Consider the following 115,343-nt stretch of genomic DNA (forward strand, 5'->3'; position numbering starts at 1 on the left):
GTACAGGATGTGAGACCTGCAACTGTAGAAATTGATTTTGCTCACGGGACTTTAAGCTGTAACTGTCCCCAACAAAAATGGTGTCGACATCAGGTTGGCGCACTACTTGCTCTCTATCAGTACTTTGATTCGGTACAAAACTGGTCTAGTGCTTGGCGTTCCCAAAAATCAGTGCAGTTAAAATCATTGGCTGATGAACGTAGTCCTGAAAGCTGGCAGTTGATGGTCGATGAAGTAATGAAACGTCTGTTACCGTCTGGTCGCATTTTAGAAGGCTACGGACTTTCGGCAATTCGTTCTGATGCATTGGAGCGACTACGCAAACATATGCCATTTGAACGTGAGTGGCAGCCTATCTATAAGCTATTTATAGAGCTGTCCATTTTTAATGTGATTTGGCGTCATTTAAACAATACACAGGGGCATTCATTAGATTCACCCTATATGAAATACTTTATCGACCAAAGTGTGCAATCATTTGAAAGTATACTGACAGAATTAACGAATCGCTCTCGGCTTTTTGCAACCGATCCATTTTATGATGCGCTTCAGCAAATCGTCCGAAACTTTTTACTTGAACGCGAAGGGCTGTTTGCTAATCGACTGCAAATCTACATGCTGCTGTGGGCAGTGCTTTTTTATGAGAAGCCTAGACGCGAACAGGAGCTTATACTTATTAGCAACCTCGACAATCTGTCACCCGAGATTTCTTTACAATCATTAAAGCTTATATTTTATGTGCTATTACAAAAAGAACAATTATTACAGGAAAGCATTGCACACGTTGCCTTACCACAGATGCAAGACTTGTTCGAATTAGCTACTTTTGCAAAGCGAGCTGGCGAGTCACATTCACAAGCATTAATTTTGCGTGCTATGCTCCCATTTGCTGAAGCTTTTTTACAAGAAACTGTGCCCGTCGTACAGCGAGCGCAATACGTGCGACAATTCCAACTTTTATATGAAGATATACAATTGACCGAAGAGGAAGAAACTACATTATATAGTGCGTTCGGTGTATACGGATTACAGCCATATTCTTTCTTCCTTATTCGAAAAGAACGCTACCGTGAATGGGCGGCGTTACATCAGTTAAATGTTTCCTCATTTTCTTATTTGGAAATGTGTGGTCTAAAGGATGTGTTACACATAGCTCCTGCAGCAGTATTACCTTTGTATCATGTCTATGCGATGGCAGAGATTACACAAAAATCACGTATGAATTATAAGCAAGCTGTACGTATATGGAAAAGTATGCGAAGCGCAGCAAAACGAGCAGGAAAAGTTGCTTATTTTGAAACATACATGCAAACAATCCGTGCAGAATATAAAAGACTTCGTGCACTACAGGAAGAGATTGAGAAAGGAAACTTAGTATGATGACATTAAATGCTCCTTCTCCGTTTACGAAAAGACTACAGCTTCGCATTGAATCAGCTCAGAATGGCAATTATACGGTGCAGGGCTTTACTGCAAGTGGTACCGCAATAGAGGTAGAGACACTTATTTCTTCATTATTTTTCACCTATGAGGCAAATACTTATGGCTTAATGACCAATCGTACAGAGCTTTCCATCGATATTTCTACTGCCGAATTACTCGATATCTTTTCTTCGCGCTACAGTCACCCATTTATCCATTGGCAAGGGATTAATGATGAAAGTAGTACGATGATAGAACAAGCACAAAAATTACAGCAATACTGGCAGGAACCTTCACTTTGGTCCCATGCAGTAATTGCAGATGATTTTTCTTCACTGTCATTTTCTATAGAAGGTGAAGATACTGAATTACTTGAAATAGCCGTGCAACAAAAACTCGCTCACGCTGGATTACTTGTGTCTGATGTGCCTAAGCTACTCCCATTTTTCGAACGTGGTGGCTGGCCACTAGAGCAGGATCGCCAAGCTGGCGCTGTTACTGTTTCTCTACGTTTAAGTGAGCCTGAGGAAGATTCGGAAGTTTGGCTTTTGGAAACTGTTTTAAGTACTGTTTCAACAAAAAATTACTGGACACCCGCTGTTCGTAAAAAATTATTACCATTAGCAGATGCATTACCGACTAAATGGCAAGCATTTGCGCTTGATATTAAACAACAACAAACACAGATTGTGGAGCTGCTATCAATTGAAGATTTACAACCTGATGTCTTTATTCATGTTACGCTAGACGATTTAGAAGTTCGCAAATTTTTACGTGAAGACTTGGCACGGTTACAGGCACTCGGTTTTGATGTTGTGCTACCAGCGTGGCTAAAAGATTTAAAACAATCAAAAATTCGCGTGCGTGTTAGTACAGGAAATATATCAACGAAAAAAGTAGCTGGGCTTGATGATATTTTGACGTTTAAATGGCAATTTTCAATGAATGGTGAATCGATATCAGCCGAACAATTTAAAAAGCTTGTCGATGAAAAACGAGAATTCATTCGCATTGGTACAGAATGGTTCCGAGTGGATGCCAATTGGATGCAAGAAATGCGTGCTTTAATGCAACAGGCTGAAGATGAAAGTTGGACTGTTCGTGAGCTTTTATTCCGCGAGCTACCTGAAGATTTATCTGTGCCTGAGGAAGAAGAAGATGCCGATGATGCAATGCGTGACGATCCACTTTTCGCCTTTGAGTTACAGCAATCTTTAAAATCTTATATGGAGCAGCTTCAGGAAAAGAAAGGTCTTCCACCAGTACCAGTGCCCCTTTCATTAAATGCTAGCTTACGTCCCTATCAGCAAGAAGGATTTGAATGGCTTATCTTTATGCGCGAACAAGGTTTTGGAGCCTGTCTAGCTGATGACATGGGACTTGGCAAAACCGTGCAGCTTATTTGTTATTTACTGCATGTCTATGAAACAACGGATGCCAAAGAGCCAACCATTATTATTTGTCCGACTTCAGTACTTGGTAACTGGCAAAAAGAGCTTGCCCGCTTTGCTCCATCGTTGGTCGTGCATACGCATTATCAAGCAAATCGAACGAAAGAAGATGCATTTGTAAGACTTATCGAACAAGAAAAACCGCATGTTATTTTATCTACTTATGGTACAGTGTCACAGGATGCAGAATTTTTACAAGAAATTAATTGGGCAACTGTTGTACTAGACGAGGCGCAAAATATAAAAAATATGCAGACATTACAATCTCGTTCGATACGAAAATTACATGGTAGCCACCATATAGCTCTAACAGGGACACCTGTTGAAAATCGATTATCGGAGCTTTGGGCTATTTTTGATTTTATTCATAAAGGTTATTTAGGAAGCTTTGGACGCTTTAACGAAGAATTTATATTACCTATTGAACGCGATGAATCAGAGTCACATAAGCAAAAGCTACGTGCGAAAATTCAACCGTTTTTACTTCGTCGTACAAAGCGAGATCCGAATTTACAGCTTAATTTACCTGATAAGCAAGAGTCACATGCCTATTGTGCATTAACCGCAGAACAAGCATCACTGTATGAAGGTTATATTTTAGAAACGCTTGATCAGCTAGAGCAACTAACAGGCTTTCAAAAGAAAGGCCGTGTTTTAAAGATGCTTAGTAAATTAAAGCAATTATGTAATCACCCTGCACTTTATTTAAAGGAACCTTTCGAGGATGCTTCAACGATGCTTACACGTTCCGTCAAGCTAGAGCGTATTGTAAACATGGCAGCGGAAATCGTGGACAATGGTGAACAATGTCTTATTTTCACACAATATATTGGAATGGGACAATTACTACAGCATTGTTTCAGCGAAATTTATAATGTTGATGCACCATTTTTAACCGGTGCTATGCCTAAACAGCAACGTGACCGTTTAGTAGAGGCTTTTCAAGCAGGTGAATTCCCTATATTCATTCTCTCATTAAAGGCAGGAGGAACAGGGTTAAACTTAACAGCTGCAAACCATGTATTGCATGCCGATCGTTGGTGGAACCCTGCTGTTGAAAATCAAGCAACAGACCGTGCCTACCGAATTGGGCAAACACAATTTGTGCAAGTGCATAAGTTTGTGACTATAGGGACGATTGAGGAAAAAATTGATAAAATGCTGGCACAGAAATCTGCATTATCAGAGGAACTCATTCAATCGAGCCAGTGGTTAACAGAGCTAGATGATGATGAACTTCGTGATCTAATGTCACTGGATTATAATTTATCTTAAAAATGCGCCAAGAGCTTAACGTTCTTGGCGCTCTTTTCATTAGCAACATTTCAGTGAACAATGTTTTTCTTCTTTCCTACTTACTTCTAATATTTAATTGTGTGAAATGTTCATTGCTGTGCGGTCTTCAGCAATGACAAGTATTATTTAAATAACACATCAATCCCTTCTAATTAATTTATTACGGCGCAAGTGCTTAGCATTCTTATAGGAGAATGGCGAATTTAGAAAATGTTTTAGCATTGCTCCGTATGTATTGCGATAGTCGGTTATACTACTGGTAATTGCAACTCTTTCTCTGGTAATACAAAATCCTTAAGAATCTCCTGATTGACGGATGAAGATGGTGGTACTTTGCTCCCGTCACTATCTGGCGGCTTCAGCCTATAAAAGCGGACATCTTCTACAACCACTTCAGTAATATAAATTTTTGTGCTTTCTTCATTCATAAATGATCTGGACTGAATGCGGCCATTGATCCCAATCAATGAGCCTTTTCCGCAAAATCTAACGATATGCTCTGCCAGCTTTCCCCATACTGTACAAAGTATAAAGTCAGTTTCTACTTCCCCACGACTGTTTTTGTAATTGCGATTAATGGCGAGGGAAAAATGAGATTGCACTCGATTTCTTGATAGTTGCCTTAACACAGGATCCTTCGTAAGTCTTCCAACCAGTCCGACTTGGTTCATCAATTCACCTCCTTTGCTTTTAATTGCTCTCATCTTACAAGATGGCAGTCCATATTGGCAAAAGTCGATTTTTGATATTTAAGGCGTTATTCAATCCGAAAAATCGTTTTTTCATCCGTTTATTTATTGTAGCTTTGGTTTTATTTCAAGTAGAGTCTTGATGGCTGTAAGTAAAATAGTACTTTCCACAAAAATTAAATTTTGCATATTTAATGGAGAATTGAAGTAACAGACTCATCAGCAACAAGCTGTAATTGATTATGTTATACTAAAATGAATGACCGACTTAGGAGGATACATAATGAAAACATTTAAAATGCTTTCCTTTGACCTTGTCACTCAAGAGGGCATGCAAGCATTTCCTTTAGTCGATGGCATTATTATTAACCAGGAAAACAGCCATCAATCGTGGATTCTTGAACTGTTTATCGATCGACAATATCGACCGATTTTTGATGAGTTATTAGCGAATGCTACAGTATTTAATGTGCGAGCAGTTATTTCATTTCCAGATAATGAACCAGCGCCATTTCGAGTTGTCGTTCATACTGTGCAAGAAATTGGCGAGCATATCTCTGTGCTATTAAAAGGTACTTTAAAAATTAAGCGTTCAAAATACGCTGAACAATTACTCGCTGATCTCCTAACAGAAGGTGTTTCGCAAGTAGAGTTACTAGACCGCTTCTCAAAAGGTATGAAAGAACGACCAAAACTTAAAAATGATTAATTTTAGCGATGCGTTGTATAACGTATCGTTTTTTTGTGCTGGACAAGTTGTCATTTTTGAATAAAATATGGTGTAAAAAAGAGGTGAACTCAAATGAATTTTGTCATTCGTAAGAAACCGTTAAAATTATTGTGGCTCGAAGCTTTATTGAAACGGTTACGGGAGCGAGATCCTGAGGCTAGCTATTTTATTGAACAATTTCGGAGGCTCGATGCTGGTTTCGCCGGTGAGCAAAGAGTCGATAAAGAATGGTATGAAATAATATGTCCAAATACTTTTTTTGTATTGCATAATATTGTGCTTGCGAATGCAGCTAAGCATTCTCATCAACTCGATACACTCTTTATTTGTAATCATTTCATGTTAGTTGTGGAAATAAAGAATATAAGTGGAAAGCTAGATTTCGATGGCATTACATATCAATGCACTCGGACAAAACCTGATGGAACAGTTGAAGGCTTTCCAAATGCTATTACTCAAATCCAACGGCATATTCGATTCATTAAAATTATATCTAAAAATTATTCTCTCCCTATAGAAGGCGCAGTTATATTTTCTAATCCATCCGCTATCATTGAAAATCATCCGAATACAGTTCCTATTTTCCATGTATCTGGACTGCAGAGTCATATTCAAAGTCTTTATAAAAAACACCCCAAACCAATATTAACGGATGAGCAACTAACCCGTTTTGTGCAACTTATTCGAGCTCAACATCAACCACAAGAATTATTAACTCGCATAGATTCCTCGCGCTTTCGCCATGGAGTACTTTGTCCAAAATGCAAATACAAAAATCAAATGTTTTATTATCGTGGCATTTGGAAATGTTCTGTATGCCAACATACAAGCAAGGAGATATTTGCAGAAGCACTACAAGATTATCAATTGCTTGTGAATCGGAATATAACCAATAGTCAATTGCGCAAATTCTTCGGCATTGAATCAAGCGATGCAGCGAATCGCTTATTGCGAAAATTTAATTTCCCTGGTATCGGTACGACTAAAAATCGCGTTTACCATCTCCCTGAAAATTTAACAGAATATATGAAGCAGTTCTTTTGATCAAATCTTATGCGGACTTCCGCATAAGATTTTTTTGAGGACTGCTTGTTGCGTGATTCGCGGGATTGCACCCTTCTTTCGCGGGATTCTTCCTCTGCTCCGCGGAATTGCACCCCTCTTTCGCGGAATTCTTCCTCTACTCCGCGGAATCTCCTCGCTTTCGCGGAATCATACCTCTGCTCCGCGGAATCACTCCTCACTTTCGCGGAATTATACCTCTGCTCCGCGGAATCACTCCTCGCTTTCGCGGAATCATACCTCTGTTTCGCGGAATCATACCTCTGTTTCGCGGAATCATTCCTCTGTTTCGCGGAATCATTCCACGCTTTCGCGGAATCACTCCTCGCTTTCGCGGAATTATACCTCTGCTCCGCGGAATCACTCCTCACTTTCGCGGAATCATACCTCTGCTCCGCGGAATTACACCTCTCTTTCGCGGAATTCTTCCTCTGCTCCGCGGAATCACTCCTCGCTTTCGCGGAATCATTCCTCTGCTCCGCGGAATTACACCTCGCTTTCGCGGAATCATACCTCTGCTCCGCGGAATTACACCTCGCTTTCGCGGAATCATACCTCTGCTCCGCGGAATCATACCTCTGCTCCGCGGAATTACACCTCGCTTTCGCGGAATCATACCTCTGCTCCGCGGAATTACACCTCGCTTTCGCGGAATCACTCCTCGCTTTCGCGGAATCACTCCTCGCTTTCGCGGAATCACTCCTCGCTTTCGCGGAATCACTCCTCGCTTTCGCGGAATCACTCCTCGCTTCCGCGGAATCACACTCTTCTTTCGCGGAATCACTCCTCACTTTCGCGGAATTACACCTCTCTTTCGCGGAATCACTCCTCGCTTTCGCGGGATTCTTCCTCTGCTCCGCGGAATTACACTCCTCGCTTCCGCGGAATTCTCTCACTGCTCCGCGGGATTCTTCCTCTGCTCCGCGGAATCCTACCTCTGCTCCGCGGAATCACACTCTTCTTCCGTGGAATCCATCACCTACCTTTCGCACAGCAGGATTCACCCAGCTCAATATAAAAAAAGTGATTCCGATTGACGGAATCACTTTTTGTATTTATGGAGTAGTCATGGTATTACGTTCATTAACAGCATTGTTGTTTCTTTCAACACCGTTTACACCATTTGCATTAGGAACGTTATCATAGCCATTTGAGCCATTTACATCCGCATTTGATCCTGGTGTAGTCGCTTCAGGCATTACAGTGTTTTCATTTACTGTGCCTTCGTTTACTCTACCTTCGTTCACAGTGCCACGAGTGTTGTTGTTTACGTTGCGATCATAGACATCATGGTTCTTATTTGGATCTACAACATCTTCAACATCGTTAACACCTTTTCGAACGTCGTTCTTCACATTTTCCATTGGGGTTTCATTAGCCGCATTGTTACCCCAGTTACAACCTCCAAGGAATACTGTAGCAAGAATGATGGTTAAAAATGACATTTTCCACATATTAAAAAACCTCCTTTCTTGAGTACTATGTCATCAAATACAACTTGTGCATTTGTGATCCTACATAGATTGCCCGGGAAAGGAGGGAACTATCCGATTTTTTGTACAAAAACTATTTTTGTTTTTCTTTTAGCAACTGCTCAATATAAGCTGCTTCTGCTTTACAATTATAAGAATAGTTTGTACCTAACTCTTTTTGTAAAGCATCAATTGTTTCAATCTGTTTAGCGGTTGGTTCTTCATTTAAAATTTTTGCAATTACTTCATCGATTTTTTTTGCCATTTCTTCATGGAATTCAGTACTCATCAAAACATCGGCTGGGATTTTTTCGATCCAAGCGGCATTTTCCTGAAAATAAGACTGCCAGCTAGCAATGAAGTCTTCCATAGAAAAGCGCTCTTCTTCCCAACCAATACTTGCTAAGTATGATTCGAAAGATGTTGAAATCGAACGCGTAATGCTAATTTTAACACCTGAAGACAATTCCTTATACATCTATATAATCCTCCTACTTTTTAAAAAACCTAAAATCTCATGTATTTCAATACAATTCCATCGTATTATTAAAACTATACTAATATCTGTCAAAAAAAATTGACAATAAGAACACTATTCGACAAGATTATTTTATAACTTTTAGCCTATAATTGCAAATTAAGGCTGTTTTGGTTGTTCTGGCCCTATTGCAAATAAAATATCTGCCTCACAAACAAGCTCGCCATCAACAGTCGCAATTCCGTGTCCTTTACCCATAGAACCGCGCAATTTAATGAATTCCACTTCTAATCGAAGCTGATCGCCTGGTACTACTTGACGCTTAAAGCGTGCATTATCAATGCCCGTTAAAAACACTAAACGTCCTTGATATTGCTCAGATTTTAATAAAGCTACACCACCAACTTGTGCTAATGCTTCAACAATTAGAACACCTGGCATAACTGGATATCCGGGAAAATGTCCATTAAAGAAATCCTCATTAATTGATACATTTTTGAAACCTACCGCACGCTTGCCTTCCTCTAATTCCACAATACGATCTACGAATAAAAAAGGATAACGGTGTGGTAAAATTGCTTGAATTTGTTCTGCTGTTAACATTTCTTTTCCCCCTCTTAAGTATGTAAGTTGGCTTTTTACATAAAATACGTACTAAACCTCCAATTCCGAATCCTCTCCATTTAGCAAGCAACGAGCCAGCTCGGACAACAGAATGAAGGTCTCAAATAACATTCGCCTTTGTTCTAATCCAAAAGCGCGTATTTGATATACAGATTGCAGTATTAAACCTTTTTATGTGATAACACAAAGTATGGTAAAGAATATTATTATTCTTTACCATTCATTATGTCAAATATATGCCGCCATGTTTCTAAATTAAAGACATCCATTGCTTTTCCTTGACCAATCACACTGTAGCCGACCATCGTACCTAAAATAGCGGCAACAATGATTAAAACAATAACAAGTACAACACGTAACCAAATCGGAATCAGCCGTATTTGCACCCATCGAACCTCGCGTTGCTCTCCATTTGAGCGACGTCCCTTCTCTTCTGGTGGCGTATCGGTTTTTTGTGTCGGCACAGAACGTCGACGTGAATCGTTTGTCATAGATATTGTACCCCTTCATTACTTACTCAAACGTAACTTATCTTATGCCATTAATTAGCCCTAGCATTTGGTCAGCTAGTGTTACGGCTCTTGCATTAAATTGATAAGCACGTTGTGTTTCAATTAAATCTGTCATTTCCTTCGACAAGTTTACATTCGATAATTCGAGTGTACCATTTTGCATGCCGATTTGCTGACGATTTGCGCCTTGTAAATCTGTTACAACTTCAGCTTGTGTAAATCCTAGCTCTGCTAAGTTATTTGGTAAGCCTAAATATGTGCCAGATACATGCTCCATTAGCTGTGGCTTTTGGAATTCTGTTACAGCTAAATCCGTACGAATAATATCTCCATTTGGATATGTTGCTTCTAACGAGCCTCCATCGCGAACAGCGAATCCTTTTACGTTATCAGGTAATGTTATAGGCTGTCCATTTGCATCAGCTACTGGATAGCCATCTGTATTAACAAGCATTACCGTCCCATTATTTAAAGGTGATAAATAAAAGTCACCTTGACGAGTATACACTGTTTTTGTACCATTTTCACCATCTGGCATTAAAATGTTGAAATATTGTTTTGGCTTTGTAAAAGCAAAATCAAGGTCACGATCTGTTGTTTGAAGGGAACCTTGCTTATGATTCGTTTGAACTTGGCCAAGCATTGCGCCAGAGCCATAGCGTATACCTACTGGTGATTGGCGCACAGTAGGGTCCTGTTTATCAGTATTAAATTGCTGATACATTAGTTCATTGAAAGTAGCTTGCTGTGTCTTATAGCCATGCGTACCACTATTAGCGATGTTATTACTAATTGTATCTAGTTTATTTTGCAATTGGCCCATTGTATTCGTTGCCGTAATCATTGTTCGTAGCATGGGAAAACGCCTCCTGTTCGCTTATTATAGTTTGCCGATTTCGTTAACAGCCTTTTCCATACTGCGATCATAAGCCTGTAACACTTTTTGATTTGCTTCGAAAGCTCGATACGCGGTCATTAAGTCTGTCATTGTGCGACCAGAGTCTACGTTTGAGCGCTCTAAATAATTTTGACCTAATGTAAACGATACGCCATTCGCACCGTAAGCAGAAGGTAAAGCGTCTCCATTTTCTGTACGAATTAAGCCATTGTCTTGTTTAACTAGCATGTTCGGATTGGCAGCAAATGATACACCTACACGCGCTACTTGCTGGTTATTTACAAAAATTGTACCATCCTGATCAAGACGGAAATCATCATTTGGTAGCTGGATGCGTTGTCCACTGTCTGATAATACGTAAAGACCTTGCGCATTGACTAAATAGCCTTGACCATCTAATGTAAAATTCCCGTTACGTGTATAGGCTTCTCCACCGTCTGGATGTGCCAGACGGAAGAAAATTGAGCCAGTAACACCATCTTCATTTTGCGGTAAGTATCCATCAATAAGGGCCATATCTGTCGTTAAATCAGTGCTGTAGATTTGACCTTGTATGTAATTTGGCAATGTTTCTTGCATATAAATTCCTGTATTTAATGCACCAACTTGGCTCATATACTGCGAGCCGGATTGCTGATTGGCAGGTGCATTTGTTTTACCTACGCTCGACATTAGCATATCTGGAAATGAACGAATTGTAGATTGATCAGCTTTAAATCCAGGTGTACTTGCATTTGATAAGTTGTTTGTCAGTAATTCTGTTCGTCTTTGTTGTGCTATCATACCTGTTGCTACTGTATAAAACCCTTTGAACAAAGGAATCACCTCATTGTATTTTTATAGGGATGCTGGAACACGATCAATATTTTCTAGCATAATGCCAGTGCCAATTGCCACACAGTCCATTGGATATTCAGCAATAAAGACTGGTACTTTTAACTCTTCAATTAACAGTTGGTCCATACCGTGTAGCAATGCGCCACCACCAGTAATAATTACACCGCGATCAATAATATCAGCTGATAGCTCAGGCGGAGTTTTTTCCAACACGTTTTTAGCCGATTGTACAATCATTGCTACCGATTCATGTAATGCACGTTCAATTTCTTCAGAATGGATCGTAATTGTACGAGGTAAGCCTGTTACCATATCACGACCGCGAATATCCATTGAATCGCTACGTCCACCTTTGAAAACTGTGCCGATTGTCATTTTGATTGCTTCTGCTGTACGCTCACCAATTAGCAATTTATATTCCTTTTTAATATATTGCAAAATATCATTATCAAAAACGTCGCCCGCTACCTTAATAGACTCACTTGTTACAATGTCACCCATTGAAAGTACTGCAATATCTGTAGTTCCACCACCGATATCAACTACCATATTGCCGCTTGGTTGGAAAATATCCATACCTGCACCGATTGCCGCAACTTTCGGCTCTTCCTCTAAATATACTTTTTTACCACCAGATTTTTCAGCGGCTTCGCGAATAGCTTTTTGCTCTACACTTGTAATATTTGTAGGACAGCAAATCAAGATACGTGGTTTAGATAAAAACCCTTTTAAATTTAATTTATTGATGAAATGTCTAAGCATCGCTTCAGTAACATCAAAATCTGCAATCACTCCATCGCGTAATGGCCGAATTGCAGTTATATTACCGGGCGTGCGACCCACCATTTGACGAGCTTCTTCTCCTACAGCTAAAACTTTGTTTGTCTTTTTATCTATTGCTACCACTGAAGGTTCATTAAGGACGATTCCTTTACCTTTTACGTGAATTAATACGTTCGCAGTTCCTAAGTCAATGCCTATATCCTTCGAAAACATTTTAAATTTCTCCTTCCCGCCAGTTCAAACTACATAACGTTCCTATTGTCTATTTATCTAGAATATTTTATCACACCCCATTGGTAATTTCACCTAAATTTAGTTATTCCGCTTGTTTTCCTACAATTATATGTACACAAGTAGCAAAGTACAAAAAAAGAACGAATCATTATTGACTCGCTCTTTCTTTCCACTTGTTTTTCGTTGCCTCTCCTCCACGAATATGACGTACGGCTTTATGGTAGGCGAGAATCTCTTTCACTTGATCAGCTAATCCTTCATGAATTGTTGGTAATCGCTCTGTTAAATCTTTATGCACCGTACTTTTTGAGTAACCTGTCATTTTCGCGAGGACACGCACAGTTTCACGCGTCTCAATCAATAATTCACCGAGGCGTATGCAGCGCTTCCGAATGTGCTCGTGCACGTTCTTCGTCCTTTCCACACAATTTCACAAAATGGCTTTGGCATCAGATGCACGTCTGCGCATTTCTTCACCTTATGTGAGGACAAAGCTATTCAGAACACGTTTGGCACTTTCTCGTTAAAATGCTGATTTTTTTAAAATGCTAGTAATTTTTTAGGATTGATATATTTCCCGTTTTCTAGTACTTCAAAATGCATGTGTACGCCAGCTGCTTGATTCCACTCATTGTCAGTCGCTTTTCCAAGTGCCTGACCTTGTGTAACTTCATCGCCTTCTTTTACGACAATATCCTTCACAGAGCTGTAATGTGTTTGCATACCATTTGCATGCTCTAGAACGATTTTATTGCCTGTGAATGCATCTAGTTTTACTTCTAGTACTTTACCACTCAACGCAGCAACTACTTCAAATTCCTCTCCATTCATAGAAAGAGAAATGCCTGATGAAGTTGTAAAAGTTTGATTGAATACCATTAAAGCATTCTCACGTGACTCTTCATTGGCTTCTAACTCATAAAATTCCTGTGAAACTTGTACTTTACTAAAGTCAGCTTCTTTGAATGGATACTTCATGTTTTCTGTTCGTGCATTTGTTTCAACTACTGGACCTGGGTCTACCTGTGCTAAATCTGGTAATGGCGCCTCTTCTTTTGATACGAGACTATTGTAACCAAATAACAAACCTGCTAACACTAACGCACCCCCACCGTATACTACCGGCCAAAACCAAGGTTTTTTCTGCAATTGTCCTTTTTCATTTTGAGAAGTTTTACTATTTTTATCCTCTCTCATTTTCATCACCTCTAGTTGCAGTGTGAACAACTAGAAGCTATTTTAAACATGCATCTATTTTTTTTATCTCAACTTCTTGATAATAATAGTGTAAAATTTCTGAGGCGGTCTTTCCTTCACCTGCCATCGCATTTGCACCATACTGACTCATGCCAACTCCGTGACCATATCCCTTCGTTGCTACTTGAACTTTTCCAGTATCTCTACTATATGAAATCTTAAAATCTGTTGACGGTAATTGTAAGAGTGTTCTAACCTCTCTACCTGACCAGACGTTTTTCCCCATCTGTAACCGTTCAACACGTCCTGAATCATTAAGGAACAATTGTATACGGCCAAAGTCTGTCGCCTGCCATTTAACCGGCCACAAGGCATTCCATTCGGCTAGCGTCCATTGTTCTATTGTTGCAAACTTTGGAGATGCTTGATCGGACATACTCGTAACGCTTTGTAAATATGGTAAGTCATTACCGCTGTAGCCATAAGCACTTTCCGTTTTCCCATTACTCGTTGAATGAAACATTGCTGTTATTAATTCATTATCATATAGAAGTACTTGTCCTTGTGTTTCTGTAATGGCTTCGACAATTTTCTTTTCATTTCCCGGGAAATTGCTAGTCCAATTTGCTTTTCTTTGTTCCTTATTATAGTAAACTTGCCTTGCAACTGTAGGTGCAATGGTATTCTTGCCGTAATTTGTCGTTTTCAGAGCATATGTCCTTGCTGCAATTGCTTGTGCTTTTAAAGCTTCTTTATTAAAAGAAACGGGCATTTCTGCAGCAACTACACCCACTATATACGTTTCTAAAGGAATTTTTTCCTGTTGTCCCTCCACTTCTATGAATATTTCACAGGCTTTTTCCGTCGTTTGTGGAGAATTGTTAAAATTGTCTTCCGTTCGTCTCTCACTGAATGCTAAAGGAAGCATATATAATGCGCCAATTAAACAAATAACACCAATACTCATTATCCATTTTTTCATATGGAATAATATGCGAGAACTCTTTAATATATGAGCGTTCTACTAAACGTAAAAGACTTATTATCTTGTTTTGAAGAGTAGATTTTGATTTAACAACAAAAAATCTCTTTGCTTATTATAAGCAAAGAGATTTCAATATCATTAGTTTGTTGGTAATTCCAATGAAGCTTTTTCCTTTTGTACAACTTCCATCGTTGTTACACGTTCAATATTAGCGCCAAGTGACGCTAATTTCCCATGAAAGTCTACATAACCACGATCTAAATGGTGAAGCTTTGTAACTCTCGTAATACCCTCTGACACAAGACCAGCTAAAATTAGTGCAGCGGCAGCTCGTAAATCTGTTGCCATAACCTCAGCTCCCTGTAGGTCTACTGGCCCTTCGATAAAGACAGAGCGGCCTTCAATTTTTGCTCCTGCATTCATGCGACGAAACTCTTCTACGTGCATAAAACGGTTTTCAAAAACAGTTTCAGTAATAATACTCGTACCTTCAGCAGTTAACATTAAGGCCATCATTTGTGATTGCATATCCGTTGGGAATCCTGGATGCGGCATTGTTTTAATATCCACGGCTTTTAATGTTTGCGGTACATGTACGCGTATACCTTCATCTAGCTCTGTAATTTCAACGCCCATTTCTCGCATTTTAGCTATTAAAGCCGTCATATGCTCTGGCACAGCGTTTTCTATCGTTACATCACCTTTTGTTATCGCTGCGGCTACCATAAATGTACCTGCCTCAATACGGTCTGGAATAATATGATGTTCTATTCCATATAATGTGTCAACGCCTTCTATACGAATCGTATTCGTACCTGCACCGATAACACGCCCACCCATACTATTAATGAAGTTAGCAAGATCTACAATTTCTGGTTCTTTTGCTGCATTTTCAATGACAGTCGTTCCTTTTGCTAAAGATGCAGCCGTCATAATATTTTCTGTAGCTCCAACACTTGGGAAATCCAAATACACATTCGCACCTTGTAAACGACCCTCTACCTTCGCTTCCACATATCCGTGCCCAAATGAAATTTTTGCGCCCATTGCCTCAAAGCCTTTTAAATGTAATTCTATTGGTCGTGAACCGATTGCACAACCACCAGGTAAAGCTACACGTGCAAAGCCATTTCGAGCAAGTAAAGAACCCATCACTAAAATAGATGCACGCATTTTACTCACAAATTCAAATTGAGCTTCACTTGAAAGATCCTTTGTTGCGTCTATATATACTATATTGTCTTCTGGTATATATGTAACATCAGCGTTTAGACTTTTAAGTACTTCATTTATGGTATAAACATCTGCTAAGTTAGGGACTTCTTTAATTACATTTTCTCCTTTTGAAGCAAGTAAAGCTGCTGCCAGGATTGGTAACACTGCATTTTTTGCGCCCTCTACACGAACTTTTCCCTGTAGCTTTTGGCCGCCAGTCACTATAATTTTATCCACCCTACGTCCCTCCGAATTCAATCTCTTAACCTATCGAAAATTTATTTTAAAAAAAGATGTATAATGTCATAATCAGTAAACAAACAACTTTATAGTACAACTTTTCACACGCTCGTTCAAGCGTCCAAATCACTATTTTAATGCATTTATTGATATTTTGCTATTTATTTATTGTACGCATTATTTTTTTTTTTGTGAATGACCAATAACACGGAAAAAAATGTAATTCTCTTATACATAACGAAAGTTCGTGACTAAAATATATCCGTTTATATGGATTGTTAAACCTCTTTTGTACATATTTCAAAGGACCACATAAGTTATCTTATGGAGCCCTTCGAAATATGTACCTATAAAATTATGCTTCCGTCTACATATTATGTTAACTTCGCTAAATTTAAAATAAGTACGGAAGTTTTCCAGACCATCCTGAAATTTGAAGAAAGAAATTAGAAACTGCTGTGCCTATCGCAATGCTTAGCAAAATATAAATCAACTGTATTTGAAAAACTTTATTTTTCTTAAATAGTTTTTCTAGCATGAAGGCCTGCAAAGCGTAAAATGTGATAGCAATAAAAAATAGATGCGATAGAATCCCCATTAAAGCTTCTTGCCCTACTGCTTCATAAATTTCCACATCGTGTTCCTCCATTTAAAAAACGGGCAGATATTGAATCTGCCCGTTAAAAATTGAATTAGATATTACCCTCATGAACGTTGATACGATTCAACGCACGTTTTAATGCTAGGTCAGCACGTTTGAAATCAATGTTATCTTGTTTGCTTTGAATTCGTCCTTCAGCGCGTTTAACGGCTTCTTTAGCACGTTGAACATCGATGTTTTCAGCAATTTCAGCAGAAGGTGCTAAAATTGAGATCTTTTCTGGACGAACTTCAATGAAACCACCGCTTACAGCTACAACTTCTGTTGAACCGTCTTCTTTTTTCAGCTTCACTGCACCAATTGCAAGTGGAGCAACCATTGGAATATGGCCAGCAAGAACACCGATCTCACCTGAAGTTGTTTTCGCGATTACCATTGATACTTCAGAATCGTATACTGGGCCGTCGGGAGTGACAATATTGACTGTAACTGTCTTCATATTTTTTCCTCCTCGTCCCTAGTATTAAACCTCTACGCCCATGCTTTTCGCTTTTTCAACTACTTCTTCAATAGATCCAACTAAACGGAAAGCATCTTCTGGTAGGTGATCGTGTTTACCATCAAGGATTTCCTTGAATGAACGAACCGTTTCTTTAACAGGAACGTAAGAACCTTTTTGACCAGTGAATTGTTCCGCAACGTGGAAGTTTTGAGATAAGAAGAATTGAATACGACGAGCACGTTCAACTGTTTGTTTATCTTCATCAGATAACTCATCCATACCTAAGATAGCAATGATATCTTGTAATTCACGGTAACGTTGGATTGTACGTTGTACGCCAGTTGCTACTGCGTAGTGCTCAGCGCCTACGATTTCTGGTGATAATGCACGAGAAGTCGAAGCTAATGGGTCAACCGCAGGGTAGATACCCATTTCAGATAATTTACGCTCAAGGTTAGTAGTTGCATCTAAGTGGGCGAAAGTTGTAGCTGGAGCCGGGTCAGTATAGTCATCGGCTGGTACATAGATCGCTTGAATAGAAGTTACAGATCCTTTGTTAGTAGATGTGATACGTTCTTGTAATTTACCCATTTCAGTTGCAAGTGTTGGTTGGTAACCTACCGCAGAAGGCATACGACCTAATAGGGCAGAAACCTCAGAACCTGCTTGTGTGAAACGGAAGATATTGTCGATGAATAAAAGTACGTCTGCACCTTGCTCATCACGGAAGTATTCTGCCATTGTAAGACCAGTTAAAGCTACACGCATACGTGCACCTGGTGGCTCGTTCATTTGACCGAATACCATCGCTGTTTGCTTGATAACGCCTGAATCGCTCATCTCGAAGAATAAGTCGTTCCCTTCACGAGTACGCTCACCTACACCAGCGAATACAGAGATACCTGAGTGCTCTTGTGCAATGTTATTGATTAATTCTTGGATTAATACAGTTTTACCTACACCGGCACCACCGAATAGACCGATTTTACCACCTTTGATATATGGTGCTAATAAGTCTACTACTTTGATACCTGTTTCAAGGATTTCAACTGAAGTTGAAAGCTCATCGAAAGTTGGTGCTTCGCGGTGAATTGAATCACGACGAGCATCAGCTGGAATTTCTTCACCTAAGTCGATTACTTCTCCTAATACGTTGAATACACGACCAAGAGTCACTTCACCAACTGGTACTGAGATAGCTTTTCCTGAGTCTGTTACTTCTGCTCCACGTTGTAAGCCATCAGTAGATGACATTGCAATTGTACGAACAGAATCATCACCTAAATGAAGTGCAACTTCTAATGCAAGAGTTGTTGGTTCTTCATTAGGACGTTCAATCTTAACTGTTAATGAGTTATAGATTGCTGGTAATTGGCCATTGTCGAATTTTACGTCAACAACCGGACCCATTACTTGAATAACATGTCCTTTATTCATTACTGTGTACCCTCCTATCGTATTCTTATACGACATTGGTGAGCTGAAGCCTATTCTAAGGCTGCAGCCCCACCAACGATTTCTGTAATTTCTTGTGTAATTGCTGCTTGACGTGCACGGTTATATTGCAATGAAAGATCTCCGATAAGATCAGATGCGTTATCAGTTGCATTTTTCATAGCAGTCATACGAGAAGCATGTTCACTTGCTTTTCCGTCTAATAATGCGCCGTAAACTAGGCTTTCCGCATATTGTGGAAGTAATACTTCAAGAATTGCTTCACCAGATGGTTCGAATTCATAAGAAGCTTTACTGCTTACAGTTGCAATATCAGTTAATGGAAGAAGTTTTTTCTCTGTCACTTCGTTAGCGATAGCGCTAACAAAGTGATTGTAGTACATATAAAGTTCATCATACGTACCGTCAATGAACATACCAACAGCATTACGAGCGATTTCTTTAATATCAGCGAATGTTGGTTGGTCAGGAAGAGCAACTACACTGCTAATAACATTATGATCACGTTTCACAAAGTAATCACGAACAACACGACCTACTGCTAAAATCACGTATTCGTCTTTTGATTTATGACGCTCGTTGATTGTACGTTGCACTTGACGAAGGATACTTGAGTTGTAAGCACCTGCAAGACCACGGTCAGAACCAATGACTAAGTAAGCTGTTTTCTTAACAGGACGTGCAGTTAACATTGGATGTCCACTGTCTTTTGTACCTGAAGCGATAGCGCCTACTACGTCCTGAATTTTTTCCATGTAAGGAACGTAAGCTTTAGCGTTTTGCTCTGCACGACGTAACTTTGAAGAAGAAACCATCTGCATCGCTTTCGTAATTTGTTTCGTACTCTTTGTTGAATTAATACGACCTTTTATTTCGCGTAAGTTTACCACTGGTATTTCACCACCTTTTGTTTTTTAATCAAGCGACTATTTTTCTTGCTTATTCTGATTTAGCGAAAGTTTTTTTGAATGCAGTTAAAGCTGCTACGTATTCCGCGTCAGGAGCAAGTTCTTTAGTAGTACGAACATGATCTAAAACGTTTGTGTGGTTTGTATCTAACCAGCTTAAGAATTCAGATTCAAAACGAACGATATCTTGAACTGGAATATCATCTAAATGACCTTTAGTTAATGCATAAAGGATCGCAACTTGTTTTTCAACTTTAAGTGGTTTGTTTAGGTCTTGTTTAAGAACTTCAACCGTACGTTTACCACGCTCAAGTTTAGCAAGTGTGATTTTATCTAAATCTGAACCGAATTGAGCGAAAGATTCAAGCTCACGGAATGCAGCTAAGTCAAGACGTAGTGTACCCGCAACTTTTTTCATCGCTTTAATTTGAGCAGATCCACCTACACGTGATACAGAAAGACCGGCGTTAATCGCTGGACGTACACCTGAGTTGAATAAGTCAGATTGTAAGAAAATTTGTCCATCAGTGATTGAGATAACGTTAGTTGGGATGTATGCAGAGATATCCCCAGCTTGTGTCTCAACGAATGGAAGAGCTGTGATTGAACCATTTTGATATGTTTCATTTAACTTCGCAGCACGTTCTAATAAGCGGCTGTGTAAGTAGAAAACGTCACCAGGGTATGCTTCACGACCTGGAGGACGGCGAAGAAGAAGTGAAAGTTCACGGTAAGCTGATGCTTGTTTAGAAAGATCATCATACACGATTAATACGTGTTTACCTTGTAACATGAATTCCTCTGCCATAGATACACCAGCGAATGGTGCTAAGAATAATAATGGAGCTGGTTGAGAAGCTGAAGCTGTCACAACGATTGTGTAATCTAAAGCGCCATGTTTACGGAAAGTTTCTACTACACCACGTACAGTAGATTCTTTTTGACCAATTGCAACATAGATACAGATCATGTTTTGGTCATTTTGGTTAAGGATTGTATCGATTGCTACAGATGTTTTACCAACTTGGCGGTCACCAATGATTAATTCACGTTGACCACGACCGATTGGTACAAGTGCGTCAATCGCTTTAATACCAGTTTGTAGTGGTTCGTGTACTGATTTACGAGCCATTACACCGAAAGCTGGGCTTTCGATTGGACGAGATTTAGTTGTGTTGATTGGACCTTGTCCATCCACTGGTTGACCTAGTGGGTTTACAACACGGCCAATTAGTTCTTCACCAACTGGTACTTCCATAATACGACCTGTACGACGAACTTCATCGCCTTCTTTGATGTCTGTGTATGGACCTAAAATAACGATACCAACGTTACCTTCTTCTAGGTTTTGAGCCATACCCATAACACCGTTAGAGAACTCTAGAAGCTCTCCAGCCATGGCGTTGTCGAGGCCATGAGCAAGAGCGATACCGTCACCAATACGGATAACTGTACCAACTTCGCTTACTTTAAGTTCAGATTCATAATTCTCAATCTGTTGTTTAATCAGACTGCTGATTTCTTCAGCCTTGATGCCCATGTATGTCACCTCTCACATTTCTAAATTATTAACCGATTAATTCACGTTTTAGACGCTCAAGCTTGTTCACTACTGAGCTATCATAAATATGGTTACCGATTTGAACACGAATACCACCTAATAATGAAGGATCGATTTCGTTTGTAATGTTTAACGATTGTTTCCCAACAAGTTTACTGAATGCTGCAGAAATTTTAGCGCTTTCTTCAGCAGAAAGTTCACGAGTTGAGAATACAGTTGCATCTGCAGAACCTTGTGCCTGTGCAGCAAGCTCAGCATATGCATTAGCAATTAGCTTCACTTCGTTTACACGTTTCTTCTCAACAAGTAGTTGAACTGTGTGTAAAACTTCTGGCGTTGCACTTGCAAAGATTTCAGCTACCATTTGCTTCTTGCGTTCAATAGAGAACTTAGGCGCGTTTAAAAGTGTTAAAAAATCTGGAGATTCTGTAACAACTTTTGTTAACTCGTTTAAGTCTGCCCCAACTTCTGCAAGAATATTTTTTTGTTGCGCAATTTCAAATAGAGCTTGAGCGTAACGCTTTGCTACAGTTGAATTACTCATTGAGCTTCCCCTGCCTTCGCAATCGTCTCTTCAATTAGAGCACGGTTGTCTGCCTCAGAAATCTCTTTGCTAAGGACTTTAGATGCTGCAAGTACAGATAATGAAACGACTTCATCACGTACAGCTGCGATAGCCTTTTCTTTTTCAGACTCGATTTCACGTAAAGCCGATTCTTTTAAGCGGTTAGCTTCATTGCGAGCTGCTGTAAGAATTTCTTCTTTTTGCATTTCGCCTTGCTTCTTAGCACCCTCAACAATCGATTGTGCTTCCGTACGAGCTTCTTTAAGAAGACTTTTTTGTTCTTCTAAAAATTTGTGCGAATCTTTGCGAGCTTTTTCAGCTGCTTCGATCTCGCTAGCTACTAATTCTTCACGTTGTTGCATAATGCCCATTAATGGACCCCAAGCGAACTTTTTAAGTAGAAGCATTAATACTAAGAAGATGACTAATGTTGAGATGACATCTCCACCATTGAATCCTCCACCTGCACCTAGTACAAGATTGTCTAAAAACACGATTGTTTCACTCCCTTCAAGAGCTTTAACTTCAACATATTAGTTTGTAATACTTAAAAACTTACCTATTTTAAAAAGCTATATTTGCACATAGCTTTTATCTGTTCCAAAATGAAGGGCGAAGTTTCATCTGGTGAATCCTGCTTCGCCACTAGTAAAATTCAGTATACAACTGAATTATTTGTTCATTACGATGAATGCTACTACTACTGCGATGATCGGTAATGCTTCAACTAATGCAACCCCGATGAACATAGTAGTTTGAAGAACGCCACGAGCTTCTGGTTGGCGAGCGATACCTTCAACTGTTTTTGATACGATAAGACCGTTACCAATACCTGCACCAAGTGCACCTAAACCGATTGCGATTGCTGCTGCTAATAAACCTAATGAACCTGTCATTTTAAAATTTCCTCCTTGGAATTGTTTGTTTTTTTGGTTCAAGCATAAAATTTATGCTTTATATTAATGGTCATCGCTCACTTTATGAGCCATGTAAACCATTGTTAACATTGTGAAGATAAAGGCTTGGATAAAGCCGATGAAAATAGAGAAACCTTGCCATGCCATCATAGGAACAATTGCACCTACGAACCCGATCGGACCTGATATTGCTAAACCTGCGATTAATGCAAGTAAAATTTCACCTGCATAAATGTTACCGTAAAGACGCAGACCTAATGTTAAAGTGTTCGCAAACTCTTCAATAATTTTTAGCGGGAACATAAATGACATTGGTTTGAAGAATGTACCAACATAATGGCCTGTACCCTTCATTTTGATACCATAGTATTGAGATAATACTAAAATCATTGTTGCAAGAGTCATTGTAACCGTTGGGTCAGCTGTTGGCGATTTCCACCAAAGTTGATGGTCATAGACGATAGAGAATGGAAGACCTAATAAGTTAGATACTGCGATAAACATAATAAGTGTGATACCTAGAATGTGGAATCGTCCACCAGTTTTCCAGTCCATGTTGCTTTTGATGATATTCTTTACGAAATCCATAATCCATTCCATAAAGTTTTGCATACCAGTCGGTTTTAACTTTAAGTTTCTAGTAGAGATAACAGCGATTAAAAATACGACTATTGCTGCAACTAGTAACATCATAACTGTAGATAAGTTAAATGTTAAAAAACCTATGGTTACTAACGGAGCTTCATGATTCATTGTTATTTTTCACCTCTCTTTCTAATAAAGCACAATTAGTGGTTCCTTACATGAGATACAATTCTCTCGACAAAGAGAACTACGTACGGAATCATTAGCCCTATGACCGTGCTAATCAAGTGAAAATAGTTTGGCAACGAAATGGCTATAGCGACTGCCGCTACACCTGATCCAAAACGCAGTGCTGTACCAAGTGAACCTATTTTCTTCCCTTCACTAATGGAACGATCAAACTTCTCCATACGGCGAACTAAAATCCAAAAATTATACGTACCAAAAAATGCACCGATTGCGATGCCCGCAAAAACTGTTTGAAAGGACGTAAAGCCCCAGCCTAATGCGCAAAGTGCGAGCAAAAAAAATAACGCTCTCTTCTGCACAGCAAAAATGTGATGCAAATCTAGCATTGGTTTGTAGTCTCCTGAATCATTTTTTCGAGTAAAGAAAACGTTTGCTTACCACTTTGTGAAATCAGAAAAGAGCAGTGAAAAACACTACTCACAGCGGAATAGTAATGGGAGAGTCATTTGAATGAAATTACAGGTGTAAATTCCTAATAATGCCTTACACCCCTTACTGATTCGGTGTTAAACCGAAACGCACAAAACGTTGCAAATCGACAGTGATGGTTTGAACTGTCAATTTAGTAGAAACTTGATATAACAAGTGTTTCAACGTCTATCAACGATTAGAAACCCTTATCATTCTTACCCTTTGTAAGCATACAATAGGTGATATTTGAAGTCAATTAGTAAAGGAGAAAAACTTCACAGCTACTATACTCTTGTCAAATTGTTGACAAATTTGTGTATGAACTTTCATAGATTACAATTTTTTTTTTGGAATAATGCAAAAAAAAGCTAATTTACGACAGAAATTTGCTCGTAAATTAGCTACACATTAAATTTTAGTTCTTTTTGCTTATTTTTAAAATTAAAAATGGTGTATTACTTGCTTTTTTGTAAAAAATTCAAGAGAGCTTCTACGATACGCTGTGAAGCATGACCATCTCCATAAGGATTTGAGGCTTTTGCCATTGCTTCATACGCCTCTTTATCCTCTAGCAATTCTTTTGCAAGAGAATAAATTGTTTCCTCTTCTGTTCCTGCTAGTTTCAAAGTTCCAGCAGCAATTCCTTCCGGACGCTCTGTCGTATCACGAAGCACAAGAACTGGCTTTCCTAATGATGGCGCTTCTTCTTGAACACCACCAGAGTCAGTTAAGATCATGTACGAATTCGCAGCGAAGTTATGGAAATCAAAAACTTCAAGAGGTTCAATTAAATGCACGCGATCATTATCGCCTAATATTTCATTGGCAATTTCTCGCACAGCCGGGTTCATATGCACAGGATAGACAACTTGAACATCTTCGTGCTCCGCTAACAGTCGAGTAATTGCTCGGAACATATGACGCATTGGCTCGCCTAGATTTTCACGACGATGTGCTGTTAATAATATCATTCGATCGTTTGCTATTTTTTCTAACACAGGATGTGTATAATGCTCACTCACCGTTGTAGCTAATGCATCAATAGCCGTATTGCCTGTGACAAAAATAGTATCTGCGTTTTTATTTTCATCTAAAAGATTTTTCTTTGATACTTCTGTTGGGGCAAAGTGCAAATCAGCCATGACACCTGTCAGCTGACGATTCATTTCCTCTGGGTAAGGTGAATACTTATTCCATGTTCGAAGACCTGCTTCAACATGACCAATGGCAATTTGATTATAAAACGCTGCTAAGCTTGCAATGAATGTTGTAGCAGTATCACCATGCACTAAGACAATATCAGGTTGCGCTTCTTTCATGACTTTATCTAAACCTTGTAATGCATTGGTTGTCACATCAATTAGAGTTTGACGATCCTTCATTATATTTAAATCGTAGTCTGGTGTAATTTTAAATGTTTCTAATACTTGGTCAAGCATTTGGCGATGTTGTGCTGTTACAGTCACAATTGATTCCACTTGCTCGGGATGTTTTTGCAATTCCAATACAAGCGGGGCCATTTTTATCGCCTCTGGTCTCGTACCGAAAATCGTCATCACTTTCCATTTTTTCGTCAAAACGATTTGCACCGTCCTTTGGTTGTATTGTATATCAAGTGCAATGGTCCACATTCATTACTAAGAAGAGAGACTTAATTGCCTAAACATACTATGAAACGTCCTTCAATAATGAAGGACGCTTTCAAATGCTATAAAGTTGCTATAGGAAAAACGTTATTGCTCTTTAAGCAATAACTCCACTTTTTATTTCGTACCGAATAAACGGTCTCCAGCATCACCTAGACCTGGAACAATGTAACCATGGTCATTTAACTTTTCGTCAAGTGCAGCAATATAGATGTCCACATCTGGATGTTCATCTTGAATTACTTTTACACCCTCTGGCGCAGCAATTAAACACATAAATTTAATGCTTTTCGCACCGCGTTTTTTCAGTGAATTGATAGCTTCCACTGCTGAACCACCCGTAGCAAGCATTGGGTCTACAATAATGAAATCGCGTTCTTCCACATCTGCTGGAAGTTTTGCATAGTACTCAACAGGTTTTAATGTTTCAGGGTCACGATAAAGACCAATATGACCAACTTTCGCAGCTGGAATTAGTTTTAATACGCCGTCAACCATGCCGATGCCTGCACGTAAAATCGGTACAATTGCAAGTTTTTTCCCAGAAAGAACTTTTGTTTTCGCGATTGTTACTGGTGTTTCAATTTCAATTTCTTCTACAGGCATTTCTCGCGTAATTTCGAATGCCATTAATGTTGCGACCTCATCAACTAGCTCACGAAATTCTTTAGTTCCTGTATTTTTATCACGAATATAAGTTAACTTGTGTTGGATTAGTGGATGATCAAATACGTATACTTTGCTCAAAGGGGTTCTCTCCTAACCGTTCGGATTTCATTTTTATCTCAACTAGTATAACAGAAAACAGGAGTTGTCTCAAAAATAAATTCGAGATATCCCCTTTTCCAGAGTGTTTGCTACATGTAGAAGCAAATTATACGTCAAGTATAGAATCTAGTTGCTCAATCGCCATCGGTTTATAATAGAAGTAACCTTGTCCGACTTTACAACCAAGCGCACGTAATATCTCTACCTGTTCCTCATTTTCGATTCCCTCTGCAACAGATGTCATACCTAAATTTAATGCAAGCTGAATGATTGATCGGACAATTGCTAATGTTGCTGCATCATTTATATCATTTATAAAGCTACGATCAATTTTCAACTCAGTGAACGGTAATCTTTGTAAATAACTAAGTGAAGAAAAACCTGTTCCAAAATCATCCACCGATGTTTTAAAGCCATAGCTCTTTAATTCTTGAATAATGGCGAATGCAGTTTGAAAATCAACTAAGCCAATATTTTCTGTTACCTCTAAAATAATATTACTTGGATTAATCATATATTTTTCAACTAATTGCCGGATATCCTTAACAAAATGAGGATAGTAAAAGTGATCAGGCGATATATTAACCGCAACCTCTACTAACTTCTTCCCCAATTGTTGACGCTCCGCTAGCCAAGCGAGAACAATTTCTAAAATTTGTATGTCGATTTCACGAACCTTCCCTGCATTTTCGGCAACTGGTATAAACATAGCTGGTGATACAAAGCCAAGAACCGGTGAATGCCAACGAGCTAGCGCTTCAATACTTTGAATTTCGCCTGTTCGTAAATCTACTTTTGGTTGTAGATTTACAGAAATCTCTTTATTTTTAAGCGCTTGTGATAAATGATTTAAAACAGTCATCTGTTGCTCTAGTAAATCATTGCGTTCCTTCGTAAATATCTCCATATGCGTTCCTGGTTTGTTGGCAGCATAAGATAAAGCATTATCTGCAAATCTGATTGCATCTGCAATTTTAATATCTTTATCAAAGGAAGATATGCCAGTTTTTAAAGTAATATAAATATGCTTACCATTTATAATAAACGGCTGGCGTGTTAATTCTTTTATGCGAACCTCATAATCGTTTAAGTCTTCATTAGGTGTCACTTGTGAAATAATAAGACTAGAACTTGTGAATCTAGCAATATACTCATTCAAATCCTTCTTATGTTCTTGAAGACGTCTAGCAATTTGTCTTAATAATTCATCCCCCGCTTCTCGGCCATATAATTCAACGACTTGATGGAATTCACTTGGTTTTATGATTTTAATAAAACCTATTCGCCCTCGTTGTTCTTCCTTTTCTATCTTATTTAAAAAGCTATGTCGATTTGGCAAGCCAGTCGTAATATCTTTATAAGCTAAATCCCATATTTTTTTCTGTGTTTTCGCATACGAATACGCTAATGCAACGAGCGCTCCAATTTTTTGAAACACATTGTTAAAAAACACACTTTCACCCGGATATTGAGAAAAAATTGCAAAAAGTCCGATCGCTTGTTGCTTTTGATTGCGAATAGGTACAAACCATCCCGAGTGATTATTTGTTAGACTAGCAAAGTTTTTAAATTCTATTGGAATAGCAACCTCTTCTAGTTTATTTGCTATTATCGGTGTTTCCTGTTGCATCACCTTTCTATAGAAGTCATTCATCTCGAAAAGCTGAGGTACATGTTGGTGAGCACTATTAGAAGTAAAAACTTGCAAATAATTTGAATCTATTTTGATAAGAACCGAGCTAAACACATATGGCATGAAAAATTGATCTATTTTGCTACAAATAGTGTCCATTTTTTTATAAAATGGATAGTCCTTTTCAATTGCCTCATAAACGGTTTTCTCTAATTCCGCTATAAAATCTTCAGTATGATAATACGTAATATCCTTCACGATTATTAACACAAATAATGTTTCATTATCATTATTTTGAAAAGGAAGGGTTTGCATTTCTGCCCAAAATGGTGGCTGTTCGAAGCGATGATGGTGCAACTTTTCTGTCACCATTGCTCCACTATGTATGTTCTCTTTTATTTTTTCAAGCATTGTCGTCGGTAACTCACTTGAAAGCATCGCAAAATAATCTGTTTCTAAAATCTGTGAACGTATTGCATTTGTAAGCGTGCAAAAAGAATTATTACATTCCACTATGAAATTAGTTTTAGCATCCAAAATAACATAGCTTTCTTTAGATTGTTCACCTAAGTTACGAATTGTAGTTAATAAAATATTTTTTTGTACGTCCATAGATTTAGTAACCATCCAACCCCTCCCGTCTATATCCATCAATTCTACCCCTTTATATTGTACATAAAAAATTCAATAAATTGTCACTTTTACAAAAAAACAATTTTTCTTTGGGACATTAATTGTCCTTATTCAATATAATATAACCTTTTATCCTATATTTATGTAAAAAAATCCAAAAATAAGATTAATTTATTTTTATATAAGCAAAAAATATAGTTTTGCAGTTTAATCTATCAATTACACTTCCGTATTTTTTCGTGCTTGCTCGAAAATCTTCTTTCGGCTTCATTTCATAGCTTTCTATAGTAGTGAACCAAAAATTGGGCTAAAACAAAATTAAAAACTAAAGGCTGTGCCTAAAGTGAACAACACACTTAAGACACAGCCTATAATTAAACAATACTGATTATGCGTATAATGGATGTTTATCAGTTAAAACTTTAACACGATCTTTTGCATCTGCTTTTACCGCTTCATCTTCTGGGTTTTTAAGTACAGCTGCGATAATAGCGCCTACTTCTTTCATGTCTTCTTCTTTAAAGCCACGTGATGTAACTGCAGGTGTACCAATACGAATACCAGAAGTAACAAATGGAGATTCTGTATCGTAAGGAATTGTATTTTTGTTAGTTGTAATTCCTACTTCATCAAGCGCGTGCTCTGCTACTTTACCAGTTAAGCCAAGAGATTTTACGTTTAAAAGTAATAAGTGATTATCCGTACCGTTAGATACGATTTCTACACCCTCTTCGATTAACACTTCTGCTAAAGCACGTGCATTTGCTTTAATTTGTTTTGCGTAGTCTTTGAAATCAGGTTGTAAAGCTTCGCCAAATGCTACAGCTTTTGCAGCGATAACATGCATTAATGGTCCACCTTGGATACCTGGGAAGACAGATTTATTTAATTTTTGCTCCCATTCTTTTGACGCAAGAATTAAACCACCACGTGGTCCACGTAATGTTTTATGTGTTGTAGATGTAACAAAATCAGCGTAAGGAACTGGTGATTGGTGCTCTCCAGCAGCTACTAGCCCAGCGATGTGCGCCATATCCACCATAAAGTAAGCTCCTACTTCGTCTGCGATTTCACGGAATTTTGAGAAGTCGATTTCACGTGGGTATGCAGATGCACCAGCTACAATTAGTTTTGGTTTGTGTGCTAACGCTTTTTGACGAACGTCTTCATAGTCGATTACATGTGTATCTTCTGTTACACCATACTCTACGAAATTATAAAGGATACCTGAGAAGTTTACAGGAGAACCATGTGTTAAGTGACCACCATGTGAAAGGTTCATTCCTAGAACTGTGTCACCTGGTTGTAAAATTGTATGGTATACAGCCATGTTTGCTTGTGCACCAGAGTGCGGTTGTACGTTAGCATATTCTGCACCGAAAAGTTCTTTCACACGATCACGTGCAATATCTTCTACTACGTCTACGTGTTCACAGCCACCATAGTAACGTTTTCCAGGATAACCTTCAGCATATTTGTTAGTAAGAACTGAACCTTGTGCTTCCATTACTGCTTCAGATACAAAGTTTTCAGATGCAATTAACTCGATATTCGCTTGTTGACGTTTTTTCTCAGCTAAAATCCCATCTAATACTGCTTTGTCTTGTACTGCTAATTTTTCGTATGCCATGTTTGAAAAAGCCTCCTAAGTATAATCGTTATTTACATGTACCTCTGACAACAGAAGTAGTGTTATTTATATACAGCACGTTCGCCACCAATTAGTTTTGGACGTGTTGTTGCTACTGTGACAACCGCTTCTCCTACTGATCGCACTGAGGTACGAACTGGAACAGCTACTTCTTTTAAATGCATGCCAATTAACGTTTGGCCTATATCAATACCTGCATGTGCACGTATTGCCTCTACAACTACCGGGCTTTCCAATTTTGTATAAGCATACGCTGACATCGATCCACCCGCAGTGCGAACAGGAATAACAGCCACAGGTTCATAGCCCAACTGTTCTGCAACTGAAGCTTCCATCGTAATAGCTCGATTTATATGCTCACAGCCTTGGAATGCTAAAAATAATTGATGTTTCTTTGCAAATGCCTGCAATGGCGCAAAAATTGCTTCTGCTGTTTCAAGTGCACCTGCTGTGCCAATTTTCTGACCAATCACTTCAGACGTAGAGCAGCCTACGACAAAAATAGTCTTTGGTCGCAGTACTACCTGCTCTTCGAATTCACTGAGTAACTGAGTCAATTGCGTTTGTATTTGTTGCACAACCATTAAGCTCAGCCCCTTATTTTGATGTCTTCTATTTACGTTAGGCGTCAAGCTAAGGTAAAAGTGACAGTGCAAGACTGTCACCACCTATTTGTTTTTGCGTTAACGGCTGAAGACGTTCTTGTATTACTGTTCTAATTCAGCGATTTTTTCTACGCGGCGTGTATGACGCCCGCCTTCAAAATCAGTTTCAAGCCATGTTTGCGCGATTTCACGTGCTAGGCCTGGACCAATTACGCGCTCACCCATCGCTAAAATATTTGAATCATTATGGCAACGTGTTGCCTTTGCACTAAATACATCATGCACTAATGCACAACGAATGCCTTTTACTTTGTTCGCAGCGATGGACATGCCAATCCCTGTGCCACAAATTAAAATGCCTTTATCAAATTCCCCGTTAGCAACACCTTCAGAAACTGGCTTTGCATAATCAGGATAGTCTACTGAATCCGCAGATTGTGGACCAAAATCTTCGTAGCTAATATTAAGCTCATCTAACAGTTGCATAATCTCACGACGTAAATTATTGCCTCCGTGATCAGAAGAAATTGCTATTCTCACTGGGTTCCCTCATTTCGAAATATAGTCAACATTAGTTTACCACTTCTCTTTCAAGAATAACATGATTTTTGTTGCAATTTTATGCTGATTTCTCCTAAAAGACGAACATTTCTTGTATTTCGATTGAAAAACGTTCATTTTTAAGTACTATTTCTGTGGATAATGTGAATATCCTGTTAATAAATTCGGATAATGGTCTTTTGTTGTAATATTCCCTCTTCTGAAGTTTTTCTACCTTTTCAACTACAGTGGACATACTATTTCAATATTTTTTCATTTGGACCTGTTAATAACGTTCAAGCTTCCTGTCAACGAGTATTTGGTCAATCCATAGAAAAAACTGTGGACAAGCTCTTTTTTAAGGCTGTCCACAGTCTGTCATTTACATGTATTATTTAAATGCTTTTTCTTACTATGCTTCTCTATCAAATTGTAGAATCATTTTATGCAACGCTTCGGATTGTTTTTTCAAGTCTTGTGCAAGTTGTTCTACTTGTTCAATTGCATGTGCTTGCTCTTCTGTTGCACTGCTCACTTCTTGTGCACCAGCCGATGTTTCTTGAGCAATGGCTGCTACTTCTTGTGATTGTCGAGCAGTTGTTTCAATATTGTGCATTTGTTTTTCAATTAATGAAGATATCTCTACGATCGCGTTTGCCATTTCATGGACACTTGATGACATCCCTTCAACCGCAGTCGTAGTTTCAGAAACACGCGCTGCCTCTTTAGTCGCAAATGACACTTGTTGATTCATTTGTTTCACAACAACTTCAACATTATGTTGCATTGATTGAATAAGAGTCGTAATTCCTTGTACAGCCTTTGCACTTTCATCGGCCAAGCCACGAACCTCTTCTGCCACAACCGCAAAGCCTTTGCCATGTTCTCCTGCACGGGCAGCTTCGATAGATGCATTTAATGCTAGTAAATTTGTTTGTGCCGCAATATCACCTACTAAACTAATGATACGCTCAACTTGTCCAGCATTGTCTTCTAATGTACGAATACTTTCTAGTGCTTCGTTGTTGCCAGCTGCAATTTGTTGAATGCTATTGACTAACGTTTCAATCGCTTTTGTTGTATTAGTTAAATTATGTAAAATCTCTTTCGATTGTACTGCTGACTGTTCCGCTCTAGTATTCACTTCTGTTGCTAATGTGCGCACATCTTCAATCGCCTCTGCTGTATCTTGTACTGCTGTAGCTGAAGCTTCTGCTCCTGCGGAAATATGTTTTACCGTCACCGCAATACCGTCTGCTTTCTTTGTCGCAACAGCGGTTTCATCGGATAACTTGATAATCGATTGATTTGTTTGTTGAAAGTTTTGATCGATACTTTCTACCATGTGGCGTAAATTTAACACCATTTGTTGGAATGCAACTGCCACTGAACGAATCTCATCATTCGTTTTTGGCATCACTACATCCTCTCCAATTTTTCCTTCTGCAACGCGTGTAGCAGAGTATTCAAGTCGCTGTAACGGCTTGATTAAAATAACGCTGAAAATTGCCGCTAAAATACCTGACCATATAATCCCTAATAAATAAGTAATCACTTCAAATAGCTTACGATTAATTTCCGGGAAAAAAGTAGGTTGTATAAATTCAATGAATACAAAGCTGATACTATACGTGATCAGTGCAAGAATACTTACAAATAATACTAGTTTAAGTCGTAAGCCAAACTGTTTTTTCATAGTGCCCCTCAATTCTTCTCAAGTATTTTAACTAACTGTTCTACTAATTTCTCTAGTTCTGTAAATGTTGCTTCATAAATAGCTTTATTTCCGCCGTAAGGGTCTACAACATTCTCTAAACTTCCTTCGTTCGCATATTCTTTCAGTGTAAAAACCTTTTTTTCTGTGTTCGGGTAGTAAGCGATAATAGTATCTCTGTGCGCTGTCGTCATTGTTAAAATTAAATCGGCCCACTCTATTTCAGCCATAGATAATTGTGTTGCTGAATGTTGATGTGTCATATTCGCTTCATTTAAAACTTGCTGCGCATGTGCTGACATTTCAGCGTTCGGCATTGCATAAATACCAGCAGAACGAACCTGAACATTGTTGATTTGCTTATGCTTTAAAATAACCTCTGCCATCGGACTGCGACAAGTATTTCCGGTACAAACAAATAATATATTCACACTTATCACCTTCCTTATTATTTTCGGAGCGCTAAAATACTCATAATGATAAAAACAAATCCTGCAATAATTTGAATTTTGTTTCCAAAAAAAACCTGACTTCTGCGTGCTATAACTAAAGCCCCATATGCGCAAATGAAAGCACTCATTCCAGCACTAATAATAAAAATTGTTTTTTCTAAGTTAAGCATACCAAAAGAAACACTTACTGAAAAGGTATCTAGGCTAGCAGTCACAGCTAATAATACAGGTGAAATGGTTATTTTCTCATTTTTGTTGGAAGACAAAAGTAAATGTAGACCAATGCTAAATAATAGAATACAGGAAATCCATTGACCCCAATCTAATAAAAAACGCACTAAGTAATTTCCTAATTCAAAGCCGAGTAGTGGAAAAAGCATATGTAATGTTGCTGTCCACATTGACAAAAATAATCGATATTTAACATTTGGAATTAATACAAATAAACCGACGACATCGACAGACGTTAAAATACCTGCAAGAATACCCTGCAAGAATGCACTCCTTCGCTTCCTAATATTTTATCATTTTATGCTCGGAAATACAGTATTATCATAATGAACGATAAGACATTTTCCATATTATAAAATCCTATTTTTAAATGATTAATAGTGAATTGTTTGTAAATTGTTTGAGTGCCTGACACTTTAAATTGTAAAAACCCACTTCGCTTTCCGCGGGCACAGTGTAAGCCGCAACCCTCGCTAGCGCGCGGTTTGTTGCGTCTTACTACTTGTGCTGTCCCGCAGGAGTCTACGTGGATTTTTACTTCGTTGTTATGCTAATACGGAAAATTGTTTGTGAATTGTTTGAATGCCTGACACTTTAAATCGTAAAAATCCACTTCGCTTTCCGCGGGCACAGAGTAAGTCGCAACCCTCGCTCATGCGCGGTTTGTTGCGTCTTACTACTTGTGCTGTCCCGCAGGAGTCTACGTGGATTTTTACTTAGTTGTTATGCTAGCATGGTAAATTGTTTGTGTGCCTGGCACTCATATCAACACGCACATAAAAAAACCCATCTTATATAGATGAGTTTTTTATTATAGTCTTATTAAATCGCGGGGAAACTTGGGAGAATCGCCGGTTGAAGTTCTTGAAACGCCGATAAGAACATTGAAATCGCCGATACTTAGTGCAAAATCGCTGATAGATCCACTAAATTAAAGTGAATACCATTTGCCACCAGCCGCTTTTTCAAGTCTGTTCATAATAGCAGCGCCTACACCTTCTGTAGATGTCGTCGTCACTAGAATAACGGTAGCTTCTGTTTTATCACATGCTCGTAACGCATGATATAGTGCCGCTCCCATCTCTTCTTTACTACCTGCTTCACCAATTGAAAAGTAATAATCTATGTTAATATGCTTAAAGCTCTCTGGTGCTAGAAGTGCTACTTTATGATGTTGGGCTTGAAGTTGTTGTATGGCTTGCTGTACTTTTTGTTCATCACAATCTATTAAGTATACGGGCGCATTAGGAGCATAATGCGTATATTTCATGCCTGGAGCTTTCGGTGTCTCTTCCATTGTCTGCTCCATTTTAGTCGGTTGAATAACCGGACCTATTACGGACTCTAACATTTCCTTTGTAATGCCACCCGGACGTAATATAACTGGTGGTTCATGCGTAACATCTAGCACAGTTGATTCAAAGCCAATTCCTGTAGAACCTCCATCTAAAATATACGGTATGTACCCTTCTAAATCATCTTTTACATGAATCGCTTCTGTTGGGCTTGGTTTCCCGCTACGATTCGCACTTGGAGCAGCAAGTGGTTTTTGAATTTGCTGTAATAATGCTAGTGCAACTGGATGATCCGGCATACGAATTCCGACAGTCTTTAATCCTGCTGTCACACTTTCTGCCAGAACATTTGGCTTTACTGGCATAATGAGTGTAAGAGGACCTGGCCAAAATGCATCCATACATTTTTTTGCGAGCTCAGAAATATGTTCGATATAAAGATAAACTTCCTCTTTCGTTCCTATGTGGACAATAAGTGGATTATCTGAAGGACGCCCTTTTGCCTTAAATATCTTTCTGACTGCATCATCATTTGTAGCGACTGCACCTAAACCGTAAACCGTTTCTGTTGGAAATGCCACAACCTCTCCAGCATTTAAGATATCCACAGCTTGTGCATAAGTTATTTGACTATTCACATTACTATCCACAATCTTACACACGGTTTCCATATGAAAAACCTTCTTTCAATCGTTGTTTTTTTCTGAATTATCCACATTTTGTTCATAACTTATCAATAATTGTGTATAAGTTATCTGAATTTGTGCACAATTACTCAAAAAATCCTTTTATCCATTCCCAAATAAAGAATGTTACATGTTCTTTTTCTTCTGCCTTTTCTTCCTCTTTTTCCGGTTCACAAATAGACGGGAAAATGCTACACCACCAGTTATCACCACGTGCATCGCCAATTTTCACGACAATCGAATGGTACATATTTTGTGGATAAAACATCGCATCTTGTCTCTTCGGCGGAAATAAGTTATCCCCAAGTAACACTTGTGTACGCAATTGTGGATAATTTTCTTTTAATTCTGCTTCAATACTCTCTTTTAATATAACAAAATTATTATTATCCACATTTGTAGTTGAACCTACTTGTATTAAATAAGGTTTTAAATCTTGCACAAGTTGTTCTTTTTCTAGCTGATCATCTGTTGTGTTGCTATTAGCTATAACTCTTATACGAAAATCGTTTTCTTGTTCATTATTCGTAGCTTCCTTTGCAGAACCTATTAATGATGGAATATATAAAATACATAGTTGTAAAGCTATCGCCATAATTACTAGTCTAGCAAAAGCTAGCACAATATTTAGTTTTGGAAATCTAACAATCTTGTATTCGTTTAACATAAAAATCCCTCCTTGCTCAACATTGTTGTCAAGAAGGAGATTCTTTATACATCAATTTCACAAAAAACCATACGAGGTTTTCCATTAATATCTTTTTCAACGGTAACAGTAGCTTGTGGAAAACTTTCTTTAAAAAATTTCGCTACTTGCTCTCCTTGTGTATAACCAATTTCAAGACCGATTAAAGCGGGCTTATTCATCAGCGCTGGGAGCTGTTGTGCTAATTTGCGATATAAAATAAGCCCATTTTCTTCTGCAAAAAGTGCACTATGCGGTTCATGCTCTAGTACGATGCTAGACATGTCCTTCGCTTCTTCCATTGCAATATACGGAGGATTAGATAAAACAATATCAAATGTTTCTCCAACGAGGGGTGCTGTTAAATCACCTAGACGAAAATCGATATCCGCCTCAAGTAGTTGTGCATTTTTTTGTGCCGTTGATAATGCTGCTGCAGATAAATCCGTTGCCACTACTGTTAGCTCAGGACATTCTAGCTTCATAGAAATAGCAATAGCACCACTACCTGTCCCGATATCTGCTAGCTTTATTGTTTTCTTATTAAATAATTGTTTGATGCGATTGCTTGTTGCTAGCACTAATTCCTCTGTTTCAGGTCTTGGAATTAGCACCGATTCATCCACAATAAATGTACGTCCATAAAATTCTTCACTGCCGATACAATACTGTACAGGTCGTCCACTAGCATGCTCTTCAATCAGTTTTATAAACTGTTGACTTTGCTCTACTGTTAACGAATCTTGTAAGTGTAGCATAACACCTGAATACGATGTGCCCAGTATATGTTGCATCACAATACGACCCGCGGTTTCTTCACGTCCATTATCCACTAAAAAAGAAGAAGCCCAATCAAGGGCCTCCATTACATTTTTATAGGTCATCGTTAAGTCGCTCTAACTTAGATGCTTGCTCTTCTAAGATTAGTGTATCAATGATTTCGTCCAGTCTTCCTTCGACGATTTGATCAAGCTTTTGAATCGTTAAACCAATACGATGGTCTGTCACGCGGTTTTGTGGATAATTGTATGTGCGAATACGCTCTGAGCGATCGCCTGAGCCTACTGCTGATTTACGTGTTGCGTCGATTTCTTTTTGTGCTTCCTGCAAATACTTATCAGCTACACGCGCACGAAGAATTTTCATCGCTTTTTCACGGTTTTTAATTTGTGAACGTTCATCCTGCATCGATACAACAACACCTGTTGGTAAGTGGGTCATACGTACAGCAGACATCGTTGTATTTACCGATTGCCCACCTGCACCTGATGACGCAAAAGTATCTACACGGATATCTTTTTCATGGATTTCAACATCTACCTCTTCTACTTCAGGTAAGCATGCAACTGTCGCTGTTGAAGTATGAATACGTCCTTGTGATTCTGTTGCTGGTACACGTTGTACGCGGTGCGCACCGTTTTCAAATTTGAATTTTGAATACGCGCCTTGCCCGTTAATCATAAAAATTACTTCTTTGTAGCCGCCCATTGGGTTAGGCGTTGCTTCCATAATGTCGATTTTCCAGCCTTGTGTCTCCGCATAACGAGAATACATACGGAATAAATCTCCTGCGAAAATATTCGCTTCATCACCGCCTGCTGCTCCACGAATCTCCATAATTACGTTTTTATTATCATTCGGGTCTTTTGGAATTAATAAAACACGTAGACGTTCTTCCAGCTCTTCTTGCTGTGCTTTTAACGAGTTGAATTCTTCCTTTACCATCTCGTGCATGTCAGGATCTTTTTCGTTATCTAACATTTCACGTGTATCAACTAGTTGCTCTTTCACGCTTTTATATTCACGATAAGCGTCAACTGTTTCCTGAATATCCGATTGTTCCTTTGAATATTCACGTAATTTTTTACTGTCGTTTACAATATCCGGATCACTTAAAAGCTCATTTAGCCTTTCATAACGATCTTCTACTGCTTGTAGTCTATCAAACATGGGCTTCACCTCTATTTAGTTCATTTATCTATATCCAGTAGGAATCCGCCTCCATTAAAGACAGCGAGACGTATTTTTTACTCTATTCACTAATCATTCCGCCTACAATAGAGTCTGACTAAGGATTTGTTTAGGCGTAATAGTCATGCATTATTTCCACTACTTAGTATAAGGAAAATTCCGCATGTATGCTACATTTTCTTCGGAAGATTGCTTAATATCATCAAGCCATTTTCCGATTAAAGCTAATTCAAAGTGGTGGATGTGCGTGGCATTTGCGGCAAACAGGATAGTAAGAATCATTACCGCCAATTTTTATTTGATCGCCTGTATACACAGGTTTGCCATTTTCATCGACACGCAAATTCATTGTTGCTTTTTTATGACAGAACCAGCAAATCGTTTTCATTTCTTCAATTTTATCTGCATATGTAAGCATGTACTGACTACCTTCAAATAATTCATTTTGGAAATCATTCTTCAGGCCAAAGCCCATGACAGGGATGTCTAGTTGGTCGACAATATTAGCTAATTGTAGCACATGTGCCTTTTTTAAAAACTGCACTTCATCTACAAGAACACAGTATGGTTTTACAACATTGTTTTTTACAAGTTCAAAAATATTCGTATCCTCATAAATTGGAATGGCTTCTTGTCGTAATCCTACTCGACTTGAAACAAAACCTACCTCATCTCGTGTATCAAGCCCAGATGTAAACATCATGACAGGCTTTTGCTGTTCTTCATAGTTATGTGCAACTTTTAAAATTTCAATTGATTTGCCACTATTCATCGCGCCATGTTTATAGTATAGCTGTGCCATTGTATCTTCTCCCTCTCTATTTGCAATTATGGATTTTGAAAGGAATTATTTTAGCAATTAGCTTAAATGCTTGCACCATAGTGTTAATCTTTATACCGAACCTATTGTCAGTATCGAATGGATTTGCGCTAGCGCTAGCTTAAGCACATTTCAAAATCCGGTCTTTGTTTTATATTGAACGTTACGTGCAACGTTGTGAAAGATACAAATGCGTCGAGACGCAATGAACGCATGCACTTTTTATATACTGAAAAAAATACCTGCCAAGCACATGCTTGGCAGGTATTAAACTAACATTAGTTTTTAAGACCGTATTTTTTGTTGAAACGATCCACGCGACCATCAGCAGACGCGAATTTTTGACGGCCAGTGTAGAATGGGTGACATTCGTTGCAGAACTCGACAACGATGTTTTCTTTAACTGAACCAGTTTTGAAAGTGTTACCACAAGAGCAAGTTACTGTTGCTTCTTTGTAGTCTGGATGAATTCCTTGTTTCATATTCGTTTTCTCCTCTCGCCCTGAACCATCTGGAACAGAGTATTATCGAACTGTACCTTACATAGCCCGAATATGTCGGCTACATATGTACACGTTGCATACTTTTGAAGTATAGCATAGTTATTTTATTTTTTTCAAGCAATAAATATTGAAAAACTATATTACAATTTTTAACCACGAACTTCGCGATAATCGTTATCTACTAATCCTATTTGTTTATTGCGCTCTTTAAATCGAATATTATGTGATGATACATACGCCACTTTTGGTGCATCTGGCTCTAAAAATAATTTTGCACTATTTAACGCTAAAATGCCATCCGTAAACGCACCTGCAATTAATCTTACTTTACTAGGATGATCGATAAAATCACCTGCTCCGTAGATGCCTTCTATATTGGTTTCACGCTTCTCATTGACGATAGCTACTCCATCTTGAATTTCTAATCCCCATTCCTCAAGAGCTCCATAATCACATTTTAAGCCATGATTAACAACAACCGCATCTACTTGCACTCGTTCCATTTCATCTGTTTCTTTATTCATAATTGACACATACTGTATTACATCACCATCACTATGTAATTGCACCACTTCGTATGGTGTTTTAACACTGACAGAGGATTCTCGCATACGTAAGACATTTTTTTCATGACCACCAAATTCATCACGACGATGGACAATTGTTACACTAGCAGCGATAGATTCTAGCTCATTCGCCCAATCCACTGCGGAATTGCCACCACCTGAAATAAGTATATGTTTGTTGCGGAAAATGTCTAATTCTTGCACAGTATAATGTAAATTCGTTACTTCGTAGCGGTCTGCTCCTTCTATTTCAAGCTTTTGCATTGAAAGTACACCATAACCAACTGCTAATATTATTGCTTTAGAATAATGCTTCTCTCCTGATGCTGACGTTAAAATAAATGTTCCATCACTCTGTTTTTCTAATTTTTCTATCTTTTGATTTAAAACAATTGTTGGATCAAACGTTTTTGCCTGTTGGATAAGTTGCTGAATTAACTCCTCACCTAATATAGGCTTTACCCCACCAACGTCCCAAATCATTTTTTCAGGATAAATAAGCATGCGTCCACCTAGTTGAGAGCTAAATTCTATAATTTTCGTTTTTAAATCGCGCATCCCGCTATAAAAAGCTGTATATAATCCTGCTGGTCCACCTCCAACAATCGTTACATCATACAATTCTTCTGGCATGTCGTTCTCCCCTTTTCTACTAATAAAGTTTGCATGTCCTATTCTTCCTAAGAACAATGATATTCATTCTCAATTAACAATATGAGCAATCTATTTTATTCCTTTAATCGCGCTAATAAATATAAAAAATATGGTGCCCCAAAAACCGCTACAACAATTCCAGCTGGTATTTCTGAAGGCTCTAAAATTGAGCGACCTATCGTATCGGCCAATAATACTAAAAAGCCACCTAAAAGTGCCGCGGTAGGAAGCATAAATTGATGGCTTGCTCCCACAAGTTGCCGAGCTAGATGTGGTGCAATTAATCCAACAAACCCAATACCGCCACTAACAGAAACACTAGCTCCAGCCAATCCAACTGATGCAGCTAATAACCAACGACGTTCTTTTTCAATAGAAGCACCTAATCCAATCGATGTTATTTCGCCCAGATTTAATATGTTTAAAACTCGAGATTTTGAATAGATAAATGGTAGTAAAATTAATAACCATGGTAATAGGGATAGGACAAACCTCCAATTCGAGCCCCAAATACTACCCGCTAGCCATGTAGCCACAAATTGATAATTTTCAGGGGTAAGACGAAGTGTTAATACAATCATTGCTGAACTAATGCCAGCGGCCACCGCAATTCCCGTTAAAATTAAACGCATTGGTGTGATACCTTCATAGCGTTTATAAGACAGTGTATAAATTAACAATGCTGTTATCCCTGCTCCTAAAAAGGCTAGTACTGGCAGTAAATATACGGGTGCTGATTTAGTCGTTGAGAAAAAGGAAATATACAGCATTACAGCTAGCCCAGCACCCGCATTAATGCCTAAAATACCTGGATCTGCTAATGCATTTTTTGAAATGCCCTGTAAAACAGCACCTGCCATAGCTAAACCCATTCCTACTAAAACACCAATTACAATTCTAGGAAGCCTAAATTGAAATAATATTAATTGCTGTTGCGCATCGCCCTGCCCAAAAAGAGTACTTATTACTTCCCATGGTGTCAGTTTAATTACGCCAGTATTCATACTAATTACAAAGGTAATTACTATTAAAACAATCAGTGTAGCTATAATGAGGAAATTTTTTCTTCTAACCTTTTGCTGATTTTGTGTTAAAAAATTGTTACTCACAGTTCCTTTCCTCCTTTACGTGCTAAATAAAGAAAGAACGGGACCCCAATTAAAGCAATTAATGCACCAATCGGCGTTTCATATGGCGGATTAATAGTACGCGCAACTAAATCAGCTAGTACTACGAGTAATGCTCCATATACTAATGAACAAGAGATAATCCATCGATAATCGTGTCCAACTATGTATCTCGTAAAATGGGGAACAATTAATCCTACAAATCCAACAGCACCTACAACTGAAACTGCTGCTCCTGCTAAAATTAAAACAATTACCATCCCCCACACTCGCACAGCAGCAGTTCGTTGACCAAGTCCTATCGCAATTTCTTCACCTAAGCTTAGCAACGTAATAGAGCGGGATAGTATAAGCGCACCTATCATCGCAATTAGTATCCATGGCGATAATATTTGAAGATGACTCCACATCGTCCCCGAAACACCCCCAGCATACCAAAATGCTAGGTCCTGTCCAATTCGGTAATAAAGTGCAATTCCTTCACCGAGCGCACCAAGTAAAGCACTAACAGCAGCGCCAGCAAGAACTAGACGCATCGGTGATAAGCCCCCTTTAGACAAGGAGCCCACACCATAGACAATCGCAACACCGAGGCCTGCACCTACAAACGACCATAAAATTAAAAACATATAGGGCATGCCAGGAAAAAAGGCAAAGCAAACAGCGAGCATAAATGCCGCTCCAGAATTCAATCCTAATAACCCGGAGTCTGCTAAAGGGTTGCGCGTCATACCTTGCATTATCGCACCAGCAACTGCAAAGCTTGCACCTACTAACGCTGCTCCAAGTACTCGTGGTAAACGAATATCATGAATAATTTGATGTGTTGTTAATTCTGGTGAAAATTGTGTAATTGCCGTCCAAACAGTACTTAATGAAATATCTGCTGCTCCTAAAGAAATGGCAAAGCCAATGGCAAATATTAATGCAATTACTCCTAAAATCAAAGCTACCATTCCGCGTATTGGGTGAGATTGTTTCTGTAGCTCATCTATATCGTTGAGCCCTTCTACTCCTGTCGACGCAGTCATTCTACTTCCTCCTCTTAACTTCCATTCCTCCGCTTAATCTTTCATGTTGTATAGCTGATAAGATAGACAAATTGGATTTTTACTATATGGACAGACAGCCATTTCTGCGTTGATATTGAATACTGTTTGTAAATTCTCCTTTGTCATTACTTCATGAGGGCTGCCACTTACGATTAATTTTCCGTCTCGCATAGCCATCATAAAATGAGAAAACCGAGACGCATGGTTTAAATCATGCAAAACCATAATAATCGTTCGTCCTTCTTCCCTATTGAGCTTTTCAAGCAATAATAAAATATCTAGCTGATGTGCTAAATCTAAATATGTTGTCGGTTCGTCCAGTACTAAAATATCCGTACCTTGAGCTAATGCCATCGCAATCCATACTCTTTGACGTTGACCACCTGACAATGCCTCAATGGGACGATCGCAAAACTCTCTTAGTCCTGTCACATCAATTGCCCAATGAATATATTCGTAGTCTTCCTTGCGCAATGTACCGAACCCTCCTTGATGAGGGAAACGGCCATATGATATTAATTCAAAAACAGTTAATCCTCCTGGAGCACTTGCTGTTTGAGGTAAAATTGCCATCTTTTTTGCCACTTCTTTTGTCTTTAATTGATGAATGGCCTTACCATCTAAATAAACAGCACCATCTTGTGTTCGTAATACACGCGCAACAGCCTTTAATAAAGTAGATTTTCCACAGCCATTTGGGCCAATAATTGTTGAGATTTGACCTTTAGGAATGGCAACACTTAAATCATCCACAATAAGCGTCGAGGAGTAACCAATCGCCACATGTTCGATCTCCAATACTGACATACAAAACTTCCTTTCATTTTTAGATTTGCAAACCAAATTGTGCTGTGTACAAACCGTAATAGGCATTTTTCATAGCCATTAATTGTTCATGTGTTCCTTCTTCTATAATGCCCTTTTTCGATACGACGACAATGCGGTCTGCATCTTTTATTGTCGCCAAGCGGTGTGCAATGACTAACGTTGTGCGTCCTTTGGAAAGTTCATGTAAAGCTTGCTGAATAGCCTGTTCTGTTTCTGTATCTAGAGCGGATGTTGCCTCATCCAAAATTAAAATTTTAGGATTTTTCAAGAAAATACGTGCTATAGATAATCGCTGTTTCTGTCCACCTGATAATTTCACGCCGCGTTCACCAATTAACGTATCCATACCATCTGGTAATGCTTGTATCATCTCTTCAAGCTGTGCTCGTTTTGCCGCATACCAAATATCTTCCTCACTCGCCTGTAAATCTCCGTATGCAATGTTTTCTCGAATCGTACCATCAAATAAAAAAACATCCTGTTGCACAATGCCGATATGTGAGCGTAATGAATGAAGCTTAAAGTCTCGTATATCTATTCCATCAACTTTTATTGATCCTTCACTCACCTCATAAAAGCGCGGGAGTAAACTACAAATGGTCGATTTCCCCGCTCCAGATGGACCAACAAGTGCTACTGTTTCTCCAGACTGAACTGTAAGATTAATATTATTTAATGTTCGTTCTGTATCGGTATAACCAAATGAAACTTGGTTAAATGTAATATTGCCATCAATAGACTCTATTAGCTTAGCTTTTGGGCGGTCTGCAATTTCTGGTGCTGTTTCTAAAAAATCAATATAGCGTTTAAAACCAGCCATGCCCTTTGGATAACTCTCAATAAACATATTTATTTTGTTAATTGGTCCAATTAAAATGCCAGATAAAAGAATAAAAGCAATAAATTCACCATTCGTTAAATAGCCCTTTAAAACAAAGTATGCTCCGACAAATAGCGTAAATAATGATAAAACCTTTGTTAATATGCCATAAAGAGCTTCATTCCATGCCATCACCTTATAAGAAAACAATTTTGTTGCGCGGAATTTTTCATTATTCTTTTTGAAGCGGTTCTTTTCATGATCTTCATTTGTAAATGCTTGTACTACTCGAATACCACTGACGTTATTTTCTACACGGGCATTAAAGTCTGCAATATCGCTAAACATTTGATGAAATGCTTTCGACATAAGCTTGCCAAAAACAATAGTTAGCAAAAGAATAATTGGTACAAGAATAAAGATTAATAGCGTAAATGTAGGATCAATATAAAACATGACGCAAAAAGATCCGATTATCGTCATCATTGCAATAAACATATCTTCTGGACCATGATGTGCAAGCTCACCGATGTCCATTAGATCATTTGTTAATCGTGAGACAAGATGGCCTGTTTTATTGTTATCAAAGTAGCGGAAAGAGAGCTTTTGAATATGATTGAACGCTTCCCTTCTCATATCCGTTTCAATATTGATGCCAAGCATATGCCCCCAATATGAAACAATAAAATCTAAAATTGAATTAAAAACATACAACAACAGCAGCATACCACTTGCCATCATTATCCACTTTAATTCACCATCTGGAAGAATATCATCAATTACTTTATTTAAAACTAATGGAAATGCCAGCTCAATTAGGGCAACTAAAATTGCACAGGAGAAATCTAATATAAATAATCCTTTATATGGCCTGTAATAAGTAAAGAAACGTTGTAGTAACATGGATGTACCTCCTAATAAACATGCATTGTTTATGCTCTATTAAATGAAAGCTACCTAATTGCAAATCAGGTAGCTCACCTCATGTGTTCTCCACATTTCTACTTTTTATTTTTCCTGAGACTTTGTATACTCTACTATTTTGTCAGCTAAATCTTCTGCTTGATGTAGTCCAGATAAAGGATCGGAAGCAAAATAGTATTCCGCTTCTAAAGGAATTGTTTTATTATTTTTGACAACATCAAGATTTGTCCAAGTTGGAGGGAGTTTCCCGTCTTTATTAAAGAAATTAATAACGAAGACGTAATCACCAACATAGTCACCGACTACTTCATAGGAGATTTCATAACGACCGCCATTTGATTCCTTTGTATCAAGTAGCTCCTGAATTTTTTCTTGTGGTTTTACACCAAGAATTTGATAGAGTGCTCGTCCTCCTGACACACTGGAATTTCCAACAACAGTTGCATTTTTTTCAAATAAATCAAAAATCGTAAAAGTAGCACCTTCTGGAATAGCCGCATTTATTTTTTGTTGTGCTTGCGCTACACGATTTTCAAAATCTTTGACAAATGCGTCTGCTTCTTCCTGTCTTCCTAAAAATTCGCCCATTGCTTTGACCTCATCAGTAGCTGAATTATAGGCTGTATCAGAAAAAACGATTGTCGGTGCAATTTTTTCATATTTTTCAACATCTTCTGGATTCCATGTAATGATTAAATCTGGCTTTAATTCTAAAATCTTTTCTAATGATGCATTACCGTCTGTTCCGACATTCGTAATTTCTCCGTCTTTATAATACGGTTTTAAAAATGCTGCATAGTTTAAATTGGCTGTGATTGCTCCTACTGGCACAACATCCAATGCAAGGATTTGTCCCATATACCAGTCTGTCACAATACGCTGTGCTTTTACTGGAATTTCTACTTCTCGGCCACTGTCGTCCGTAATAGTTTTAGTCTCTGCTTCTTCTGTTTTAGGTACACTATCATTATTTTCAGCTGGTTGTTTTGTATCCTCACCACATGCTGCTAGTAAAACTAACAAACTTAGCAAAAAGGGCGTCTTTATATGTTTAAGCATTTTTTTCATCATGACTTCATTTTCCCCAATCTTAAATCGTTTTGCTTGCTCGAGCTGATTCTTATTGTATTGAAAATGATTCTCATTTGTAATAGCAATTTCGGACATAGCGGCTGTATATTTCAGCCTAAAAATAGTTGGCGCCATACTTGTCTCCTTTTTAAAGGCTCTACTAAAATAGTATTCATCTTCATATCCAAGAGAAATAGCGATTTCTTTAATGTCATATTGATTGGCCATTAAATATTGTTTTGCGCGTTTAATTTTGAGTTGCTGCAAATAAATCTGTGGCCCTACTCCATAACGAGCTTTAAAAATGCGTAATAAATGTCGTGTACTAATTTGAAGTGAATCTGCTAGCGTTTGTATTGATAACGGCTCATGAATATGTTCTTCTAAAAATAAACGTGCTAATTCTACCTTATCCATTTCATGTGGTTTACCTTGCCCTTCAGCAAGCTCTTGAAACACACGATAAATGAGCTCATAAAAGGATGCTTTTACAAATACATGCTCATGAATAGAACCTGTCTGCCACTTGTTAAACATGTCGTGCAACAACTTTTGTATCACAATAGGATTAGCAGGTACACATGAGAACTCTGTTTGAAAAGGTTGATATTGCATTTGTAAATGTTGCATAAATGCATCAACATAAATGACGTCCCCTTTATAGTGAATTAGAAAATAATTCAAAGGCTTTTTTGATTTTATATGTAGTGTTTGGGACTTTCCAATATGAAAAATGCTAAATTGTTGCACATGATAAGGATTATTTCCAATAATAATTTCTGCTTCACCAACTGTGATGATTAATAACGAACTGTAATTCATTACTTCTTTTTTTTGCACCTCGTTGTTAAATACATATTCAATGTGTTTTACCTTGATATGTGCATTTTCCCATAGAAGCATGTAGGCATCATAATTCATTGCGTTCTCCTCAACTAATAAGACATACCATCATTATATTGATAATGATTATCAATTTCATTATACTTTTTAGAGCGCAAGAAAAAAACACCAATTACTATTATTAGTTAATGGTGTCAGAGTAGGGATAAACTTGCTTCGTTGATTTCCGCTACGAGCGGACGCTTTCTGCCGGCACACCGTAAGCCGCAAGAGTCGTCCGCCTCCGCTCCAATCAACTAGTAAAATTGTTTGAGTGCCTGGCACCTCCCATGGGGGAAATTAACGGCAGTAATCAAAACGAAACACCATTAACTATTACTAGTCAATGGTGTCTGCATTTTAAAGTAGCCCTTTACCTTTAGTGGCCTTTTTCATATCTTCATTTAACTTTTCGAAAAATTCTTCGTTTGATTTTGTTGTGCGTATTTTTTTCAAGAAACGCTCTGCAAAATCTGGTGCATCTGAAAATGTTTTGCGAATTGCCCATAGTTTTTCAAGTTGTTCTGGTTCAAGAAGTAATTCTTCCTTACGTGTACCTGAACGACGAATATCAAGCGCAGGGAAAATACGACGCTCTGCTAGTTGTCGATCTAAGTGCAACTCTAAGTTACCAGTCCCTTTAAATTCCTCATAGATTACTTCATCCATACGTGATCCAGTATCTACTAAAGCTGTAGCTAAAATTGTTAAGCTACCACCTTCTTCGATATTACGAGCAGAACCGAAGAATCGTTTTGGTCTATGGAAGGCTGCAGGGTCAATACCACCTGAAAGCGTACGACCGCTCGGTGGAATAACTAAGTTATACGCACGTGCAAGACGCGTAATAGAGTCCATTAAAATAATAACGTCACGTTTATGTTCTACTAAACGGCGAGCTCGTTCTAACACGATTTCCGCTACCTTAACATGATTTTCTGGTACTTCATCGAACGTAGAACTCACGACATCCGCATTAACAGAACGCTCAATGTCCGTTACTTCCTCAGGGCGCTCATCAATAAGTAAGACGATTAACTCAGCCTCAGGGTGATTCGTTGTAATGGCATTGGCAATTTCTTTAAGTAAAGATGTTTTACCGGCTTTTGGAGGCGCGACGATTAAACCACGTTGACCAAATCCTACTGGTGCTACTAAATCCATAATTCGTGTTGATAGATTGCTCTGTGTTGTTTCAAGCTTAATTTGACGATCAGGATATAACGGCGTTAATGCTGGGAAGTGAACACGTTCTTTTGCTACTTCAGGGTCTTCTCCATTTACAGCATCAACCTGTAGTAAGCCATAGTAACGTTCATTTTCTTTAGGTGGGCGTACTTTGCCAGACACCTTATCCCCATTACGAAGATCGAAACGACGAATTTGAGAAGCTGAAATATAAATATCTTCTTTACTCGGTGAGTAATTTATTGGACGAAGGAAGCCGAAGCCCTCTTGCGAAACAATTTCAAGTACCCCTTCCATAAAGAAATAACCCTCTTGCTCTGAACGCGTTTTCAAAATAGCAAAAATTAATTCCTTTTTCGTTAGTTTGCTATAATACGAAATTTTGTATTGGCGTGCGAGGGCGTAAAGCTCTTTTAACGTCATGTTTTCTAATTGAGCGATTGTCAATGCAGACATATGCACAACTCCAGTCTTTTTCAAAATATAATGCATGTATTGGGGTAAACATAGAAGTTTTAAGTAAAACTATGGATGGATTTAATGAAGAAGAAGGTACCTAGTGCAAATAAGTTGCACTAGGTATATTTTAGAAGAAAATATTATTAATAGCTAGGTTTTTTATCAAGCGCGTGACGACCTTCTACAAATCGTACAGTACCTGTTTTCGCTCGCATAACAACTGAATGTGTTAATGCGTAAGCTCCTTTGTACTGAACACCTTTTAAAAGCTCACAATCTGTAACTGCAGTTGCTGCAAAAATTGCATCGTCACCTTTTACTAAGTCATCTAAGTAAAGAACTTTCTCTACATCTACGCCCATTTTTTTACAGCGTTCTAACTGATCTTCGTCTTCTGGCACTAATTTGGCCTGGAAGTCTCCGCCTAGGCATTTTAATGCAACAGCTGAAATAACACCTTCTGGTGCGCCGCCCATTCCAAACATAATGTCGATGCCTGTTTCATCGAATGCTGTGTTAATAGCAGCACCTACATCTCCATCTTGAATAAATTTAATACGTGCTCCCGCTTCACGAATCTCATCTACTATTGCTTGATGGCGAGGGCGATCTAATAGAGTAGCTACTACATCAGAAATATCTTTATTTTTTGCTTTTGCTACTTGTAATAAATTATAAGTAACAGAGGCATTAATATCAACTTTTCCTGCAGCTTCTGGCCCTACAGCGATTTTCTCCATATACATATCTGGTGCATTTAACAGATTGCCCTTATCAGCAATTGCTAATACAGTCATTGCACCATTTGTACCTTTTGCTACTATATTTGTACCTTCTAAAGGATCGACTGCTATGTCTACTTGAGGACCGCCATTACGAAGGCCAAGTTCTTCACCGATATAGAGCATTGGCGCTTCGTCCATTTCACCTTCCCCAATAACTACTGTAGCATGCATTGGAATCGTATCGAACATTGAGCGCATTGCTGTCGTTGCTGCATCATCTGCCTCAATTTTCAAACCGCGACCCATCCATTTCCCGGATGCGATTGCTGCTGCCTCTGTTACTCGTACTACTTCCATCGATAAACTACGTTCCATTGTTGTTTTGCCTCCCGTTATCGGCATGTTTCATTGTGCCGAAACATTCAAATTACCTTTATTGTAACATAATTGGCTCGAAACTTTTAGCTCACATTATTCCTTTGCCTCTGCAACACTGACCATAATTGTTTCACGTCGAATATCTGCGCCTAAGTCACGTAATTTTTCAATAAGTGAGCTATAGCCACGTTCAATATGATAGATATCGTGAATTTCAGTTTCACCTTCTGCTAATAGTCCAGCTAATACTAATGCTGCACCCGCGCGAAGGTCTGTTGCAGTTACGCTTGAGCCATGTAATTTACTTTGACCGGTAATTATCGCTGTATTCCCTTCTACACGTGCGTTGGCATTCATACGACGTAGCTCATCAATATGTTTAAACCGAGCCGAATAGATCGTATCTGTAATTTTTGAGGAGCCAAATGCCTGTGTCATTAACACAGAAAGTGGTTGCTGAATATCTGTAGGGAATCCAGGATACACAATCGTCTTAACATCAACTGCCTGCAATGTAGATAGGTCTGTTTTTGGAACAAAAATGCTTTCCTCACCTATATCAATCTTGACGCCCATTTCACGAAGTTTTGCAGTAATTGCCTCTAAATGTAGCGGAATTACATTGTCTATCGTAATGCCGTCGCCAACTGCTGCTGCCATAATCATAAAAGTTGCAGCTTCAATACGGTCAGGAATAATTGTATGCTCCGTACCGTGCAGCTCATCAACACCTTCGATACGAATTACACTTGTACCAGCACCTTTAATATTGGCACCCATATTTGTAAGAAGTGTTGCTACGTCGATTATTTCAGGTTCTTTTGCTGCATTTTCAATAACCGTACGACCCTTTGCACGTACTGCTGCCAACATAATATTGATTGTAGCGCCAACACTTGCGACATCTAAATAAATTTTGGCACCAATTAATTCTTCTGCACGTAAATAAATCGCACCGTGCTCGTTTGTAATTTTAGCACCAAGTGCCTCAAAGCCTTTAATGTGTTGATCAATCGGACGCGGTCCTAAGAAGCAACCACCTGGCAAGCCAATGACAGCCTTTTTGAAGCGACCAAGCATTGCCCCCATTAAATAATAAGAGGCACGGAGTTTTTTTACATTACCATTTGGCAAAGGTAGTGCAAGCATTTCGGAAGGATCAATAATCATTTTGCCATTCTCAAATTGTACTTCTCCACCGATCTCTTCTAACAAGGCTTTTAAAGTCCAAGCATCTGAAATTTCTGGAATCCCTCCAATTGTCACTGGAGAGTTCGCCAAAATTGATGCTGGTATTAAGGCGACTGCACTATTTTTTGCACCACTAACTTTAATTGTACCTTTTAGACGATTTTCGCCTGTAATTTTATAAACATCCATTTTGCGTTCTCCCTCATGATTGGAAAGTAATTTTAGCATTTGACTCACTTTATAATCTTATTATTCACCTTTTCGCTTATTCCAATCCGCTAAAAATCCTTCAATTCCTTTTTCCGTTAATGGATGGTGGAAAAGTTGTTTTAACACTTTAAAAGGAGTTGTTGAAATATGAGCGCCCGCAAGTGCTGCCGCCGTTACGTGTTGAGGGTGACGAATAGATGCTGCAATAATTTGCGTTTCAATGTTATGGATTGTAAAAATATCTGAAATTGTTTCAATAAGCTCTACACCATTTAGACCAATATCATCTAAACGGCCGATAAATGGTGATACATATGTAGCACCCGCACGCGCAGCCATTAATGCTTGGTTTGCACTAAAAATTAGTGTTACGTTTGTTTTAATGCCTTTGTTTGCAAAGAAGCGACAAGCCTCTAAGCCAGCTGGTGTCATCGGTAATTTAACTGTGATATTCGGTGCAATCGCAGCTAATTCTAGACCTTCTTTAATCATTCCTTCAGCATCTAATGCAATTACCTCTCCACTTACTGAGCCATCTACAAGCTCTGCAATTTCACGTAGTCGATCATGAAAAGAAACGTTTTCCTCTTTCGCAACTAATGATGGATTTGTCGTAACACCCGATAAAATACCCCATGCGTGTGCTTCTTTAATTTCGTCAAAGTTTGCTGTATCAATAAAGAATTTCATAATATTTCCTCCTAAACCGTATTTGTTTATATTTTTAATTTTTTTCAAAAAAGTTATTATGTCAAAAACAAGAGAAGGTCGATTGCTAGCATCAACACTTCTCTTATTATGTGTATTCATCTTTGCTTTTGTACAATATAAGAAGCTAAATTATGCTTTTTGTGCACTTCCAAATTCACGGATTTTACCGACAACTGTTGTTTTAATCGCTTCACGAGCTGGCGCTAAGAATTTACGAGGATCGTAAACATCTTTATCATTGTCAAGAATTTCACGAATCACTTTTGTAGCTGCGATTTGATTTTCAGTATTAACGTTAATTTTAGCAGTACCTAATGAAATTGAGCGTTGAATATCTTTTGTTGGAATACCTGTACCACCATGTAATACTAAAGGAAGATCTGCTAAGTTTGAGATTTCCTCCATTTCCTTAAAGCCTAAGTTTGGTTCTCCTTTGTAAGGACCATGTACAGAGCCAAGTGCTGGTGCTAGGCAATCAATATCTGTTAATTCAACCATTTTACGGCATTCTTCTGGGTCAGCGTACATAATACCACCAATTACGCCATCCTCGTCCCCACCAACTGTTCCAAGCTCAGCTTCTACAGAGACACCTTTGGCATGTGCATATTCAACTACTTTTGAAGTAGTTGCGATATTTTCTTCGAAAGGATGGTGTGAAGCATCAATCATAACAGAAGTAAATCCTGCATCAATCGCTTCTTTGCACTTTTCAAAGCTAGAACCATGGTCAAGATGAATAGCAACCGGAACTGTAATACCATAAGATTCCATTAATCCTTTTACCATGTGTACTACTGAGATAAATCCACCCATATATTTACCTGCGCCTTCAGATACGCCAAGGATTACAGGTGATTTCTCTTCTTCCGCTGCTTGTAAAATTGCTTGTGTCCATTCAAGGTTGTTGATGTTGAATTGACCAACTGCATAACCTTCTGCCTTTGCTTTAATTAACATCTCTTTCATAGATACTAATGCCATACTAAAAATCCTCCTTTTAGGACTATTCTTTATACATAAATGTGCTATTTAATCATAGCAAAAATATAAGCACCTGAAAAGAAATTTCAGGTGCTTATATTTTAGCACCGATAGCGTAGTCCTACGCAGCGACAGGTGCCCTTTTATCAAAAGCACCTGAAAAGAAATTTCAGGTGCTTATATTTTAGCACCGATAGCGGAGGGCCACGCAGCGACAGGTACCCTTTTATCAAAAGCACCGATAGCGGAGAGCAACGCAGCGAAAATTATCATCAGCATCAACTATTCGAGCATATGTAAAAAACAGGCGGTGTTTGCCACTGCCTGTTTTTTTATGTGTTTAATGTTTTATTTACTGCATCACGTACTTCAAAAATATCAAATGGCTTAGTAAAGTAACGAATTGCCCCTAATTCCAATGCTTCCTGTACTACATCTAATTCACCGTAAGCGGTCATCATAAAGACAGGTAATTGCGGCCATTTCTCTTTTAAACATTTTAAAATTTCTATGCCATCCATGCCAGGAATCTTCATATCTAGCAATACACAATCCATTGATTCTTCCTCTGCATAACGTAGTGCTTCAGCGCCATTAGCTGCTAAATATGTAACATAACCTTCTTTTTTCAAAACTTCATTTAATAGCAAACGAATTCCCTGCTGATCATCAACAATTAGTAATCGTTTCACATTGCATTCCGCCCTTTTTGAATTATTATTTTGCACAAAGATATCTATATTATGTATTATTCTCCTTTTACAGCTTAATACCTTCTAGTATTATAAATTATCTACTTTTGCTTTATGCTTCACACATACATATAATATTGATTGAGGTGGAATCATGTCAAAAATATTAACAACACAGCTGAGCGGATTATTACAAAGAATAACACAAAGCGAAGAAGAATCTATTGAAGAAACAGCACGTTTACTTGCACAAGCAGCAATAGGCGAAGGAAATGTTTACTTTGCTTGTTTTGGCGAAATGCAAGTTGTCGAGTTAAATGCACTTCAAGGTGTTGAGCGTTTCGCTAAGCTACTCCCTTGGACAGAGCATACTGAAGTTAGTGAAGCCGATCGTATTTGTATTTTTACCCGTAGTGCACACGATCAGGAAGCTTTAGCATTAGCAAAAAAATTGAACGAACACTTTATTCCATTTGCAGCCGTAGCTAGTGAAGTAGCAAATGCAGAAAATCCATTAGCCGATTTAGCGTATACATATATCTCTACTCGTATGCGCGGAGGATTGTTACCTAATGATTTAGGTGAGCGCATTGTTGTACCGCATGCAATAGCTGCCCTATTCATTTATGAAGCTATAAAAATCGCTTATGATGAAATGCTCGGATTTGATGATGAAGAGCTATAAAGCTTCACTATATAAAAATTAAACCGCTATACACAAAGGCATCGAGAAGTTCATTTTTGGTGCCTTTTAGCATGCCTTAAAATGGAATTTATTTAGAATGACGCAGAAGATACCGACTCCTCGCTGAAACGTACATTTCCATGCTTTCAGCAATTCAGGAAGATTTTCGGCGTTTTCCATAGTGTTATTAAAAAATTGTAGGCAAAATCAAAATTTTTCGAGTTTGCCTACAGACTAAAAGGATGCCTCGAAATAACGAGACATCCTTTTTAGTTTTATTTAAATGTTGCTCCGATGAAATCACGGAATAATGGTTGTGGACGGTTTGGACGTGATACGAATTCTGGGTGGAATTGACAAGCTACAAAGAAGTTGTTTTCTGGTAGCTCAATAATTTCCACTAATTTTCCGTCTGGGCTTGTACCTGAGAATACAAGACCTGCCGCTTCCATTGCCTCGCGGTATTCATTATTGAATTCATAACGATGACGGTGACGTTCGTACACAAGCTCTTTATCGTAAGCATCACTTGCTTTTGAGCCTTCTTTTAACTTACATGGATATAAACCTAAACGTAATGTACCACCAATATCTACGTTATCGTTTTGATCTGGTAAGAAATCAATAATAGGATATTGTGTTTCCGCATCAAGTTCTGTAGAATGCGCTCCATTTAAGCCTAGTACGTTACGAGCAAATTCTATTGTTGCTAGTTGCATACCTAAGCAAATACCTAAAAACGGTACGTTATTTTCACGAGCATACTGAGTTGCTAAAATTTTACCTTCAACGCCTCGATCACCAAAGCCACCTGGTACTAAAATAGCATCAGCATCTTTTAGTAATGCTACAACATTGTCAGCATCTACATGCTCTGCGTTAATCCAATCAATTTCGATATCAGAGTTAAACGCATAACCTGCATGTTTTAACGCCTCTACAACTGAAATATAAGCATCTTGTAATTCTACATATTTACCTACTAATGCCACTTTTCGTTTATTTGGTAGGCTCTTCACTTTTGCAACAAGGTCGCGCCATTCTTCCATATCTGCCTCTGGTGCTTCAATACCGAAATGATCAAGTACGATATCATCGAAATCTTGCGCATGAAGATTTAATGGAACTTCATATAAATGCTCTGCATCACGAGATTCGATAATTTCATGAGGTTGAACGTCACAGAATAATGCTAATTTTTCTTTCATTTCTTCTGGCACTTCTTGTTCTGTACGCACAACGATAATATTTGGCTGAATCCCTAAAGAACGTAATTCTTTAACAGAATGTTGTGTTGGTTTTGTTTTTAATTCACCGGCAGCTTTAATGTAAGGAATTAACGTACAGTGAACATACATTACATTGTTATGGCCTAAATTGGTTTTCATTTGACGAATAGCCTCTAGGAATGGTAGTGATTCAATATCCCCTACAGTTCCTCCAACCTCAGTAATAACAACATCTGCATTCGTTTCACGTCCTGCGCGTTGGATACGTTCTTTAATTTCATTTGTAATATGAGGAATTACTTGAACTGTTCCGCCGTTATAGTCACCACGACGTTCTTTTTGTAATACAGATTGATATACGCGACCAGATGTTACAGTTGAATGTTTGCCTAGGTTAATGTCAATGAAACGCTCATAGTGACCTAAGTCCAAATCAGCCTCAGCGCCATCATCTGTAACGAAAACCTCACCATGTTGATATGGGCTCATTGTACCTGGGTCAATATTGATATACGGGTCAAATTTTTGAATCGTTACTTCTAACCCACGGTTTTTTAATAAACGTCCTAGAGATGCTGCTACAATCCCTTTTCCAAGTGATGACACAACCCCACCTGTTACAAAAATATACTTTGTCATGAAAAATTCCTCCTTATGTTGTACTAGATCTTGTTAGTAAAAAAAGTATATTGCGTCCATCCATTCTGTCATCATACCGCTTACCAATCGCCTAATTGCAGGAAGGAAATGTAAACTAACAACACAATTGTATGGACATGAAAAAGAAACTTGATGCTTTCCTATCCCTAAAATAAGAAAAGCCGAGAATGCCTACATGTAAATGCAGTCGATTCGAAGCTGTAATCGTTTCTATATCTTTTTTACTTTTCTAAATTGTTCTTCGTAGTAAAACTTTCATAGTTAGCATCGCCTATAAGCAATCTAATTATTATCGCTATGAGAAGCTTTACCATATAACTCAGTCACCGATTAATATACATAATGATTAGTTTACCACTTTCGTATTCAAATCATTATTTATTAGCTGGGAGAGCTTGACTGATTATTCATTACATCTCGGCGAGTACTTCCAAATTTTATTGGAGCCTGGTCAAAAAGCTCCTCTTAAAATCATTGATATTCGCCTTGATCTTTAACTTGATTCAGCAAGTTAAAAACAAAAAAAACGCCCCTCCTGCATAGGTTTGCAGGGGGAGCGTATTATATACACGGTCTTTCTCCTTTTTTTAAGGAGCCCAAGTAAAAGATTAAACGGAACCGTGAAATAAGTCAAGAATTTTTAATACAAGTACAAAAGTAAGAAAATTCAAAGTGTATTTGTGTTACACTTCTTCCTCTTCTTCTTCTTCAAACTCTTCCTCATCTTCAATGAAATCTTCATCAATTTCATCCTCGATGTCTTCTATATCTTCTTCGTCGAAGTCAATATCTTCTTTTTCTCCATCGATATCTTCTTCTTCTTCTTCCTCTTCTTCAACGAACTCTTCATAATCCTCATCGAAGTCAATTTCATCTTCTTCAATATCTTCTTCTAAATCATCATCATCAAGAGTAGCTTTAGATTTTTTCTTGTGTGTTTTCACAGATGGAGCTGTTTCTTCTTCGATTTGTTCTACTTTAAACCATTCGCGTAAGCCCCAACCAGTTTCTTGATTAAATAAGAAACGTCCATCAACATTCATATCAGTGTAGAATTGTAGTAGGCGTGATTTAATTTCCTCATCACTATAGCCAACTAGCTCTTTAATAATTGTAAGCAGGTCATTAAATGACACTGAAGCACGTTTTTCAGTTAAAATTGCATAAGCTAAGTTAATTAACGATTCTTCCGCTAATTGTTCCTTTGTCATTTCACGAAAATTCAATTCGTGCACTTCCTTCCTCTCATCACAATGGACGTTTTAAAATTAAATAGTGCTTTATTTTCGGAGCGCAGCTAAAAAAGACCGCACAAAAGTAACTTTCCATACCATAAGCATAATACCCATTATATACAATGTTTTAGTCTCTTTGCTAGCTTCAATTACTGTTTTTTATATTACACATTTTTTTTATCCCTAGAAAAAATAAATAAATCGATAATAACAATAAAGGAATAGCGCCAATTTGCTTATTATACAGGAAAATAACTCCCAATACTAAAGCTAAAACAATAATGTAGTGAATTATTGATTTCATCCTCTACTGCGCCCCCTCTTTTTTACATTTCTATTATAACGAAAATGAAAAGAAGTGCCTAATCGTATGACTAGACACTTTAAAATACAGCAGCATGTCGGATAAACTAGCATTTACGTTCCACAAATTAGCAAATTAACATCTATTTGTTTTACATGTTGCGACGGAACTGTCCACCAACTTCATATAAAGCCTTTGTAATTTGTCCTAGGCTAGCTACTTTTACGGTTTCCATTAGTTCTTCAAATATATTACCATTGTTGACAGCTACCTCTTGTAAGCGGGCAATTGCTGCTTCTGTTTGTCCTTCATGTTGTTGCCAGAACAATTGCAAATTGCGAATTTGCGTTTCTTTTTCTTCTGACGATGCACGTGCAATTTCCATGTTGTCGATTGCATCATCCGTTGGTGGATTCGGATTTAAGTATGTGTTTACCCCGATTATCGGTAATTCACCCGAATGTTTTAACATTTCATAATGCATCGATTCTTCTTGAATTTTTCCGCGTTGATATTGTGTTTCCATAGCACCTAGTACACCACCGCGATCATTTATACGATCAAACTCCTCTAGCACAGCTTCCTCTACTAAATCTGTTAATTCTTCAACGATAAATGCCCCCTGTAATGGGTTTTCATTTTTCGCTAAACCATGCTCTTTCGTAATAATCATTTGAATTGCCATAGCTCGACGTACAGATTCCTCTGTTGGAGTAGTTATTGCTTCATCATATGCATTTGTATGCAATGAATTACAATTGTCCTGCAATGCCATAAGCGCTTGTAACGTTGTACGAATATCATTGAAGTCAATTTCTTGTGCATGCAAACTACGTCCAGAAGTTTGGACATGATACTTCAGCTTTTGAGCACGTTCATTTGCCCCGTATTTATTGCGCATAACAACTGCCCAAATACGACGAGCAACACGGCCTATCACTGTATATTCTGGATCTAATCCATTTGAGAAGAAGAATGATAGATTTGGTGCGAAATCGTCAATATTCATACCACGACTTAAATAGTATTCAACATACGTAAAGCCATTTGCGAGTGTAAACGCTAGCTGTGAAATTGGATTGGCTCCAGCCTCTGCAATATGATAGCCCGAAATGGAAACAGAGTAGTAGTTACGTACTTTTTTGTCGATAAAATACTGCTGAATGTCGCCCATCATTCTTAGAGCAAATTCCGTTGAGAAAATACATGTATTTTGCCCTTGGTCTTCTTTTAAAATATCAGCCTGTACTGTACCACGCACAACTTGTAATGTTTTCGCACGTGTCTCTGTAAATTCTTCAACTGTCAAAGGTCTACCAAGTTCTGCTTCACGCAGCTTTACTTGCTGATCAATCGCTGTGTTCATAAACATCGCCAAAATAATTGGCGCAGGTCCATTGATTGTCATGGATACAGAGGTAGAAGGTGCACAAAGGTCAAATCCTGCATAGAGCTTCTTCATATCTTCAAGCGTACAAATTGAGACACCTGATTCTCCAACTTTTCCGTAAATATCTGGACGGTAATCTGGGTCCTCACCGTATAACGTAACCGAATCAAATGCTGTTGATAAACGCTTTGCATCATCGTCTTTCGATAAATAATGGAAGCGTTTATTCGTTCGCTCTGGTGTACCCTCTCCAGCAAATTGTCGCTTCGGATCTTCACCTTCACGTTTGAATTGGAACACACCTGCAGTATATGGGAATTCGCCTGGTACATTTTCACGATACACCCAACGTAAAATTTCTCCATAGTCAACAAACTTCGGTAGTACAACTTTCGGTATTTTTGTCCCTGAAAGACTCGTAGTTTTTAAAATTGTGCGAATTTCCTTATCGCGCACCTTCGTTACAAATTCATCTCCAGCATACGCTTCTTTCAAAGCTTGCCAATTATCTAAAATACGCTTAGACTCTGCTGTTAATTCATCACGGACACCTTCCGCTAAAGATGTAAGCGATGCGACAAGTGCATCATCTGGTGCCTTTTCTTTCACTGCTACGATGGCGCCCTCTAGTTGGAATAGGCGACGGGCAAATGCAACTTGTTGTTCTGTTTTTTTATGATATCCACGCACTGTATCTGTTATTTCGCGTAGATAATAACGGCGATCATTCGGAATAATAACATCTTGTTTTTGCGTTTTAGCAAATTGCTCATAGCCTGTTTCCCAGTCACTACCTGTTTTTTCATTAATAATGTGAACTAATGCAGCAAATAAAGCATTCGTCCCTTTATCATTAAATTGACTAGCAATCGTACCGTACACAGGCATTTTATCAATTGGCTCATCCCAAAGTTCTCGTGAACGTTGGTATTGCTTTTGCACCTGACGTAGCGCATCTTCTGAGCCTTTTCGTTCGAACTTATTAATGGCAATAACATCTGCAAAATCAATCATATCTATTTTCTCAAGCTGAGTCGGTGCACCAAATTCACTCGTCATAACGTACATGGATAGATCCGTGTAATTTGTAATTTCTGCATCTCCTTGACCAATTCCGCTTGTTTCAACAATAATTAAATCATAGCCTGCTACACGCACGACATCTAACACATCGCCAATAGAAGCAGAGAGCTCTGTACGAGAACCACGTGTCGCCAAACTTCGCATATAAACACGGTTATTGAAAATGGCATTCATACGAATGCGGTCCCCTAGTAATGCTCCACCCGTTTTTTGCTTTGTTGGATCGACTGATAAAATCGCTACACGTTTATCCGGGAATTCTTTTAAGAAACGACGGATAAGCTCATCTGTTAAAGAAGATTTACCTGCACCACCTGTACCTGTAATCCCTAAAATTGGTGTTCCTTTTGAGCGTTTACGTGCTTCCACTAACATCTTTTTCGTTTCTTCATCGTCATTCGATTCAGCAGCAGTTATTAAGTTCGCCAATAATTCTGGTGTCTCTGTCGTTAAAGTATCAAGCTTTGCTAGATAGTCGCCTGTTGCAGTTGGAAAATCAGTTCCTTTAATTTGCTCATTAATCATTCCTTGTAGCCCTAGAACTCGACCATCTTCAGGTGAGAAAATACCCGCAATGCCATAAGCATGTAATTCTTTAATTTCACGTGGCAAAATAACACCACCGCCGCCGCCATATATTTTAATATGCGGTGCCCCTTTTTCGCGCAGTAAATCAAACATATATTTAAAGTATTCCATATGGCCACCTTGATAAGAAGACAAAGCAATACCTTGAGCATCTTCTTGAATCGCAGCATTAACGACTTCTTCTACAGAGCGATTATGTCCTAGATGGATAACTTCCACTCCGCTTGATTGTAAAATACGTCGCATAATATTGACCGAAGCATCATGTCCATCAAAAAGACTTGATGCTGTTACAAAACGTACGTGATTTTTTGGACGATACACTTCTACCTTTGTCATATGAAACCCCCACTTTCTCCCCTTAGTAAACCTTTTCATTGATGTTTAAGTTAATTTCAATTCATATTATTTTCAAACGGCATCATTTTGCTCAATGCAGACACTTCCCGCAGGCAAGCACCGAGCTACTTCCGCTTCACTTGTTCATATATCTTTTTAGAAAAACTACTTATGAAATTGACCCGTTTGTATGGTTTTGACGTTATTATGAGCTTTCTGCCATACAAAATCATGAAAAAAATCGGTAATTGCAATGTCGCTTTATGCAATTACCGACGAACCCCTTTGGAACTTATTAAAACCCCTTAATGCCTGAAATGAACAATGTTGTTTGCATTTCGATATACTCGTCAAGTGAATGTTGACGATGAAGCGCCCATTTACGGAACGCCCAGCTTTGTCCTTGAACAACTAAATTATTCGCTGCCAAATGAATTTGCTTATCAGTCATTGTTAGTTCCCCTGACTGCACACAGCGTTGCAACAGCCTTTCAAAAGTGGCAACCATCTCAAACTCTTTACCGAAAACATAACGCTGTGCTTCTTTGGATAATGATTTCGTTTCCTGATACATAATTGTTAATTCATCAACCATGCTATCAATTTGTAAAAAATACTCACGAATCATTTCTTTTAACTCTTCTATCGTACCTGCTTTTATTTCATAGCTTGATAGTCGCTCCATCGCATGGTGGTAGATGCTATCACAGACGAGGTAAAGTACATCTTCTTTCGTACGAATATACTCATACAATGTACCAATACTAAAACCTGCTGCTTTTGCAATTTCTCTTGTTGTCGCACGATGGAAACCTTTTTCTTTAAATAATTTAATGGCACCTTGAATCATTTGTTCTCGGCGAATGGCAATGAGATTTTCGTCTTTCACGGTTGACTGGACTTGGGGCCTTTTGTTTTTTTCTGTCATAAATTATTTCGTCAACATACGTGAGATAACAAGACGTTGAATCTCTTGTGTACCTTCGTAAATCTGTGTAATTTTTGCATCGCGCATATAGCGTTCTACTGGATAATCTTTCGTATAACCATAACCACCAAAAACTTGAACCGCTTCAGTTGTGACGCTCATTGCTGTATCACCAGCCATTAACTTAGCCATTGCCGATGCCTTACCATATGGAAGACCATTCGTCTCTAACCAAGCAGCTTGGTATGTAAGAAGACGAGATGCTTCGATTTGTGTTGCCATATCAGCTAATTTAAAGGAAACACCTTGATTTGCCGTAATTGGCTTACCGAATTGTACACGCTCTTTTGCATAGTCAACCGCAGCATCTAATGCACCTTGAGCAATCCCCACAGCCTGTGCAGCAATGCCGTTACGACCACCATCAAGTGTTGTCATAGCAATTTTAAAACCTTCTCCTTCAGCCCCAAGTAGGTTTTCTTTTGGCACACGGCAGTTATCGAAAATAATTTCTGTTGTTGGTGATGAACGAATCCCTAGCTTTTTCTCCTTTTTACCAACAGAAAAGCCTTCGTAGCCAGCTTCAACGATAAAAGCAGAAGTACCGTTTTTCGCTTCTGGATCTGTTACAGCAAATACGATATATGTATCTGCTACTCCACCATTTGTAATAAAAATCTTTGAACCATTTAAAATATAATCATCGCCATCACGTTTTGCATATGTTTTCATACCACCCGCATCGGATCCAGATCCTGGCTCTGTTAAGCCATAAGCACCTATATGTTTACCCTCTGCCATTGGTCGAAGATATTTTTGTTTTTGTTCTTCATTGCCAAATTTATATAATGGCCAACCAGCAAGAGATGTATGCGCAGATAATGTTACGCCTGTAGAAGCACATACACGCGATAATTCCTCAACAGCAATTACATAAGCAAGATAATCAAAACCTGCACCGCCGTATTCTTCTGGCCACGGAATCCCTGTTAAGCCTAACTCAGCCATTTTGTCGAAAATTGCACGATCAAATTCCTCATTTTCATCGCGCTCCGCTGCTGATGGTGCTACCTCGTTTAAAGCAAAGTCGCGAATCATTTCACGTAATTGTTCATGTTCTTCTGTTAATTGAAAGTTCATTGTCCATTTCCCCTTTAATTTTAATGAATTTCATCTAAGACTTCATTGGATTCCTAATAAACACGCGTGCACTAACTCATTTACAATGGTGCTCTCTATTAAATTAAATGTTTGCTAATAACGAGTTTTTGTATTTCACTTGTACCTTCGTAAATTTCAGTCACTTTGGCATCACGGAAATAACGTTCTACCGGATAATCCTCCGTATAACCGTAGCCTCCAAAAATTTGTACAGCTTCAATCGCTGTTTGTACGGCTGTACGTGAAGCGAAGAGCTTTGCCATCGAAGCTTCTGCTCCACATGGTAAACCTTTTGCACGTAAATCAGCTGCTCGATACACAAGCAGTTTTGACGCTTCCACGGCAGTCGCCATATCAGCAAGCTTAAAGCCAACTCCTTGTTGTGCTGAAATAGGTTTACCAAATTGCACACGCTCTTTGGCATAGCTAGTTGCTGCTTCAAGTGCCGCTTCAGCGATTCCTAAAGCTTGTGCTGCAATTCCTATCCGTCCAACATCCAAATTAGCCATTGCTATTTTGAAGCCTTCCCCTTCCTCCCCAAGAAGGTTTCCAACTGGAATTCGGCAGTTATCAAATGTTAATTGGACTGTACGCGAACCGTGTAGGCCCATTTTATGTTCATCCTTACCAATAATTAAGCCCGGTGTGCCCTTTTCAACAATAAATGCTGAGATGCCACGTGTTTTTTCAGCTTGATTGGTTGAGGCAAAAACGATATAAACATCCGCTTCGCCTCCGTTTGTAATAAATACTTTTGAGCCGTTAATAACATACTCATCACCATCGCGTATCGCTTTTGATTGTAGTGAGCCTGCATCTGAACCTGCGCTAGGCTCAGTTAAACAAAATGCGCCTAAATATTCACCCGCAGCTAACTTCGGAACATAACGCTTTTTCTGCTCATCATTACCAAAATAAATAATAGGATTCGTACCTACTGAAGTATGTACTGATAAAATAACTCCCATTACTGCACTAACTTTTGATAGTTCATTGATAGCGATGATGTATGATGTAAAATCCATCGCAGAGCCACCTAGTTCTTCTGGCGTTGTGATCCCCATTAAACCTAGCTCACCCATCTGTTGCAGGAGTTCACGTGGAAACTCTCCTGCCTCCATACGTTCTACCCACGGTGCAATCTTCTCTTGTGAGAAACTTCGCACCATATCACGCATCATTAACTGCTCATCTGTAAATTGTAAATGCATCTATAATGTCACCCCTCTATGCTGTCACGTAGCATTACATTTTAATTTGATTTAGCATTCATCTTCTAGCTGAATCAAGTTACAGTCCTCGGCGGTCGTCACAGATTTTAAAAAGCTTTTCGAATAACTCGAAAAATCTGGACAAAATTACGCCGAGACGTAAGTAATTAATCTGAATCTTCCCATCCCCATAGGACTATTCGTAAACGTAAAAGCCTCTTCCTGATTTTTTACCAAGCCAGCCTGCTGCTACATATTTCCGTAATAAAGGACAAGGTCTGTACTTACTATCACCTAAGCCCTCATGTAAAATTTCCATAATTGATAAACATGTATCTAAACCGATAAAGTCCGCTAATGTTAAAGGTCCCATTGGATGATTCATGCCAAGCTTCATCACATCATCGATTGCTTCCTTCGTTGCAACACCTTCATACAACGCATAAATTGCTTCATTTATCATTGGCAGTAAAATACGGTTTGCAATAAAGCCTGGGAAGTCATTTACTTCCACTGGTGTTTTGGATAGCTGTACAGTCATTCCTTCCACAGCTTTATATACTTCGTCAGTTGTAGCTAAACCTCTAATAATTTCGACAAGCTTCATGACAGGTACTGGATTCATAAAGTGCATGCCAATCACTTGCTCTGGTCTATTTGTGACAGCTGCAATTTCTGTAATTGGAAGTGATGATGTATTTGTCGCAAGAATGGCGTGTGCCGGTGCAATTGCATCTAATTGCTTGAATATGGATTGCTTTACTTCCATGTTTTCAACAGCTGCTTCGATAATAATATCTACATCACTAGCATCCTCTAAATCTAGTGACATCTTGATACGACCTAAAATAGCCGTTTTTTCATCTTCGGTTTTACGGCCTTTTTCGACATCACGCGTTAAGTTTTTCGTAATAACGCCTATGCCACGTTCAAAAAACGGCTGTTTTATATCATTCAATAAAACATCATAGCCTGCCTGCGCACAAACTTGTGCAATTCCTGAGCCCATTTGCCCAGCACCAATCACCATTACCTTTTGGATTCCCATCATTCATGTCCCCTTTGTTTTGGTACTTCAATCATGATTGCATCGCCTTGCCCTCCACCAGAGCAGATTGCAGCAATACCGATTCCTCCACCACGACGCTTTAACTCATGTGCTAGTGCTAATATAATGCGAGCACCAGAAGCGCCTATAGGATGGCCAAGTGCCACTGCACCACCATTAACATTCACTTTTTCTGCATCTAGGTCAGCAAGCTGGTTACTAATAAGAGCCACTGCTGCAAAGGCTTCATTGATTTCAATGACATCGATGTCAGCTAATGTTTTACCCGTCTTTTTTAGCAAGTTATTAATAACGAGACCTGGTGTTTGCGGGAAATTTTCCGGATCAATTGCAATCTCTGCATGCCCGATAATTACGGCAAGTGGTTCTCTACCTTCACGCATTGCACGTTCTTCACTCATTACAACGAGTGCACATGCTCCATCATTGACGCCAGGAGCATTGCCAGCTGTAATTGAACCATCCTTTTCAAAAGCTGGTTTAAGTTTAGCAAGCACATCCTGTGTAGTACCTGGTCTTGGCGCTTCATCAGTATCTACTATGAGCGGCTCACCTTTACGTTGTGCAATTTGTACAGGTACAATTTCCTCTGCAAAATAGCCTTGTTCGATTGCGGAAAGAGCACGTTCATGACTGCGAACAGCCCATGCATCTTGTTCTTGACGACTTAATGAAAATTCGATTGCAGCCTTATTGCCATAGCTCCCCATCGGTGGTCTTGCTTCATTAAAGGCACAAGTTAACCCATCATAAAGCATTCCATCTACCATTGTAGAATCACCCATACGTAGGCCAGTTCGACCATTTAGAAGATAGTAAGGCGCGTTTGACATAGACTCCATACCACCAGCAATAATCACTTCTTCGTCCCCTAAACGAATTAACTGATCGGCTAAAGTTACAGCGCGCATCCCCGACGCACAAACTTTATTAATCGTTTCTGTTTTGACTGCTACAGGTAAATCTGCTTTTAGTGCAGCCTGTCTTGACGGTATTTGACCTTGCCCACCTTGTAAAACGGTACCTAAAATTACTTCATCCACTGCATCTGGTGCTATATTTGCTCTTTCAAGTGCACCTTTAATGGCAATCGCACCTAAATCACTTGCGTTTAGTGCGGAAAGTGATCCAGCAAATTTACCAAATGCCGTTCTTGCTCCTGCTAAAATTACAGCTCTATTCAAGTAAAACACCCCTTTTGTTTTACGTTTATCGATGAAGCATCAAAGCAATCTCCATTGACTGAACGCTCGCTCGACTCTTCCCGATAAAAAAATGGGAGTTATTAAGCAACTCCCATTTCTAATTAATCTTATTCTACAAAACAATTAATTATTGTGCAATTTATATTTTTCAGATAAAGAAAATATTTCTACAATAATTATTATTTTTCTGCGTTTAACTCTTCATTCTTGTTTTGCTCCAGAGACTCCACTGAAGCTACTACCTCTTCTAGCATCTCTTCTGTTACTTCTTCATCACTCTCTGTCACTGCTTTAACTTTTTCACCAAACACAGAGCGCTCTAATAATTCTGCTACATCGAACGTACTAATCGTATCTTCAACCTCTTTTGCCTTCGTACCATCCTCTAACATCGTTAAACAGTATGGGCATCCAGAAGAAATTACGGAAGCGTTTGTTGCTAAAGCTTGCTCTGTTCGCGCAACATTGATGCGATTACCGACATGCTCTTCCATCCACATTAAGCCACCACCTGCGCCACAGCACATTGCCGTTTCGCGATTACGTTCCATTTCCACAAGCTTGACACCTGGAATGCCTCGTAAAATTTCACGTGGTGCATCATACACATCATTGTAACGACCTAAATAACAAGAGTCGTGGAATACAATTGTTTCATCCACTTCATGATTCAGTACTAAACGATTTTCCTCTATCAATTCATTTAGTAGTTCAGTATGATGATAAACCTCGCCTTTCCAACCAAAATCTTGATATTCATTTTTAAAGATATTGTATGCATGCGGATCAATCGTTACAATTTTTTTCACATCATTTTTCTCAAATTCATCGATATTTGCTGTCGCTAGCTCTTGGAATAAAAACTCATTTCCTAAACGACGTGGTGTATCTCCAGAGTTTTTCTCTTTATTTCCTAAAATAGCAAACTTCACGCCCGCCTCGTTTAATAGACGACAGAACGCTAGTGCAATTTTTTGTGATCGATTATCAAATGCACCCATAGAGCCTACCCAGAATAAGTACTCCATTTCTTCGCCTGATTTTTTCAATTCTTTCACTGTTGGAATATTGATCGTTGGATCTAAGTCACGCCAGTTTTCTTTTTCTTTTCGGTTTAGACCCCAAGGATTTCCTTGACGTTCTATATTTGTCATTGCGCGTTGAGCATCCGAGTTTACTTTTCCTTCTGTCATCGTTAAGTAACGACGTAGGTCAATGATTTTATCGACATGCTCATTCATAACTGGACATTGATCCTCACAGTTACGGCAAGTTGTACATGCCCAAATCTCTTCCTCTGTAATAACGTCACCGATTAACGAAGGACTATAAATATCCTCAATAACTGCACCTTCAGCACCAGCTGCCATCGCAAGTTGATTACCCTTTGTATTTGCAAAAAATTGATATGGCACCCACGGTTTTTGCTTTGTTACAACCGCACCTGTGAACGTTAAATGATCACGAAGCTTAACGATTAAATCCATTGGTGATAGCATTTTCCCTGTTCCTGTTGCAGGACACATATTTGTACAACGCCCACATTCTACACAAGAATATAAATCAAGCATTTGCTTTTGTGTAAAATCTTGAATACGCCCTACACCAATAGATGGGATATCTTCTTCATTTTCAGCATTTTCACCTGCTTCTTCAAGTGCCTCGAAGTCAATCGGTGTCAATGTACCTGTGCGATCTAAACGATTCATGTACACATTAAGTGGGCTGACAATCAAGTGGAAATGCTTCGATTGCGGCACATAAATTAAGAACGTTAGTAAAATTAATAAATGAGCCCACCATGAAATATAGAAAATAGCGGCTGCTGCCGTTGCTGGTAAAAAGCCAAAAATAGCTGCAATGCTTGAAGCAATAGGCTCAGTATACGTTAAACCTTCTCCGTGCCAGATAAGGCCCATACCGTTTGCTAATAATGTTGAAAGCATTAAGCCTCCAATAAAAATTAAGACAAGACCATTTTTCCAGCCTCGTTTTAGACGTACTAGTTTTTCTACATAGCGGCGATAAAATGCCCATACTACCGCTACTAAAATCATTAATACTACTAGCTCTTGGAAGAAAGTGAATACACTATAGAACATGCCAAGTGGTAAATGCGACCCAGGAGCTAACCCCTTCCAAATTAAATCGATGGCTCCTAACTGAACCATTAAGAAGCCGTAAAAGAACATAACGTGAATTAAACCACTTTTAGGATCCTTTAATAGCTTATTTTGACCAAACACATTCACCATTAAATAACGAATACGTTCTTGGACACTTTCATCAAACTCAACCTTTTTCCCCAGTTGTACGAATTTATAGCGTGTTTTTAACAGATAGATAAATAACCCTACTGCATAAAGCACAACCACGATTGTTAGAACAATGTTTGCAATAACTAATGGACTCATGGTTGGTCCCCCCTTTTAGTTTGTCGTGAATTTTCTCTCTTTGTGTTAAATTTTCTAGCTCATACGTAAATGTATGATATTCCACCACTATATTCACATTTTAATAAATGAGTGAGCATTCAGTCAACATTAAAACAAAAATATTTCTGATAATTTTATATTCTTACATTTTATAAGAAAAAAAGCTACCCTGAATTTTCCTTCAAAGTAGCTTTTTTGTATATTAATTTAACGTAACTAGCACTTTTTCTTCCAATTACTAGTGTTCTCTGTAATATGTTTCATTTAAAATATTTATTTTTAAAAATGATTATTCACATCGTTACGCACCGTGCAAATGCTTGCCACAGGGAGGCTCGAGTCACTATTGTTTAGAAAATTAACTTATTTTTTAAACACTTTCCCACTGCGAATATATTCAATATCAGGTAAATTTAAACGAGCATTAACAACACGTGCAGCGGCAAATAAATAATCTGATAAACGGTTTAAATACTTTTGCACAATAGTAGGTACATCTTGAACTTCTTTCATTAGCGTTACCATTTGACGCTCTGCTCGACGGGCAACAGTTCGTGCTATGTGTAATGTTGCAGCTGCAGGAGCCCCTCCTGGTAATATGAATCGCTCTAATGGGGGCGCTTCATCAGACAATGCATCAATACGCGCCTCCAATACTTCAATCGGTGCTTCCGCTAGCTTGTAATGACGCTCCTTCATAACATTGGCTAAATCTCCACCAGCATCAAAAAGTTCATGTTGAATTGTTTCTAAATCAACTAAAATATCTTTGAATAATTCGCGATCTAGTTCGCTCACTGCCTTGCCGATAAAAGAATTTAATTCATCAATTGCCCCGTATGTTTCAACACGTAGACTGTCTTTGTCGACACGCCCACCAATTAAGCTTGTTTTCCCTGTATCGCCTGTTTTCGTGTAAAGTTTCATCCCTTTTTTCACTCCTATGCTTTATTTTTATAATTTTGTATCGCTTGTATCGTCGTCTCATAAACGCCTTTACCAATAATCTTACCGACATCTGTTATCGGCCCACCGTAGCGCATTTCCTCACCCTTTTGCGTTGCCGCAATAAGCAAGCTATCTGTCGCAGTGCCCGTTGCAATTGTATCACTACGGTAATCGCGAATGTTTTCCATTTGCAATGCCTTTGTTTTTGCTTCATTTGCAGTCATCAATGCTTGAAAAAATGCCTCTTCCGACAAACAACCATTGATGATGACCCATGTATTAATAGTACCAATATATGGCGTATCCTGTCTTTCGTGTGTGCGAGAGACATCTACAGCATTTCCAACACCCGCAGTGACAACGACAAACACACTACCGAAAGAAGTGCTATATTCATTTAGTGCATAGAGTTGTGTAGAAACAGCAGTTAACATGACAACCGTGCTAGTCGGCGAAAAATGCTCTCTTTGTAAAAAATCTGCGACCTCTTGTTTCACATCATTAACAACATAGTCTCCTGGTACAGAGCGATTCAATAGGCAGTCATACCACCCTATGCCAGGATTATGAACAGCTGAAGAAACTGTTTTTAGCGGGACATTTGATTTCAGTTGGATATAATCTGTTGTTACTTTAAAATCTTCTTTTACAATGACAGCTCGTTGCTGATATTCACTTGATGATGGCATGATTGTAATTTGCGGTTTAGGTATTTCTGGATGGGCATAGGTTGTCACTCTTGCCTGATATACGTCCTCAATTTGAGACGCTATTAATACTTTATGTGGTGCACCTAAAGCGCGTACACAGCCGCTTTCCATTAATAACAATTCATCGCAATAGAGGGAGGCTAAATTCATGTCATGCAGTACCATAATAACAGTTAAACCACATTCAATTGCTTCCTTACGCACCATATCTAAAATTTGACGTTGATGCGCAATGTCTAGGTGATTTGTCGGCTCATCTAGCAATAATACTTCCGCTGTTTGCGCTAAAGCTTGTGCTACAAAAACACGTTGTTGCTCACCGCCTGATAGAAACTCCATGGATGTATGCTCATAGCGCGTGACGCCCGTTTGCTCCATGGCATATTGAACTGCTTGCTCATCCCTCTCTGACCAATGAGAAAAAAAGCCAGTTTGATGTGGATAACGACCGAGCGATACTGCCTCACGTACTGTATTTGAAAATGCATTGGCATGTAATTGTGGTAGTACGGCCATCTTTTTTGCCAACGTGCGCGGACTATATGTTTTAATATTTTTGCCATCCAATAAAACAGTCCCTGCCGTTGCTGGTAATACGCCACTAATTACTTTCAATAATGTTGATTTGCCACTTCCATTTGGCCCTAAAATGCCAAGTACTTTCCCCTTTTCTACCGTAAAACTTACATCCTTAACGATTGGTACGTCCTCATAGCCACCTGATAGATGTTCAACGATAATCATACACGTACCCCCTTGCTTCTACGCTGCTTATAGAAAATATAAGAAAAGACAGGTGCACCAATAAATGCAGTTATAACACCTATCGGTAGCTCACGTGGAATAATTATCGTACGCGCCACTAAATCGCAAATGATCAGTAATGTTGCACCATTCAAAAAGGATAACGGCAATAAATGACGGTGATCTGAACCCCATATCATACGCGTCATATGCGGTACAACTAAGCCGACAAAGCCGATTGTTCCTGAAACAGCGACTGCCGCCCCAGTAAGCATGGAGCCGCCTACTAAAATTAAATATTTACTGCGCTTTACATTGACACCTAAATGCTTCGCGCGTTCCTCTCCATATAGCAGAACATTTAGCTCGCGTCTTTGCGTCCACAAAATAACAGAGCCAATGACAACAAATGGGGTAATCATTTGCACATACGGCCATCCTCGCATCGAGACTGAGCCTAGTAACCAGCCAATCACTTGGCGGAGCTCCTCACCTGATAACGCAATCATTAATGAGATAAGTGAACCTAAAAATGAGCTAAAAATAACCCCCGTTAAAATAAGCGTCTCCATTTTCAATGAACGGTCTACTATTCTGGCAAAGCTCATCACAGCTACCATCGTTAGTACGGCCCCTACCATACTGAGCGTTGGCAATGCATATAAACCGACAACTGGTATAGAAATGCCGAAAAACAATGTCATGACAGCACCGACTGACGCTCCTGACGATACACCAAGCGTATACGGATCTGCTAACGGGTTTTTTAACAATCCTTGAAAGGCTGCCCCTGCAATCGCCAACGATGCTCCTACAAGACCTGCGAGCAAGACACGTGGCAAACGAATTTTCCATAAAATATTGGCAGCAGTTTCATCTGCCGCTTTATTCCAAAATACTTCTAACGGAATATGAACCGAGCCTATTGATACGCCACACCAGATGCTAACGATAAGTAACGTAATGGCTGTTACATAGGCAAAAACTGTTTTGCTCACTCGAAAGCCTCAGGATAGATGGCTTTCGCTAACTCTTCAAGCCCATCTGCTAACCGCGGGCCTTGACGACTTGTCGTATTTTCATCTACTTGCACAATAGCCTTATTTTTAACAGCCGTAATTGTATCAAAGCCTGCACGTTGTGGAATTTTCGTTAAAATATCGGGCACATAATTATAAGTAACCACGATGACATCTGGATTTTTTGTAATAATTTGTTCTGCATCAATTTTGAACCAGCCATCCGTATCAGCCGCGATATTTTCGGCATGAATCATCTCTAGCATCTCCTGCATAAATGTGTCCTTGCCAGGTGTGTAGATTTCTGGTTCATCTGACGTTTCTACAAAGACTTTTTTCGGCTTCACGCCCTGTAATTTTGCTTGGACTTCCTCAACCTTCGCTTTCATATTGGCAATTATTTTTTCTGCCTCTGGTAGCTTACCGGTGGCGCGACCTAATTGCTCAATCGTCGTATATGTCTCATTAAAATCACTAGCGTTTGTCACAACAAATACTTTAACACCCGCTGCTTCTAGTTGATCCATTGCTCCCCCTAAAGAAGCTATACCTGATTCATGTGCAAAAACAATATCAGGCTGTAAAGCAATAATTTGTTCTATATTAAATTCCATACTGCCGACCTTTTCCTTGTCAGCTACCTCTGGCGGATAATCATCATAATCATTTACGCCAACGATTTTATCATTTAAGCCAAGTTCAAATAAAATTTCTGTGTTACTTGGAATAAGAGAAATAATTTTCTCTGGCGGTGCTTCTAGTACAATATCTTTGCCAGTAGCATCTGTTATTGTTAGCGGGAACGTTGCTTCGTCTAGCTGCTTTGTATCCTGTTGCTCCTGCTGTTCTGTTGTTGATTTGTCATTTTTCGGCTCTTCTCCACATGCTGCTAGAATGCCCATTGCTAAAAATGCTGATAACCCTATTTTCCAATACTTTTTCATTGTGAGACCTCCTTAGATTGTATGTGCATTTTTCAGCTCTGTTCACTTGATTGATCGATATAATGTTGGCATTTCTACCCGAACTTATTGCCTTTATGTTCAATTATTTATCGTCAGTAGCTTTCCAAAACAAAAAAACCTCTCGTCATCATAACGAGAGGCGGTGCTTGCACAAATAAACCACCATCCTATCCTCGTAGGCTGCAATGTATCGTTCTATAAAGGCAGGTCTCCTGGCTCGTGCTCCAAATGCTTTTTCATGCCTTCCCAAAAAAATTCAGTGGCATAGATTGAAAAAACTCACACTTACAGTGGCGGGACCGCATCGGAATTACACCGATTTCCCTTTTCACTTTACTTTAGTAAAGAACCTTTATAATATTTAGTTGATTTTATTATACATGAAAATAGAAATAGATAACGATAAAAAAAGAGACCCTAAGTTAGTGTCTCTTGTTTATGATCGTTGAATTCCGCTGCGTGCGGACACTTTCCACTTCAATCAACTAGTATAATTGTTTGAGTGCCTGTCACTACATAGAACCTAATATAATGTCGAGATCTAAATCGAAAAAATCCACTTCGCTTTCCGCGGGCGCACACGTAAGCCGCAAAAGTCGCTACCCGCCTGGTTTGTTGCGGCTTACATTGCGTGCTTTCCCGCAGGAGTCTACGTGGATTTTTACTAATAATAAAATTTTCAAAATTGTTTGCGTGCCTGGCACCCACTACATAATTTCCGAAAAATATTGAACAGTTTTCATTGGTGCACCTATTTCGCGCAATGCCCATGTATCTTCTAAATAAATATCTGCTAGCTTTTCATACTTGCCACCAAATTGGACTGCCCATTCGACTGCCACTACACTTTCGTATAGATGAGCCATTTTTTCTGCTACCCCCTTTGCCTCATACGACTTCGTAGCCTCATCCAAACGACTAAAGACTTGCAAAGTAGCTTCGATTTTCTTCAATTGCTTGCCTACAATTTGTACTAAGGAACAATCAGTTAACTTCGTCAAACGCTCGCGCATCACATGTACAAATAATTCATGGGCATTAAATTTATCTACTAAGCGAATTAGCTCAAGTGCTAAAATGTTAGCCGTTCCTTCCCACACCGTAAGTACTTGAGCATCTCTAAGTAAACGTGGTGTTACAAAATCTTCGATATAACCGTTTCCTCCATGCAATTCAATGGCTTCGCTTGCGTAATGTACCGCCTGTTCAGCCGTTTCTTTTTTCATAATGGCAATATTTAAACGATTAAGAATGATGTCCTCCTCGTCCCCCTGACCACTCGTTACCTTGTCATATAATTGAATAAGATCAAAAACAGTAGCGACCTCTACATGTAGCTTAGCAGCATATTTTCCTAATGTATCCTGAATCATTGGGTATTGAATTAAAGGTTGACCGAACGCATTTCGGTTTGTTACATAATGCTTCGCCTCTAAATAACCTCGACGCATAATACCAATGGAAGCAACAGCGTTACAAATTCGAGATAAATTAAGTGCCTCTAACATATAATAAATTCCTTTATTCGGCTCTCCAACGATATACGCTACTGCACCATCGAATTCCACCTCTCCTGATGGTACTGCTCTGACACCGAGTTTATCCTTTAAACGCCGAATGCGAAGGTGGTTAACCTTGCCGTCATCTTGACGCCAAGGTACAGCAAATAATGTTAAACCTTTCGAACCTGCTGAGGCGCCTTCTATACGTGCTAATACCATCGCCACACCACACATTCCAACATTTGATGCAAAGTACTTCTCTCCATACAAACGATAATGACTTCCTTCCTCGACAGCCTCTACAACATTTGCGCCGACATCTGAGCCTCCTTGCCGCTCCGTTAAAAATGTTGCTCCTTCATATAGCTCTGTATCGCCTGTTGCACAAACATGTGGTAAAAACCTGTCCTTCAACTCATCACTCGCATAATGATCAAGCAAATAAGCTGTTGCCATCGTTAAGGTAACTGGACAATAGAAGCCAGGCTCTGCATGTGAAAGTAAATAGCCTTGTGCAAAGCTATACACATAATTTCCCTTTCTACCTAACTGCGGAATTTCCTTATGCACATAGCCAACGATTCCTGTGTTATATGTTTCTTCAATCGTTTTTTTGTAGCCTTCATTGACCCAAATTTCCGAAATATCCTCACCATAAGCATTGTATCGCTGCAGTTTGGGCTCTCCCTCTCTGTCTGTATGCTTCGCCCTCACGTCGATGTCATTTGCACAAAGCTCACCGAAATCCTTTAACTCTCGCTTAGCATAGACTAGAAGTTCTTTATCTAGCATCATTTCTAGTAGTTTGTGTAGTGTTTCATCCTCTGTGAAAAAGTTAGTCGTCCGATTTGCATCTTGCTGTAATACTTTCATATTTATCTCACCTCTTGTTCCTTCAAAGATTGTTTTAATATTTTTCCTGATGCATTTCTTGGTAGCGCTTCCACTTGTTCGAATAAGCGTGGAATTTTATATTTTGCTAGATGCTCCTCTAAATATATCTTTAGTTCACTATCATCAATCTCTGCCTTTGCAGCATACACTGCCTTTACGGTTTCTCCCCACTGCGGGTGAGGGACACCGATAACAGCCACCTCAAAAATTCCTTCATAGCTTAAAAGTAAATCTTCAATCTCTTTTGGATAAATATTGACACCGCCCGAAATAATAACATCCTTTTTGCGATCGACAATCCAAATATAGCCGTCTTCATCTTTTCGAGCTAAATCTCCTGTTTTCAGCCAGCCATCTATAAACGCTGCCTTTGTTGCTACTTCATCCCTGTAATACCCCAACATATTGCCTTCACCAAATAACACAACTTCGCCCACTTCATTCACTCCGACATCTTCCCCGCTGTCGTTAATAATACGAAGCTCCGTCCCTAGAGGTGCACGCTGACCTATACTCCCTGCCTTTTCTTCATGCTCTTGTCCGAACATTAAGGAACCACTTGGCCCAGCCTCTGTTAATCCATAAACACATGTTAGATTTTCTGTTTGGAAAGCTTTTTGTATATGGCGAATTTCATTTTGTGATAACGGTGCACCTCCGTAAACCCACCATTTCATCGAAGATAAATCCGCTGTTTGCAATCTCTTTGTTTGGGCAGTTAATAAATAGGCAACAGGAGCCCCGAAAAAATGCGTCGTTTTTTCGTGTTCAATCGAATCTATCAATAAATCTGGTGTAAATGTTGGCGTTAGTACATTTGTTGAGCCAACAAGTACGCCAGCCATTAAAAATAAATGTAATGGTGCTGAATGCGTTAATGGCATCATAAGGAGAATGCGACTTGTAGGCTTAACTTCCATTTCTACTGCAATCATCTGGGCTACAGTTAAAATATTACGATAGCTAAATAGGACGCCCTTCGGTTTTCCTGTTGTGCCTGATGTATATAAAATCGTTGATGCATCGTCTTCATTTAGCTGACAATCTATTGGTTGTGTACTGGCATGTTGTATTAGCGTTTCATAATGAAGCCACCCTGCCTCCACATGTCCTGTTTTAATTTTCAACGGCACGACATTGATATGCTCGACCGCAGCAAAAATAGCCTCATGCACTAAAATGGCTTTAGCTTCTGCATGCTGTGCAACATATTCAACCTCCTGCAATGTAAATTTTGCATTTACGGGAACGACAATTGCACCAATACGTTGAATCGCAAAATAGCTAACAACAAACTCTACAACATTTGGCATAAAAATAATTACTTTATCATCTGGACGAATATCCAGTTCTATCAAAGCATGACCGAGTCGAGTCACTTGCTCATCTAAATCACGATAAGTCACTCTTCTTCCATGACAAACAACAGCTTCTTTTCCAGCATACTTTCGGGCATTTCGTGCTAATAAATTTGAACTATTCATCGTGCATCTCTCCCTTTAAAGTTAATAATTTCTCACTAAACATGCCATGTAATTGCAGTAATTCATTTTTCATTTGTGTAAGCTCGGCTATTTTACTATCAATTTCTTGAATTTTTTGATCTCCATATGCCACAGTACGTTCCAATTGTTGAATTCCTGAGCGATCAAAATCAAAAAGCAACACCATTTCCTTGATTTCTTCTAATGAGAAACCATAACGCTTCCCCCTAAAAATAAGCTTGAGCTTCGCCATTTCTTTTTTTGAGAAGGTGCGCTGATTCGTAGCCGAACGATGAGGACATAGAAGCCCAAGCTCCTCGTAATAACGAATTGTACGTGTAGACACATTAAATTGCTTCGCTACCTCCTGAATCGTTTTCAAGCAAGCTCCCCCTTCACAATTTTCATCAGTATATCATTAACGTTAACGTAAACTTCAACAGAAAATTAGAAATAAACAGAAAAATTAATACACAAAGGAGTAAGTTCAGTGTCAGGCACTCGAACAATTCTGAATTTTGCTTAGAAACTCCTACTTAGAACGCACGTAACGTAGACGCAAAAAAACCACGAGTAAGTGCCAGGCACTCAAACAATTTCCACCGAATAAAAAACCCCGACACGTAATTGTGTCGGGGTCTAATAATCATATTACATTTTTTCAGGTGCAGATACGCCGATTAGACGTAATGCGTTAGCAATAGTAGTACGTACAGCCGTAATAAGTGCTAAACGTGCTTCTGTTAGCTCTTTATTCGAAGCATCTAACACTTTTTCAGCGTTATAGAAGCTATGGAACGCAGCTGCCGTATCTTGAATATAGTTGGCGATACGGTGTGGCGTACGGTGTTTTGCTGCATCCGCCACTACTTTCGGGAAATCACCGATTTTTTTCAATAAATCAATTTCTTTTTCAGCAGTTAACAGGCTTAAATTCGCTGTTGATGTAGCAAAGCCTTGTTCAGTTGCTGAACGTAAAATTGAAGAAATACGCGCATGCGCATATTGAGCATAATATACCGGGTTTTCGTTTGATTGCGATACCGCAAGATCAAGGTCAAAGTCCATATGTGAATCACCAGCTGTTTTCACGAAGAAGTAACGTACTGCGTCTAATCCTACTTCTTCAACAAGCTCACGCATCGTTACAGCATTCCCTGTACGTTTCGACATTTTAAATTTCTCGCCGTCTTTATATAACTGAACCATTTGAATAACTTCTACTTCAAGCGTGTCACGGTCATAACCAAGTGCTTGAATAGCCGCTTTCATTCGTGGGATATAGCCGTGGTGGTCAGCTCCCCAGATGTTAATTAGTTTATCAAAGCCACGGACAATTTTATCTTCATGGTAAGCAATATCAGGTGTTAAATATGTGAAAGATCCATCATTTTTTATTAATACACGATCTTTATCATCGCCAAATGTTGTTGAACGGAACCAAGTAGCACCATCTTCTTCAAAAACATGGCCATTTGCTTTTAATTTATCTAATGCTACTTCGATTTTGCCGTTTTCATATAATGATGTTTCAGAATACCATACATTAAAATTCACGCGGAAATTCGCTAAGTCTGTTTTCAATTTATCTAATTCTAATGCTAAACCATGTTGACGGAAAAATGCAAAACGCTCTTCATCAGATTTTGATAAAATCGAATCGCCATGCTCACTCGCTAATTTACCTGCAATATCGATAATATCCTGACCGTGATAACCATCTTCTGGCATATCTGCAGCAAGACCTAAAGCTTGCTTATAACGCGCTTCTAATGAATAAGCTAAGTTATTAATTTGATTACCAGCATCGTTAATGTAGTACTCACGAGATACTGCATAACCAGCCATATCTAAAACATTACACAATGAATCCCCTACAGATGCTCCACGTGCATGACCTAGGTGAAGGTCACCTGTCGGATTTGCTGACACAAATTCAACTTGTACTCTCTCACCAGCTCCTGCCTTTGAACGTCCATAATCTGCACCTTGTTCAAGGACAGCTGTTACAACACCTGTTAAGAAATCTTTACGGACAGTAATATTCATAAAGCCAGGACCGGCGATATCAATTTTCTCGATATCAGTACCTTCAGTTTCAAGGTTTTCTAAAATTGCTTCTGCAATCGCACGTGGTGGCTTTTTAGCTAGTTTCGTTAATTGCATTGCAATATTCGTTGCATAATCACCGTTTGCTTTATCCTTTGGTGTTTCTAAGTGAATCGTTAATTCTGTACCAGCTTCAACTAAGCCAGCTTTTTCAACAGCCTGTGCAATCGCCGTCTTAATGGCTTGTTGTACTTGTTCTACTGCGTTCATCATTGTACCTCCGTAAATGTAATGTCTAATGTATAATTGCCAACATTTTGTCCACCCATTAATAAATCATACTGCACATGAAAATCTCCACGCATTTCATGTCTAGTAAATAACATATTTTTAGTTTGAGTCACGAGTGGCATCGAACCAAATTCACTTTCATAATGGCCTATTTGTTGTTCAAAAATATTGAGTGGTAAGCGCATTTTTACTGCTCCTGCGCGCATAATAAGTGCCCGTTCTTTGTCTAACTTCATCGTCGTGCGGATTGTTTTTTCATCCTGCATCTCTTCATATTTTAAATATAGGGAATCTGCTTTATTTATTAGCTGCCCATTTAACCACATTTCAAGGGTTTCGGACTCCCCATCAATCGGACGAATCGTCGAAATGAGCTTAATGTTCACCTGCGATTTTTCTTCGTTCACCATCATGGACGCTCCCTTTTATTCTTTTTACTATAACCTTTTTATTATAGGATGAATGTCTACTTTATTTCAAGATAGAAGTGAGTATTGTTTTCAAGCATTGGCAGACAAAGTGAAAAGATTTACTATTATTTATAGATCTTCGAGAAAGGAACTACTATTATAGATGTTACTTCACATTTTTGTCAGCTTTTGTATTACCTTTACATTAATCATTTTAACGTATTGGCCATTTACCCATCCGGCTCGAGGACAATCACTAATTAAAGAATTTAAACCCATTTTGGTAGGTATTTCTTTTGGTCTAACAGGTCTTATACTAAGTGGCATTTCGTTAAACTATTTGAATGGAACACTTATAAACATCCATATTGTCCCTCTTCTTTTTAGCGGACTTATCGGTGGCCCGTGGTCGATTGTTATTAGTGGCATAATCATGGCAATAGGAAGCTTAATCATCATCCCTACACAAGAAGTACTATCGATAACAAGCTTATCAAATATTAATTTATTAGTAATTTCCATTGTTCTTGCGCTTTTTGCATTAAAAAAACCAATTACTTTTCACACATTAACAGCCTATTTTTATAGCCTGACGATTGAAATCACTGTGATGTTAGTTCTTATTGTTACTTTACCAGCTATACTAAAAATAAAGATTATATTAGGGTTCGTTGCCTATGCACTTTTTACATTTTTTACAATTTTCACTGTTATTAAACGTTTACAAGCGACAAGTGAAAAAGTACAACTCACCTACCACCTTAAAGAAAAGGACTATTTAACGCAGCTCCCAAACAATTTGGCAATTCGATCCTTTGCGCAAGGTATGGTTTTAGAAACGGACCATTTTTCAGTGCTCCATTTTGACGTCGATGATATGAAAGAAATTAATATCAAGTATGGCCATCTAGCTGGTGATGGGGTTATTAAACAACTCGCCACAATCATTAATGACTATGTAGAAGCTATAAACGGTATTGCTGCACGGGTTGCAGGGGAGGAATTTTATATTATATTAAAGGATGCCCCACCAGCTATTGCTCTATATCATGCCGAGAAACTGCGACATCAAATTGCACTTCATTCTTTCAACATCAATACTATGCAAACTACGCCATTAACGGTTTCCATCGGTATTAGCTCAAGTCCTGATAACGGTGTAGAGTTTGATGAACTTGCCATTATTGCTGCACAAGTTACAACCGATATAAAAGCTTTAGGTGGCAACAAAGTATTACACGCCAATAATATTGACTTCGGCACAGAAAACTAATATTTGGTCTAATACACGAGAATCTGCGAAAGTAACGCAGATTCTTTTTCTTTTCCCCTCCACTAATAGTCGTTGACAGTTATTCACTATAACACTACATTTATATTATAATTTCAGAATTTTCAATCTAATAATAGAAATGAGGATTGCTGTATGTTAACACTTGAGAATATCCAAGCTGCTAAAATGAAAGTTGCGCCTTATATTTATGAAACACCTGTTGTTCGCTTACATGGACTCGATGAACTGTTAAATTGCAATGTTTCGATAAAAGCCGAAAATATGCAAAAAACAAACTCCTTCAAATTGCGTGGTGCTCTGAATAAACTGCTCTCGATGCCACTTGAACAATTACAACAGGGCGTTGTTGCGGCATCGTCAGGTAATCATGGTAAAGGTGTTGCCTTCGCAGCTAAACTATTAAATATTCCGGCAACAATCGTTTTACCAGATTCAGCACCAAGTATTAAAGTTGAAGGTATTCGAGCACTAGGTGCAAACGTTGTACAATGTAAGCTTGCTGAAAGACACGATATAACGGAAAAACTTAGCTTAGAACACGGCTATGCCATCATCCACCCTTATGATGATTATGACATTATGGCTGGTCAAGGAACGGTAGGATTAGAAATTTTAGAACAATTCCCTCAAGCTAATGCAATCGTTATACCAATTGGCGGTGGTGGGCTAATAAGTGGTGTCGCAACTGCGGTAAAATCTTTAGCACCTCATATTAAAATCATCGGCGCGGAACCAGCTGTTGTATCACGCTATGCTGATAGTTTAATTGCCGGTGAAAGATTACTTTTAAAAGAGCAAAAGTCTTTGGCAGATGCACTCTTAACTTTACAACCTGGTGAGCGAAACTTCCCCATTGTTCAAAAGCTTGTCGATGATATTGTTCGGGTAGACGAGGCTTCTATTGAAAGCGGGATGAAAACATTACTACTAGCAGGCAAGGTAGTGGCCGAACCATCCTCTGCTATCGGAATCGGGGCAGCTCTTCAAGGGAATTTACCTATTACTAAAAATGATCATGTTTGCTTTCTTATTTCAGGCGGCAATATTGGGTTAAATCAATTACACAATTTATAAGGAGGCTACCATTTAAAGTACGAAGGTGAGCTATATGATTAAAATTGATACATTTATTGCAATCGAAACAAAAAGTTTCTATTCACATACGGTTGAACAACTCCACCATGAATTTACTAGTATTCAAAGTAAAAATGCGCTACAGATTATCTCAAAAAATCTAACGCAAAGTAAAGGTCATTTTTTACACGGGGCTATTATTGTAGAAATTGATGGTGTTCAAATTACGTCGTTGTTTGATTGGGATGATTGTGACTTAATATGGCCAGGGTTTTTAACAATGGTTATTGATTATTTACATGATGGTTTTGGTGAAACTGCTATATCATTGAATGATATTCAATGGACTTTAGAAAAAATTATTACGAAACCAAATCATTTAGTAGTTTTTTCTTCAAAGCATGGTATGGGAAAAATCATTAAAGGTGTTTGCAACGAAAATGACTTTCTTCAAGCAGTCTTGCTCAGCGCACATCAATACCTGTCGCTAAGACAACAAGATACGCGAACACAAACTTTAAATGGCATGGCCGAAAAATACAATTATCTTAAGAGCCAGGCACTCAAACAATTTTGAAAACTTTATTACTATCAAAGTAAAGATCCACTGAAACTACTAAGGGAACGCACGTAACGTAAGCCGCAACCAACCACGTGTTGGGAGGTTTGCGATTTACAACGTTCCCACGGAAAGTGAAGTGGATCTTTACAATATAGAAGGCTCAGTGCCAGGCACTCAAACAATTTAAATAAAAAATAAGGCTAGCTCATAGCTAACCCCACTCTCTTTTTTAGGTAACTTAATAAAGAGCATCCGCAATGCAAACTGTGGATGCTCTTTCGCCTTTAAGCTGTATCAAAACTTACTAAAAAGAATAATTTCTTTGCGACCAAACGAATGGTTATTACAAATGAAGTACCCTGTATAAGAAAGCAACAAACTGCGCACGTGTTACAGGTTCATTCGGTCTAAAACTACCATTATCCCCTAACGCAATCCCATAATTTTCGAGAATGGCAATGTAATCATGAGCCCAATGTGTTGTAGGAACATCTTCGAAATGACTTGTCCCTTCTGAAGTCAATCCAAATGCCAACACTATTATTTTCGCCAATTGCGCTCGTGTTAATGATTCGCTTGGATGGAAGAATCCATTGGACCCGTCTATAATCCCTGCCTGCTGCAACTTCATAATGCCCTCATAGTATGGATGATTTGCTGCAATATCATTAAATGGTGTTATCTCGCGACTTGGTACTAACTCAAAGGCACGAGCGATAATAATTGCAACATGCTGACGTTGAATTGAATCATTTGGACGGAATGTTCCGTCTGGGTAGCCATTGATTATTCCACGCATTGCTATATTCTCAATCATTTCTTTTGCCCAGTTTGTAGAAATATCACTGAATGTTATTGTTGGTGTTGGATTTTCGGGTACTTCAGGTTCTGTAGGCTTTTCTGGCTCTACTGGAATTTCTGGTGTTGGTTTAGGATTTGGTTTTGTTTCCGGCGTTGGAATATATCCACCACCTCCACCTGATGAACTATTTTCTATCCACTTCGCATATAGCGTTGTATTCCCTACTACCGTATCTTTTGTAAAATCCCATGAATTAATAAGAGTAACCTCTTTATACCAACCACCAAATGTATAACCTAGTTTTGTCGGTACAGTTGGTTCTGTTATTTTTCCGTTGTATGATACATTTTGAGGCGTGACACCACTGCCTCCATTTGATTCAAATGATAATGTATAACGATTAACTTTCCACAAGGCATATAATGTGACATTGGAGGCGTTAATAGTAAACTTGTTATTTGCCACATAGTTTATCCCACTGCCATCTGCTTTTGTATTCCAACCATTAAACGTAAATCCAGTCCTTACTAGATTGCCAGTATTATCAGCTACTGTAACGCTATGTCCATTTTCATAAGTTTGACTATTGACTGGTGCTTGTCCTCCAGTTGCTCCGTTTCCGTCGTATTGTACTGTATATTTAATCGGAGCTGTTTTATTGATACTGAATGTTACGGTAATTGAGTTACCAGCGTCATCCGTAACTACGAGCACATAGGAGCCTTCCGCGTCCACAGACATCCCACTCACAAACGATTGCCCATTTAGTGTTGCAGTACCTTCGTTAAATGTAATGGTTTTTGAGGAATTGTAACTTCCTCCTTCCGCTACACCGCTGACAATTGGGGCGGTCTTATCGATAGAAAATGCAATGGTTGTAGTATTACCAGCGCTATCCGTAACAACAAGTACATAGGAGCCTTCCGTGTCTACAGACGAGCCGCTTGTAAAGAAAGTGCCGTTCAATTTTGCTATACCTTCATTAAACGTTATTGTCTGGTTAACATTGTAGCTCGCTCCGTTTGTTACACCATTGACAACAGGGGCGATCGTATCCACAGTGATACTGTTTTGAGCTAACCCTACATTGCCCGCACGATCAATTAAACGTACATACACCGTTTTATTTCCATCTCCTGCTGGTAATGTATAGCTTTTAGTTGGACTAAAGGCTTCGACACCCGACCAAGAACTATTGTTACTAGAAAACTGTACTCCTACTACATCTGTCACACCACTGTCTAAGGATAAATTAAGCGTTACAACACGATTCGTTGTATACGGATTCCCATTATTGATATCAACAGAGCCTGTTGGTGCTACCGTATCCAGTGTTATAACTCTTTGATATTCTGGAGAGTCATTTCCCGCTCCATCAACAAGCTTAAAGGACAATATTTTTTCTCCGTTAACAGTTCCTATAGCAAGCATAAAGTTTGGTACGTAAGGCATTTGTGTAAATGGATTTCCATTAACCGAATAACGGATATGCGTAATATCATTTACACCCACATTTGGCGTTATTGAAACGGATACACCTGTACTATTCGTATATTGGTTACCTTGATTTACAATTACCGTCCCTGTCGGAGGGGTCTTATCAATTTGGAATTGGATGTTTTTTGATTGGCTACCTGCTGAAACTGTTAATGTATATGAACCTTCAGCAGTAATCTGTGTCCCACTTGTAAATGGACTTCCATTCAAAGTTGCTGTGCCAATGTTGAACTGTGGCGTTACACTCGTGCTGTATAGGCCACCATTTTGAACTCCTGTTACCTGAATTTCGACATTTTCGGAGTATGTAATAATTAAATATGGACCCAGACTACCGCCCTGCATATTTGATTCCGTCATTTTTATATAATGGTCCATAGATAGTATTCCGTTTTGAGCAGCTTCTTGAGCAGTCATTCCTGAAAGAATAAAGGTTGCTCTAGAATTAACTTTCGTGGACTCCTCTGATATATAGCTAGTAAAATCAAATGGCGCTAGCGTAGGTTTAAGCATCGTGACATCATTGGCTAGAATTCTTGTTTGGGTAGATCCTGAAGTAGGAGCTGGTGGTGATGTTATCCCAGTATCTTGAATCCAGTTATGATTAGTACTTGTAGAAACTTTTAATGAAAAATTAGTAGTTGCTTGGAGAGTACCACCTGTTACAGGAATATAAAGATTTGCACTTTCAACCTTATACCCTACAGGAATTGGTGGTAACTGAAACTTAAGCAATACTTGAACCTCCAAAGGCGTACCATATGTTCCCTGAAAGCCTACATCAAGATATCCCAGGTTCCCATCCTCATAAGTAAATCCAGCATCAATACCTTCGTATACCATTGTCGTGTCCTCAGTTGCATAAATTGGTACCAAACTGTTATTGGCAAATGCTACATCTTGATTACTAAAAATAAAGATTATGCCCAAACTAACTACCAAAGGCAATAAATTAACAATCGAAGCTATTTTCTTTCTCATCATACAAACTCCCTTTCTATTAAATTTTCTAAAATCACTACGGTAATAATTTAAATTGAATTCCAATTTATTTCCTCAATCGCTTTTTTCTCCTTGTTTAATCCTTTATTCTCATGGCATACACATTATTCAAATGACATAAAATCTCCCTCAATATTTTACTATTTAAAATATCTTTTTAATTATAAAAGGGAGTCTCTATTTAAAATACTGACAAATGTTAATATTTCACTATTAACATTTGTCTTTTGGGGTGCCAGTCACTCAAACAATTCTCAAACAATTTACATAAAAAATGGGGCTAGCTCATCGCTAACCCCATTAAAACCGCTTCATATCAACTAATACAAAGCTCCTATTATTTTACCCAGCCTAAAATCATTTCTCGTAATAATTTACTCGCTGTGTTGGCTGTCATTTCTGATGTGTCATAAATTGGTGCAACTTCAACTAAGTCAAAGCCTACAACGTTCACGCCACTTGCAGCAATTGCATGAATTGAAGCTAGTAACTCTTTAGATGTAATACCTCCACAATCTACTGTACCAGTACCAGGCGCATGTGCTGGATCTAGTACGTCGATATCAATTGTAACGTATACATTACGTCCCGCTAAAGTTGGTAGCACTTCTTTTAACGGCTCTAGTACTTCAAATTTTGAAATGTGCATGCCGTTTTCCTTCGCCCACTCAAATTCTTCCTTCATACCTGAACGAATACCAAATGAATAGACATTTTTTGGTCCAATATGCTCTGCAATTTTACGAATTGGAGTTGAATGTGAAAGTGGCTCCCCTTCATATTCAACTCGTAAATCTGTATGCGCATCAAAATGAATGATTGCTAAGTCGTCGTATTTTGCAGAAACTGCCTTCATAACAGGCCAAGATACTAAATGCTCGCCGCCCATGCCGACAGGAATTTTACCGTCTTCTAAAAGCTTCACAATGAATTTCTCAATTTCATCTAAAGAACGTTGTGCATTACCAAACGGTAACGGAATATCCCCTGCATCGAAATACTTCACTTCTTCTAACTCGCGATCTAAATATGGACTATACTCTTCTAGTCCAACTGATACTTCACGAATACGTTGAGGGCCAAAACGTGAACCTGGGCGATAACTAACTGTCCAGTCCATCGGCATGCCGTAAATAACTGCTTGAGCATCCTCATATGTAGGATGACTTTTTATAAAAACATTCCCTGAATAAGCTTCATCAAATCTCATATTTTGCCTCCATTAATATCTGAACTTCCTATGAAATTCAGTTTTTATATTTGTTACTTATTGAGGACTTACAGGTTTGTAATGAAACCTCATTTACTCAATCCTCGTATACATTATTGGAACGACTAGCAAATTTCAATTAAAATCTACAAAGTGCAATACTTTTGTCGAAAGCTAGCGTTTCATATCAGTACAAAAAAAGTATAGATGTTTTTGAATAAAGTGCAATAGTTTTTGCTTAGAATTCCGATTAAAGAAGAATATTCAGACACATACTAAACTCAAGTTGTTAGAAAACGAGGTGAAGTCGGATGAAAAGAAAAATCTATCAACGTAAGCAAAAGCGTGTGAAGCGTTCACGCAAAGCGCTTACACTTTTTGTCGCCTTTGCATCTGCAATAGTAGTAGCATTTATTGCACTACGCGTCTATGTTCAAGTGGCTGGTGCACCGCCATTAACTGTACCGAAAGCCTCTATTTTCTTAGATGAAAACGAGAATCAAATTGGAGACCACTTTACGAATGAACGTCGCTATTGGGTTGGTCTTGATGAAATATCACCCTATTTAGTAAAAGCAGCAGTGGCCGTTGAAGATAAAGACTTTTACAAACATAGCGGTTTTGACTTTTCTCGTATTGCTGGTGCCGTATTAGTTGATATTAAAGCCGGAAGTAAAGTTCAAGGGGCAAGTACTATCACCCAACAATATGCTCGAAATTTATATTTATCTCATGAAAAATCATGGACTCGAAAAGCAAATGAGGCGTTGTATGCTTATAGATTAGAAGTTTTTTATAACAAGGACGAAATATTAGAAGGTTATTTAAACACTGTATATTATGGACACGGAATGTACGGAATCGAAGCGGCTAGTCGTTATTATTACGGGAAATCTGCAAAAGACTTGACGCTAGCAGAGGCTGCTATGCTTGCAGGCGTACCTAAAGGTCCAAGTATATATTCGCCAATCGCCAATATTGAAAAAGCTACTAATCGCCAGCACGTAATCTTGAAACTGATGGCAGACCAAGGAGCAATAACGCAAGACGAAAAAACACGTGCTGAGGAAGAGCAGCTTGTCTTAAAGAATGATATGTGGGTTGCTTCCAAATCTGTTGCACCTTATTTCTTAGATGTTGCTTGGCAGGAAGCAAGTGAAATTTTAAAAGCAAAAAATCTAGACATTAGCGAAGGTGGTTGGACTATTCAAACAACACTTAACCTTGGCCACCAAAAAGCTGCGGAAGAAGCAGTAGCTAAAAATATGCCCGCTAATGATCTGCAAACAGGATTTGTTAGTATGCAATCTAAAACAGGCGCCGTCACTGCACTTGTTGGCGGTAAGGATTATGCCACTAGCTCTTTTAACCGCGTAACACAAGCAAAACGTCAACCGGGATCAACCATTAAGCCGGTTTTATATGCAGCAGCATTAGAAAATGGCTATACGCCTTTAACGTTTTTAGATGTAGGACAAACAACGTTTACTTATGATAATGGACGTGGAACTTACTCTCCTAAAAACGTAAACGGTCAATTTGCCGACCATGATATGTCGTTGGCACAAGCCATTGCGATTTCCGATAATATTTATGCAGTTAAAACATTAGAAGATATCGGATTTAAAGCATTTCATAATATGGCGGACCGCTTTGGAGTAACGATTGGTACGAAGGACAATTTATCGCTTGCTCTTGGAACAATGGAAACGACACTGTACGAAATGACAAATGCGTATAATATTTTAGCGTCAGAAGGTCAAGAAACAGCTCCAACAACTATTATCTCCATTAAAAATGCCAATGGGGACATTATTTACGATAATAAGAACGTCGAAAAACAGGATGAAACGGTGATTTCAAAAGAAAATTCCTATATTCTAACAGAAATGATGACTGGTATTTTCGATCCTGTATTTAGTGATTACTCTCCTGCTACAGGGATTGGCATTCGTTCACGCATGACTCATACGTATGCTGCAAAGTCTGGCTCGACAAATAGTGATCAGTGGCTTATCGGATTTACACCAAACTTAACGGCTGGTGTTTGGAACGGCTACGATCAAGGTAAAAACCTTTCTACGAAAGAAGATACAGCTGCTACAAAGCAAATATGGATTGACTTTATGGAAAGCGTAAATAAAGGTACTAAAAACGAGGACTTCATAAAACCAAAAGGTGTGAAAGGCGTGGTCATAGATATTGAAACAGGAAAGCTTGCTACAGATGCGTGCCCTAAACAACGTCTCGTTTATTTAGATACCAAAGATGTACCAACTGAAAAATGTACTAACTTCGATATTCTGGATAGCAATACGTGGGGAGAATTTTGGAATATGATTCCGTTCTTCAAAAATAAACAATAATGCGCAACCTTTTTCTCGAATAATCGTTTTATTTTATTGAAAAGCTCTCGACAAAGTTATAGACATAAAGCGAAAAAAGAAAAGCTTTCTCTTCCCCGGAGACGTGTCCGTGGGAACAGAAAGCTTTTCTTATTTTTTGGCCCGGGAAAGGATGAGAATCATGGGGCATTTGGCTTGGGTTTGGGTTGTCAAATGTCGCATAGCCCTCATCACATTCTTGGAACCAAGTGTCCTAGCTTACTAAAATGTAAGCTCTGAATCAAGTGTACTTTTTTTCATATCTACTTTCAACCTAATATCGAAAGTGATTGCAAAATGTCACAGATTGTTCAATCATTGATAGTCTTTTATACAAATAAGTCTTGACGTAATTGATTGTCACTGCGCTCCCAAAGTTCCGGATTTAGTTCCGCTAAGAAAGAAGCTAACACTTTTTTAGAGGCTTCATCCATATGATCAACAATAATTTGTCGTTTCATCGACTTATCCATCTTATTCACGTGGTCAGCTAAAATTTTATAACCACGACGTTTTTCACGATTTACTACCATTTCACATGCAGTTACACCTGCATAGTAAGGGCCGTCTGCTTTATGATCAATCGTTACCCATATTAACCAGTAAGGTTTTCCACCCTCTGAATCAGCACGATTTGTCGTAAATTTGATGCCTCGTTCTATATCGCTACGTGCATGCATCGCACCTACTTCAACTGAAGCCTTACCTTCTTCTATATCAATAATGACCGGTGATACGTTTTCTAACGAAAGCGAACCAATACCATATCCTTTATGGCCATCTGTCGGGTCATTTTTTATAATTGTAAAGCCCATTTTTTGTTTCGGTTTCTCTTCATTTGCCATACTTTAATTCCCTCCATTCTGCTATTATAAAGTAAAGCATATTCTTGCGCTTTTGTGCATAAGTAAGAAGTTTATTATTTCTTATAAACTAACTATACAACATAATTCAAAAAGGAGGCACTATTATGCCATACGTAACAGTAAAAATGATTGAAGGTCGTACAGAAGAACAAAAACGCGCACTAGTAAAAGAAGTAACAGAAGCCGTTTCACGCACAGTAAACGCACCAGTTGAAAACGTAACAGTTTTTATCGAAGAAATGTCTAAAAACCATTACGGCGTTGCAGGCGTCCGCTTCAGCGATAAATAATAACCCGGGTAGAGCAACATACCGCTCTACCCTTTTTTTAGTATAAATAAATATACCGTGTTTGATATCAGGGATTTATCGGCGATTTACATAGGTTTACCAGCGATTCCTCGTGTTCTTTCGGCGATTCTTAAATACTAAAGGAAGTGATCCCACAAAATATGAAAATAATCAAAATGACACTACTCATTTGTATGCTAATTATCGGTTTATTACTTATTTTTATCAATCCTATCCAGAATGCAGTTATCGCTCATTTAAGTAAACAGCTAAATACGACTGATTACAGTGCAGAAGAGTTGCAAATGAACAATAATGCAAGTGCAAATTTTGAATTCGAAGATGTCCAATCTTTGTCCATCGCAGAAGTTTTAAAAGCACAGACACAGATCGATCATTTACCTGTCATCGGAAGTATTGCCATACCTAATGTAGACATGCACCTTCCTATTATCAAAGGAGTCGGCAATGCTTCTCTTGCAGTCGGAGCAGGTACCATGAAGTCTAATCAAACATTAGGACAAGGCAATTACGCCTTAGCTGGTCATTATTTTGAAGAAAAAAATATATTATTCAGTCCATTATATAAAGCAAACATTGGTGATGTAATTTACATAACGGATTTGGAAAATATTTATGAGTACAAATTAACAATAAAAAAAGTGATTGCAGCAACAGATGTGTATGTCATTGATGATATCCCAAATCAAACTGTTTTGACCCTTATTACATGTGCGGATAATGGCACAAAACGCCTTGCTATCCAAGCAGATTTTGTGGAGCAATATCCATTGAATAATGCTCCTGCAAAACTATCGGAAGCTTTTTAGTATAGAAATACCCCCAAGACTTCATTGTCTTGGGGGTTATTATTGTACATTATTTCATTTCTGCATTACGACGACGCAAGAAGAACAATGCACCTAAAACAAGCATGACACCTGTTAGAGTAAGTGCTGTTTGATTTGCTCCATCTGTTTGTGGCAGTTTACCTTGTGCTTTTAATTGAGCTTCCAAACGTCTCGCATCTTCCTTGATTTTATTAATATCAAGTGTTTTTGCAACATTCGCCTGATCCTCTTTTGATAAATTATTATATTTATCAAGGAAATCCTTATACGCACCTAGTGTGTCTTTATTTGCAGTAGAAGGATTGTATGGCGGTAAGTTTTTACCTTGATCAATAACATCTTGGACAGATGGTTTAGACGTTTCTGGTTTTCCAGGTGTCGTTGGATTTTTTGAATCTGTTGACGGATTTTCTGGATTACCTGGGTCAACTGGATTTGTTGACGGATTATCTGGATCCACTGGTTTCTCTGGATCTGGTGTTGGCTTGCTTGGATCCACTGGTTTCTCTGGATCTGGTGTCGGCTTGTTTGGATCCACTGGTTTCTCTGGATCTGGTGTCGGCTTGTTTGGATCCACTGGTTTCTCTGGATCTGGTGTTGGCTTGTTTGGATCTACTGGTTTCTCTGGATCAGGTGTCGAGCCACCGCCTCCACCGCCTCCGCCGCCACCTGGTAATGTCGGTTTTACAAGTGCAGAACATGTATCTTTAACTGTGAATGAGCCAATTAAACGACCGCCTTCATATACATTGTACGTTCCTTGTTGAATTGCCTTGTTTGGTAAAACAATTGTTCCTGCAATGCTAGTAGTTAAATTTTCATTGTTCGCTGCATCCTTAATGACATTACCATTAGCATCTTTTACTGTTATTTCTGCATTTGCAAGAGGTGTGCCAAATGCAGTTTGTACAGTCAATGTAAATGAAGGACATGTAGGTGCTGCTAAAATTTCCGCGTTACAAGAAATTGAATATTGAACTGTGATTTGACCAATATATAGGTCCCCTTGATATACATCATACTTACCTGACGGAATATTTGTAGATGGAATTGTAATTTGACCTAATGCGTTTGTTGTTTTATTGGCAGCAATAGTTGCCCCATTTTTATCTTTAATAATGATGTTGCTTACATTAGGACGTACATTTCCATTTTCATCTTTTACCGTTAAAGTAAATTCTGGACAAGAAGGTGCTGGTTGCACTGTTGCTTCACAATCTATATTAGATTGGAAACTGCCAATTTCTTTGCCATCTACTACTACTGTATAAATCCCCGGATCTAAATCTTTTAACTCTAGAACGCCGTTAGTTGTAGTTTTAGTAGCAACATTATTATCACCAGCATCTTTAACTGTTACAGAAGTACCATCAGCAACTAAGTTACCGTCAACATCCTTTACAGTTAGTTTAAACGATTCGCATTTTGGTGCTTGTGTAAGAGAAGTCTCACAATTACCTTTATATGAAATATCAACTTTACTCAAGAATTGATTACCTTCATATAAATAGTATTCGCCTGCTTTAACTCCATTTGCTACTTGAATTGATGGTACAGTAAATTTCCCATCTTTATCTGTTGTTACTGTTGTGATTTCGTTACCTACTGAATCTTTCAATGTGACCGTAACACCTGGACGAGGTACGTCAACACCTGCTTTGTTTTCATTCAATGTAATTGTAAATACTGGACATGCCGGTAATGGTGCAATTTCATCTTTACAGCCATCTGTATATTTTACAGTCACATTTCCTAGCCAAATATCATTTGAATCATAAACATCGTATTGACCCGCCAATACAGTGTTCGGAACTTTGACAACTCCATCAATAGTTGGACCTGTATGTTTAACAGTACCATTTGCATCTTTAAATGTTACATTTTGGTCAGCTATTAAAGCACCATCAATATCTTTAATAGTTAATTCAAATTCCGCACAGGCATTCGCTGGTGGAGCAACATCTTCAACGTTAATAATTGTATAAGGTTTGTTTGTTACCTCGAAGTTGTTCGTATCATTGAACCTAACATCAACTGTTGCTACTGCTTTATAGCCTGTAGGAGTTTTTTCTTCCAATTTATAAATACCATAGCGTAAATTTTCGAATGAAAGCTCACCATCAACTGTCGTACCTTCTGCTAAGACAATTGATCCATCACGGTTATATAACTTAAATTCAACGCCATTAAGTGCTGTTGTCACACCTGTATTAGGGTTAACACCTTGCTTCTTAATTTTAAATGTACCTTTTTTACCTGAAGCATTTGTATCAGATGTGCTGTATTTAAATAACTTGTTATCTCCGCCCGAGGACGAAGTACCCGCTGAAGTTGCACCTGCATAGTTTATGGATGCTTCATTTGAAACTTGTTCACCCGCATTAGGATCACCCATAAAATATGTTTTGTATTTAATGATGTAACCTTTGCCATCGACATTTCCTAAATCAAATGTAAATGAACCATCGGCTTGTATTTTAATATCATTAGGGCTAATTTCAACGGCTAGCCCAACATTTTGCGTGTTCCCTGCTGCATCTAATTTAATTTCTTGCTTTGTAAATGTGTTTGTTAATAGCTTCTGGTTAGCTGAAGGCTTATCCGTTAACGTAATGTTACCTAGCTTTGAGTTAGACTCATTAATTTTCACTGTCCATTCAATCGTATCTGATGCAGGTTGAGGATTAGCAGACTTTTCAATTAACTTATTTGCATTATTTGTAATTGTTGCCTCTGCATCATACGAATAGCTACCATTATCAGGTGTATCTAAAACAGCATGATTCGTATATTTTTGAGAATTCGTACTACCATTCCCGTAAACGTCATCTGAATCTTTTGATTTGTATTCTATTAAATACGCTTCGTTATTCTCTGCGGCAGTTAACCCTGTAAATGTTAGTTTATAGCTTGTAACATTCCCTTTAGCATCCTGTGTAACAGGGACTGCATTCCATTTAGCAGGATCTAATGAACCGTCTTTTTTTCCTCGTTCATCATTCACACCTAATTTTAATTTGCTTACAGTCATAACTTGTTTTAATGTTTGCCCTTCTGGAATAACAATATGATGTCCTGTACCTAATGTATCAATTAGTACTGCACCCTCGATGTTTTGCTTATTGATGTTTACACCAATTTTCCAAGAAAACTCTTGTTTGTCGTTATCCACAATTGCATTATCTTTATAGCCATTTTTACTTGTTGGTGACGTTGCAGATGGTTTATAGGTAGCGCTTTTTTGCGCTTCATTATTTGTACTTGTTTGTCCATCCCATGTAGCGTCTGCAACGTTGTCATAACTAAGTGCCACGCCACCGTTTGACTCAATATCAAACTTTGTTTTGTATTCAATCGTTACATTTCCTGATGGGATAGATGCGAATGTCATAGTAAATGCTTCATCGCCTACTTGCCCACCACTATTAATTGTTGGAGCGGTACTACCTTTTACTTCGAATACTTTGCTTGTACCATCCCACGACATTAATTTATGCTTTAACGTTTTACCGTTCGCATTTTTCGTCGAAATAGTATCTGCAATCACAAAGTTTGTTAAAGGTTTTTCAGCGTTAATTGTCAGTTTCCACGTAATCGTTTTGTTGACATAATCAATTGCACCACTTTCTTTTTTAAAGATATTCGATGCAATATTGACAGTTGCTGATTCTGAATTATTATCGTCTAAACGCGTTACAGTGTTTTGGATATTCCCTGCGTTCGCATCTGTCACGAATTCTTGATCAAACTTCGTATTATACTTAATCAAATAGGCTGCTCGAGGATTCAAGGCAACGTCATTTGAAAAATCAATTGTAAATCCTTGTGCCGTATCATTACTTAAAGTGTAATTTGTACCTTTTGTTAACAATGTTTCTGAAGCGGCTGTTTGACCGTTGTCATTTAATGTTACACGGTACACTTGGAAATTAGCATCATATTGTATATTGTGCTTTGCACCTTTGCTATTTGCTGGAATTGAATCCGTTAAAGATTGGGCGTTCTTTTTGCTAAGATCTTCTCCTAACCAGTTATACTTAATTTCCCAAGATGCTTCGTATTTATCATTAGACGTAATCGTTTTTAGTAAGGCTGGTCCATAAGTGATATTCGTTTGTCCTGGGCTCGTTTTAGAAACGCCATTGTTTGTAAATTCAGCCGTATTTCTATACGTCATATTTGAGCTTGTTGGATCTTCGGTTACTTTCGTTTTATACGTCAGCTTGTATGCAAAATCTCCAGCATCTAAATTGACAGGAAACGCTATTGAAGCACTATTATAAGTTACAGGCGTTCCTGGATTATTTTTATCAATACCATTTAATCCAATTGGATATTTCTCCACTAGCAAGCTTCCTGCCTTAAATGCATGGTTTGCATCTGGCGTATCCGCTACTGTAGCACCTGAAACGATTGTTTTCCCTTCTGTGTTTACCCAGACTGTCCAATCCATTTCAGCGCCATCCGCTGCACGTGTAATTGCACCAGCAGTTTTAGTAATTGGATCACCACTACCTTTAGGTTTAAATTTAAATGGTAATGTAATATTTGCTTCTCCTAAAACAGGCATCTCTAATACTTGATCAAGTGTTGACTCGTCTTGGAAATTGCCAAACTGGGCCATGAAGTTGAAGTCAATATCTCCATCAACCCCATCTTGTATCTCACTTTCTAAAGTTACGATAATTTTACCAGCAGCATAGCTATAAGAATAAGTAGCATAATCCGTTGATTTCGATCCAGAAAAAGAGTTATCTACTTGTTCAATCATATATTGTGGTAAGTTAAACGCAAATGTAGAGCCTACACCATAATCTTGCGTAGGTTTGACTTCAAATACATAATTTAAATATACTTTGTCCCCTTTTTTAGGTGCAGTGTCAGCTGGAATTGCTGATGCTTCAGTTATAACATCGCCAGATGGACCAGTTAGACGAATGCCTGCTAATGTTGCGACTACATCACCTTGCATATCGCCCGCAGTTAATGCTAATGGCGCCACGTTCAATGCTTCTTCGACAGGTGTATTTTCCTCAGGCTTCTCGCCACTTGGCTTTTCTTCACCTTCAGTCACATCATCTTTTTCTGTTTCATCTGGAAGTATTTCAGTTGAGTCACTACCAGAATCTGCTCCACCAGCTTCCCCCGTTTCCCCAGGTATTGTCACTGTTGAATCTGGGTCGCCTGTGCCCGTCGTATCAGAAGTAGTTCCATCATTTCCGGATTCCACTGATGGAGGTAAAGAAGAATCTCCTTCTTCCGCAAATACGGATATCGGTGAAAGTACGGTTTGGAACACAAGCAATAATGTAATGATTGCTAAATTTAATTTTTTCATGTTTCTCTCCTTTTCTAAGTTCAGAGAGATTCCTATAGGCGTTTGCTGACGACTTTGCATGCTTTCTCAACCTCGAAAGCTTCACTTCAAACATTCGGTTTGCCCCTCTTCCCCTTAAATAACTCGTCGTCGTTACGAATACATTTAAAACCGTCTTACACGCGGTCAATTCTCATGCTGCCTAGTCATTGTGTTTGTAAACAGTTGTATGTATCCTAAGCTGATGTGACGCCTTTACAAATATAATGGCCTCACCCCCTTTTAGGTTTTACTTCATTATAAAAAACAAATCTAAACAAATTCTAAACATTACCATATTTTTTCATTATCTTTTCCTAGATATATCACCAACGCTTCAAACTAATAAGAAATTGTACATAATAAAAAACACTAAACTATCACTATATTCAAGTGAGTTTAGTGCTTTTATATTATATATATACAATTTGGTTTTGTATATTCTTAAAATAGATATAATTCCTCAGTTTTTCTTTTATTGAATTTGTAATAACTTTAAAATCTGTTGTTTAACTCCCACTTTTGTACTATCATCCTCTAAAATATCGAGTGGGAAATATACTTTATGATCTCGTTTCATTCGACCAGAAATGGAGTCGACAATAATAGATTCCCTTGATAGTTCACGTAATTCCCCGTTTTTCATCTCTAAAAAAATAGGAACACGTACTTCTTCCTCCCCTGGGCGATAAAAATCGTATGGAAGATCTGCCGTAGTATCATGCACAAGGTAGTATTCTGGATTTATGTCCGCTTGTTTAAATAACTCTTGTAGCTTTTGATATTTCTCCAGTTCCACGCCTGGATCTAAATCGATGTACTGGAATAGCTTACGATTGACAAAGCGGCGACTTAAATCACTTAATATCGCGTCTTCTTCTTGCATCCATAGTTGAAAATATGTAAAAAGAATACTTTCATCAAGAGCAAGATAATCTTCCAACGTAATCGAGTTTTGGAAAAATGCTAAAAAATGTGTAGGCTCATGTTTAAACTTATAGCCTGCTTTACTTAATTGCTTCGCTCGTTTTAGTATATTATTTAAAATAACCTCTGCGCTACGAGATACAGGATGGAAATATATTTGTAAGTACATTTGATAGCGGCTCATAATATAATCCTCAACCGCATGCATACCTGTTGCTTTAATGACTACTTGATTTTTACGTGGGCGCATTACTCGCAATATGCGCTCCATATCAAAATGCCCATAGCTTACACCTGTAAAATAAGCATCACGCTGTAAGTAATCCATACGATCAGCGTCTATTTGGCTTGATATTAGGCTTATGACTTGCTTATTCGGATACGTTTTTTCAATCACTTGTGATACTTTTTCAGGAAAATCTGGTGCTACTTTTTTTAGCACTGCATGTACTTCTGTATCGCCAAGTAAAATTTGCCTCGTATAAAATTCATGATCTAACTCAAATACATTTTCAAATGCATGTGAAAATGGGCCATGCCCTAGATCATGTAATAGGGCTGCACAAAGCACTAGTAGCCGCTCGTCCTCATCCCAATCCGGACGACCTACAAAAATATCATCGACAATACGACGCACTATTTCATAAACACCAAGTGAATGACTAAAGCGGCTATGCTCTGCCCCGTGGAATACTAAAAACGTAGTGCCAAGTTGGCGAATTCTACGCAAACGTTGAAATTCTTTTGTCCCTACTAAATCCCAAATAACCTGATCACGGACATGTACATAACGATGTACTGGATCTTTAAATACTTTTTCCTCTTGTAATTTTGCCTTTGCATAATGTGTCAATTGTACAGCACCTCCATTTCATCTTTCTTCTATTATATGCAAACAATATAGAACTAGCATAGGGATTGCACTGTAACTATAGAGACTATTAACCTAATTGAACGCAATTTTTACTTTAAATAGGTTACTATCGCTCTAAAACAAAAACTACCTTCAGCTATGTGAAGATAGTTTTTTATTACCTATTTTTTAATTTAGCTAAAACTTTTTCCATTAGTTCTTCTTCTGTTAATGCAGCTACAGGGCGACTATTTACAAATGTAAATGTTTTTTTTCGTCCCGGGCCACAATAAGAGTGACATCCAATTTCGATGGTTGCATCAGGATCGATTTCCTTTAATTTTGGAATTAACGTTTTTAAGTTAACGGCCTGACATTCATCGCAAACTTTAAATTCGTTTGCCATTTTGTCAACAACCCTTTCTATATAGTATTTTGTTAAATAACATTTTCTAATGTCCGCATAACCTTCACATATTTAAGTATGCAGCATACGCACAATCCTACATCCGGTATTGTATCGCATTTTTCCCCTTGTATTCAAGCATAATTCCTTCCACTTGGATGAATAAAAGGTTAAAAGATTGGTCATGCTAGACATAAATAAGGAAGTTCCAAATAAAGGTGGGAGGATTATATGATGAGTAAAGTAAGACAAGATGCTTGGTTAGAAGAAAACGATGAATTGCTAGCAGAGGCAGTAATTCGTCACGTAACAGAAGGTAGCACACAGTTAAATGCCTTTGAAGAAGCTGGTGATGCGTTAAATCGTACTGCTGCAGCATGTGGTTTTCGCTGGAATGCAGTTGTTCGTAAAACTTATGAAGAGCAATTAGCAGAAGCGAAAAAAGAAAGAAAAGAGAGAATGCGAGTGTTGGGCGCACCAGCAAGACGTCGTTCCACAAATATGTTTACAATTAATAATAGTGATACAGATAGCAAGTCAATTCCACTATCTGCACTATCTCTTGATATTGTCATAGCATATTTACTACGTTTACAACATTCTGGTGAAATAGGTAATGAGTCTTCAAAATGGAGACAACTTGTACACGTAACCTCTGAGAAAAATAAAAAACTAGAGAAAACAATTGCTCAGCTAGAAGAGGAAAATCGAGCGATTCGCAAAGATTATGAGCAGTTTGTACAAATTATGAACCGTGCTAGACGCCTTGTAACGCTAGATGAAGAGGAAGAACGTATTGCGCCTGTTTTCAAAATGGAGAAAAACGGTAATCTAGTTGTTAGCGGTCCAACATATCAAAAAGAAAATGGCGATGTGCTTAGTTAGCACAATCGCCTTTTTTTATTTCAGGATTTGCTACTATTATTTCAATTCAAGCATTTTAGCATTGCGTTCGAACACACGCTGTAAATAAAATGCATATAGTTGTAATTCTTCATCATGAAAAGGCTCCATACGAACTTCATCGGCAAATGTCTGGACAATTTGTTGTAGACGAATCACAACGTCTTCTACCGTTAATGAGGCATCGACCAGTTCACTTAATGAAGCCATTACATCCGGTATAATTTGGGGATACGTAAATTTCGTTGCTTCTCCTCGTAAACTCTCAGTGTAAAAATCACGAATTAGTGCAGCACGTTCTGCACCACTTCCCTCAATACATAAATAAATTTGCACTGCAACACCTTGACGTAGTCGTCTTTGTGAAATGCCGGCAAACTTCTTACCTTCAATACTTAAATCATAGGACCCTGGGCAATAAGAGCCTACAATTTCATAGGCTTCAATTTTATCGGCAGCTTCTGGTAGTAATGCTTTGATTAGCGCTACCATTACATCATAGCCGTCATTAATACCAATTGCCGTTGCTTGTTCAGATAAAATAAGTGAAATATTTAGTATGCCTTCATCCAGCACAACGGCTAGCCCGCCTGAGTTGCGTACGATTGGGTGATAGCCTCGTTCCTCAAGCAACTCCATTCCTTGCTGTACAAATGGTAAACGATGATCTTGAATCCCGAGCACCACAGAGGCATTATGTACCCAAGTTCGTATAGTCGGCGGCGATACAAGCTGTCCTACTAATTGACACAGCGTATCATCGGTTGCAAATGATTCAAGTGGTGTGCTGTTTTTCAAGCTAATAGATTGATCATATAAACGCCAAATCGGCTGTAGTAAATTACTGTTCATTTTTTTTGAAGCTCCTCTATTTACATCTCTTCTCTTTAGCATACATCATCCGACGAAGGTGTCAAATTCGTGAAATTCACTCATCAATTTAGGGATTTCGTACAAACTATGATAAACTAAATTAAGAATGATTTTCACTTATAAAGGAGTGCTTTGAATAATGAATGAAGCAGCAATTACATTAGATGGTTGGTACGCATTACACGAATTCCGCTCAATCGACTGGGCTTCTTGGAAACTTGTTTCTGCTGAAGAACGTCAAGCAGCAGTTGAGGAATTTATTGCTTATTTAGAAAAGCTAAATGAAGCAGATGTTGCTAAAACAGGTGCTCATGCATTTTACGCAATCGTTGGTCAAAAGGCCGACTTTATGATTATGACATTACGCGAAACGATGGATGAATTACAAGTGCTTGAAGCGGAATTTAACAAATTAGCAATTGCTGATTTTACAATTCCTACATATTCTTATGTATCTGTTGTCGAGCTTTCAAACTACTTAGCTGGTGAATCAAACGAAGATCCTTATCAAAATCCACATGTGCGTGCACGTTTATACCCTGAACTTCCTCGTTCTAAGTATGTATGCTTCTATCCAATGGACAAGCGTCGTCAAGGTAATGATAACTGGTACATGTTATCAATGGATGAGCGCAAGTCTTTAATGCGTTCACACGGCATGATTGGTCGAGGCTATGCAGGAAAAGTAAAACAAATTATTACTGGGTCTGTTGGATTCGATGATCACGAATGGGGCGTTACTTTATTCGCAGATGATGTATTACAATTTAAAAAATTAGTATATGAAATGCGTTTCGACGAAGTATCTGCTCGCTACGGTGAGTTCGGTGCATTCTTTGTTGGTAACCTACTTGATAACGATAAATTAGTGAACTTCCTATCAGTTAAATAAAATAAAAAATGCGCGTCCATCTAAAATGGGCTCGCATTTTTTTATACTTCATGTTCCTCACTGTTTTCCGATTCTATTATTAAAATAATGGTATGAATAAAAAAACCTATAAGGATCATTAGAAATACTAAATACCAATTATATGGCTGATGGTAATACTCAGCAATTCCAACAGCCATGAATGCACTTACGATAATTGCTACAAACATACTGAAAATACGCATAGTACTACTCCTTTATGAAAGCTATCTCATCCAATTTAGTATGGCTCAAATAAATTTCAATATACTTGCAAATCATAAGTTTTTTCACAACATATCCGCAAATATCTATCATAAACTACACTAATCCTATATCATCATTGAAATTATTTAATGCGTTTCAATACGACAATAAAATAGGGTGCTTCCTGTTCAAAACTGAACTGGAAGCACCCTATTAACAATGTTCAACCTACTACTTTGCTTTCACCTACATTAAACTTTACGAGCTTTCATCCTTAACTTTTAAGATTATAATAATCGTATTAATGAAAAAGCCAACTACAATTATTAATATAAAAAGATACCAATGGAGAGGCTGACCATAGATATTCCCGAGCAAAAAAGCTAGTACAGCACTCAATAAAATCCCAACCCAAACACCAATTTCCATGCCCTTCCACCTCACATGTATTAATACACATGCAATTTTCTATCTACATTCCCCTCATCAATAACGCCTCGGCGTATTTAAGTCCAGAATTTTTCGAGTATGCTTATAAAAATCTGCGACATCAGCCAGCGCCTTTAACTTGATTCAGCAGGAGTTTGCTCTCCACTTCGCTTATGTGGCTATTTGGCATTCATCTCCAACTTAAAAAGTGAAGGACTTCTGCTGAATCAAGTTAAACTTTTTCTATTTTTTCTTTACCCCATTTAGATGGAAACTATCTATAAACACCCTTTTTTCCACGGACTATTCGTTATTACTAATATATGCTTCAGCAATTTGAAATGTGAATTTCTTTCTTATCAAAATTAAACATGTCTCCAATACCTTCATGCATATACTGGTTGCGAGGAGGTTTGAAAATCGCTGTTATAAAAACGAATGATGCACAAACAGCTTTGCTTGCAAGGCTTATGCGTTCGGAAGCTGAAGGCGAAGGTCAGTTAGGCATGCTAATGGTCGGCAATGTTGGCGTCAATCGTGTACGAGCAGATTGTCTAGATTTTGGTGATATTCGAACACTCGAACAAATGATTTATCAACGTCCAGGGGGGTTTGAAGCAACAACAAAAAGTTATTTTTATCAACGGGCACGTGATCAAGACATTCGATTAGCAAAAAGAGTTATTGAAGGTGAAAGGTTCCATCCGGCTACTCGCTCGCTGTGGTTTTTCAGACCTGAGGGTGATTGCCCTGAACAATGGTATGGTCAATGGAATACGGGGCGTTACAAATCGCATTGCTTCTTCTCACCAACCGAAGAAGATTGTCCTCAAATTTAAATGAAAGAAGGTCGATACTTATGATGCCTTACTATTGGACACCGACAACTCAACAACAAATGACACCTCCTCCAGTGACGCTTCCAAGCGGACGGCCACCTGGACGTGAGGAGTCGTACATTGAAAATATCTTACGTTTGAATCGAGGAAAACCTGGTACTTTCCACTTTTCTTTTGAACATGCTGTTGAGCAAGGGAAAAATACAAAGACAGTACGTGGTGTGGTAGAAGCTGCAGGTCGGGATCACGTTATTTTAAGAGAAATTAAATCAAATCATCGCTTTTTATTCCCAATGATTTACTTTGATTTCGCTGAATTCGATGAGGAAATGTCTTATTTCAATCAAAATCCATAACTGAAATGAGGTTTGAACCAAAGAGAAGAAGTGTTAGATTGACCGCAATCAATCTAACACTTTTTTGCTGTGCAGTTGTTGTCCGCTACGCCGTTGCTTTCCGTGGGCACACCGTATAGCCGTAACCGTCGCGAACGCGATGAATGCCCTCCTCAGGAATCACCGCCTTCGCTACCAACAACTTTTCATCTTTTATGGCAGAAATTTATTAACAATTTTGTTGTTTTTAAGTATAAAGCTATGTCTAAGTCTCATTTTTAACTAGTTATTTTCCTGCAAAAATTGCAAAGTCGCTTTCCCTAACGTTTTTGCAGCGATTAGCATTGCACGTTCATCAAAATCAAAGCGTGCATGATGATGTGGATAGGCTGTTTCCCACTCAGGTTTTTTGGCACCCGTAAAGAAAAACGTGCCGGGAATGCGCTCAAGGTAATACGCAAAATCTTCCCCAATCATAAACGGTGGGCACGTAATAACATTTTCTACTCCTGGAATATCCGCTGCAAGCTGTGCAACAAATTCTGTTTCTTTCGCATGATTATAAACTGGTGGATATCCTCTTGTATAACGATATTCATAACTTGCCCCAAAGGCAAGACAAGTAGCTTTTAATATTGCCTCAAGCTCCTGTTCCATTTGTGTACGTACCTCTTCCTCAAATGTTCTTACAGTACCAGTTAAAGCTACTCGATCAGCTATTACATTGAATGGATTTATCGCCTCAAAATGGCCAATTGTTAAGACAGCAGATTTTAATGGGTCTATACGACGAGCAACTAATTGCTGTGCATTAATAACAAATTGAGACGCTAGTACAACCGCATCGATGGAATGATGTGGTTCTGCACCATGCCCTCCTTTTCCTTGAATAAGAATTTCAGCTTTATCAGCGGCTGCCATTATAGCTCCCTCTCTCACTAAAATGTCCCCTAGTGGTGTTGGTGCCCATAAATGCGTACCAAAGATCACGTCGACCCCATCGAGGCAACCATCTTCAATCATCGGCTTTGCTCCGCCTGGTGCAACCTCTTCTGCATGCTGATGAATGAACACTACATTGCCAGCAAGCTCATCCTTCATGGCATTTAGCACCTTGGCAAGTCCAAGTAAAGTCGCGGTATGTCCATCATGTCCACAAGCATGCATTTTACCGTCAACCATAGACTTATAAGGCACATCATTTTCTTCTTGGATAGCTAATGCATCAAAATCAGCACGTAGCGCCACAGTTTTTCCTGGCTTGGCACCACGTAACGTTGCAACAACTCCTCGTTCGCCTACTTGCTCTCGTACTTCATGCCCTAATGCTCTATGAAAAGCTGCTATGTAAGCTGGTGTTTCCACTTCTTCAAAGGATATTTCCGGATACTGATGTAAATGGCGGCGAATTGCTACCATCTCATCATAGCTCTCATCAAGTAATGTAAATAATTTCTCCATAACTTTAACCCCGCTTTCTTTTTGTTCCTTTTTTTAGTAATACTAGTGTACCCTACAAATCCTTACAAAAACAATAGGAATTAAAATATAAACAAACAGTGGTTGTTTTATCTATAAAAAAATAGCATGCCAGTATTACCTAGCATACTAATTTTTTCGATTTTAATGGAATATTACTTTACAAAAGCGGTGTGAAAAATAGCCGTTAATCATTTGGCATGTTTTAAGGCACTAACGATTATCAGTACCCAGCCGGCTAAAAATAACACTCCACCAATTGGTGTAATTGCCCCTAGAACTTTAATGCCGCTGACCGCTAACACATATAGGCTTCCGGCAAAAAATACAATCCCTAGATTAAAGAAGATACCTGCTAACTTTAATTGTTTAACCTCACCTAGCAATTTCGAGCTCATTAATAGACCGATTATAAGTAGACCGGTAGCATGGAACATTTGATATTGCACAGCTGTTTCCCAAATGCCCAGACCATATTCATCTACTATATCTTTTAATGCATGTGCACCAAATGCACCTAATGCTACTGCTAAAAAACCATGAAGTGCACCTGTGACAATAAATTTTTTCATCTCATTTACCCTACCTTTTTTCATCTTAATGCTCAACATCGCTAGTTTTTAGGAACGTTTAGCAAACAATCTAAAAATCAAAAATTGAATCTCCGTTTGCGCCATCGTCATGTTTTATTTTTGCTGTGTTTAATGTAGATGGCATTTGCTCTGTACTTAACATTTGCGGTAAATGCTTTGGCTGAATTTGTGCGCTATCTGTTGGTAAATCCAGTACCACATCACATAATGCACGAATGGCTGTCAATGCCTCCCGAATTTGCTGGTCATTCGATGTATTTTTTGCACTGGCTAGTTGTTTTTCAAGTTGCTGTATGACAGCTTCATATGAAATCATTGCGCTCTCTCACCTTCTACTTTTGGTACAAATTTTAGGCAGTCCGTGCCAGATGATTGTTTGACAACAACTGATGGTATTTGCTTTGTTTTAAAGCCGTATGCTACACAAGCACGCGGTGTTTGCGGGTCCCATGTTACTTTAAAATATTGACATTTAAAACAATTTACCTGCATTGTGTGCCTCTCTTTCTTCTATTATTAACTGTATCATTATTTTTATAGTGTATAAAGCAAACGATTTGTGCCACTTTATCCTAAACACCAATCAATTGGTTGCTCTCCCCATTCAATTAACTGCTCATTAATCTTTGAATACGGTTTGCTTCCAAAAAATCCTCTATAGGCACTTAGTGGACTAGGATGTGGTGCTTCTAAAATCACATGGGATGTTGAATGCTGACAAATTATTTGCTTTTTGCGCTGTGCCGGCTTGCCCCATAGTACAAAGATAATTGGTTTTTGTCTCACTGCAAGTTTTTCGATAACAGCATCCGTAAACTGTTCCCAACCCTGGTTCTTATGGGAATTGGCCTGTCCTGCTCTTACTGTTAGTACAGTATTTAAAAGCAATACACCCTGCTGTGCCCATTTCGTTAATGTACCATGCTGAGGAACTGGGCAACCTATATCATCCTGTAATTCTTGTAACATATTGCGTAAGCTTGGCGGGTGTGGAACATCTGGCTTTACAGAAAAGCTTAAGCCATGAGCTTGGTTCGGACCGTGGTATGGATCTTGTCCTAAAATTACAACCTTTACATCACGAAAAGCCGTACAGGTAAATGCATTCATTACATCGTTTATCGGTGGATAAATCGTCTGTGTCGAATATTCATGTGCCACAAATTGACGTAACTGTTGATAGTATGTTTTTTCTAATTCATCTGCTAGTATTGTTTGCCAATCATTTGGGAATACTTCTTTCATTGAAATTACAAGCCCCTTTCTTTCTTACAACGGTACAAAAAAATAATGCGTTATTCAAGTTTCAATTTAAACTGACCTTATAAAAATATTGATTTCTGACTATTTTTACAGAATCAGAATAGGACTATACTTAACGGTAGATTAAACTATTCAAAAACGAAGGAGATCTTTAACATGGCTCTTAAAAAAACTTTAACTATTGCAGGCTCAGATACATCTGGCGGCGCTGGCATGCAAGCAGACCTTAAAACATTCCAAGAACATGGCACATACGGTATGGTGGCACTAACAGTAGTTGTTACAATGGATCCTAATGGTTGGACACATAATGTAACACCATTACCAACGGAGCTTCTTCAAAAACAAATTGATACAGCATTATCTACAGGCATTGATGCAGTTAAAACAGGTATGCTTTCAACAGAGGAAATCATTCGCATAGCTGGTGAAGCAATCGCAAAATCTGGTACTTCTAATGTTGTCATTGATCCTGTTATGGTATGTAAAGGTGATGATGAAGTATTAAATCCTGGAAACACTGATGCTATGATTCAATATCTTCTACCGCTAGCTGCAGTTACAACACCGAACCTTTTTGAAGCTGGTCAATTAGCTGGCACAGGTACACCTAAGTCAATTGATGAGATGAAAACAGCAGCGCGTAAAATTCATGAGCTAGGGGCAAAAGCTGTTGTCATTAAAGGTGGCAAAGCGTTAGCAACAGAAAAAGCTACAGACTTATTTTTTGATGGTGAAACATTCTACTTGTTAGAGTCAGAAAAAGTAGCTTCTACCTATAACCATGGTGCAGGCTGCACATTCGCTGCATCTGTAACAGCAAATTTAGCTAATGGTCTATCTGTAAAAGAAGCTGTTATTGAAGCAAAGGAATTTGTATCAGCTGCCATCGCTCATGGTTGGGCGTTAAACGACTATGTTGGACCAGTAATGCACGGTGCAAAATCTCGCTTTGGAGCACCAGAAGTGACTGTAACTGAAGTTTAATGAATGTAAAAGTACATTTAATATAGTAGATAGAGCACTAATTAAAGTGCTCTCATCCCCTATAGAATATAAAAAGGTATCTAATTAGAACTGACCTACACATCTTGCCTACAGGTCAGGTTTTTTCTAATTAGATACCTTTTTTTACATATAGTTAACCATTAGTTCGAGCCGATAATCCCATGGATCGTTCATGGAGATAAAACTAGCTAATGCTTTACTTTCTTTTTTACGCTCCGCACGTGCTTTTGCTCGTTCAGAAGCAGTCTCATGCAATTTTGTTTCCTCTACTGTTTCAGGTATAACGCGCGGAACTGCAGTAGGCTGATTATGTTCATCAAGTGCGACAAAGGTTAATAATGCTGTTGCGGCAACTTTTCGCTCCCCTGTTTTGAGATTTTCGGAAATAACTTTCACAAATACCTCCATCGAAGAAGTCCCTGTCCATGTCACATAGGACTCAAAATAGACAGAGTCAGTAGGCCGAATTGGTTGTAAGAAATCGACCGAATCTGTTGAAGCAGTGACACAATCTCTTCTACTATGTTTGGCTGCAGAAATTGATGCGACTTGATCGATATCACTCATTAAGCGACCACCAAAAAGAGTATTATGATTGTTTACATCATTCGGAAAAACACGACTTGTCCGCATAACTCTAGATTCTTTACAAAACTTATAATCCTTCATCCCATCAATTCCCCCATTACTTATTTTTTGTTCCTATTATAATGCAATATTTTAATTGAAAAATCAACATTATTATCTGAAAATTAAAAATTTTTACATTTACACAATAAAATAGGACAAGATACCGTATCGCTGCATATGCCATATATTAGCTGTATATGGGAGGGAGACGTATGAAAAAACAAAAATCTGAGGAAACAACTGAAGAATCACGCTTGTTAGCTGGAGAAATAACTTCTTCTAAAGTTGAAGTAATCGCATCAATTATATTAACTCTCGGTTACTCACTATCCACCCTTGCCACGATATTAGCGTTACAGGAGGAGGAGGATGATGCACAATTACTTGCTTCCAATTCACAAGATCAAAATCAACAATTTAAACAAATGTACAAACAATTACAATCCGTTAATAGTCGTTTAGATTCCATTGAAAAGAAGCTCAATCGTTATTAAAAGGTACATATCCTATTCACTCCGCTAAGAGTAGTCTTATTTTTGATGCGCATACATGTAAAAAAACCACAATTCTCCGTCATAAAGAGAATTGTGGCTTTTTTACTATACTATGATAATGAGCTTTCATGTCTTCTCTTCACGCTACAGCTTTAAACCAAATTATGTAGAAGGACGTCATCTATTGTACCAAGATAGAAATCGTTTTTGTCTTACTTAAAATCCCCTTCTGCATGGTAAACTGTCACTCTACGTGAGAGAAGTCAAATATGCAACATCTTTTTATTTTGTGAAACCGCATACAAATTCAAGCGACACTTTTTGTACATATTTGCTTTCACACTCTATATATTGATACATTACAATAACTTTTTCAAGGATTTTGCTTAAAAAAATAACAAGTGAATCATAAACTTTTGCGATTTCACTATTTTACCCAATTTTAAAATATGAACATTTACCTCAACAAAAATTTGTCATAAAAAGGTCATTCAATTTCCCTTTGTGACCTTTTTTGACTATACTTAAGAAAGAAATAATCGAGAGGAGTGTTAAGATGCAAGAAGTACAAGTAGAGACGTTGCAAGAATTACTAAATTCTTTCGCCAACAAAGACGTTTATATCCATCTTGAGACGACAAACGGTTCTTACGCAGCACACTATGATGAAAAGTTTTTTAATGCCGGTGCATTCATTCGTAATGCAAAAATTAATTACGAACTGGCTAAAGTGGTAGATGCCTCTCCACATCGTGTTGGCTTAAAAATGGCACATGGTTGGGTTTATGCTCAAGGTATTACACATTATGAATTAGATGAATTAGGCCGTTTATTAATGGCTGGACTAGACTATTCAGGTAAATTGGCGATAGCACTTGAAATTAGCGAAACGCCGTTTACTTACTAAGGGGGACAACTTTTTGAATTTACAACCACAACGTCATATTTTAATTGTTTACCCTCACCCAGACGATGAGGCTTTTTCAGTTGCTGGAACGATTGCTTATTATACAAAGAAGATGAATACACCTGTTACATATGCCTGCTTAACATTGGGTGAAATGGGTCGTAATTTAGGAAATCCACCTTTTGCTACGCGTGAATCGTTGCCAGAAATACGCCGCAAGGAGCTAGTTGATGCAGCGGATGCTATGGGTATTCAAGATTTACGTATGCTAGGCCTACGGGATAAAACAATTGAATTTGAAGATGATGAAAAAATGGTCAAGCTCATGGAAGGCTTGATTGAAGAATTAATGCCATCACTTATTTTCACTTTCCTTCCAGGCTTTGCAGTGCATCCTGACCATGAAGCAACAGCACGTGCTGTTGTTGAGGCTGTTCGCCGCATGCCTAAAGCAGCGCGACCTCAAATTTTCGGATGTGCCTTCGCCAATGATACACTCGCTAAAAACGGCGAGCCACACGTTCAAATCGATATTCGCGAAATGAAGATGGATAAATTAAAAGCATTACAAGCTCACGCTTCTCAAACAGGTTGGATGATGCAAGAAACTGAAAAACGTATTGACGACGGCGAGCCAATGAGCGAAAGCTGGCTTAATGTTGAAAAGTTCTACATTGTTAACCCTGACAATTATATAAAATAATACAAAAAGCGGTTGTGCCCTAAAGAGGTCACAACCGTTTTTATTTAGCTACTTTCAATTTATTGATTACATGTACAATCATCGTTAAAACAAATGCAATCACTAAAATAACAAAAAACAAATAATGAGGCACATATATTCCAAATACAGTTACTAACATCTTAAGTGCAATGATGCCAATAATGATAAAAGCAGTCGCCTCTAGCTCTGGTATTTTTTCAATTATAATTAAAAATAAACCTGCTATTGTTCGCATCATTAAAATACCTAACATTCCGCCTATTAATAGTACCCAAACTTGATCAGATATCGCAAAGGCAGCAAATATTGAATCAATTGAAAAGGCAATATCCATTAACTCTACAGAAATAACCGTTGCCCAAAATACGCCAAAAACACGTACCATCAATCCAGATTTTTTTACCTCTTTAACACTATCCTCTTGTCCTAGTTGTAAAAAATGAGCGATACTAATCCACCCTAAATACAAAGCCCCCAACACTTTAATAAACCAAAATTCTACTAGATATACACCAATTCCAATAAATATAAAACGGAAAAAATAAGCGCCAAGCATACCATACATTAATGCCCGTTTACGTTGCTTATCCGGTAAATGTTTGACAAGTACCGCTAGTACGAGGGCATTATCTGCTGATAGTAATCCTTCAATTACAATAAGCGATGAAATTAATCCCCACGATACTGGATCTGCCAATACTTTTTTCCACATGTCCCAATCGAAAAATTGCATATATGTAGATAGTATTCCATGAATAATGTCCAACTGCTTCCCCCCTACTTGTCCTAAACTAATCTAGTATATGCTCGCCAATCATCGTTATGAGGTGTCATCCACTTATCATTTTTAAAAAATTCTAAACAATTTAATTACTACTAAACTCGAATAATAGACGTTTTTTCTCGAACATAACAGATTATGCTACCTCAATAAAACGCTATGATAAAAATAGACACCGAAAATTTAGAATTTACTAAAAATTTATAACAAAAGTCGAGAAAAATATGCTATCATAGATGAATGTTTTATACGTAAAACGGAGGATGAATACTATGGAAGTAGCTGATACTAAAACTGTGCAAGTAGAAAATATTTTAATTGCACATCACTTTTTAAAAGATGTAGTGGTGCATACGCCACTGCAGAAAAACGATTATTTATCGGAGAAATACGGAGCCCACATTTATTTCAAACGTGAAGATTTACAACATGTTCGCTCTTTTAAACTACGTGGTGCTTACTATAAAATTAAAAAAATTGAGGAAGAAGCTCGCGAAGCAGGTGTTGTTTGTGCAAGTGCCGGCAATCATGCACAAGGTGTTGCCTATGCCTGTGCACAACTAAAGATTCAAGCTAGCATTTTTATGCCTCAAACTACCCCTAAACAAAAAATCGACCAAGTCCGAATGTTTGGCCGCGATTATGTTGAAATTATTTTAGCAGGAGATACGTTTGATGATGCTGCTGAAAGTGCAATGGTCTACTGCGAGGAACAAAGTAAAATCTTTATCCATCCTTTCGATGATTTCGACGTCATCGCTGGACAAGGAACTGTCGCTGTTGAAATAATGAATGACATGGAAGAACCAATCGACTATGTATTCGGTAGTATCGGCGGTGGCGGATTAATGTCAGGTGTTTCAGCTTATGTGAAAAACCTCTCCCCCAACAGTAAAATTATCGGTGTAGAGCCAGCTGGCGCAGGCAGTATGAAAGCCGCGTTTGCAGAGGGCGGTGCAGTGGCTCTTGATTGGATTGACAAATTCGTTGATGGCGCTGCCGTAAAATGCGTCGGTCACCACACATATGATGTTTGTCGCCGTTACTTAGACGATATCGTACTCGTACCCGAAGGAAAAGTATGTACAACAATATTAGATTTGTACAATAAACATGCTATTATCGCTGAACCAGCTGGCGCATTATCAGTCGCTGCTCTCGACAGCTATAAAGAAGAAATTAAAGGCAAATCTGTCGTCGTTATTATTAGCGGTGGTAATAATGATATTGGGCGTATGCAAGAAATTAAAGAAAAATCTTTAATTCATGAAGGCTTACTATACTACTTCATCGTAAGTTTCCCTCAACGTGCAGGTGCACTACGCCAATTCCTTACAAGTGTTGTAGGGCCAAATGATGATATTACTACTTTTGAATATACAAAGAAAAACAACAAGGAAAGCGGCCCTGCCTTAGTAGGCATTGAGCTCGGTAATCGTGATGACTATGATGGCTTACTAAGACGGATGAAAGAGTTTGGCTTCAACTACAAAGAAGTAAATAATGATATCCAATTATTTGGATTACTCGTATAAGTTCTTCTTTCTGGTAGTGCCAGGCACTCAAACAATTCTGAATTCTACCAGTAGCATATTTTTTAATCACCAAGTAAAAATCCACATAGACTCCTGCGGGAACTGAACAAAATGTAAGACGCAACAGTCAGCGCGACAGCGACGGTTGCGTCTTACATTGTGCCCGTGGAAGGCGTAGTGGATTAGGTGTCAGGCACACAAACAATTCTGAATTCTGACAGTAGGATGCACCCCAAGAACATAGCATAGACCCACACTACAAAGAAGAAAAATTAGTATACAATTTTTTTGGCAGGCGAATCCTCTTTTAACCGAAAATCATATTTGTTTGCATTTTGATATTTCGGGTCTATATAGCTTGACTTCTCATCACTTTTTGAGGCTTTTCGAAATTTAGAAAAAGAAGTATATTCTTCCTCTTTCCATATCCAAATACCCGTTTCTCCTTTTTCTTTATGGAATACATTCTTTTGTAGTTTATTTTTTTGATTGGTTGTAAAATAGTTGGAGATAAAAATCCGCGATGGTCCAGCGGTTAAAACATTTCTTTCTATCACATTGTTTTTTGTATCATATTGTAATAATAGCTGTCCCCCATCAAGCCCTTTCGTGTCATTTCGATAAAGAATATTTTGAGAGATAGTCGAATTGATCGTACCTCCCCGATCTTCATCATACCCACCAATTGCTATCCCAGTGTAAAAGTTTTCATAAACAATATTGTTTATTATTTTAATATTATCAGCGTATTTTTTAGCATGCTCAGAGGTTGCTTCTATTCCAATATCACTTTTATAAACGGTATTCTTTTCAATGGTTATATTTTTCCCACCATCTACATAAATTCCGCCAGCAGCATACTCCTCCCCATAAGCTGGATTGCCGTAAGAGGATATGTCATAAACTATATTATTCTTTACGATGCCATTCCGCACAAAGTCCACTTTTATATCATTTGAAATGCCTTCATAACCAATTAGATCAATCCCGATATTATCACTACGGCGAACTATATTATTTTCTACTTTAAAACCGTCAATATTTCCATTTAGAACAAGAGATTCACTTGCCCCTAGTTTCAAGTCTTCTAATGTATTATTTGAAATATGTATATCTTGCATTGTGCCAGTTCCGTATATAGCAATCCCATGGCCATTCCCTTCATCTGCATAGGTTTCAATGCGCTGCACATGATTATTTTCTAGTGTAATATGGCTGCTAGAACCTGTTACATAAATCCCCATTACCGTTTCATCTGCTAAATGAGTAGATAAATCCTGAATAGTTAGTCCACTGATGGTCACGTAATTTTTATTATTTATCACCACTAAGGCCGTATCCTCTTCA

104 protein-coding genes and 1 riboswitch (2 of these 105 cut by a window edge) are annotated in these 115,343 nt (G+C 38.4%); of the genes, 20 read left to right on the forward strand and 84 right to left on the reverse strand.

Annotation, left to right across the window (positions count from 1 at the left end; all coding sequences use genetic code 11):
* On the forward strand, nucleotides 1-1,380 hold the 3' portion of the coding sequence (locus tag ACIQXW_RS12760; protein ID WP_340820957.1) for a hypothetical protein. It extends 195 nt beyond the left edge of the window; the window shows 1,380 of its 1,575 coding nt (coding positions 196-1,575); the start codon falls outside the window, past its left edge; the stop codon is at nucleotides 1,378-1,380.
* On the forward strand, nucleotides 1,377-4,148 hold the full coding sequence (locus tag ACIQXW_RS12765; RefSeq protein WP_402762727.1) for a DEAD/DEAH box helicase: 2,772 nt from the start codon (nucleotides 1,377-1,379) through the stop codon (nucleotides 4,146-4,148). The genes ACIQXW_RS12760 and ACIQXW_RS12765 overlap by 4 nt, the downstream gene beginning before the upstream one ends.
* A gap of 269 nt (nucleotides 4,149-4,417) precedes the next feature.
* On the opposite strand, the gene ACIQXW_RS12770 is transcribed toward ACIQXW_RS12765, so the two are convergent.
* The gene (locus ACIQXW_RS12770) at nucleotides 4,418-4,840 is read right to left on the reverse strand and encodes a single-stranded DNA-binding protein (protein ID WP_340820959.1); all 423 of its coding nucleotides are present in this window, start codon (nucleotides 4,838-4,840) and stop codon (nucleotides 4,418-4,420) included.
* Nucleotides 4,841-5,141: 301 nt separating this feature from the next.
* Here ACIQXW_RS12770 and ACIQXW_RS12775 point away from each other — a divergent pair, with 301 nt between their 5' ends.
* Both ACIQXW_RS12775 and ACIQXW_RS12780 read left to right on the forward strand, forming a co-directional pair.
* Nucleotides 5,142-5,567 (forward strand): YwpF family protein, encoded by a 426-nt coding sequence (locus tag ACIQXW_RS12775; RefSeq protein WP_340820960.1) that lies wholly within the window; start codon nucleotides 5,142-5,144, stop codon nucleotides 5,565-5,567.
* A 93-nt stretch (nucleotides 5,568-5,660) separates the two neighbouring features.
* On the forward strand, nucleotides 5,661-6,632 hold the full coding sequence (locus ACIQXW_RS12780; RefSeq protein WP_402762731.1) for a nuclease-related domain-containing protein: 972 nt from the start codon (nucleotides 5,661-5,663) through the stop codon (nucleotides 6,630-6,632).
* Between the two features lie 1,073 nt (nucleotides 6,633-7,705).
* Here ACIQXW_RS12780 and ACIQXW_RS12785 read toward each other — a convergent pair.
* The 48 genes from ACIQXW_RS12785 to ACIQXW_RS13020 all read right to left on the reverse strand — a co-directional run bounded on the left by ACIQXW_RS12785 (nucleotide 7,706) and on the right by ACIQXW_RS13020 (nucleotide 54,174).
* Nucleotides 7,706-8,104, reverse strand: a complete 399-nt coding sequence (locus ACIQXW_RS12785) for a hypothetical protein (RefSeq protein ID WP_401019204.1) — start codon at nucleotides 8,102-8,104, stop codon at nucleotides 7,706-7,708.
* 112 nt (nucleotides 8,105-8,216) lie between these two features.
* Nucleotides 8,217-8,600, reverse strand: a complete 384-nt coding sequence (locus tag ACIQXW_RS12790) for a hypothetical protein (protein WP_340820964.1) — start codon at nucleotides 8,598-8,600, stop codon at nucleotides 8,217-8,219.
* A 159-nt stretch (nucleotides 8,601-8,759) separates the two neighbouring features.
* Nucleotides 8,760-9,203: a 3-hydroxyacyl-ACP dehydratase FabZ gene (fabZ, locus tag ACIQXW_RS12795; RefSeq protein ID WP_340820965.1), complete on the reverse strand. Its 444-nt coding sequence runs from the start codon at nucleotides 9,201-9,203 to the stop codon at nucleotides 8,760-8,762.
* Between the two features lie 227 nt (nucleotides 9,204-9,430).
* Nucleotides 9,431-9,715 carry a DNA-directed RNA polymerase subunit beta gene (locus ACIQXW_RS12800; RefSeq protein ID WP_340820966.1) on the reverse strand — a complete coding sequence of 95 codons (285 nt, stop codon included), beginning with the start codon at nucleotides 9,713-9,715 and terminating at the stop codon, nucleotides 9,431-9,433.
* A 37-nt stretch (nucleotides 9,716-9,752) separates the two neighbouring features.
* Entirely contained in the window at nucleotides 9,753-10,592 is an 840-nt protein-coding gene (locus tag ACIQXW_RS12805; RefSeq protein ID WP_340820967.1) for a flagellar hook-basal body protein, read from the reverse strand.
* A gap of 24 nt (nucleotides 10,593-10,616) precedes the next feature.
* Nucleotides 10,617-11,450 (reverse strand): flagellar hook-basal body protein, encoded by an 834-nt coding sequence (locus ACIQXW_RS12810; RefSeq protein ID WP_402762736.1) that lies wholly within the window; start codon nucleotides 11,448-11,450, stop codon nucleotides 10,617-10,619.
* Nucleotides 11,451-11,471: 21 nt separating this feature from the next.
* Nucleotides 11,472-12,467, reverse strand: coding sequence for a rod shape-determining protein (mreB, locus tag ACIQXW_RS12815; protein WP_340820969.1), 996 nt, complete (start codon nucleotides 12,465-12,467; stop codon nucleotides 11,472-11,474).
* 169 nt (nucleotides 12,468-12,636) lie between these two features.
* Entirely contained in the window at nucleotides 12,637-12,894 is a 258-nt protein-coding gene (locus ACIQXW_RS12820; protein WP_340820970.1) for a sporulation transcriptional regulator SpoIIID, read from the reverse strand.
* 134 nt (nucleotides 12,895-13,028) lie between these two features.
* A complete protein-coding gene (locus ACIQXW_RS12825; RefSeq protein WP_340820971.1) occupies nucleotides 13,029-13,685 on the reverse strand; it encodes a peptidoglycan DD-metalloendopeptidase family protein in 657 nt (218 codons plus the stop codon).
* A gap of 37 nt (nucleotides 13,686-13,722) precedes the next feature.
* A complete protein-coding gene (gene spoIID / locus ACIQXW_RS12830; protein WP_401019205.1) occupies nucleotides 13,723-14,667 on the reverse strand; it encodes a stage II sporulation protein D in 945 nt (314 codons plus the stop codon).
* Between the two features lie 141 nt (nucleotides 14,668-14,808).
* Entirely contained in the window at nucleotides 14,809-16,122 is a 1,314-nt protein-coding gene (gene murA / locus ACIQXW_RS12835) for a UDP-N-acetylglucosamine 1-carboxyvinyltransferase (protein WP_340820973.1), read from the reverse strand.
* A 397-nt stretch (nucleotides 16,123-16,519) separates the two neighbouring features.
* Nucleotides 16,520-16,759 carry a DUF1146 family protein gene (locus ACIQXW_RS12840; protein WP_340820974.1) on the reverse strand — a complete coding sequence of 80 codons (240 nt, stop codon included), beginning with the start codon at nucleotides 16,757-16,759 and terminating at the stop codon, nucleotides 16,520-16,522.
* Between the two features lie 58 nt (nucleotides 16,760-16,817).
* The gene (locus ACIQXW_RS12845) at nucleotides 16,818-17,225 is read right to left on the reverse strand and encodes a F0F1 ATP synthase subunit epsilon (RefSeq protein ID WP_340820975.1); all 408 of its coding nucleotides are present in this window, start codon (nucleotides 17,223-17,225) and stop codon (nucleotides 16,818-16,820) included.
* Between the two features lie 24 nt (nucleotides 17,226-17,249).
* A complete protein-coding gene (atpD, locus tag ACIQXW_RS12850) occupies nucleotides 17,250-18,665 on the reverse strand; it encodes a F0F1 ATP synthase subunit beta (protein WP_173478604.1) in 1,416 nt (471 codons plus the stop codon).
* Between the two features lie 50 nt (nucleotides 18,666-18,715).
* Entirely contained in the window at nucleotides 18,716-19,573 is an 858-nt protein-coding gene (atpG, locus tag ACIQXW_RS12855; protein ID WP_340820977.1) for an ATP synthase F1 subunit gamma, read from the reverse strand.
* Between the two features lie 49 nt (nucleotides 19,574-19,622).
* Complete coding sequence (gene atpA, locus ACIQXW_RS12860) at nucleotides 19,623-21,131, reverse strand: F0F1 ATP synthase subunit alpha (RefSeq protein ID WP_173478606.1); 1,509 nt, start codon at nucleotides 21,129-21,131, stop codon at nucleotides 19,623-19,625.
* 28 nt (nucleotides 21,132-21,159) lie between these two features.
* Nucleotides 21,160-21,696: a F0F1 ATP synthase subunit delta gene (locus ACIQXW_RS12865; RefSeq protein WP_340820979.1), complete on the reverse strand. Its 537-nt coding sequence runs from the start codon at nucleotides 21,694-21,696 to the stop codon at nucleotides 21,160-21,162.
* Nucleotides 21,693-22,211 carry a F0F1 ATP synthase subunit B gene (atpF, locus tag ACIQXW_RS12870; protein ID WP_340820980.1) on the reverse strand — a complete coding sequence of 173 codons (519 nt, stop codon included), beginning with the start codon at nucleotides 22,209-22,211 and terminating at the stop codon, nucleotides 21,693-21,695. Before atpF ends, ACIQXW_RS12865 begins: the two co-directional genes overlap by 4 nt.
* A 177-nt stretch (nucleotides 22,212-22,388) precedes the next feature.
* On the reverse strand, nucleotides 22,389-22,613 hold the full coding sequence (atpE, locus tag ACIQXW_RS12875; protein ID WP_004269474.1) for a F0F1 ATP synthase subunit C: 225 nt from the start codon (nucleotides 22,611-22,613) through the stop codon (nucleotides 22,389-22,391).
* Between the two features lie 63 nt (nucleotides 22,614-22,676).
* The gene (atpB, locus tag ACIQXW_RS12880) at nucleotides 22,677-23,387 is read right to left on the reverse strand and encodes a F0F1 ATP synthase subunit A (protein WP_402762746.1); all 711 of its coding nucleotides are present in this window, start codon (nucleotides 23,385-23,387) and stop codon (nucleotides 22,677-22,679) included.
* A gap of 35 nt (nucleotides 23,388-23,422) precedes the next feature.
* Nucleotides 23,423-23,794, reverse strand: coding sequence for an ATP synthase subunit I (locus ACIQXW_RS12885; protein WP_139860289.1), 372 nt, complete (start codon nucleotides 23,792-23,794; stop codon nucleotides 23,423-23,425).
* A 540-nt stretch (nucleotides 23,795-24,334) separates the two neighbouring features.
* Nucleotides 24,335-25,456, reverse strand: coding sequence for a non-hydrolyzing UDP-N-acetylglucosamine 2-epimerase (gene wecB / locus ACIQXW_RS12890; protein ID WP_340820982.1), 1,122 nt, complete (start codon nucleotides 25,454-25,456; stop codon nucleotides 24,335-24,337).
* A gap of 186 nt (nucleotides 25,457-25,642) precedes the next feature.
* Nucleotides 25,643-26,272 carry a uracil phosphoribosyltransferase gene (gene upp, locus ACIQXW_RS12895; RefSeq protein WP_173478609.1) on the reverse strand — a complete coding sequence of 210 codons (630 nt, stop codon included), beginning with the start codon at nucleotides 26,270-26,272 and terminating at the stop codon, nucleotides 25,643-25,645.
* A 127-nt stretch (nucleotides 26,273-26,399) separates the two neighbouring features.
* Entirely contained in the window at nucleotides 26,400-28,553 is a 2,154-nt protein-coding gene (locus ACIQXW_RS12900) for an EAL domain-containing protein (RefSeq protein ID WP_402762751.1), read from the reverse strand.
* Nucleotides 28,554-28,947: 394 nt separating this feature from the next.
* A complete protein-coding gene (gene glyA, locus ACIQXW_RS12905) occupies nucleotides 28,948-30,189 on the reverse strand; it encodes a serine hydroxymethyltransferase (protein ID WP_401010746.1) in 1,242 nt (413 codons plus the stop codon).
* A 62-nt stretch (nucleotides 30,190-30,251) separates the two neighbouring features.
* Nucleotides 30,252-30,794: a TIGR01440 family protein gene (locus ACIQXW_RS12910; RefSeq protein WP_340820985.1), complete on the reverse strand. Its 543-nt coding sequence runs from the start codon at nucleotides 30,792-30,794 to the stop codon at nucleotides 30,252-30,254.
* Nucleotides 30,795-30,917: 123 nt separating this feature from the next.
* A complete protein-coding gene (gene rpiB / locus ACIQXW_RS12915; RefSeq protein ID WP_173478613.1) occupies nucleotides 30,918-31,355 on the reverse strand; it encodes a ribose 5-phosphate isomerase B in 438 nt (145 codons plus the stop codon).
* Nucleotides 31,356-31,767: 412 nt separating this feature from the next.
* On the reverse strand, nucleotides 31,768-33,051 hold the full coding sequence (locus ACIQXW_RS12920; RefSeq protein ID WP_340820986.1) for a methyl-accepting chemotaxis protein: 1,284 nt from the start codon (nucleotides 33,049-33,051) through the stop codon (nucleotides 31,768-31,770).
* 8 nt (nucleotides 33,052-33,059) lie between these two features.
* Nucleotides 33,060-33,500 carry a low molecular weight protein arginine phosphatase gene (locus tag ACIQXW_RS12925; protein ID WP_402762756.1) on the reverse strand — a complete coding sequence of 147 codons (441 nt, stop codon included), beginning with the start codon at nucleotides 33,498-33,500 and terminating at the stop codon, nucleotides 33,060-33,062.
* A 17-nt stretch (nucleotides 33,501-33,517) separates the two neighbouring features.
* Nucleotides 33,518-34,015, reverse strand: a complete 498-nt coding sequence (locus ACIQXW_RS12930) for a manganese efflux pump MntP (RefSeq protein WP_340820988.1) — start codon at nucleotides 34,013-34,015, stop codon at nucleotides 33,518-33,520.
* A 668-nt stretch (nucleotides 34,016-34,683) separates the two neighbouring features.
* Nucleotides 34,684-35,718 carry an L-threonylcarbamoyladenylate synthase gene (locus ACIQXW_RS12935; protein WP_401019209.1) on the reverse strand — a complete coding sequence of 345 codons (1,035 nt, stop codon included), beginning with the start codon at nucleotides 35,716-35,718 and terminating at the stop codon, nucleotides 34,684-34,686.
* Nucleotides 35,719-35,818: 100 nt separating this feature from the next.
* Nucleotides 35,819-36,400 (reverse strand): stage II sporulation protein R, encoded by a 582-nt coding sequence (locus ACIQXW_RS12940; protein ID WP_402762759.1) that lies wholly within the window; start codon nucleotides 36,398-36,400, stop codon nucleotides 35,819-35,821.
* Nucleotides 36,401-36,444: 44 nt separating this feature from the next.
* Nucleotides 36,445-37,302 carry a peptide chain release factor N(5)-glutamine methyltransferase gene (gene prmC, locus ACIQXW_RS12945; protein WP_402762762.1) on the reverse strand — a complete coding sequence of 286 codons (858 nt, stop codon included), beginning with the start codon at nucleotides 37,300-37,302 and terminating at the stop codon, nucleotides 36,445-36,447.
* Complete coding sequence (gene prfA, locus ACIQXW_RS12950) at nucleotides 37,292-38,368, reverse strand: peptide chain release factor 1 (RefSeq protein ID WP_340820992.1); 1,077 nt, start codon at nucleotides 38,366-38,368, stop codon at nucleotides 37,292-37,294. The genes prmC and prfA overlap by 11 nt, the downstream gene beginning before the upstream one ends.
* 250 nt (nucleotides 38,369-38,618) lie before the next feature.
* A complete protein-coding gene (locus ACIQXW_RS12955; RefSeq protein WP_401010767.1) occupies nucleotides 38,619-39,191 on the reverse strand; it encodes a thymidine kinase in 573 nt (190 codons plus the stop codon).
* Nucleotides 39,192-39,487: 296 nt separating this feature from the next.
* Nucleotides 39,488-39,691, reverse strand: coding sequence for a 50S ribosomal protein L31 (gene rpmE / locus ACIQXW_RS12960; protein ID WP_004269457.1), 204 nt, complete (start codon nucleotides 39,689-39,691; stop codon nucleotides 39,488-39,490).
* Nucleotides 39,692-39,861: 170 nt separating this feature from the next.
* A complete protein-coding gene (locus tag ACIQXW_RS12965) occupies nucleotides 39,862-40,911 on the reverse strand; it encodes an NAD(P)/FAD-dependent oxidoreductase (protein WP_402762767.1) in 1,050 nt (349 codons plus the stop codon).
* Between the two features lie 95 nt (nucleotides 40,912-41,006).
* The gene (locus ACIQXW_RS12970) at nucleotides 41,007-42,041 is read right to left on the reverse strand and encodes a FecCD family ABC transporter permease (protein ID WP_402762769.1); all 1,035 of its coding nucleotides are present in this window, start codon (nucleotides 42,039-42,041) and stop codon (nucleotides 41,007-41,009) included.
* Nucleotides 42,038-43,090, reverse strand: coding sequence for a FecCD family ABC transporter permease (locus ACIQXW_RS12975; protein WP_402762772.1), 1,053 nt, complete (start codon nucleotides 43,088-43,090; stop codon nucleotides 42,038-42,040). Before ACIQXW_RS12975 ends, ACIQXW_RS12970 begins: the two co-directional genes overlap by 4 nt.
* A gap of 33 nt (nucleotides 43,091-43,123) precedes the next feature.
* Nucleotides 43,124-43,918 carry an ABC transporter ATP-binding protein gene (locus ACIQXW_RS12980; RefSeq protein ID WP_340820997.1) on the reverse strand — a complete coding sequence of 265 codons (795 nt, stop codon included), beginning with the start codon at nucleotides 43,916-43,918 and terminating at the stop codon, nucleotides 43,124-43,126.
* Nucleotides 43,919-43,937: 19 nt separating this feature from the next.
* Complete coding sequence (locus tag ACIQXW_RS12985) at nucleotides 43,938-45,662, reverse strand: ABC transporter ATP-binding protein (RefSeq protein ID WP_402762775.1); 1,725 nt, start codon at nucleotides 45,660-45,662, stop codon at nucleotides 43,938-43,940.
* Nucleotides 45,663-45,767: 105 nt separating this feature from the next.
* Nucleotides 45,768-47,675, reverse strand: a complete 1,908-nt coding sequence (locus ACIQXW_RS12990) for an AraC family transcriptional regulator (RefSeq protein WP_402762777.1) — start codon at nucleotides 47,673-47,675, stop codon at nucleotides 45,768-45,770.
* Between the two features lie 321 nt (nucleotides 47,676-47,996).
* Nucleotides 47,997-49,280 carry a transcription termination factor Rho gene (gene rho / locus ACIQXW_RS12995; RefSeq protein ID WP_340821000.1) on the reverse strand — a complete coding sequence of 428 codons (1,284 nt, stop codon included), beginning with the start codon at nucleotides 49,278-49,280 and terminating at the stop codon, nucleotides 47,997-47,999.
* 146 nt (nucleotides 49,281-49,426) lie between these two features.
* The gene (gene glpX / locus ACIQXW_RS13000) at nucleotides 49,427-50,383 is read right to left on the reverse strand and encodes a class II fructose-bisphosphatase (RefSeq protein WP_340821001.1); all 957 of its coding nucleotides are present in this window, start codon (nucleotides 50,381-50,383) and stop codon (nucleotides 49,427-49,429) included.
* 96 nt (nucleotides 50,384-50,479) lie between these two features.
* The gene (locus ACIQXW_RS13005; protein WP_340821002.1) at nucleotides 50,480-51,766 is read right to left on the reverse strand and encodes a UDP-N-acetylglucosamine 1-carboxyvinyltransferase; all 1,287 of its coding nucleotides are present in this window, start codon (nucleotides 51,764-51,766) and stop codon (nucleotides 50,480-50,482) included.
* 60 nt (nucleotides 51,767-51,826) lie between these two features.
* A complete protein-coding gene (fsa, locus tag ACIQXW_RS13010; RefSeq protein ID WP_340821003.1) occupies nucleotides 51,827-52,477 on the reverse strand; it encodes a fructose-6-phosphate aldolase in 651 nt (216 codons plus the stop codon).
* Nucleotides 52,478-52,627: 150 nt separating this feature from the next.
* Nucleotides 52,628-53,482 (reverse strand): class II fructose-bisphosphate aldolase, encoded by an 855-nt coding sequence (locus tag ACIQXW_RS13015; RefSeq protein WP_340821004.1) that lies wholly within the window; start codon nucleotides 53,480-53,482, stop codon nucleotides 52,628-52,630.
* Between the two features lie 332 nt (nucleotides 53,483-53,814).
* The gene (locus ACIQXW_RS13020) at nucleotides 53,815-54,174 is read right to left on the reverse strand and encodes a response regulator (protein ID WP_340821005.1); all 360 of its coding nucleotides are present in this window, start codon (nucleotides 54,172-54,174) and stop codon (nucleotides 53,815-53,817) included.
* A 154-nt stretch (nucleotides 54,175-54,328) separates the two neighbouring features.
* Here ACIQXW_RS13020 and ACIQXW_RS13025 point away from each other — a divergent pair, with 154 nt between their 5' ends.
* Complete coding sequence (locus tag ACIQXW_RS13025; RefSeq protein WP_402762784.1) at nucleotides 54,329-54,859, forward strand: DUF2529 family protein; 531 nt, start codon at nucleotides 54,329-54,331, stop codon at nucleotides 54,857-54,859.
* Nucleotides 54,860-55,134: 275 nt separating this feature from the next.
* On the opposite strand, the gene ACIQXW_RS13030 is transcribed toward ACIQXW_RS13025, so the two are convergent.
* From ACIQXW_RS13030 to ACIQXW_RS13115, 18 genes are all read right to left on the reverse strand, one after another.
* Nucleotides 55,135-56,727, reverse strand: coding sequence for a CTP synthase (locus tag ACIQXW_RS13030; protein ID WP_402762787.1), 1,593 nt, complete (start codon nucleotides 56,725-56,727; stop codon nucleotides 55,135-55,137).
* Between the two features lie 704 nt (nucleotides 56,728-57,431).
* The gene (gene rpoE, locus ACIQXW_RS13035) at nucleotides 57,432-57,974 is read right to left on the reverse strand and encodes a DNA-directed RNA polymerase subunit delta (protein ID WP_340821008.1); all 543 of its coding nucleotides are present in this window, start codon (nucleotides 57,972-57,974) and stop codon (nucleotides 57,432-57,434) included.
* A gap of 464 nt (nucleotides 57,975-58,438) precedes the next feature.
* Nucleotides 58,439-61,687, reverse strand: coding sequence for a fused isobutyryl-CoA mutase/GTPase IcmF (icmF, locus tag ACIQXW_RS13040; RefSeq protein WP_340821009.1), 3,249 nt, complete (start codon nucleotides 61,685-61,687; stop codon nucleotides 58,439-58,441).
* A 295-nt stretch (nucleotides 61,688-61,982) separates the two neighbouring features.
* Nucleotides 61,983-62,615: a TetR/AcrR family transcriptional regulator gene (locus ACIQXW_RS13045; RefSeq protein ID WP_173478637.1), complete on the reverse strand. Its 633-nt coding sequence runs from the start codon at nucleotides 62,613-62,615 to the stop codon at nucleotides 61,983-61,985.
* A gap of 3 nt (nucleotides 62,616-62,618) precedes the next feature.
* Nucleotides 62,619-63,755, reverse strand: a complete 1,137-nt coding sequence (locus tag ACIQXW_RS13050) for an acyl-CoA dehydrogenase (protein WP_340821010.1) — start codon at nucleotides 63,753-63,755, stop codon at nucleotides 62,619-62,621.
* Between the two features lie 98 nt (nucleotides 63,756-63,853).
* On the reverse strand, nucleotides 63,854-64,987 hold the full coding sequence (locus ACIQXW_RS13055) for an acyl-CoA dehydrogenase (RefSeq protein WP_401019223.1): 1,134 nt from the start codon (nucleotides 64,985-64,987) through the stop codon (nucleotides 63,854-63,856).
* Nucleotides 64,988-65,183: 196 nt separating this feature from the next.
* The gene (locus ACIQXW_RS13060; RefSeq protein ID WP_340826370.1) at nucleotides 65,184-66,035 is read right to left on the reverse strand and encodes a 3-hydroxybutyryl-CoA dehydrogenase; all 852 of its coding nucleotides are present in this window, start codon (nucleotides 66,033-66,035) and stop codon (nucleotides 65,184-65,186) included.
* Nucleotides 66,035-67,240 carry an acetyl-CoA C-acetyltransferase gene (locus ACIQXW_RS13065; RefSeq protein WP_402762791.1) on the reverse strand — a complete coding sequence of 402 codons (1,206 nt, stop codon included), beginning with the start codon at nucleotides 67,238-67,240 and terminating at the stop codon, nucleotides 66,035-66,037. The genes ACIQXW_RS13060 and ACIQXW_RS13065 overlap by 1 nt, the downstream gene beginning before the upstream one ends.
* Nucleotides 67,241-67,440: 200 nt before the next feature.
* On the reverse strand, nucleotides 67,441-69,675 hold the full coding sequence (locus tag ACIQXW_RS13070; RefSeq protein ID WP_340821013.1) for a (Fe-S)-binding protein: 2,235 nt from the start codon (nucleotides 69,673-69,675) through the stop codon (nucleotides 67,441-67,443).
* 384 nt (nucleotides 69,676-70,059) lie between these two features.
* The gene (locus tag ACIQXW_RS13075) at nucleotides 70,060-70,623 is read right to left on the reverse strand and encodes a cob(I)yrinic acid a,c-diamide adenosyltransferase (RefSeq protein ID WP_139860146.1); all 564 of its coding nucleotides are present in this window, start codon (nucleotides 70,621-70,623) and stop codon (nucleotides 70,060-70,062) included.
* A gap of 14 nt (nucleotides 70,624-70,637) precedes the next feature.
* On the reverse strand, nucleotides 70,638-72,098 hold the full coding sequence (locus ACIQXW_RS13080) for an adenosylcobinamide amidohydrolase (RefSeq protein ID WP_402762795.1): 1,461 nt from the start codon (nucleotides 72,096-72,098) through the stop codon (nucleotides 70,638-70,640).
* Nucleotides 72,095-73,096 (reverse strand): FecCD family ABC transporter permease, encoded by a 1,002-nt coding sequence (locus ACIQXW_RS13085; protein WP_402762798.1) that lies wholly within the window; start codon nucleotides 73,094-73,096, stop codon nucleotides 72,095-72,097. The genes ACIQXW_RS13080 and ACIQXW_RS13085 overlap by 4 nt, the downstream gene beginning before the upstream one ends.
* On the reverse strand, nucleotides 73,093-74,061 hold the full coding sequence (locus tag ACIQXW_RS13090; RefSeq protein WP_402762801.1) for an ABC transporter substrate-binding protein: 969 nt from the start codon (nucleotides 74,059-74,061) through the stop codon (nucleotides 73,093-73,095). Before ACIQXW_RS13090 ends, ACIQXW_RS13085 begins: the two co-directional genes overlap by 4 nt.
* A 206-nt stretch (nucleotides 74,062-74,267) precedes the next feature.
* Nucleotides 74,268-74,451, reverse strand: a riboswitch (cobalamin riboswitch).
* 338 nt (nucleotides 74,452-74,789) lie between these two features.
* On the reverse strand, nucleotides 74,790-76,457 hold the full coding sequence (locus ACIQXW_RS13095; protein WP_402762803.1) for an acyl-CoA dehydrogenase family protein: 1,668 nt from the start codon (nucleotides 76,455-76,457) through the stop codon (nucleotides 74,790-74,792).
* 2 nt (nucleotides 76,458-76,459) lie between these two features.
* Entirely contained in the window at nucleotides 76,460-77,962 is a 1,503-nt protein-coding gene (locus ACIQXW_RS13100; RefSeq protein WP_402762806.1) for a class I adenylate-forming enzyme family protein, read from the reverse strand.
* A complete protein-coding gene (locus ACIQXW_RS13105) occupies nucleotides 77,955-78,344 on the reverse strand; it encodes a MerR family transcriptional regulator (RefSeq protein ID WP_340821019.1) in 390 nt (129 codons plus the stop codon). The genes ACIQXW_RS13100 and ACIQXW_RS13105 overlap by 8 nt, the downstream gene beginning before the upstream one ends.
* 269 nt (nucleotides 78,345-78,613) lie before the next feature.
* A complete protein-coding gene (argS, locus tag ACIQXW_RS13110) occupies nucleotides 78,614-80,281 on the reverse strand; it encodes an arginine--tRNA ligase (RefSeq protein WP_402763206.1) in 1,668 nt (555 codons plus the stop codon).
* Nucleotides 80,281-80,715, reverse strand: a complete 435-nt coding sequence (locus ACIQXW_RS13115; RefSeq protein ID WP_402762809.1) for a YwiB family protein — start codon at nucleotides 80,713-80,715, stop codon at nucleotides 80,281-80,283. Before ACIQXW_RS13115 ends, argS begins: the two co-directional genes overlap by 1 nt.
* 160 nt (nucleotides 80,716-80,875) lie before the next feature.
* On the opposite strand from ACIQXW_RS13115, the gene ACIQXW_RS13120 reads away from it, so the two are divergent.
* The 3 genes from ACIQXW_RS13120 to ACIQXW_RS13130 all read left to right on the forward strand — a co-directional run bounded on the left by ACIQXW_RS13120 (nucleotide 80,876) and on the right by ACIQXW_RS13130 (nucleotide 83,657).
* Entirely contained in the window at nucleotides 80,876-81,985 is a 1,110-nt protein-coding gene (locus ACIQXW_RS13120; protein WP_402762812.1) for a GGDEF domain-containing protein, read from the forward strand.
* 153 nt (nucleotides 81,986-82,138) lie between these two features.
* Nucleotides 82,139-83,080, forward strand: coding sequence for a threonine ammonia-lyase (locus ACIQXW_RS13125; protein ID WP_402762815.1), 942 nt, complete (start codon nucleotides 82,139-82,141; stop codon nucleotides 83,078-83,080).
* Between the two features lie 34 nt (nucleotides 83,081-83,114).
* Complete coding sequence (locus tag ACIQXW_RS13130; protein ID WP_402762818.1) at nucleotides 83,115-83,657, forward strand: hypothetical protein; 543 nt, start codon at nucleotides 83,115-83,117, stop codon at nucleotides 83,655-83,657.
* Between the two features lie 328 nt (nucleotides 83,658-83,985).
* On the opposite strand, the gene ACIQXW_RS13135 is transcribed toward ACIQXW_RS13130, so the two are convergent.
* Together ACIQXW_RS13135 and speB are read right to left on the reverse strand one after the other, a co-directional pair.
* Nucleotides 83,986-86,922, reverse strand: a complete 2,937-nt coding sequence (locus ACIQXW_RS13135; RefSeq protein ID WP_402762821.1) for an S-layer homology domain-containing protein — start codon at nucleotides 86,920-86,922, stop codon at nucleotides 83,986-83,988.
* Nucleotides 86,923-87,280: 358 nt separating this feature from the next.
* Nucleotides 87,281-88,153 (reverse strand): agmatinase, encoded by an 873-nt coding sequence (gene speB, locus ACIQXW_RS13140; RefSeq protein WP_402762824.1) that lies wholly within the window; start codon nucleotides 88,151-88,153, stop codon nucleotides 87,281-87,283.
* A gap of 311 nt (nucleotides 88,154-88,464) precedes the next feature.
* Here speB and ACIQXW_RS13145 point away from each other — a divergent pair, with 311 nt between their 5' ends.
* A complete protein-coding gene (locus tag ACIQXW_RS13145; RefSeq protein ID WP_401019252.1) occupies nucleotides 88,465-90,519 on the forward strand; it encodes a transglycosylase domain-containing protein in 2,055 nt (684 codons plus the stop codon).
* 347 nt (nucleotides 90,520-90,866) lie between these two features.
* Here the strand turns inward: ACIQXW_RS13145 and ACIQXW_RS13150 are convergent, their stop codons facing one another.
* Nucleotides 90,867-91,382 (reverse strand): YwhD family protein, encoded by a 516-nt coding sequence (locus ACIQXW_RS13150; protein ID WP_401019253.1) that lies wholly within the window; start codon nucleotides 91,380-91,382, stop codon nucleotides 90,867-90,869.
* Between the two features lie 125 nt (nucleotides 91,383-91,507).
* Between ACIQXW_RS13150 and ACIQXW_RS13155 the strand changes: the two genes are divergently transcribed.
* Both ACIQXW_RS13155 and ACIQXW_RS13160 read left to right on the forward strand, forming a co-directional pair.
* Complete coding sequence (locus ACIQXW_RS13155; RefSeq protein ID WP_024362848.1) at nucleotides 91,508-91,693, forward strand: 2-hydroxymuconate tautomerase; 186 nt, start codon at nucleotides 91,508-91,510, stop codon at nucleotides 91,691-91,693.
* Between the two features lie 161 nt (nucleotides 91,694-91,854).
* Nucleotides 91,855-92,523, forward strand: coding sequence for a class A sortase (locus ACIQXW_RS13160; protein ID WP_340821028.1), 669 nt, complete (start codon nucleotides 91,855-91,857; stop codon nucleotides 92,521-92,523).
* Nucleotides 92,524-92,572: 49 nt separating this feature from the next.
* On the opposite strand, the gene ACIQXW_RS13165 is transcribed toward ACIQXW_RS13160, so the two are convergent.
* The 3 genes from ACIQXW_RS13165 to ACIQXW_RS13175 all read right to left on the reverse strand — a co-directional run bounded on the left by ACIQXW_RS13165 (nucleotide 92,573) and on the right by ACIQXW_RS13175 (nucleotide 100,086).
* Complete coding sequence (locus ACIQXW_RS13165) at nucleotides 92,573-97,882, reverse strand: collagen binding domain-containing protein (protein ID WP_402762829.1); 5,310 nt, start codon at nucleotides 97,880-97,882, stop codon at nucleotides 92,573-92,575.
* A 493-nt stretch (nucleotides 97,883-98,375) separates the two neighbouring features.
* Entirely contained in the window at nucleotides 98,376-99,680 is a 1,305-nt protein-coding gene (locus ACIQXW_RS13170; RefSeq protein WP_402762832.1) for an HD domain-containing protein, read from the reverse strand.
* Nucleotides 99,681-99,858: 178 nt separating this feature from the next.
* Nucleotides 99,859-100,086, reverse strand: a complete 228-nt coding sequence (locus ACIQXW_RS13175; protein ID WP_340821031.1) for a YuzB family protein — start codon at nucleotides 100,084-100,086, stop codon at nucleotides 99,859-99,861.
* A gap of 234 nt (nucleotides 100,087-100,320) precedes the next feature.
* Between ACIQXW_RS13175 and ACIQXW_RS13180 the strand changes: the two genes are divergently transcribed.
* Nucleotides 100,321-100,971 carry an RsfA family transcriptional regulator gene (locus ACIQXW_RS13180; RefSeq protein WP_340821032.1) on the forward strand — a complete coding sequence of 217 codons (651 nt, stop codon included), beginning with the start codon at nucleotides 100,321-100,323 and terminating at the stop codon, nucleotides 100,969-100,971.
* A gap of 36 nt (nucleotides 100,972-101,007) precedes the next feature.
* On the opposite strand, the gene lipL is transcribed toward ACIQXW_RS13180, so the two are convergent.
* Nucleotides 101,008-101,841 (reverse strand): octanoyl-[GcvH]:protein N-octanoyltransferase, encoded by an 834-nt coding sequence (lipL, locus tag ACIQXW_RS13185; protein ID WP_340821033.1) that lies wholly within the window; start codon nucleotides 101,839-101,841, stop codon nucleotides 101,008-101,010.
* A gap of 160 nt (nucleotides 101,842-102,001) precedes the next feature.
* Between lipL and hemQ the strand changes: the two genes are divergently transcribed.
* Nucleotides 102,002-102,754, forward strand: coding sequence for a hydrogen peroxide-dependent heme synthase (hemQ, locus tag ACIQXW_RS13190; protein WP_340821034.1), 753 nt, complete (start codon nucleotides 102,002-102,004; stop codon nucleotides 102,752-102,754).
* Between the two features lie 41 nt (nucleotides 102,755-102,795).
* On the opposite strand, the gene ACIQXW_RS13195 is transcribed toward hemQ, so the two are convergent.
* Together ACIQXW_RS13195 and ACIQXW_RS13200 are read right to left on the reverse strand one after the other, a co-directional pair.
* The gene (locus ACIQXW_RS13195) at nucleotides 102,796-102,978 is read right to left on the reverse strand and encodes a hypothetical protein (RefSeq protein WP_340821035.1); all 183 of its coding nucleotides are present in this window, start codon (nucleotides 102,976-102,978) and stop codon (nucleotides 102,796-102,798) included.
* Nucleotides 102,979-103,237: 259 nt separating this feature from the next.
* Entirely contained in the window at nucleotides 103,238-103,408 is a 171-nt protein-coding gene (locus tag ACIQXW_RS13200) for a hypothetical protein (protein WP_402762837.1), read from the reverse strand.
* Between the two features lie 413 nt (nucleotides 103,409-103,821).
* Here ACIQXW_RS13200 and ACIQXW_RS13205 point away from each other — a divergent pair, with 413 nt between their 5' ends.
* Together ACIQXW_RS13205 and gerQ are read left to right on the forward strand one after the other, a co-directional pair.
* Nucleotides 103,822-104,247 carry a cell wall hydrolase gene (locus ACIQXW_RS13205; RefSeq protein WP_340821037.1) on the forward strand — a complete coding sequence of 142 codons (426 nt, stop codon included), beginning with the start codon at nucleotides 103,822-103,824 and terminating at the stop codon, nucleotides 104,245-104,247.
* A gap of 20 nt (nucleotides 104,248-104,267) precedes the next feature.
* Nucleotides 104,268-104,603, forward strand: a complete 336-nt coding sequence (gene gerQ, locus ACIQXW_RS13210; RefSeq protein ID WP_173478664.1) for a spore coat protein GerQ — start codon at nucleotides 104,268-104,270, stop codon at nucleotides 104,601-104,603.
* A gap of 261 nt (nucleotides 104,604-104,864) precedes the next feature.
* Here the strand turns inward: gerQ and ACIQXW_RS13215 are convergent, their stop codons facing one another.
* The 5 genes from ACIQXW_RS13215 to ACIQXW_RS13235 all read right to left on the reverse strand — a co-directional run bounded on the left by ACIQXW_RS13215 (nucleotide 104,865) and on the right by ACIQXW_RS13235 (nucleotide 107,899).
* Nucleotides 104,865-106,043: a M20 family metallopeptidase gene (locus tag ACIQXW_RS13215; protein WP_402762841.1), complete on the reverse strand. Its 1,179-nt coding sequence runs from the start codon at nucleotides 106,041-106,043 to the stop codon at nucleotides 104,865-104,867.
* Nucleotides 106,044-106,252: 209 nt separating this feature from the next.
* Nucleotides 106,253-106,633 carry a DUF423 domain-containing protein gene (locus tag ACIQXW_RS13220; RefSeq protein ID WP_340821039.1) on the reverse strand — a complete coding sequence of 127 codons (381 nt, stop codon included), beginning with the start codon at nucleotides 106,631-106,633 and terminating at the stop codon, nucleotides 106,253-106,255.
* 70 nt (nucleotides 106,634-106,703) lie between these two features.
* Nucleotides 106,704-106,970: a YwdI family protein gene (locus ACIQXW_RS13225; protein WP_402762844.1), complete on the reverse strand. Its 267-nt coding sequence runs from the start codon at nucleotides 106,968-106,970 to the stop codon at nucleotides 106,704-106,706.
* Nucleotides 106,967-107,146 carry a uracil-DNA glycosylase gene (locus ACIQXW_RS13230; protein WP_340821041.1) on the reverse strand — a complete coding sequence of 60 codons (180 nt, stop codon included), beginning with the start codon at nucleotides 107,144-107,146 and terminating at the stop codon, nucleotides 106,967-106,969. Before ACIQXW_RS13230 ends, ACIQXW_RS13225 begins: the two co-directional genes overlap by 4 nt.
* A gap of 75 nt (nucleotides 107,147-107,221) precedes the next feature.
* Nucleotides 107,222-107,899, reverse strand: coding sequence for a uracil-DNA glycosylase (locus ACIQXW_RS13235; protein WP_402762847.1), 678 nt, complete (start codon nucleotides 107,897-107,899; stop codon nucleotides 107,222-107,224).
* A 174-nt stretch (nucleotides 107,900-108,073) separates the two neighbouring features.
* Here ACIQXW_RS13235 and thiD point away from each other — a divergent pair, with 174 nt between their 5' ends.
* Nucleotides 108,074-108,904, forward strand: a complete 831-nt coding sequence (gene thiD / locus ACIQXW_RS13240) for a bifunctional hydroxymethylpyrimidine kinase/phosphomethylpyrimidine kinase (protein WP_340821043.1) — start codon at nucleotides 108,074-108,076, stop codon at nucleotides 108,902-108,904.
* 144 nt (nucleotides 108,905-109,048) lie between these two features.
* On the opposite strand, the gene ACIQXW_RS13245 is transcribed toward thiD, so the two are convergent.
* A complete protein-coding gene (locus ACIQXW_RS13245; protein ID WP_337982127.1) occupies nucleotides 109,049-109,594 on the reverse strand; it encodes an acyl-CoA thioesterase in 546 nt (181 codons plus the stop codon).
* A gap of 173 nt (nucleotides 109,595-109,767) precedes the next feature.
* On the opposite strand from ACIQXW_RS13245, the gene ACIQXW_RS13250 reads away from it, so the two are divergent.
* The 3 genes from ACIQXW_RS13250 (at nucleotide 109,768) to bshB2 (ending at nucleotide 111,659) form a co-directional block, all read left to right on the forward strand.
* The gene (locus ACIQXW_RS13250) at nucleotides 109,768-110,049 is read left to right on the forward strand and encodes a hypothetical protein (RefSeq protein WP_402762852.1); all 282 of its coding nucleotides are present in this window, start codon (nucleotides 109,768-109,770) and stop codon (nucleotides 110,047-110,049) included.
* 556 nt (nucleotides 110,050-110,605) lie between these two features.
* The gene (locus ACIQXW_RS13255; protein WP_340821045.1) at nucleotides 110,606-110,956 is read left to right on the forward strand and encodes a YojF family protein; all 351 of its coding nucleotides are present in this window, start codon (nucleotides 110,606-110,608) and stop codon (nucleotides 110,954-110,956) included.
* Between the two features lie 13 nt (nucleotides 110,957-110,969).
* Nucleotides 110,970-111,659: a bacillithiol biosynthesis deacetylase BshB2 gene (gene bshB2 / locus ACIQXW_RS13260; RefSeq protein ID WP_340821046.1), complete on the forward strand. Its 690-nt coding sequence runs from the start codon at nucleotides 110,970-110,972 to the stop codon at nucleotides 111,657-111,659.
* A 40-nt stretch (nucleotides 111,660-111,699) separates the two neighbouring features.
* Here the strand turns inward: bshB2 and ACIQXW_RS13265 are convergent, their stop codons facing one another.
* Complete coding sequence (locus tag ACIQXW_RS13265) at nucleotides 111,700-112,446, reverse strand: TerC family protein (RefSeq protein WP_401019266.1); 747 nt, start codon at nucleotides 112,444-112,446, stop codon at nucleotides 111,700-111,702.
* A gap of 287 nt (nucleotides 112,447-112,733) precedes the next feature.
* Here ACIQXW_RS13265 and ilvA point away from each other — a divergent pair, with 287 nt between their 5' ends.
* On the forward strand, nucleotides 112,734-113,996 hold the full coding sequence (gene ilvA, locus ACIQXW_RS13270; protein ID WP_340821048.1) for a threonine ammonia-lyase IlvA: 1,263 nt from the start codon (nucleotides 112,734-112,736) through the stop codon (nucleotides 113,994-113,996).
* A 272-nt stretch (nucleotides 113,997-114,268) separates the two neighbouring features.
* Here ilvA and ACIQXW_RS13275 read toward each other — a convergent pair whose 3' ends face one another.
* Nucleotides 114,269-115,343 carry the 3' portion of a DUF1565 domain-containing protein gene (locus ACIQXW_RS13275; protein ID WP_402762857.1) on the reverse strand. Its footprint extends 323 nt past the window's final position, so 1,075 of the gene's 1,398 nt are visible here — the last part of the coding sequence; its start codon lies beyond the right edge, outside the window; the stop codon is at nucleotides 114,269-114,271.

The sequence above is a fragment of the Lysinibacillus sp. NPDC097162 genome, assembly GCF_044762185.1.
Taxonomy (GTDB): Bacteria; Bacillota; Bacilli; order Bacillales_A; family Planococcaceae; genus Lysinibacillus.

Bases quoted from the DNA above. Each gene is read 5' to 3' on its own strand.
- ACIQXW_RS12765 (WP_402762727.1), top strand. From the start codon at position 1,377: ATGATGACATTAAATGCTCCTTCTCCGTTTACGAAAAGACTACAGCTT.
- ACIQXW_RS12770 (WP_340820959.1), bottom strand. From the start codon at position 4,840: ATGAACCAAGTCGGACTGGTTGGAAGACTTACGAAGGATCCTGTGTTA.
- ACIQXW_RS12775 (WP_340820960.1), top strand. From the start codon at position 5,142: ATGAAAACATTTAAAATGCTTTCCTTTGACCTTGTCACTCAAGAGGGC.
- ACIQXW_RS12780 (WP_402762731.1), top strand. From the start codon at position 5,661: ATGAATTTTGTCATTCGTAAGAAACCGTTAAAATTATTGTGGCTCGAA.
- ACIQXW_RS12785 (WP_401019204.1), bottom strand. From the start codon at position 8,104: ATGTGGAAAATGTCATTTTTAACCATCATTCTTGCTACAGTATTCCTT.
- ACIQXW_RS12790 (WP_340820964.1), bottom strand. From the start codon at position 8,600: ATGTATAAGGAATTGTCTTCAGGTGTTAAAATTAGCATTACGCGTTCG.
- fabZ (WP_340820965.1), bottom strand. From the start codon at position 9,203: ATGTTAACAGCAGAACAAATTCAAGCAATTTTACCACACCGTTATCCT.
- ACIQXW_RS12800 (WP_340820966.1), bottom strand. From the start codon at position 9,715: ATGACAAACGATTCACGTCGACGTTCTGTGCCGACACAAAAAACCGAT.
- ACIQXW_RS12805 (WP_340820967.1), bottom strand. From the start codon at position 10,592: ATGCTACGAACAATGATTACGGCAACGAATACAATGGGCCAATTGCAA.
- mreB (WP_340820969.1), bottom strand. From the start codon at position 12,467: ATGTTTTCGAAGGATATAGGCATTGACTTAGGAACTGCGAACGTATTA.
- ACIQXW_RS12825 (WP_340820971.1), bottom strand. From the start codon at position 13,685: ATGAGAGAGGATAAAAATAGTAAAACTTCTCAAAATGAAAAAGGACAA.
- spoIID (WP_401019205.1), bottom strand. From the start codon at position 14,667: ATGAAAAAATGGATAATGAGTATTGGTGTTATTTGTTTAATTGGCGCA.
- ACIQXW_RS12845 (WP_340820975.1), bottom strand. From the start codon at position 17,225: ATGAAGACAGTTACAGTCAATATTGTCACTCCCGACGGCCCAGTATAC.
- atpD (WP_173478604.1), bottom strand. From the start codon at position 18,665: ATGAATAAAGGACATGTTATTCAAGTAATGGGTCCGGTTGTTGACGTA.
- atpA (WP_173478606.1), bottom strand. From the start codon at position 21,131: ATGGGCATCAAGGCTGAAGAAATCAGCAGTCTGATTAAACAACAGATT.
- ACIQXW_RS12865 (WP_340820979.1), bottom strand. From the start codon at position 21,696: ATGAGTAATTCAACTGTAGCAAAGCGTTACGCTCAAGCTCTATTTGAA.
- atpE (WP_004269474.1), bottom strand. From the start codon at position 22,613: ATGACAGGTTCATTAGGTTTATTAGCAGCAGCAATCGCAATCGGTTTA.
- atpB (WP_402762746.1), bottom strand. From the start codon at position 23,387: ATGAATCATGAAGCTCCGTTAGTAACCATAGGTTTTTTAACATTTAAC.
- ACIQXW_RS12885 (WP_139860289.1), bottom strand. From the start codon at position 23,794: ATGCTAGATTTGCATCACATTTTTGCTGTGCAGAAGAGAGCGTTATTT.
- ACIQXW_RS12900 (WP_402762751.1), bottom strand. From the start codon at position 28,553: ATGGTTACTAAATCTATGGACGTACAAAAAAATATTTTATTAACTACA.
- glyA (WP_401010746.1), bottom strand. From the start codon at position 30,189: ATGGCATACGAAAAATTAGCAGTACAAGACAAAGCAGTATTAGATGGG.
- ACIQXW_RS12910 (WP_340820985.1), bottom strand. From the start codon at position 30,794: ATGGTTGTGCAACAAATACAAACGCAATTGACTCAGTTACTCAGTGAA.
- ACIQXW_RS12920 (WP_340820986.1), bottom strand. From the start codon at position 33,051: ATGAAAAAACAGTTTGGCTTACGACTTAAACTAGTATTATTTGTAAGT.
- ACIQXW_RS12935 (WP_401019209.1), bottom strand. From the start codon at position 35,718: ATGGAAACCGTGTGTAAGATTGTGGATAGTAATGTGAATAGTCAAATA.
- ACIQXW_RS12940 (WP_402762759.1), bottom strand. From the start codon at position 36,400: ATGTTAAACGAATACAAGATTGTTAGATTTCCAAAACTAAATATTGTG.
- prmC (WP_402762762.1), bottom strand. From the start codon at position 37,302: ATGACCTATAAAAATGTAATGGAGGCCCTTGATTGGGCTTCTTCTTTT.
- prfA (WP_340820992.1), bottom strand. From the start codon at position 38,368: ATGTTTGATAGACTACAAGCAGTAGAAGATCGTTATGAAAGGCTAAAT.
- ACIQXW_RS12955 (WP_401010767.1), bottom strand. From the start codon at position 39,191: ATGGCACAGCTATACTATAAACATGGCGCGATGAATAGTGGCAAATCA.
- rpmE (WP_004269457.1), bottom strand. From the start codon at position 39,691: ATGAAACAAGGAATTCATCCAGACTACAAAGAAGCAACAGTAACTTGC.
- ACIQXW_RS12965 (WP_402762767.1), bottom strand. From the start codon at position 40,911: ATGCCAGAAGAATTGTATGATGTAACGATTGTTGGAGGTGGACCAGCA.
- ACIQXW_RS12975 (WP_402762772.1), bottom strand. From the start codon at position 43,090: ATGACTGCGTCGACAGGAGTAGAAGGGCTCAACGATATAGATGAGCTA.
- ACIQXW_RS12980 (WP_340820997.1), bottom strand. From the start codon at position 43,918: ATGTCAGTATTGGAGATCGAACATGTGGCGATTGGTTACTCCTCGACG.
- ACIQXW_RS12985 (WP_402762775.1), bottom strand. From the start codon at position 45,662: ATGTTACTACAACGTTTCTTTACTTATTACAGGCCATATAAAGGATTA.
- ACIQXW_RS12990 (WP_402762777.1), bottom strand. From the start codon at position 47,675: ATGAATTATGATGCCTACATGCTTCTATGGGAAAATGCACATATCAAG.
- rho (WP_340821000.1), bottom strand. From the start codon at position 49,280: ATGTCTGCATTGACAATCGCTCAATTAGAAAACATGACGTTAAAAGAG.
- glpX (WP_340821001.1), bottom strand. From the start codon at position 50,383: ATGGAACGTAGTTTATCGATGGAAGTAGTACGAGTAACAGAGGCAGCA.
- ACIQXW_RS13005 (WP_340821002.1), bottom strand. From the start codon at position 51,766: ATGGATGTTTATAAAATTACAGGCGAAAATCGTCTAAAAGGTACAATT.
- fsa (WP_340821003.1), bottom strand. From the start codon at position 52,477: ATGAAATTCTTTATTGATACAGCAAACTTTGACGAAATTAAAGAAGCA.
- ACIQXW_RS13015 (WP_340821004.1), bottom strand. From the start codon at position 53,482: ATGGCATTAGTATCTATGAAAGAGATGTTAATTAAAGCAAAGGCAGAA.
- ACIQXW_RS13025 (WP_402762784.1), top strand. From the start codon at position 54,329: ATGTCAAAAATATTAACAACACAGCTGAGCGGATTATTACAAAGAATA.
- ACIQXW_RS13030 (WP_402762787.1), bottom strand. From the start codon at position 56,727: ATGACAAAGTATATTTTTGTAACAGGTGGGGTTGTGTCATCACTTGGA.
- icmF (WP_340821009.1), bottom strand. From the start codon at position 61,687: ATGACAAAGGTAGAAGTGTATCGTCCAAAAAATCACGTACGTTTTGTA.
- ACIQXW_RS13045 (WP_173478637.1), bottom strand. From the start codon at position 62,615: ATGACAGAAAAAAACAAAAGGCCCCAAGTCCAGTCAACCGTGAAAGAC.
- ACIQXW_RS13050 (WP_340821010.1), bottom strand. From the start codon at position 63,755: ATGAACTTTCAATTAACAGAAGAACATGAACAATTACGTGAAATGATT.
- ACIQXW_RS13055 (WP_401019223.1), bottom strand. From the start codon at position 64,987: ATGCATTTACAATTTACAGATGAGCAGTTAATGATGCGTGATATGGTG.
- ACIQXW_RS13060 (WP_340826370.1), bottom strand. From the start codon at position 66,035: ATGGGAATCCAAAAGGTAATGGTGATTGGTGCTGGGCAAATGGGCTCA.
- ACIQXW_RS13070 (WP_340821013.1), bottom strand. From the start codon at position 69,675: ATGAGTCCATTAGTTATTGCAAACATTGTTCTAACAATCGTGGTTGTG.
- ACIQXW_RS13075 (WP_139860146.1), bottom strand. From the start codon at position 70,623: ATGAAACTTTACACGAAAACAGGCGATACAGGGAAAACAAGCTTAATT.
- ACIQXW_RS13080 (WP_402762795.1), bottom strand. From the start codon at position 72,098: ATGATTATCGTTGAACATCTATCAGGTGGCTATGAGGACGTACCAATC.
- ACIQXW_RS13090 (WP_402762801.1), bottom strand. From the start codon at position 74,061: ATGAAAAAGTATTGGAAAATAGGGTTATCAGCATTTTTAGCAATGGGC.
- ACIQXW_RS13095 (WP_402762803.1), bottom strand. From the start codon at position 76,457: ATGAAAGTATTACAGCAAGATGCAAATCGGACGACTAACTTTTTCACA.
- ACIQXW_RS13100 (WP_402762806.1), bottom strand. From the start codon at position 77,962: ATGAATAGTTCAAATTTATTAGCACGAAATGCCCGAAAGTATGCTGGA.
- argS (WP_402763206.1), bottom strand. From the start codon at position 80,281: ATGAACGCAGTAGAACAAGTACAACAAGCCATTAAGACGGCGATTGCA.
- ACIQXW_RS13115 (WP_402762809.1), bottom strand. From the start codon at position 80,715: ATGATGGTGAACGAAGAAAAATCGCAGGTGAACATTAAGCTCATTTCG.
- ACIQXW_RS13120 (WP_402762812.1), top strand. From the start codon at position 80,876: ATGTTACTTCACATTTTTGTCAGCTTTTGTATTACCTTTACATTAATC.
- ACIQXW_RS13125 (WP_402762815.1), top strand. From the start codon at position 82,139: ATGTTAACACTTGAGAATATCCAAGCTGCTAAAATGAAAGTTGCGCCT.
- ACIQXW_RS13130 (WP_402762818.1), top strand. From the start codon at position 83,115: ATGATTAAAATTGATACATTTATTGCAATCGAAACAAAAAGTTTCTAT.
- ACIQXW_RS13135 (WP_402762821.1), bottom strand. From the start codon at position 86,922: ATGAGAAAGAAAATAGCTTCGATTGTTAATTTATTGCCTTTGGTAGTT.
- speB (WP_402762824.1), bottom strand. From the start codon at position 88,153: ATGAGATTTGATGAAGCTTATTCAGGGAATGTTTTTATAAAAAGTCAT.
- ACIQXW_RS13145 (WP_401019252.1), top strand. From the start codon at position 88,465: ATGAAAAGAAAAATCTATCAACGTAAGCAAAAGCGTGTGAAGCGTTCA.
- ACIQXW_RS13150 (WP_401019253.1), bottom strand. From the start codon at position 91,382: ATGGCAAATGAAGAGAAACCGAAACAAAAAATGGGCTTTACAATTATA.
- ACIQXW_RS13155 (WP_024362848.1), top strand. From the start codon at position 91,508: ATGCCATACGTAACAGTAAAAATGATTGAAGGTCGTACAGAAGAACAA.
- ACIQXW_RS13160 (WP_340821028.1), top strand. From the start codon at position 91,855: ATGAAAATAATCAAAATGACACTACTCATTTGTATGCTAATTATCGGT.
- ACIQXW_RS13165 (WP_402762829.1), bottom strand. From the start codon at position 97,882: ATGAAAAAATTAAATTTAGCAATCATTACATTATTGCTTGTGTTCCAA.
- ACIQXW_RS13175 (WP_340821031.1), bottom strand. From the start codon at position 100,086: ATGGCAAACGAATTTAAAGTTTGCGATGAATGTCAGGCCGTTAACTTA.
- ACIQXW_RS13180 (WP_340821032.1), top strand. From the start codon at position 100,321: ATGAGTAAAGTAAGACAAGATGCTTGGTTAGAAGAAAACGATGAATTG.
- lipL (WP_340821033.1), bottom strand. From the start codon at position 101,841: ATGAACAGTAATTTACTACAGCCGATTTGGCGTTTATATGATCAATCT.
- hemQ (WP_340821034.1), top strand. From the start codon at position 102,002: ATGAATGAAGCAGCAATTACATTAGATGGTTGGTACGCATTACACGAA.
- ACIQXW_RS13195 (WP_340821035.1), bottom strand. From the start codon at position 102,978: ATGCGTATTTTCAGTATGTTTGTAGCAATTATCGTAAGTGCATTCATG.
- ACIQXW_RS13200 (WP_402762837.1), bottom strand. From the start codon at position 103,408: ATGGAAATTGGTGTTTGGGTTGGGATTTTATTGAGTGCTGTACTAGCT.
- gerQ (WP_173478664.1), top strand. From the start codon at position 104,268: ATGATGCCTTACTATTGGACACCGACAACTCAACAACAAATGACACCT.
- ACIQXW_RS13215 (WP_402762841.1), bottom strand. From the start codon at position 106,043: ATGGAGAAATTATTTACATTACTTGATGAGAGCTATGATGAGATGGTA.
- ACIQXW_RS13220 (WP_340821039.1), bottom strand. From the start codon at position 106,633: ATGAAAAAATTTATTGTCACAGGTGCACTTCATGGTTTTTTAGCAGTA.
- ACIQXW_RS13225 (WP_402762844.1), bottom strand. From the start codon at position 106,970: ATGATTTCATATGAAGCTGTCATACAGCAACTTGAAAAACAACTAGCC.
- ACIQXW_RS13230 (WP_340821041.1), bottom strand. From the start codon at position 107,146: ATGCAGGTAAATTGTTTTAAATGTCAATATTTTAAAGTAACATGGGAC.
- ACIQXW_RS13235 (WP_402762847.1), bottom strand. From the start codon at position 107,899: ATGAAAGAAGTATTCCCAAATGATTGGCAAACAATACTAGCAGATGAA.
- thiD (WP_340821043.1), top strand. From the start codon at position 108,074: ATGGCTCTTAAAAAAACTTTAACTATTGCAGGCTCAGATACATCTGGC.
- ACIQXW_RS13245 (WP_337982127.1), bottom strand. From the start codon at position 109,594: ATGAAGGATTATAAGTTTTGTAAAGAATCTAGAGTTATGCGGACAAGT.
- ACIQXW_RS13250 (WP_402762852.1), top strand. From the start codon at position 109,768: ATGAAAAAACAAAAATCTGAGGAAACAACTGAAGAATCACGCTTGTTA.
- ACIQXW_RS13255 (WP_340821045.1), top strand. From the start codon at position 110,606: ATGCAAGAAGTACAAGTAGAGACGTTGCAAGAATTACTAAATTCTTTC.
- ilvA (WP_340821048.1), top strand. From the start codon at position 112,734: ATGGAAGTAGCTGATACTAAAACTGTGCAAGTAGAAAATATTTTAATT.